The sequence below is a fragment of the Streptomyces sp. TBY4 genome, from assembly GCF_024213195.1.
GTDB lineage: Bacteria > Actinomycetota > Actinomycetes > Streptomycetales > Streptomycetaceae > Streptomyces.
In genome coordinates this window covers 57,672-171,163 of record NZ_JANAVF010000013.1, presented here as the reverse complement: position 1 = coordinate 171,163, position 113,492 = coordinate 57,672, and the positions used below count along the sequence as shown (strand labels likewise).

Annotated in this window: 105 protein-coding genes, 6 tRNA genes, 1 pseudogene and 1 riboswitch (2 of these 113 cut by a window edge); of the genes and pseudogenes, 35 read left to right on the top strand and 77 right to left on the bottom strand. The window is 71.4% G+C overall.

Annotation, left to right across the window (positions count from 1 at the left end; all coding sequences use genetic code 11):
- The 3 genes from NLX94_RS27690 to NLX94_RS27680 all read right to left on the bottom strand — a co-directional run.
- On the bottom strand, positions 1–340 hold the 5' portion of the coding sequence (locus NLX94_RS27690) for an ABC transporter ATP-binding protein (RefSeq protein ID WP_254385806.1). 812 nt of this gene lie to the left of the window's left edge; the window shows 340 of its 1,152 coding nt (coding positions 1–340); its start codon is at positions 338–340; the stop codon falls past the left edge of the window.
- 83 nt (positions 341–423) lie between these two features.
- Complete coding sequence (locus tag NLX94_RS27685; protein ID WP_254385805.1) at positions 424–1,674, bottom strand: spermidine/putrescine ABC transporter substrate-binding protein; 1,251 nt, start codon at positions 1,672–1,674, stop codon at positions 424–426.
- A 51-nt stretch (positions 1,675–1,725) separates the two neighbouring features.
- Positions 1,726–3,252 (bottom strand): gamma-aminobutyraldehyde dehydrogenase, encoded by a 1,527-nt coding sequence (locus NLX94_RS27680; protein ID WP_254385864.1) that lies wholly within the window; start codon positions 3,250–3,252, stop codon positions 1,726–1,728.
- 194 nt (positions 3,253–3,446) lie between these two features.
- Between NLX94_RS27680 and NLX94_RS27675 the strand changes: the two genes are divergently transcribed.
- The 3 genes from NLX94_RS27675 to NLX94_RS27665 all read left to right on the top strand — a co-directional run bounded on the left by NLX94_RS27675 (position 3,447) and on the right by NLX94_RS27665 (position 6,065).
- A complete protein-coding gene (locus tag NLX94_RS27675; protein WP_254385804.1) occupies positions 3,447–3,998 on the top strand; it encodes an NADAR family protein in 552 nt (183 codons plus the stop codon).
- A gap of 45 nt (positions 3,999–4,043) precedes the next feature.
- A tRNA-Asn gene (locus NLX94_RS27670) sits at positions 4,044–4,108 on the top strand.
- 346 nt (positions 4,109–4,454) lie between these two features.
- On the top strand, positions 4,455–6,065 hold the full coding sequence (locus NLX94_RS27665) for a TROVE domain-containing protein (RefSeq protein WP_254385803.1): 1,611 nt from the start codon (positions 4,455–4,457) through the stop codon (positions 6,063–6,065).
- 90 nt (positions 6,066–6,155) lie between these two features.
- Here NLX94_RS27665 and NLX94_RS27660 read toward each other — a convergent pair whose 3' ends face one another.
- On the bottom strand, positions 6,156–6,881 hold the full coding sequence (locus tag NLX94_RS27660; RefSeq protein WP_254385802.1) for a DUF4190 domain-containing protein: 726 nt from the start codon (positions 6,879–6,881) through the stop codon (positions 6,156–6,158).
- Positions 6,882–7,002: 121 nt separating this feature from the next.
- On the opposite strand from NLX94_RS27660, the gene NLX94_RS27655 reads away from it, so the two are divergent.
- From NLX94_RS27655 to NLX94_RS27635, 5 genes are all read left to right on the top strand, one after another.
- Entirely contained in the window at positions 7,003–8,028 is a 1,026-nt protein-coding gene (locus NLX94_RS27655) for an adenosine deaminase (protein WP_254385801.1), read from the top strand.
- A 20-nt stretch (positions 8,029–8,048) separates the two neighbouring features.
- Complete coding sequence (locus tag NLX94_RS27650; RefSeq protein WP_254385800.1) at positions 8,049–8,738, top strand: glycerophosphodiester phosphodiesterase; 690 nt, start codon at positions 8,049–8,051, stop codon at positions 8,736–8,738.
- Positions 8,739–8,752: 14 nt separating this feature from the next.
- On the top strand, positions 8,753–10,000 hold the full coding sequence (locus NLX94_RS27645; RefSeq protein ID WP_374684034.1) for a sensor histidine kinase: 1,248 nt from the start codon (positions 8,753–8,755) through the stop codon (positions 9,998–10,000).
- Entirely contained in the window at positions 9,997–10,686 is a 690-nt protein-coding gene (locus NLX94_RS27640) for a response regulator transcription factor (protein ID WP_254385799.1), read from the top strand. The genes NLX94_RS27645 and NLX94_RS27640 overlap by 4 nt, the downstream gene beginning before the upstream one ends.
- A gap of 147 nt (positions 10,687–10,833) precedes the next feature.
- Positions 10,834–12,054, top strand: coding sequence for a serine hydrolase (locus NLX94_RS27635; RefSeq protein ID WP_254385798.1), 1,221 nt, complete (start codon positions 10,834–10,836; stop codon positions 12,052–12,054).
- Positions 12,055–12,061: 7 nt separating this feature from the next.
- Here the strand turns inward: NLX94_RS27635 and NLX94_RS27630 are convergent, their stop codons facing one another.
- The 3 genes from NLX94_RS27630 to NLX94_RS27620 form a co-directional block, all read right to left on the bottom strand.
- Entirely contained in the window at positions 12,062–12,565 is a 504-nt protein-coding gene (locus NLX94_RS27630; RefSeq protein WP_254385797.1) for a hypothetical protein, read from the bottom strand.
- A 95-nt stretch (positions 12,566–12,660) separates the two neighbouring features.
- Complete coding sequence (locus tag NLX94_RS27625; protein WP_254385796.1) at positions 12,661–13,839, bottom strand: PotD/PotF family extracellular solute-binding protein; 1,179 nt, start codon at positions 13,837–13,839, stop codon at positions 12,661–12,663.
- Positions 13,840–13,937: 98 nt separating this feature from the next.
- Positions 13,938–15,377, bottom strand: a complete 1,440-nt coding sequence (locus NLX94_RS27620) for a gamma-aminobutyraldehyde dehydrogenase (RefSeq protein WP_254385795.1) — start codon at positions 15,375–15,377, stop codon at positions 13,938–13,940.
- A 171-nt stretch (positions 15,378–15,548) separates the two neighbouring features.
- Between NLX94_RS27620 and NLX94_RS27615 the strand changes: the two genes are divergently transcribed.
- The 6 genes from NLX94_RS27615 (at position 15,549) to NLX94_RS27590 (ending at position 21,580) form a co-directional block, all read left to right on the top strand.
- Positions 15,549–16,052: an Lrp/AsnC family transcriptional regulator gene (locus tag NLX94_RS27615; protein ID WP_254385794.1), complete on the top strand. Its 504-nt coding sequence runs from the start codon at positions 15,549–15,551 to the stop codon at positions 16,050–16,052.
- A 3-nt stretch (positions 16,053–16,055) separates the two neighbouring features.
- Positions 16,056–17,417, top strand: a complete 1,362-nt coding sequence (locus NLX94_RS27610; protein ID WP_254385793.1) for an aspartate aminotransferase family protein — start codon at positions 16,056–16,058, stop codon at positions 17,415–17,417.
- A gap of 193 nt (positions 17,418–17,610) precedes the next feature.
- A complete protein-coding gene (locus NLX94_RS27605) occupies positions 17,611–18,396 on the top strand; it encodes an ABC transporter ATP-binding protein (RefSeq protein WP_254385792.1) in 786 nt (261 codons plus the stop codon).
- Entirely contained in the window at positions 18,378–19,451 is a 1,074-nt protein-coding gene (locus NLX94_RS27600) for a hypothetical protein (RefSeq protein WP_254385791.1), read from the top strand. The genes NLX94_RS27605 and NLX94_RS27600 overlap by 19 nt, the downstream gene beginning before the upstream one ends.
- 26 nt (positions 19,452–19,477) lie before the next feature.
- Complete coding sequence (locus NLX94_RS27595) at positions 19,478–20,590, top strand: LOG family protein (RefSeq protein WP_254385790.1); 1,113 nt, start codon at positions 19,478–19,480, stop codon at positions 20,588–20,590.
- A gap of 87 nt (positions 20,591–20,677) precedes the next feature.
- Positions 20,678–21,580 carry a hypothetical protein gene (locus tag NLX94_RS27590; RefSeq protein ID WP_254385789.1) on the top strand — a complete coding sequence of 301 codons (903 nt, stop codon included), beginning with the start codon at positions 20,678–20,680 and terminating at the stop codon, positions 21,578–21,580.
- Between the two features lie 87 nt (positions 21,581–21,667).
- Here NLX94_RS27590 and NLX94_RS27585 read toward each other — a convergent pair whose 3' ends face one another.
- The 9 genes from NLX94_RS27585 to rpsB all read right to left on the bottom strand — a co-directional run bounded on the left by NLX94_RS27585 (position 21,668) and on the right by rpsB (position 31,441).
- On the bottom strand, positions 21,668–22,690 hold the full coding sequence (locus NLX94_RS27585) for an ABC transporter ATP-binding protein (RefSeq protein WP_254385788.1): 1,023 nt from the start codon (positions 22,688–22,690) through the stop codon (positions 21,668–21,670).
- Positions 22,690–24,306, bottom strand: a complete 1,617-nt coding sequence (locus NLX94_RS27580) for an iron ABC transporter permease (protein WP_254385862.1) — start codon at positions 24,304–24,306, stop codon at positions 22,690–22,692. Before NLX94_RS27580 ends, NLX94_RS27585 begins: the two co-directional genes overlap by 1 nt.
- A gap of 59 nt (positions 24,307–24,365) precedes the next feature.
- Positions 24,366–25,463: a thiamine ABC transporter substrate-binding protein gene (locus tag NLX94_RS27575; RefSeq protein ID WP_254385787.1), complete on the bottom strand. Its 1,098-nt coding sequence runs from the start codon at positions 25,461–25,463 to the stop codon at positions 24,366–24,368.
- Positions 25,464–25,547: 84 nt separating this feature from the next.
- Positions 25,548–25,656: riboswitch (TPP riboswitch) on the bottom strand.
- Between the two features lie 68 nt (positions 25,657–25,724).
- The gene (gene rlmN, locus NLX94_RS27570) at positions 25,725–26,837 is read right to left on the bottom strand and encodes a 23S rRNA (adenine(2503)-C(2))-methyltransferase RlmN (RefSeq protein ID WP_254385786.1); all 1,113 of its coding nucleotides are present in this window, start codon (positions 26,835–26,837) and stop codon (positions 25,725–25,727) included.
- Positions 26,838–26,930: 93 nt separating this feature from the next.
- Entirely contained in the window at positions 26,931–28,010 is a 1,080-nt protein-coding gene (locus NLX94_RS27565; protein WP_254385785.1) for a phosphatidate cytidylyltransferase, read from the bottom strand.
- Positions 28,010–28,567 carry a ribosome recycling factor gene (gene frr / locus NLX94_RS27560; RefSeq protein WP_254385784.1) on the bottom strand — a complete coding sequence of 186 codons (558 nt, stop codon included), beginning with the start codon at positions 28,565–28,567 and terminating at the stop codon, positions 28,010–28,012. The genes NLX94_RS27565 and frr overlap by 1 nt, the downstream gene beginning before the upstream one ends.
- Positions 28,568–28,619: 52 nt before the next feature.
- Positions 28,620–29,399 carry a UMP kinase gene (gene pyrH / locus NLX94_RS27555; protein WP_250743872.1) on the bottom strand — a complete coding sequence of 260 codons (780 nt, stop codon included), beginning with the start codon at positions 29,397–29,399 and terminating at the stop codon, positions 28,620–28,622.
- Between the two features lie 162 nt (positions 29,400–29,561).
- Positions 29,562–30,398, bottom strand: coding sequence for a translation elongation factor Ts (tsf, locus tag NLX94_RS27550; RefSeq protein WP_254385783.1), 837 nt, complete (start codon positions 30,396–30,398; stop codon positions 29,562–29,564).
- 137 nt (positions 30,399–30,535) lie between these two features.
- Positions 30,536–31,441 (bottom strand): 30S ribosomal protein S2, encoded by a 906-nt coding sequence (gene rpsB / locus NLX94_RS27545; RefSeq protein ID WP_254385782.1) that lies wholly within the window; start codon positions 31,439–31,441, stop codon positions 30,536–30,538.
- Positions 31,442–31,693: 252 nt separating this feature from the next.
- Between rpsB and NLX94_RS27540 the strand changes: the two genes are divergently transcribed.
- Positions 31,694–32,350: a M23 family metallopeptidase gene (locus NLX94_RS27540; protein WP_254385781.1), complete on the top strand. Its 657-nt coding sequence runs from the start codon at positions 31,694–31,696 to the stop codon at positions 32,348–32,350.
- Here NLX94_RS27540 and NLX94_RS27535 read toward each other — a convergent pair.
- From NLX94_RS27535 to proS, 18 genes are all read right to left on the bottom strand, one after another.
- The gene (locus NLX94_RS27535; protein ID WP_254385861.1) at positions 32,304–32,861 is read right to left on the bottom strand and encodes a TetR/AcrR family transcriptional regulator; all 558 of its coding nucleotides are present in this window, start codon (positions 32,859–32,861) and stop codon (positions 32,304–32,306) included. The two genes, NLX94_RS27540 and NLX94_RS27535, sit on opposite strands and share 47 nt — an antisense overlap.
- A 95-nt stretch (positions 32,862–32,956) precedes the next feature.
- Positions 32,957–33,790: an RNA polymerase sigma factor WhiG gene (gene whiG, locus NLX94_RS27530; RefSeq protein ID WP_250743879.1), complete on the bottom strand. Its 834-nt coding sequence runs from the start codon at positions 33,788–33,790 to the stop codon at positions 32,957–32,959.
- 239 nt (positions 33,791–34,029) lie between these two features.
- Complete coding sequence (dprA, locus tag NLX94_RS27525) at positions 34,030–35,214, bottom strand: DNA-processing protein DprA (protein ID WP_254385780.1); 1,185 nt, start codon at positions 35,212–35,214, stop codon at positions 34,030–34,032.
- Positions 35,211–36,833 carry a YifB family Mg chelatase-like AAA ATPase gene (locus NLX94_RS27520; RefSeq protein ID WP_254385779.1) on the bottom strand — a complete coding sequence of 541 codons (1,623 nt, stop codon included), beginning with the start codon at positions 36,831–36,833 and terminating at the stop codon, positions 35,211–35,213. Before NLX94_RS27520 ends, dprA begins: the two co-directional genes overlap by 4 nt.
- Positions 36,833–37,204: a YraN family protein gene (locus NLX94_RS27515; RefSeq protein WP_254385778.1), complete on the bottom strand. Its 372-nt coding sequence runs from the start codon at positions 37,202–37,204 to the stop codon at positions 36,833–36,835. The genes NLX94_RS27520 and NLX94_RS27515 overlap by 1 nt, the downstream gene beginning before the upstream one ends.
- 130 nt (positions 37,205–37,334) lie before the next feature.
- Entirely contained in the window at positions 37,335–37,643 is a 309-nt protein-coding gene (locus NLX94_RS27510; RefSeq protein ID WP_005311352.1) for a DUF2469 domain-containing protein, read from the bottom strand.
- A 55-nt stretch (positions 37,644–37,698) separates the two neighbouring features.
- Positions 37,699–38,199: an NUDIX hydrolase gene (locus NLX94_RS27505; RefSeq protein ID WP_254385777.1), complete on the bottom strand. Its 501-nt coding sequence runs from the start codon at positions 38,197–38,199 to the stop codon at positions 37,699–37,701.
- Positions 38,189–38,905: a signal peptidase I gene (lepB, locus tag NLX94_RS27500; protein ID WP_254385776.1), complete on the bottom strand. Its 717-nt coding sequence runs from the start codon at positions 38,903–38,905 to the stop codon at positions 38,189–38,191. Before lepB (NLX94_RS27500) ends, NLX94_RS27505 begins: the two co-directional genes overlap by 11 nt.
- Positions 38,906–39,009: 104 nt before the next feature.
- Entirely contained in the window at positions 39,010–39,933 is a 924-nt protein-coding gene (gene lepB, locus NLX94_RS27495) for a signal peptidase I (RefSeq protein ID WP_374684033.1), read from the bottom strand.
- 104 nt (positions 39,934–40,037) lie between these two features.
- Entirely contained in the window at positions 40,038–40,946 is a 909-nt protein-coding gene (gene lepB / locus NLX94_RS27490) for a signal peptidase I (protein WP_308402550.1), read from the bottom strand.
- Positions 40,939–41,793 carry a signal peptidase I gene (lepB, locus tag NLX94_RS27485; protein ID WP_374684032.1) on the bottom strand — a complete coding sequence of 285 codons (855 nt, stop codon included), beginning with the start codon at positions 41,791–41,793 and terminating at the stop codon, positions 40,939–40,941. The genes lepB (NLX94_RS27490) and lepB (NLX94_RS27485) overlap by 8 nt, the downstream gene beginning before the upstream one ends.
- Positions 41,794–41,837: 44 nt before the next feature.
- Entirely contained in the window at positions 41,838–42,188 is a 351-nt protein-coding gene (rplS, locus tag NLX94_RS27480) for a 50S ribosomal protein L19 (RefSeq protein WP_254385774.1), read from the bottom strand.
- Positions 42,189–42,322: 134 nt separating this feature from the next.
- Complete coding sequence (gene trmD / locus NLX94_RS27475; protein WP_254385773.1) at positions 42,323–43,144, bottom strand: tRNA (guanosine(37)-N1)-methyltransferase TrmD; 822 nt, start codon at positions 43,142–43,144, stop codon at positions 42,323–42,325.
- Positions 43,144–43,767 (bottom strand): ribosome maturation factor RimM, encoded by a 624-nt coding sequence (rimM, locus tag NLX94_RS27470; protein WP_254385772.1) that lies wholly within the window; start codon positions 43,765–43,767, stop codon positions 43,144–43,146. The genes trmD and rimM overlap by 1 nt, the downstream gene beginning before the upstream one ends.
- Before the next feature lie 80 nt (positions 43,768–43,847).
- The gene (locus NLX94_RS27465; RefSeq protein WP_030011889.1) at positions 43,848–44,087 is read right to left on the bottom strand and encodes an RNA-binding protein; all 240 of its coding nucleotides are present in this window, start codon (positions 44,085–44,087) and stop codon (positions 43,848–43,850) included.
- Between the two features lie 2 nt (positions 44,088–44,089).
- Positions 44,090–44,533 (bottom strand): 30S ribosomal protein S16, encoded by a 444-nt coding sequence (gene rpsP, locus NLX94_RS27460; protein WP_243337676.1) that lies wholly within the window; start codon positions 44,531–44,533, stop codon positions 44,090–44,092.
- A gap of 191 nt (positions 44,534–44,724) precedes the next feature.
- Positions 44,725–45,321 carry a hypothetical protein gene (locus tag NLX94_RS27455; protein ID WP_254385771.1) on the bottom strand — a complete coding sequence of 199 codons (597 nt, stop codon included), beginning with the start codon at positions 45,319–45,321 and terminating at the stop codon, positions 44,725–44,727.
- A 233-nt stretch (positions 45,322–45,554) separates the two neighbouring features.
- Positions 45,555–46,967, bottom strand: coding sequence for a proline--tRNA ligase (gene proS, locus NLX94_RS27450; RefSeq protein WP_254385770.1), 1,413 nt, complete (start codon positions 46,965–46,967; stop codon positions 45,555–45,557).
- Positions 46,968–47,109: 142 nt separating this feature from the next.
- On the opposite strand from proS, the gene NLX94_RS27445 reads away from it, so the two are divergent.
- Positions 47,110–47,784, top strand: a complete 675-nt coding sequence (locus NLX94_RS27445) for a methyltransferase type 11 (RefSeq protein ID WP_254385769.1) — start codon at positions 47,110–47,112, stop codon at positions 47,782–47,784.
- Positions 47,785–47,842: 58 nt separating this feature from the next.
- Here the strand turns inward: NLX94_RS27445 and ftsH are convergent, their stop codons facing one another.
- The 6 genes from ftsH to NLX94_RS27415 form a co-directional block, all read right to left on the bottom strand.
- Positions 47,843–49,687 (bottom strand): ATP-dependent zinc metalloprotease FtsH, encoded by a 1,845-nt coding sequence (gene ftsH, locus NLX94_RS27440; RefSeq protein ID WP_254385859.1) that lies wholly within the window; start codon positions 49,685–49,687, stop codon positions 47,843–47,845.
- Between the two features lie 235 nt (positions 49,688–49,922).
- The gene (gene ffh / locus NLX94_RS27435; protein ID WP_254385768.1) at positions 49,923–51,497 is read right to left on the bottom strand and encodes a signal recognition particle protein; all 1,575 of its coding nucleotides are present in this window, start codon (positions 51,495–51,497) and stop codon (positions 49,923–49,925) included.
- A 278-nt stretch (positions 51,498–51,775) separates the two neighbouring features.
- Positions 51,776–54,202: a [protein-PII] uridylyltransferase gene (locus NLX94_RS27430; RefSeq protein WP_254385767.1), complete on the bottom strand. Its 2,427-nt coding sequence runs from the start codon at positions 54,200–54,202 to the stop codon at positions 51,776–51,778.
- A gap of 17 nt (positions 54,203–54,219) precedes the next feature.
- On the bottom strand, positions 54,220–54,558 hold the full coding sequence (locus NLX94_RS27425) for a P-II family nitrogen regulator (protein WP_112451060.1): 339 nt from the start codon (positions 54,556–54,558) through the stop codon (positions 54,220–54,222).
- Positions 54,555–55,901: an ammonium transporter gene (locus NLX94_RS27420; RefSeq protein ID WP_254385766.1), complete on the bottom strand. Its 1,347-nt coding sequence runs from the start codon at positions 55,899–55,901 to the stop codon at positions 54,555–54,557. Before NLX94_RS27420 ends, NLX94_RS27425 begins: the two co-directional genes overlap by 4 nt.
- Before the next feature lie 337 nt (positions 55,902–56,238).
- Positions 56,239–57,711 carry a hypothetical protein gene (locus tag NLX94_RS27415; RefSeq protein ID WP_254385858.1) on the bottom strand — a complete coding sequence of 491 codons (1,473 nt, stop codon included), beginning with the start codon at positions 57,709–57,711 and terminating at the stop codon, positions 56,239–56,241.
- 480 nt (positions 57,712–58,191) lie between these two features.
- On the opposite strand from NLX94_RS27415, the gene NLX94_RS27410 reads away from it, so the two are divergent.
- Entirely contained in the window at positions 58,192–58,863 is a 672-nt protein-coding gene (locus NLX94_RS27410; RefSeq protein ID WP_254385765.1) for a bifunctional DNA primase/polymerase, read from the top strand.
- Positions 58,864–58,940: 77 nt separating this feature from the next.
- Here the strand turns inward: NLX94_RS27410 and ftsY are convergent, their stop codons facing one another.
- Entirely contained in the window at positions 58,941–60,161 is a 1,221-nt protein-coding gene (gene ftsY, locus NLX94_RS27405; protein WP_254385764.1) for a signal recognition particle-docking protein FtsY, read from the bottom strand.
- Positions 60,162–60,307: 146 nt separating this feature from the next.
- Here ftsY and NLX94_RS27400 point away from each other — a divergent pair, with 146 nt between their 5' ends.
- Both NLX94_RS27400 and NLX94_RS27395 read left to right on the top strand, forming a co-directional pair.
- Positions 60,308–61,753 (top strand): cytosine permease, encoded by a 1,446-nt coding sequence (locus tag NLX94_RS27400; RefSeq protein ID WP_254385763.1) that lies wholly within the window; start codon positions 60,308–60,310, stop codon positions 61,751–61,753.
- A 64-nt stretch (positions 61,754–61,817) separates the two neighbouring features.
- Complete coding sequence (locus NLX94_RS27395) at positions 61,818–62,804, top strand: LLM class flavin-dependent oxidoreductase (protein WP_254385762.1); 987 nt, start codon at positions 61,818–61,820, stop codon at positions 62,802–62,804.
- A 14-nt stretch (positions 62,805–62,818) separates the two neighbouring features.
- Here NLX94_RS27395 and NLX94_RS27390 read toward each other — a convergent pair whose 3' ends face one another.
- From NLX94_RS27390 to NLX94_RS27375, 4 genes are all read right to left on the bottom strand, one after another.
- Positions 62,819–64,252, bottom strand: coding sequence for a sugar porter family MFS transporter (locus NLX94_RS27390; RefSeq protein WP_254385761.1), 1,434 nt, complete (start codon positions 64,250–64,252; stop codon positions 62,819–62,821).
- A gap of 133 nt (positions 64,253–64,385) precedes the next feature.
- Positions 64,386–68,129 (bottom strand): chromosome segregation SMC family protein, encoded by a 3,744-nt coding sequence (locus NLX94_RS27385; RefSeq protein ID WP_254385760.1) that lies wholly within the window; start codon positions 68,127–68,129, stop codon positions 64,386–64,388.
- A gap of 185 nt (positions 68,130–68,314) precedes the next feature.
- Positions 68,315–68,530 (bottom strand): hypothetical protein, encoded by a 216-nt coding sequence (locus tag NLX94_RS27380; protein WP_030227372.1) that lies wholly within the window; start codon positions 68,528–68,530, stop codon positions 68,315–68,317.
- A 366-nt stretch (positions 68,531–68,896) separates the two neighbouring features.
- On the bottom strand, positions 68,897–69,178 hold the full coding sequence (locus tag NLX94_RS27375; protein ID WP_254385759.1) for an acylphosphatase: 282 nt from the start codon (positions 69,176–69,178) through the stop codon (positions 68,897–68,899).
- A gap of 147 nt (positions 69,179–69,325) precedes the next feature.
- Here NLX94_RS27375 and NLX94_RS27370 point away from each other — a divergent pair, with 147 nt between their 5' ends.
- On the top strand, positions 69,326–70,186 hold the full coding sequence (locus NLX94_RS27370) for a CAP domain-containing protein (RefSeq protein ID WP_254385758.1): 861 nt from the start codon (positions 69,326–69,328) through the stop codon (positions 70,184–70,186).
- Positions 70,187–70,338: 152 nt separating this feature from the next.
- A complete protein-coding gene (locus tag NLX94_RS27365) occupies positions 70,339–70,761 on the top strand; it encodes a helix-turn-helix domain-containing protein (RefSeq protein WP_254385757.1) in 423 nt (140 codons plus the stop codon).
- Here the strand turns inward: NLX94_RS27365 and mutM are convergent.
- The 9 genes from mutM to NLX94_RS27320 all read right to left on the bottom strand — a co-directional run bounded on the left by mutM (position 70,734) and on the right by NLX94_RS27320 (position 79,781).
- A complete protein-coding gene (gene mutM, locus NLX94_RS27360) occupies positions 70,734–71,603 on the bottom strand; it encodes a bifunctional DNA-formamidopyrimidine glycosylase/DNA-(apurinic or apyrimidinic site) lyase (protein ID WP_254385756.1) in 870 nt (289 codons plus the stop codon). The genes NLX94_RS27365 and mutM overlap by 28 nt on opposite strands.
- 151 nt (positions 71,604–71,754) lie before the next feature.
- A complete protein-coding gene (rnc, locus tag NLX94_RS27355; protein WP_254385755.1) occupies positions 71,755–72,576 on the bottom strand; it encodes a ribonuclease III in 822 nt (273 codons plus the stop codon).
- 19 nt (positions 72,577–72,595) lie between these two features.
- A complete protein-coding gene (gene rpmF / locus NLX94_RS27350; protein WP_003965982.1) occupies positions 72,596–72,769 on the bottom strand; it encodes a 50S ribosomal protein L32 in 174 nt (57 codons plus the stop codon).
- A gap of 2 nt (positions 72,770–72,771) precedes the next feature.
- A complete protein-coding gene (locus NLX94_RS27345) occupies positions 72,772–73,437 on the bottom strand; it encodes a DUF177 domain-containing protein (RefSeq protein WP_374684031.1) in 666 nt (221 codons plus the stop codon).
- 133 nt (positions 73,438–73,570) lie between these two features.
- Positions 73,571–74,599, bottom strand: a complete 1,029-nt coding sequence (locus NLX94_RS27340) for a cell division initiation protein (RefSeq protein ID WP_254385754.1) — start codon at positions 74,597–74,599, stop codon at positions 73,571–73,573.
- A 118-nt stretch (positions 74,600–74,717) separates the two neighbouring features.
- Positions 74,718–75,197 (bottom strand): pantetheine-phosphate adenylyltransferase, encoded by a 480-nt coding sequence (gene coaD, locus NLX94_RS27335; protein ID WP_243337845.1) that lies wholly within the window; start codon positions 75,195–75,197, stop codon positions 74,718–74,720.
- 29 nt (positions 75,198–75,226) lie between these two features.
- A complete protein-coding gene (gene rsmD, locus NLX94_RS27330; RefSeq protein WP_254385753.1) occupies positions 75,227–75,805 on the bottom strand; it encodes a 16S rRNA (guanine(966)-N(2))-methyltransferase RsmD in 579 nt (192 codons plus the stop codon).
- Between the two features lie 62 nt (positions 75,806–75,867).
- Positions 75,868–78,084: an ATP-dependent DNA helicase RecG gene (gene recG / locus NLX94_RS27325; RefSeq protein ID WP_254385752.1), complete on the bottom strand. Its 2,217-nt coding sequence runs from the start codon at positions 78,082–78,084 to the stop codon at positions 75,868–75,870.
- A 26-nt stretch (positions 78,085–78,110) separates the two neighbouring features.
- The gene (locus NLX94_RS27320; protein ID WP_254385751.1) at positions 78,111–79,781 is read right to left on the bottom strand and encodes a DAK2 domain-containing protein; all 1,671 of its coding nucleotides are present in this window, start codon (positions 79,779–79,781) and stop codon (positions 78,111–78,113) included.
- A 243-nt stretch (positions 79,782–80,024) separates the two neighbouring features.
- Here NLX94_RS27320 and rpmB point away from each other — a divergent pair, with 243 nt between their 5' ends.
- Positions 80,025–80,210, top strand: a complete 186-nt coding sequence (rpmB, locus tag NLX94_RS27315; RefSeq protein ID WP_073911113.1) for a 50S ribosomal protein L28 — start codon at positions 80,025–80,027, stop codon at positions 80,208–80,210.
- Positions 80,211–80,354: 144 nt separating this feature from the next.
- On the opposite strand, the gene thiD is transcribed toward rpmB, so the two are convergent.
- Both thiD and NLX94_RS27305 read right to left on the bottom strand, forming a co-directional pair.
- A complete protein-coding gene (thiD, locus tag NLX94_RS27310; RefSeq protein ID WP_254385750.1) occupies positions 80,355–81,173 on the bottom strand; it encodes a bifunctional hydroxymethylpyrimidine kinase/phosphomethylpyrimidine kinase in 819 nt (272 codons plus the stop codon).
- Positions 81,170–82,153, bottom strand: coding sequence for a thiamine-phosphate kinase (locus NLX94_RS27305; protein ID WP_254385749.1), 984 nt, complete (start codon positions 82,151–82,153; stop codon positions 81,170–81,172). The genes thiD and NLX94_RS27305 overlap by 4 nt, the downstream gene beginning before the upstream one ends.
- A gap of 245 nt (positions 82,154–82,398) precedes the next feature.
- Here NLX94_RS27305 and NLX94_RS27300 point away from each other — a divergent pair, with 245 nt between their 5' ends.
- Positions 82,399–82,632: an Lrp/AsnC ligand binding domain-containing protein gene (locus NLX94_RS27300; RefSeq protein WP_214947835.1), complete on the top strand. Its 234-nt coding sequence runs from the start codon at positions 82,399–82,401 to the stop codon at positions 82,630–82,632.
- Positions 82,633–82,655: 23 nt separating this feature from the next.
- Complete coding sequence (locus tag NLX94_RS27295; protein ID WP_254385856.1) at positions 82,656–83,150, top strand: DUF3515 domain-containing protein; 495 nt, start codon at positions 82,656–82,658, stop codon at positions 83,148–83,150.
- Positions 83,151–83,246: 96 nt separating this feature from the next.
- On the opposite strand, the gene NLX94_RS27290 is transcribed toward NLX94_RS27295, so the two are convergent.
- Genes NLX94_RS27290 through NLX94_RS27280 form a run of 3 tightly spaced genes read right to left on the bottom strand, consistent with a single transcriptional unit; the run spans position 83,247 to position 86,203 of the window.
- The gene (locus tag NLX94_RS27290; protein WP_254385748.1) at positions 83,247–84,404 is read right to left on the bottom strand and encodes a D-alanine--D-alanine ligase family protein; all 1,158 of its coding nucleotides are present in this window, start codon (positions 84,402–84,404) and stop codon (positions 83,247–83,249) included.
- Between the two features lie 39 nt (positions 84,405–84,443).
- Positions 84,444–85,454 carry an NAD(P)H-dependent glycerol-3-phosphate dehydrogenase gene (locus NLX94_RS27285; RefSeq protein ID WP_254385747.1) on the bottom strand — a complete coding sequence of 337 codons (1,011 nt, stop codon included), beginning with the start codon at positions 85,452–85,454 and terminating at the stop codon, positions 84,444–84,446.
- Entirely contained in the window at positions 85,451–86,203 is a 753-nt protein-coding gene (locus NLX94_RS27280) for a lysophospholipid acyltransferase family protein (RefSeq protein ID WP_254385746.1), read from the bottom strand. The genes NLX94_RS27285 and NLX94_RS27280 overlap by 4 nt, the downstream gene beginning before the upstream one ends.
- A 239-nt stretch (positions 86,204–86,442) precedes the next feature.
- Here NLX94_RS27280 and cofC point away from each other — a divergent pair.
- Positions 86,443–87,048, top strand: a pseudogene (cofC, locus tag NLX94_RS27275) (2-phospho-L-lactate guanylyltransferase); the annotation flags it as partial.
- 330 nt (positions 87,049–87,378) lie between these two features.
- On the opposite strand, the gene NLX94_RS27270 reads toward cofC, so the two are convergent.
- The 4 genes from NLX94_RS27270 to leuC all read right to left on the bottom strand — a co-directional run bounded on the left by NLX94_RS27270 (position 87,379) and on the right by leuC (position 90,593).
- Positions 87,379–88,059 carry an HU family DNA-binding protein gene (locus NLX94_RS27270; protein WP_254385744.1) on the bottom strand — a complete coding sequence of 227 codons (681 nt, stop codon included), beginning with the start codon at positions 88,057–88,059 and terminating at the stop codon, positions 87,379–87,381.
- Positions 88,060–88,186: 127 nt separating this feature from the next.
- A complete protein-coding gene (locus NLX94_RS27265; RefSeq protein WP_254385743.1) occupies positions 88,187–88,432 on the bottom strand; it encodes a hypothetical protein in 246 nt (81 codons plus the stop codon).
- A gap of 137 nt (positions 88,433–88,569) precedes the next feature.
- The gene (gene leuD, locus NLX94_RS27260; protein WP_254385742.1) at positions 88,570–89,163 is read right to left on the bottom strand and encodes a 3-isopropylmalate dehydratase small subunit; all 594 of its coding nucleotides are present in this window, start codon (positions 89,161–89,163) and stop codon (positions 88,570–88,572) included.
- 5 nt (positions 89,164–89,168) lie between these two features.
- Positions 89,169–90,593: a 3-isopropylmalate dehydratase large subunit gene (gene leuC, locus NLX94_RS27255; protein WP_254385741.1), complete on the bottom strand. Its 1,425-nt coding sequence runs from the start codon at positions 90,591–90,593 to the stop codon at positions 89,169–89,171.
- Positions 90,594–90,777: 184 nt separating this feature from the next.
- Between leuC and ndgR the strand changes: the two genes are divergently transcribed.
- Positions 90,778–91,494: an IclR family transcriptional regulator NdgR gene (ndgR, locus tag NLX94_RS27250; RefSeq protein WP_112450208.1), complete on the top strand. Its 717-nt coding sequence runs from the start codon at positions 90,778–90,780 to the stop codon at positions 91,492–91,494.
- A gap of 173 nt (positions 91,495–91,667) precedes the next feature.
- Here ndgR and NLX94_RS27245 read toward each other — a convergent pair.
- From NLX94_RS27245 to NLX94_RS27205, 9 genes are all read right to left on the bottom strand, one after another.
- Positions 91,668–91,740 (bottom strand) — tRNA-Glu (locus NLX94_RS27245).
- 22 nt (positions 91,741–91,762) lie between these two features.
- A tRNA-Gln gene (locus tag NLX94_RS27240) sits at positions 91,763–91,834 on the bottom strand.
- Positions 91,835–91,858: 24 nt separating this feature from the next.
- Positions 91,859–91,931: transfer RNA gene (locus NLX94_RS27235), tRNA-Glu, on the bottom strand.
- 61 nt (positions 91,932–91,992) lie between these two features.
- Positions 91,993–92,065, bottom strand: a tRNA-Glu gene (locus tag NLX94_RS27230).
- 26 nt (positions 92,066–92,091) lie between these two features.
- Positions 92,092–92,163: transfer RNA gene (locus NLX94_RS27225), tRNA-Gln, on the bottom strand.
- A gap of 86 nt (positions 92,164–92,249) precedes the next feature.
- Complete coding sequence (locus NLX94_RS27220; protein ID WP_254385740.1) at positions 92,250–92,978, bottom strand: HAD family hydrolase; 729 nt, start codon at positions 92,976–92,978, stop codon at positions 92,250–92,252.
- Positions 92,979–93,085: 107 nt separating this feature from the next.
- Positions 93,086–94,564 (bottom strand): glutamate--tRNA ligase, encoded by a 1,479-nt coding sequence (gene gltX, locus NLX94_RS27215; RefSeq protein WP_254385739.1) that lies wholly within the window; start codon positions 94,562–94,564, stop codon positions 93,086–93,088.
- A complete protein-coding gene (locus NLX94_RS27210) occupies positions 94,557–95,345 on the bottom strand; it encodes a fumarylacetoacetate hydrolase family protein (protein ID WP_254385738.1) in 789 nt (262 codons plus the stop codon). Before NLX94_RS27210 ends, gltX begins: the two co-directional genes overlap by 8 nt.
- Positions 95,346–95,449: 104 nt before the next feature.
- Positions 95,450–95,632 (bottom strand): hypothetical protein, encoded by a 183-nt coding sequence (locus NLX94_RS27205; protein WP_254385737.1) that lies wholly within the window; start codon positions 95,630–95,632, stop codon positions 95,450–95,452.
- A 602-nt stretch (positions 95,633–96,234) separates the two neighbouring features.
- On the opposite strand from NLX94_RS27205, the gene NLX94_RS27200 reads away from it, so the two are divergent.
- From NLX94_RS27200 to NLX94_RS27165, 8 genes are all read left to right on the top strand, one after another.
- On the top strand, positions 96,235–100,032 hold the full coding sequence (locus NLX94_RS27200) for a nitrate- and nitrite sensing domain-containing protein (RefSeq protein WP_254385736.1): 3,798 nt from the start codon (positions 96,235–96,237) through the stop codon (positions 100,030–100,032).
- A 9-nt stretch (positions 100,033–100,041) separates the two neighbouring features.
- Positions 100,042–100,455: a roadblock/LC7 domain-containing protein gene (locus NLX94_RS27195; RefSeq protein WP_008739864.1), complete on the top strand. Its 414-nt coding sequence runs from the start codon at positions 100,042–100,044 to the stop codon at positions 100,453–100,455.
- Between the two features lie 151 nt (positions 100,456–100,606).
- Entirely contained in the window at positions 100,607–100,999 is a 393-nt protein-coding gene (locus tag NLX94_RS27190; RefSeq protein ID WP_243337752.1) for a DUF742 domain-containing protein, read from the top strand.
- A complete protein-coding gene (locus NLX94_RS27185) occupies positions 100,980–101,567 on the top strand; it encodes an ATP/GTP-binding protein (RefSeq protein WP_254385735.1) in 588 nt (195 codons plus the stop codon). Before NLX94_RS27190 ends, NLX94_RS27185 begins: the two co-directional genes overlap by 20 nt.
- A gap of 306 nt (positions 101,568–101,873) precedes the next feature.
- Complete coding sequence (locus tag NLX94_RS27180; protein WP_254385734.1) at positions 101,874–105,098, top strand: nitrate- and nitrite sensing domain-containing protein; 3,225 nt, start codon at positions 101,874–101,876, stop codon at positions 105,096–105,098.
- 10 nt (positions 105,099–105,108) lie between these two features.
- Positions 105,109–105,522, top strand: a complete 414-nt coding sequence (locus NLX94_RS27175) for a roadblock/LC7 domain-containing protein (protein WP_030037347.1) — start codon at positions 105,109–105,111, stop codon at positions 105,520–105,522.
- Between the two features lie 93 nt (positions 105,523–105,615).
- Positions 105,616–106,206 carry a DUF742 domain-containing protein gene (locus NLX94_RS27170; protein ID WP_254385733.1) on the top strand — a complete coding sequence of 197 codons (591 nt, stop codon included), beginning with the start codon at positions 105,616–105,618 and terminating at the stop codon, positions 106,204–106,206.
- The gene (locus tag NLX94_RS27165) at positions 106,187–106,774 is read left to right on the top strand and encodes an ATP/GTP-binding protein (protein WP_073911148.1); all 588 of its coding nucleotides are present in this window, start codon (positions 106,187–106,189) and stop codon (positions 106,772–106,774) included. The genes NLX94_RS27170 and NLX94_RS27165 overlap by 20 nt, the downstream gene beginning before the upstream one ends.
- 82 nt (positions 106,775–106,856) lie before the next feature.
- Here NLX94_RS27165 and NLX94_RS27160 read toward each other — a convergent pair whose 3' ends face one another.
- Both NLX94_RS27160 and NLX94_RS27155 read right to left on the bottom strand, forming a co-directional pair.
- A complete protein-coding gene (locus tag NLX94_RS27160) occupies positions 106,857–107,060 on the bottom strand; it encodes an acyl-CoA carboxylase subunit epsilon (protein ID WP_254385732.1) in 204 nt (67 codons plus the stop codon).
- 23 nt (positions 107,061–107,083) lie between these two features.
- Positions 107,084–108,667: an acyl-CoA carboxylase subunit beta gene (locus NLX94_RS27155; RefSeq protein WP_254385731.1), complete on the bottom strand. Its 1,584-nt coding sequence runs from the start codon at positions 108,665–108,667 to the stop codon at positions 107,084–107,086.
- 318 nt (positions 108,668–108,985) lie between these two features.
- On the opposite strand from NLX94_RS27155, the gene NLX94_RS27150 reads away from it, so the two are divergent.
- Positions 108,986–109,597: a YceI family protein gene (locus NLX94_RS27150; protein ID WP_254385730.1), complete on the top strand. Its 612-nt coding sequence runs from the start codon at positions 108,986–108,988 to the stop codon at positions 109,595–109,597.
- A 35-nt stretch (positions 109,598–109,632) separates the two neighbouring features.
- Here the strand turns inward: NLX94_RS27150 and NLX94_RS27145 are convergent, their stop codons facing one another.
- The 3 genes from NLX94_RS27145 to NLX94_RS27135 form a co-directional block, all read right to left on the bottom strand.
- Entirely contained in the window at positions 109,633–111,003 is a 1,371-nt protein-coding gene (locus NLX94_RS27145; protein WP_254385729.1) for a hypothetical protein, read from the bottom strand.
- A 98-nt stretch (positions 111,004–111,101) separates the two neighbouring features.
- A complete protein-coding gene (gene cimA, locus NLX94_RS27140) occupies positions 111,102–112,739 on the bottom strand; it encodes a citramalate synthase (RefSeq protein WP_254385728.1) in 1,638 nt (545 codons plus the stop codon).
- 366 nt (positions 112,740–113,105) lie between these two features.
- On the bottom strand, positions 113,106–113,492 hold the 3' portion of the coding sequence (locus NLX94_RS27135) for a TetR/AcrR family transcriptional regulator (RefSeq protein WP_254385727.1). It continues 249 nt past the right edge of the window; only the last 387 of its 636 coding nucleotides appear in the window; its start codon lies beyond the right edge, outside the window; the stop codon is at positions 113,106–113,108.

Here is a 113,492-nt window from a genome sequence, read left to right as displayed (position 1 = left end):
CCGACTTGATGCCGCGGCGGCGCAGGCCGAAGGCGATGTTCTCGGTGATGTCGAGGTGCGGGAAGAGCGCGTAGCTCTGGAAGACCGTGTTGACCGGGCGCTTGTAGGGCGGCAGGTGCGTGACCTCGCGGTCGCCGAGGCTGACGGTGCCGGTGGAGGGCTCCTCCAGGCCGGCGATCATGCGCAGGGTGGTGGTCTTCCCGCAGCCCGAGGCGCCGAGCAGGGCGAAGAAGGAGCCCTGGGGGATGGTGAGGTCCAGCGGGTGCACGGCGGTGAAGGAGCCGTAGTGCTTGCTGATCCCGGCGAGGCGGACGTCGCCGCCTTCGGTCTTGTCAGTCATGGGCCTGGGCCTTCGGTGGTGTGTCGTGGAAGGGGCAGGTGCCGGTACGGGTGTCCGTGCCGCGGGGACTGCGGCGGGACCCGTCAGGCTCCGATGAGCTTGGCGAACTTCTCCTCGTACGCCGTCTCTTCCTCGCTGCTGAGGGAGCGGAAGGCGTGCGCCTTGGCGGCCATCGCCTTGTCGGGGACGATCAGGACGTTGTCCGCGAGCGCCGGGTCGATCTTGGCCAGCTCGTCCTTGACGCCCTCGACGGGGCAGACGTAGCTGATGTAGGCGGCCAGCTGGGCGGCTACCGGGGGCTCGTAGTAGTAGTCGATGAGCCGCTCCGCGTTGGCCTTGTGCCGGGCCTTCACGGGGACCAGCAGGTTGTCGCTGGAGGTGATGTAGCCGGGCGCCGGAATCGCGTACTGGATGTCCGGGTTGCCGGCCTGGAGCTGGATGACGTCGCCCGCCCAGGCCAGGCAGGCCGCGAGGTCGCCCTTGTCGAGGTCCGCCGTGTAGTCGTTGCCGGTGAAGCGGCGGATCTGCTTCTTGTCCACGCCCTTCTGGAGCCGGCCGATCGCCTCGTCGAAGTCGGCGTCGGTGAAGTTCGCCGGGTCCTTGCCCTGGTCGAGCAGGGTCATGCCGACGCTGTCGCGCATCTCGGTGAGGAAGCCGACGCGGCCCTTGAGGGAGGGGTCGTCGAGCATCTGGGTGACGGAGTCGACCTTCTTTCCGCCGGTCGCCTTGGTGTTGTAGGCGATGACGGTGTCGATGCCGGTCCAGGGGTAGCTGTACGAGCGGCCCGGGTCCCAGTCGGGGCTGCGGAACTGCGGGATCAGGTTGGCGTACGCGTGCGGCAGGTGGGCGGGGTCCAGCTTCTGGGCCCAGCCGAGGCGGATGATGCGCGACGCGAGCCAGTCGGTGACCACGATCAGGTCGCGTCCGGTGTCCTGGCCGGCCGCGAGCTGGGGCTTGATCTTGCCGAAGAACTCGACGTTGTCGTTGATGTCCTCGGTGTACTTGACCTTGATGCCGGTCCGCTTGGTGAACTCCTCCAGCGTGGGACGGGACTTCTCGTCCTCGCTGGTGTCCATGTATTCGGTCCAGTTGGAGAAGTTGATCTCCTTCTCCTGCTCCGAGTGGTCGTCGGAGGCCTGGGCGGGGCCCTCCGCGCGTTTGGCCGGCGGGATGCCGCAGCCGGCGAGCGCGGAGAGTCCGCCGAGGGTGAGCGCTCCGACTCCGGAGGCGCGCAGCACGGAGCGGCGGGTGAGGGCGCCGCGTCCGGTGGTGAGGCTGCGCCGCATGGCGGCGAGTTGCGCCGCCGAGAGGCGGTCGGGCTCGAACTGCTCCATGGGAGGTGCCCTTTCGGGATGGGTGCGGGCCGCTGGTCGGGCGGCTACTGGTTATCTGTCCCCGAAGATCGTGCGGTGCCAGTCCTTCGCCGCCACCGCGGTGTTGTCGAACATCACGTGCTTGACCTGCGTGTACTCCTCGAAGGAGTAGCTGCTCATGTCCTTTCCGAAGCCACTGGCCTTGTAGCCCCCGTGCGGCATCTCGCTGATGATCGGGATGTGGTCGTTGACCCAGACGCAGCCCGCCTGGATCTCCCGGGTGGCGCGGTTCGCCCGGTACACGTCACGGCTCCAGGCGGAGGCCGCGAGACCGTACGGGGTGTCGTTGGCCAGCGCGATGCCCTCGTCGTCGGTGTCGAAGGGAAGGACCACGAGGACCGGCCCGAAGATCTCCGACTGGACCACCTCGCTGTCCTGGGCGGCGCCGGAGATGAGGGTGGGCCGGTAGTACGCGCCCTCCGCCAGCTCCCCTCCGGGGATCTCGCCGCCGGTGACGACGGTGGCGTACGCGCGGGCCCGCTCGACGAACCCGGCGACCCGGTCGCGCTGGGCGTGCGAGACCAGCGGGCCGAGGTCGGTGGCCGGGTCGAAGGGGTCCCCGACGCGGACGGTCTCCATCAGCTCGGCGACCCGGGCGACGAAGGCGTCGTGGAGGGGGCGCTGGACGTAGGCACGGGTGGCGGCCGTGCAGTCCTGGCCGGTGTTGATCAGGGAGGCGGCGACGGCCCCGTTGGCGGCGGCCTCCAGGTCGGCGTCGTCGAAGACGAGGAAGGGGGCCTTGCCGCCGAGCTCCAGGTGGAGCCGCTTGACGGTGGCGGTGGCGATCTCGGCGACCCGCTTGCCGATCGCGGTGGACCCGGTGAAGGAGGTCATCACCACGTCCGGGTGGCCCACCAGGTGCTCGCCCGCGTCCCGGCCGGCGCCGGTGACGATGTTGACCACGCCGTCGGGCAGGCCCGCCTCCTTGGCCGCCTGGGCGAACATCAGGGAGGTCAGCGGGGTGAGCTCGGCCGGCTTGAGGACGATGGTGTTGCCCGCGGCGATCGCCGGGAGGATCTTCCAGGCGGCCATCTGCAGCGGGTAGTTCCACGGCGCGATGGAGCCCACGACCCCGATCGCCTCGCGGCGCACGTACGAGGTGTGGTCCCCGGAGTACTCGCCGGCGGCCTGCCCCTGGAGGTGGCGCGCGGCGCCCGCGAAGAAGGCGGTGTTGTCGATGGTCCCGGGGACGTCGAACTCCGTCGACAGCTTGACCGGCTTGCCGCACTGGAGGGACTCGGCCTGGGCGAACTCCTCGGCCCGCTCGGCCAGTACGCCGGCCAGCCGGTGCAGCGCGTCCGAGCGCTCACCGGGGGTGGCACCCGACCAGCCGGGGAAGGCCCGCTTGGCGGCGGCGACGGCCGCGTCCACGTCGTCGGTGGAGGCCAGCTCGTAGGTGAGCACCTCCTCGCCGGTGGCGGGGTCGACCACGGTGTGTGACCGGCCCGAGGTGCCGGGCCGCAGCTGCCCGTCGATGTACTGCGCGCCTGCGGCGAATCGGTCCTTGACCTGGACCTTGACCTGGAAGCGGTTGCCCATCACGCTCTCACGCTCTCCGTAGCTACAGTTCGAGCTACAGCTCGAATTGAGTGCCGATCCTGGCAGAGGTACACCCCTCGGCCAAGTGATTCCGTTGTTGCCTTTTGATTACGCGACGGAATCGGTCGACCATGTGTCAAGGCGCGCCCGAAATCCCGTACGAAGTGTCCGGTGCTCCTGCGAGACTCGCGTGCATGGAGAAGATCGAGGAACTGATCGGGCAGGTCAGCCGGGGTGAGCGAATGAAGTTCCTGCCGTTCTGGGGACACCGTCCCCGGCCCGACGGAACGCTCGGACCGAGCTGCCTCAGCCAGTGGTGGCCGTCCGAGTTCACCGTGGGTGACGTGCGGTACGCCACCGCCGAGCACTGGATGATGGCCGGAAAGGCACGCCTGTTCGGGGACGCCGAAGCGGAGCGGGCGGCCCTGGAGGCGAAGAGCCCGGCGCAGGCGAAGAAGGCCGGGCGGCTGGTGCGCGGCTTCACCGACACGGTGTGGGAGCGGGAGCGGTTCGCGCTGGTGGTGGAGGGCAGCGTGCACAAGTTCGGCTCCGATCCGGCGCTGACCTCGTACCTGCTCTCGACCGGGGAGCGGGTCCTGGTAGAGGCCAGCCCGATGGACCGGATCTGGGGCATCGGCCTGGCCGCCGACGACGAGCGCGCCCTGGACCCGGCGCGCTGGCGCGGCCTGAACCTGCTGGGCTTCGCGCTCATGGAGGCGCGCGAGCGGCTGCGGGCGGAGCTTTAATCGCTCGCGGCGGCCGGGGGTGCGCGTCTAGCGTGATCCTTGTCCAGGTGCGCAGGTGAGACCTACTTCCACTGTTAATGGGGCGGCCGCGGGTTCGAGTCCCGTCATCGGCTTCGGGCCGGTGTAGCTCAGTCGGTAGAGCACCACGTGGTTTCACCGAGCTCGATCTCTGGACACCTTTCACGCACCTCCCGGTGCGCGGGCAGCGGCTCCTTCTTTTGCAAAGAACCCAAGGCCGCCGCCACCTTGATCTCGGGAGGCACACGTACGGGAAGCCCGGTGCGCAGGCAACGGTTACTTCTCCGGATCAGCGGGTCGCGGGTTCGAGTCCCGCCCGGCTCCGGCCGGTAGCTCAGATGGTTGGAGCAGCTGACACAAGTCCGTCGCCGACTTCCGATCTCGGGCCTCCCGTACGTCACGCCTCCCCCTGCTTTCGCCGAATTCGGGGGGATTCACATGGCACGCTTCAACCTGCTCCGCTCCAAGGCGGCGCCCGCCGCACCCACCTCACCGGTCCGCTCGACCGGCCGCCGCGCCGCCAACGCGCACGGCAGCCCCGGTTTCGTCCGCGATCCGCGCTCCGAGCTGTTCCTGCTCGCCGTCGCCAACTTCGTGACGCAGCGGACCGCTTACGAGTCCGGCGAGGCCCGCGACGACCGCTTCGGCGCGCTCGTGCGCACCCTCGCCGTGGAGGATCCCGAGTGGACGGCCGGGCTGCTCGGCTGGCTGCGCCGCGACGGCAGCATGCGGACGGCCTCGCTCGTCGGAGCGGCCGAGTACGTCAAGGCGCGGCTCGACGCCGGAGCCACCGGGGGGCCCTCCAACCGGCAGGTCGTGGACTCCGTACTGCTGCGCGCGGACGAGCCCGGCGAGCTGCTCGCGTACTGGACGGCCACGTACGGGCGGAGCGTGCCCAAGCCCGTCAAGCGCGGGATCGCCGACGCCGTGCGCCGCCTCTACTCCGGCACCTCGCTGCTGAAGTACGACACCGCCTCCCGGGGGTACCGCTTCGGCGACGTCCTCAACCTCGTGCACCCCTCCCCCGACCCGGCCAAGCCCTGGCAGGGCGAGCTGTTCCGGTACGCCCTCGACCGCCGGCACAACCCCGAGACCGCCGAGGTCCCCGCGGGCAACCGCACCCTGCTCGCGCACCGGGCCCTGATGGAGCTTCCCGTCGAGGAGCGCCGGGCCGTGGTCACCGCGGCGGACGGCGCCGAGCGGCTCGCCGCGGCGGGCATGACCTGGGAGGCGCTGGCGGGCTGGCTCCAGGGACCGATGGACGCGGCCGCCTGGGAGGCGGTCATCCCGTCCATGGGCGCGATGGCGCTGCTGCGCAACCTGCGCAACTTCGACGAGGCCGGGGTCTCGGACGAGGTCGCCGAGCGGGTGGCGGCGAAGATCTCCGACCCGGAGACCGTCGCCCGGGCCCGGCAGTTCCCCTTCCGCTACCTGGCCGCCCACCAGCACGCCCCCTCGCTGCGCTGGGCGTACCCGCTGGAGCGGGCACTGGGCCACTCCCTGGCCCACGTACCGGCCCTGCCCGGGCGGACGCTGGTCCTGGTGGACCGGTCGGGGTCGATGTGGTCCCCGCTGTCGGACCGCTCGCGGCTGGGCCGCGCGGACGCGGCGGCCGTGTTCGGGACGGCGCTGGCACTGCGCGCCGAGGACGCGGACCTGGTGCAGTTCGGCTCCACCAGCAAGGCGGTGGACTTCGGGCGCGGCGAGTCGGTGCTGAAGGTGCTGGAGCGGTTCGAGGACCTCGGCGGCACCCTCACGGCGGAGGCGGTGCGCGCGCACTACGCGGGGCACGACCGGGTCCTGATCGTCACCGACGAGCAGGCCACGTACGCCTACGGCGGCGATCCGACGGCCCTGGTGCCGGACACGGTCCCGGTCTACACCTGGAACCTCGCCGGACACCGGGTCGGCCACGCGCCCTCCGGGGCCGCGAACCGGCACACCTTCGGCGGGCTCACCGACGCGGCCTTCCGCATGGTGTCCCTGATCGAGGACGGCCGGGACGCCAGATGGCCGTGGGAGACGGGCCGGGCCGACACGGCCGGCTGACGGAACGGCCGGCTGACGGAACGGCGGAAGGGCCGGGCAGGGAGCGTACGCGCCCCCGCCCGGCCCTTCCGCCGCTCCCGACCGTGCGGCTCAATTCCTGTGGAGGACCTGCGTGTTCTCCACCTGAGTCGAGTAGTCCGAGTCCCAGTCGGAGCCCGAGCCGGAGTCCCCGAGCATGAATCCGAAGATCATGAGGGCGATGAACACGCAGCTGATCAGGATGCCGACCGCGCCGGTGATGATGCCGGCCAGCGCCATGCCCTCGTTGTCCGCCTCGCCGCGCTTGGCCTTTCCGCGGCCCAGGACACCGAAGATGACGGCCGGGATGCCGAACAGCAGGCCCAGGTAGCAGGTGACCACGGCGAGGATCCCGAGCACGAGCGCGGTGATGCCGAAGCCGTTGCTCTTGGGCGGGTACGGCGCGTATCCGGGGTACCCCTGGTATCCCGGATGCGCCGGGTATCCGGGCTGGACCGGCTGGGCGCCGTACGCGGACTGCTGCCCGGGGTAACCGCCGTACGGGTCCTGCGGCGCGCCCGGCTGGGACGGGTAGCCGTACCCGGCCGGATCCGGCTGCGCCGGGTAGCCGTAGGCGGGCGTGCCCCCGGGCGCCTGCCCGGGCTGGGGTGCGGGCGCGGGTGCCGGCGCGGCCTGGGGTATGCCCCCGCCGGCGCCCGGCATCCCGGTGACGGTCTGCTGGTCGTGCACGCCCGGCGTCCCGGGTGTCCCGGCCCCGCCCTGCTGCTTGCCCAGTTCGACCGCGGGCTGCTCCGGCGGCGCCCAGGGGTCTCGCGACTCGGGGCTCTGATCGGTCATACGGCGCCCCCCTCTCGTACGGCCATGCTAAGCGCTCCCTCCGACAAGCCCCTTCGGCGGTGCTGGTCCTGCCTACGATGAAGCCCGTTCCATCCGCACCGCGTCCTTCGGAGGCACCTTCATGTCCGACCTGCACCCCTTCATCGCGGGGCTGCCCAAGGCCGAACTGCACGTCCACCACGTCGGCTCGGCCTCCCCCCGCATCGTGGCCGAACTCGCCTCCCGGCACCCCGACTCCAAGGTCCCCACGGACCCCGAGGCCATCGCCGACTACTTCACCTTCACCGACTTCGCGCACTTCATCGAGGTCTACCTCTCCGTCGTCGACCTGGTCCGCACCCCCGACGACGTGCGCCACCTCACCTTCGAGGTGGCCCGCGACATGGCCCGGCAGAACATCCGGTACGCCGAGCTCACCATCACCCCGTACTCCTCCACCCGCCGCGGGATCGACGAGAAGGCCTTCATGGAGGCCATCGAGGACGCCCGCAAGGCCGCCGAGACCGAGCTCGGCGTGATCCTGCGCTGGTGCTTCGACATCCCGGGCGAGGCCGGCCTCGAAGCCGCCGCCGAGACCGCCCGCCTCGCCGTCGAACTGCGCCCCGAGGGCCTGGTCTCCTTCGGCCTGGGCGGCCCGGAGGTCGGGGTGCCGCGCCCGCAGTTCAAGCCGTACTTCGACGCCGCCCGCGCCGCCGGCCTGCACAGCGTGCCGCACGCCGGTGAGACCACGGGCCCCGAGACCGTCTGGGACGCGATCCGCGAGCTGGGCGCCGAGCGCATCGGCCACGGCACCAGCTCCACCCGGGACCCGGAGCTGCTCGCGTACCTCGCCGAGCACCGCATCGCGCTGGAGGTCTGCCCCACCTCGAACATCGCCACCCGCGCCGTCGCCACCCTGGACGAGCACCCGGTCAAGGAGATGGTGGCGGCCGGCGTGCTCGTCACGATCAACAGCGACGACCCGCCGATGTTCGGCTCCGACCTCAACAACGAGTACGCGGTGGCGGCCCGTCTGCTGGACCTCGACGAGCGCGGCCTCGCCCAGCTCGCGAAGAACGCCGTCGAGGCCTCCTTCCTCGACCCGGCCGGCAAGGCGAAGCTCACCGCCGAGATCGACACGTACACCTCCGCCTGGCTGGCTTCCTGACGCCCCAGCAGAATGGGTGCATGCGCACCCTGACTGCCGTAGGACACCGCGGGGATCCCTACCGCGTCCGCGAGAACACCCTGCCCTCGATCCGGTCCGCCTTCGAGCGGGGGGCGGACGCGGTGGAGATCGACGTACGGATGACCCGCGACGGGGTCCCCGTACTGCTCCACGACGAGGACCTCCAGCGGCTGTGGGGCCATGACGTGCGCCTGGAGGACGTCACGGCCCCGCAGTTGCGGGAGCTGACGGACGGCGGGGTCCCGACGCTGCGCGAGGCCCTGGCGGCCGCCGGTGCGGGCCGGGTCATGGTCGATCTGCCGGGTGCGACGGCCGACACCGTACGGACCGTCGTCGGCCAGGTCCGCGAGTGCGGAGCCCGTGACCGTACGTACTACTGCGCGGGTGCCGGCACCATGCTGGCGGTGCGCGCCGCCGATCCGGGCGCCGAGATCGCGCTGACCTGGACCACCCTGTCTCCCCCGCGCCGGGTGCTGATCGAGGCGGTGGCCCCGAGCTGGCTCAACTACCGGTTCGGGCTGGTCAGCCCGGAGCTGGTGGAGGCCCTGCACCGGGACGGCCTGCTGGTGTCGGCCTGGACCCCGGACACCAAGCGCTCGATGCGCGCACTGGTCAGGGCCGGGGTGGACTCCATCACGACGAACCGGGTGGACGTGCTGGGAGCCGTACGGGCCGAGCTCGGCCGGTGACAGGGGCTCGGGGGGTGACAGGGGCCCGGTGGACGGCCGGGGCCCAGCGGGTCGCAGGGGTCTGGGGCGGGCTCGGCGCGCGGATCCGGCGGGCCGGTCCGCGCAGGCAGGACCTGGGGCTGGCGCTGCTGGTGCAACTGGCCGTCACGATGCCGTTCGTGGTGCCCCGGTCGGCCGAACTGCCGCCCGCGGACTGGGCCTCGTACGGGATGACCACGCTCGGCGTGCTGCCGCTGATCTGGCGGCGGCGGGCCCCGATCGTGGTGCTGATCGCGATCCTGGCGGCCGGCGGCGCCTACAACCTGGCGGGCGACGGCCCGGGGCAGCCGCTGCCCTACGCGGGGCTGCTCGCCTTCTACACGGTCGCCCTGCAGTGCACGTCCCGGGTGCGGCTGACGGTGGGCGGGCTCACGGTCCTCACGGTCGCCCTGTCGGTGTACTGGAACACCGGGACCGCCCGCGAGCTGCTCTTCACGCTCTTCGTCTCCGGCGCCGCCTACGCGCTGGGGCGGCTGCAGCACACCCGGCAGGCGTACACGGCGGCCCTCCTGGACCGGGCGGCCCAGCTGGAGCGGGCCAACCGGATCGAGGCGGAGCAGGCGGCCGCCCGCGAACGGGCCCGGATCGCACGGGAGATGCACGACGTCCTCTCGCACGCGGTCAGCATCATGATCGTGCAGGCGGAGGCCGGTCCGGTGGCCGTACGCAGGGCCCCCGAGCGGGCCGAGGCGGCGTTCGAGGCCATCGCGGAGACGGGCCGGGACGCGATGGCCCAGCTGCGCACGATGCTGGGGGTGCTGCGCACGGACGAGGCCGCACCGCGCTCCCCGCAGCCCGGCATCGGGGAACTGGCGGGGCTGCTGGAACGGGTTCGGGCCGGCGGACCGCAGGTGTCCTACGAGCGCACCGGCTCGGTGCGCCCCCTGCCGGGGGCTCTGGAGGCGACCGTGCACCGGGTGGTGCAGGAGGCGCTGACCAATGTGCTGAAGCACTCCGGGGCTTCGGAGGTGGCCGTGCGCCTGGAGTACGGGGAGCGGGAGCTCACGGTGACGGTCACGGACGACGGGCGGGGGCCGGGCACGGCCGCGGTCCCGCGGGCGCGGGACGGAGGGCACGGCGGGCACGGCGGGCACGGCCTGATCGGGATCCGCGAGCGGGCGGCCGCCCACGGAGGGACCGCGCGGTCGGGTCCGGGACCGGACGGCACCGGCTTCGAGGTGCGGGTGGTGCTTGTAACGTCGGGCGCGGAGGTGGGGAAGTGACGATCCGTGTGGTGGTGGCCGACGACCAGGAGCTGGTGCGCAGCGGCTTCGCGATGATCCTGGACGCCCAGGAGGACATCGAGGTGGTGGCGGAGGCCGGCGACGGGGCGGCGGCGGTCGCGGCGGTACGGTCCCTCGCGCCCGACGTGGCGCTGCTGGACGTCCGGATGCCGGTGCTGGACGGGATCGGGGCGTGCCGGGAGATCTCGGCGGCGGGTTCCTGCCGGACGGTGATGCTGACGACCTTCGACTCGGACGAGTACGTCTACGAGGCCCTGCACGCGGGGGCCGCCGGGTTCCTGCTCAAGGACGTGCGGCGGGACGATCTGGTGCACGCCGTACGGGTGGTGGCGGCGGGCGAATCCCTGCTGGCCCCTTCGGTGGCGCGGAGGCTGATCGCGGAGTACACGGCGGCGACGGCCCGGCCGGCGGCCGCGGTGGCGTTGTCCGCGCAGCGGCTGGAGGTGCTGACGGCCCGGGAGCGGGAGACCCTGCTGCACCTGGGGCGGGGCCTGTCGAACGCGGAGCTCGCGGCGGAGCTGACGGTGAGCGAGCACACGGTCAAATCGCATGTGGGCAACGTGCTGTCGAAGCTGGGGCTGCGGGACCGGATCCAGGCGGTGATCTGCGCGTACGAGACGGGTCTGATCGCGGCCGGCTCTCAGGTATCTCCCTCTGGGGAGTGAGACGGCAGGGAGCTCCTGGCTCTCGGGAGCGAGTTGTCGTACCGGCAAAGACCCCTCTTGATGGTGATCCGCAACTACCCCTGTGACCAGCAGCATTGAGGTCATCGGGGCGGAAGTCGCCCGGAGAGCCGACAGGGGGATCCCACCATGAACCGAGCCACTCGCACACTGATCGCCACCGCCCTGCTCCTGGGCATCACGGCCGGTCCGGCCGCCGCGCAGGCCGCCGGGACCGGCCCGGCGGGAGTCGCGGCAGCGTCGGCTGCGGCCGCCGGGCAGCGGCCGGCGCCGCTGGTCCCGACCCCGCCGAACGCCGCGGCGCTGGAGAAGTCGATCGCGGGGCTCGGCGCGGCGCACGGGGACGCGAATGCCGCTTTGGTTCGACTCGGCGGCGCGAGCGGGAGCTGGCGGGGCGCCTCCGGGGTCTCGGACATCCGCACCGGACGCGGGCCGATCGAGGAGGGGCGCTTCCGGGCCGGTTCGGTGACCAAGGTCTTCACTGCGGCGGTGGTGCTCCAGCTCGCCGCCGAGGGCGCGCTGGACCTCGACCGCCCGGTCCGCCAGTACCTGCCCCGGAGCATCCCCGAGGCGTACCGCACGGTCACCGTCCGGCAGTTGCTCAACCACACCAGCGGGATTCCCGGGGCCGACGGTCCGGGCAACGCCTTCGAGGCACAGTGGGAGCACCGCTTCGACGTGATCGACCCGCACGACCAGATCGCCAACGCGACGGGCAAGGAGCGCGAGTTCGTCCCGGGCACGGCCCAGCACTACCTGAACATCAACTACACGGTGCTGGGCGTCCTGATCGAGAAGGTCACGGGCACGACGTACGAGAAGGCGGTCGAGGCGCGGGTACTGAAGCCGCTGGCACTGCGGGGCACCTCTTTCCCGGGTCGTTTCCAGACCCGCATACCGGGTCCGCACCACCACGGGTACCAGGCGGTGGCCCGGGAGGACGGGTCGACCGAACTGCGGGACGTGACCGAGTGGAACTCCTCGGACCGGTGGGCGGCGGGCGACATCATCTCCACCACGGCCGATCTCGAACGGTTCACCGTGGCCCTGTTCAGCGGCCGAGTCGTGCCACGGGCGCAGCTGAAGGAGATGTTCACGGTTCCGGAGGCTACGAAGGACTTCGTCTCGGGCGCCGACGCGACCCTGACGGCCGGGATGCAGCGGATCGACCTTCCCGGTGGCATCGTCGCCTGGGGCAAGACGGGCGGCCGGTACGGCTACACCACGGGGATGGGCGCAACCCGCGACCTGTCCCGCACCCTGGTGTACTCCGTCAACTCGACCGACGCCAAGGCCCAGGGGATGAACCCGGTGGCCCTCGGCATCGTGATGGCGGCCTTCGCGAAGTAGCGCGTCCTCACACGGGGACCGCGGCCGGGGCCGGGGCCCGGACGGTGTCCGCCGGCATGGCCTCCAGCCGCTTGATCATGCGCCGCAGGATCAGCAGCGGGACCACTCCGAAGACGCCGAACGACATGTCGATCACCGACCACCAGACCGGGATGCCCCGGATGGGCCCGCAGATCAGGGCCAGCGGAATGATGCCGGCGCAGGCGATCATGCCGGCCTCGACGATCCAGATGTTGCGGACCGGGTCGCGGTGGACCCCATAGAAGAACACCGCGATCACCAGGTGGGCGAAGGCCAGCCAGTCCGTTCCGTAGAGGAGGAAGGGGTATTCGGAGTCCGCCCGGTCCAAGCCGTCGCCGACCCGGCGGAGCCACTCGTTGTCCACCAGGGCGTTGGCCCAGCGGAGTTCGCTCACCAGGGGGAAGGCGGTGAGTCCGCTCAGCACGAGGCAGACGAGGAACAGGGCAAGCCAGGCACGGATCCGCCGCTGAAGGGCGCTTCTCTCGCTCATGGAAGGAAGCCTACCCATGTTTCTGAACATGTTCAGCAAAATTCCTGAACATGTTCAGTTCCGTCATCGCCAGGGCGGGACCGGGGACCCGGCCCTCAGAGGCCGACGATGCCGTTCCAGCGCTTGGCGAAGGACGAGCGCTCCGCCGAGGAGATGTCGCGGGCGACCACGAGCCGCTTGCGCATGTCCTCGTCGGGGAAGATCAGCGGGTTCTCGGCGAGTTCGGCGGTCTCCTGGTCCTCGGAGGCGGCCAGCACCTCGCGGGCGGCCGGGACCGGGCAGACGTAGTTGACGGAGGCGGCGAGCAGCGCGGCCACCTCCGGGTCGTAGTAGAAGTCGATCAGGGCTTCCGCATTGGCCTTGTGCCGGGCGAGGTTGGGGACGAGCAGGCTCTCCGCCCAGAGCTCGGCGCCCTCCTCGGGAACCACGAACTCGATGTCGGGGTTGTCGGCCTGCAGCTGGATGACGTCTCCGGAGTAGGCCTGGCAGGCCAGCACATCGCCCTTGCCGAGGTCGGAGGTGTAGTCGTTGCCGGTGAAGCGGCGGATGTGCTTCTTCTTCACCAGGCTCTCGACGTGGTCGCACATCCGGTGGAAGTCGGACTCGGTCCACCGGGTGACATCGACGCCGTTGCCCTGCATCAGCAGGGAGAAGGACTCGTCGAGGCCGGAGAAGAGGGTGACCTTGCCCGCCAGGTCCGGGTGCCACAGGTCCTTGACCGACTTGATCTCCCGGCCGAGCGCCTTGCGGTTGTAGGCGATGCCGGTGATCCCCGACTGCCAGGGGACGGTGTGCAGCCGGCCCTCGTCGAAGGCCGGGGTGCGCAGCTGCGGGTCCAGGTGCCTGGCCACGTTCGCCTGCGCCGAGCGGTCCATCTTCTGGGCCCAGCCCAGGCGGACGAAGCGGGCGGCCATCCAGTCGCTGACCACGACCAGGTCGTGCCCGGTCTGCTGGCGGTTCATCAGCGACGGGCTGATCTTGCCGAAGAACTCGTCGTTGTCGTTGATCTCCTCGGTGTACCGGACCTCGATGCCGGTCTTCTCCGTGAAGGCGTCCAGCGTCGGACGGCTGCTCTCGTCCTCTTCGTCGGTGTCGATGTAGAGGGGCCAGTTGGAGAAGGAGACGCTCCGGTCGCTCCCGGAGAGGTCCTGGCCCTCCCGCCGGCTCTCGGGGACGTAAGCGGCGGGGACACCGCAGCCGGAAAGGGCGGCCAGCACCCCCGCGGCACCGAAGCCGCGCAGCGCCGCGCGACGGGAAAAGGCGAGTTCAGGCATGGGAAGAGCCTGGTGGAACGCCGGAGGGCGGGCAATAGACATGTTGTCTACTGCCCGCCCTCTCAAAGCTGTGACCTGATCGCTGTCCCGGCCCTCGGTCAGCCGTCGAGCGAGGTCATGACGTGCTTGATGCGCGTGTAGTCCTCGAAGCCGTAGGCGGAGAGGTCCTTGCCGTAGCCGGACTTCTTGTACCCGCCGTGGGGCATCTCGGCGACGAGCGGGATGTGGGTGTTGATCCACACGCAGCCGAAGTCGAGGTTCTTGGACATCCGCATCGCGCGGCCGTGGTCCTTGGTCCACACGGAGGAGGCGAGGGCGAACTCGACGTCGTTCGCGTACGCCAGGGCCTGGTCCTCGTCCGAGAAGGACTGGACCGTGATGACGGGACCGAAGACCTCGTTCTGGATGATCTCGTCGTCCTGCTTGAGGCCGGAGACCACGGTCGGGGCGTAGAAGTAGCCCTTCTCGCCGACCTGGTGGCCGCCCGCCTCGACCTTGGCGTGGGCGGGGAGGCGCTCGATGAAGCCCGCGACCTGCTTCAGCTGGTTCGGGTTGTTCAGCGGGCCGTAGAGCACGTCCTCGTCGTCCGGCTGCCCGGTCTTGGTGTCGGCCGCGTTCTTGGCCAGCGCCGCGACGAACTCGTCGTGGATCGACTCGTGGACCAGTACGCGACAGGCCGCGGTGCAGTCCTGACCGGCGTTGAAGAAGCCCGCGACCGCGATGTCCTCGGCGGCCTTCGCGATGTCGGCGTCCTCGAAGACCACGACCGGGGCCTTGCCGCCGAGCTCCAGGTGGACGCGCTTGACGTCCTTGGAGGCGCTCTCGGCGACCTGCATGCCCGCGCGCACCGAGCCGGTGATGGAGGCCATCGCCGGGGTGGAGTGCTCGACCATGGCGCGGCCGGTGTCGCGGTCGCCGCAGACGACGTTGAAGACGCCCTTGGGCAGGATCTCGCCGATGATCTCCGCCATCAGGATGGTGGAGGCCGGGGTGGTGTCCGAGGGCTTGAGGACCACGGTGTTGCCCGCGGCCAGGGCCGGGGCGAACTTCCAGACGGCCATCATCATCGGGTAGTTCCACGGCGCGACCTGGGCGCAGACACCGACCGGCTCACGGCGGACGATCGAGGTCATGCCCTCCATGTACTCGCCGGCCGAACGGCCCTCGAGCAGGCGCGCGGCGCCCGCGAAGAAGCGGATCTGGTCCACCATCGGCGGCAGCTCCTCGCTGGCCGTGAGGCCGAGCGGCTTGCCGGTGTTCTCCGACTCGGTGGCGACCAGCTCCTCCGCGCGGGCCTCGAAGGCGTCCGCGATCTTCAGCAGCGCCTTCTGGCGCTCGGAGGGGGTCGCGTCGCGCCACGCCGGGAAGGCGGCCGCGGCGGCGGCCATGGCCTCGTCGACATCGGCCTGGCCGGAGAGGGGAGCGGTCGCGTACGCCTCGCCCGTGGCGGGGTTGACCACCTCGGTGGTCCGCCCGTCGGCGGCGTCCTTGAACTCCCCGCCGATGTAGTTGCGCAGACGACGCAGTTCGGTGGTCACTACAGCCACACTCCTGTGATCACATGTCCAGTGGTTGAGACAGCTCCCCAGCCTAGCCCCTCAGGCACCGTTTTCGACAGGCCCACACACGACGAACTACGGAATCGGTGAGATCCGACCACCGAAACAACGAATTACATCGTTCTCGCCTTGCGGAACAGACGACTCCTCGTGCACAGTGAGGTCGTGGTCAGTCGAAGCGCAGATTCCAGGAACAGACAACCGTCCCCTTCGGTCGATGCTGTGTCCCTGGCGATCATCGAGCAACTGCAGGAGGACGGCCGGCGTCCCTACGCGACGATCGGCAAGGCCGTGGGCCTGTCCGAAGCCGCGGTGCGCCAGCGGGTCCAGAAGCTGCTCGACCAGGGCGTCATGCAGATCGTCGCCGTCACCGACCCGCTCACCGTGGGGCTCCGGCGCCAGGCGATGGTCGGGATCAACGTCGAGGGAGACCTCGACCCCGTGGCCGACGCACTGACCGCCATGGCCGAGTGCGAGTACGTGGTGATGACCGCGGGCTCGTTCGACCTGATGGTGGAGATCGTCTGCGAGGACGACGACCACCTGCTCGACACGATCAACAAGAAGATCCGCACGCTCCCCGGCGTGCGATCAACCGAAAGCTTCGTTTACCTGAAGCTGAAGAAGCAGACCTACATGTGGGGAACGAGATAGCCCGTGAGCCAGGACCTCTCCAAGACCGCGTACGACCACCTGTGGATGCACTTCACCCGCATGTCGTCCTACGAGAACTCGCCCGTCCCCACCATCGTGCGGGGTGAGGGCACCTACATCTTCGACGACAAGGGCAAGCGCTACCTGGACGGTCTCGCCGGACTGTTCGTGGTCAACGCCGGTCACGGCCGCAAGGAACTGGCCGAGGTCGCCTACAAGCAGGCCCAGGAACTCGCGTTCTTCCCCATCTGGTCGTACGCGCACCCCAAGGCCGTCGAGCTCGCCGAGCGCCTCGCGCACTACGCCCCGGGCGACCTGAACAAGGTCTTCTTCACCACCGGTGGCGGCGAGGCCGTCGAGACCGCCTGGAAGCTCGCCAAGCAGTACTTCAAGCTCCAGGGCAAGCACACCAAGTACAAGGTCATCTCCCGCGCGGTCGCCTATCACGGCACCCCGCAGGGCGCCCTGTCCATCACCGGTCTGCCGGCCCTCAAGGCCCCCTTCGAGCCGCTGGTTCCCGGCGCGCACAAGGTGCCGAACACCAACATCTACCGCGCCCCGATCTACGGCGACGACCCCGAGGCCTTCGGCCGCTGGTGCGCCGACCAGATCGAGCAGGAGATCCTGTTCGAGGGCGCCGACACCGTCGCCGCCGTCTTCCTGGAGCCGGTGCAGAACGCCGGTGGCTGCTTCCCGCCGCCGCCCGGGTACTTCCAGCGGGTCCGCGAGATCTGCGACGAGTACGACGTGCTGCTCGTCTCCGACGAGACGATCTGCGCCTTCGGCCGTCTGGGCACGATGTTCGCCTGTGACAAGTTCGGCTACGTGCCGGACATGATCACCTGCGCCAAGGGCATGACCTCGGGCTACTCCCCGATCGGTGCCTGCATCATCTCGGACAAGCTCGCCGAGCCGTTCTACAAGGGTGACAACACCTTCCTGCACGGCTACACCTTCGGCGGACACCCGGTGTCCTCCGCGGTGGCGCTCGCCAACCTCGACATCTTCGACAAGGAAGGCCTCAACCAGCACGTGCTGGACAACGAGGACGCCTTCCGCTCGACGCTGGAGAAGCTGCACGACCTGCCGATCGTCGGCGACGTCCGCGGCAACGGCTACTTCTACGGCATCGAGCTCGTCAAGGACAAGGTCACCAAGGAGTCCTTCACGGACGAGGAGACCGAGCGCGTGCTCTACGGCTTCCTCTCCAAGGCGCTCTTCGAGAACGGCCTGTACTGCCGCGCCGACGACCGTGGCGACCCGGTCATCCAGCTGGCCCCGCCGCTGACCGCCGACCAGGGCACCTTCGACGAGATCGAGGGCATCCTGCGCCGCGTGCTCACCGAGGCCTGGACCAAGCTCTAACCCAGCCGGTCCTCCCACCGTCCCGCAGGCGGCAAACTGCCGGACCACACGGCCCGGATCCCCCGTTCGAGTGAGAACGCGGGGGTCCGGGCCGTGTGCTGTCACCATTCAAGACGTTCATCTCTTTACATCTCATTGCGGTGCCAGTGACCAAGCGGGCTCCGCTTCGTTCCCCCGGACGGAGGTGTACGCCATGGTGGCTCCACGGGACAACGCTCCGCCGGACAGTGCCCTGCCGCAGGACGATCTGCTCTGGGCACGGTCCCTTCACTACTCCCACAGCGGCTCACCCGGGCTCATCGGAGTCTCGGTCGGCGTCCGCGCGGGAGAGGTCCTCGCCGTGACCGGGCCCCGGGGCAGCGGCAAGACCACGCTGCTGCGCTGCCTGTCCGGACAGCTGCGGCCCGAGCAGGGCGAGGTCTGGTTCAACAGCGTCCCCGTGCACACCATGGGAGCCCTGGCCCGCGAGCGGCTGCGCCGCGACCGCTTCGGCTGGATCGGCCCCGAGCCGGGGCTGCTGCCCGAGCTCCGGGTCTGGGAGAACGCCGCCCTGCCGCTGCTGATCTCGGGGGCGAGCCACCGCACCGCCAAACGGGCTGCCTGCGAATGGCTGGACCGCCTCGACATCGGCGCCTTCGCCCGCAAGCACCCCGGCGCCCTCAACCGGGCCGAGTCCCAGCGCGTCGCCCTCGCCCGCGCCCTCGCCCACCTGCCCGCCGTGGTCTTCGCCGACGAGCCCACGGCCCCGCTGCACCGCGCCGAGCGCGCCCTGCTCCTGCGCACCCTCACCACGGCCGCCCGCTCCCACGGCATCACCGTGCTGCTGGCCACCCACGAGGAGGAGACGGCGGCCGTCGCCGACCGGCGGTTCGCCCTGCTCGACGGACGCCCCGCCGCCGCGGCCGCCTCTGCCGGGCTCTCTCCCGCCTCCTTCCCCCAGCCCCCGGAGGACCAGGCCGCGTGCTCGCTCTCCGCCTAGCCCGCGGCTCCCGGCCGCTGGTCCAGCTGCGCCGGCTGCTCGTCGCCGCCGCCTCCGCCGGCAGCGGCTTCCTGTTGCTGTACGTGCTCGCGCAGGCCACGGCCAAGCCCGCCGGATCGTTCCCTCAGCTGCTGTGGGCCCTGGTCCCCCTCGCCGTCACCGTCCAGTTCGCCGTCGCCGTGGCCCGTACCGACCCCGCGGCCCGGCCCCTGGAGGGGATGGACGCCGCCGGGCTGGGACCCGTACGGCTCACCCTGGTCGCGACGATCTCCACCGCCGTGGCCTGCGCCCTCGGCAGCGCCGTGGCCCTGGCCGTCTTCCTCCACCTGCGCGGGGACGTGACCGGCCTGCCCTTCGACGGAGCCGGGGCCGGGCTGCTCCACGCCGAACAGCCCCTGCCCGTGGCGGCCGCCCTCACCCTGCTGGCCCTGCTCCCGCTGGCCGCCTCGCTCGCCACCGCGCTCGCCCTGCGCCCGCACACCCGGCCCGCGCCGCAGACCGCGCTGCCCTGGGGCATCGCCCTCACCGCCTGCGGACTCGCCGCGCTGGCCTACTCCCGCCCCGGCGGGATCGGCATGCCGACGGGCTGGGCGCTGACCGCCCTCGGACTCGCCCTCGCCGGCCCGGGCCTGGCCTACGCCTGCGGGGCGCTGGTCCAGGCCGTCCGCCCGGGCGCGCTCCGGCTGCTGGCCGGACGGGCCCTCCAGGAGGAGGCCCCCCGCCTGGGCGCACCCCTCGGGGTCCTGTGCGCCGTCGGGGCGGGCGCCCTCAGCGCCGTGGCCCTGCGCGACCACGGCGGGCTCCAGGTCCCGCTCGGCCCGCTGACCACGCCCGCCGCCGCCCTGGTGGCGCTGTGCGCGGCTGCGACCCTGCTCACCTCCGCGGTCGAGGTCCACCAGGCCCGGACCGCCGCCCGCGAGACCCTGACCGGCCTGGGGGCCCCGGGCAGGGTCCTCCGTACGGCCGCGACCGTACGGGCCACCGCGCTGGTGGCGGTGTGCCTGCCGCTCAGCTGGGGTGTGTCACAGCTGACGTCACTGGCATTGACCCGCTGAGGCGGGCAGCCCTTAGGGTGGGCCGGATGGTCAACCGATACCCCGACTCCAACGACATCGAGATCGAGACCCTCGCCGAATTCGACCGGGTCGTGGCACGCGGCTCGCTCAGCGGCTACCGGATCCAGTCGGTCAACCTGCTGGAGCGGACCTTCGCCCTGCTGTCCGCCGACACCTCGGCCGCCGTGTTCCTGGGCTGCGCGATGGAACCGGACGCCTCGGTCAAGGTGCGCGCGGACGGCGCCCTGGTCTTCCCGCCCGTGCCCGACCTGCCGTTCAACCCCTACCGCGGCCTGCTCTACACCGCCGAGGAGCTCTTCACCGGGCTGTCCGCCGGCTACGAGGCCACCCCTGACGCCGAGGCGTACGCCTGGTTCCAGGAGACCAAGGCCGACGGCGACATCTACTCCTCGATGCTGCGGTCCATCCACGACGACGCCATCTCCGACGCCCTCGACGAACACCTCGCCGGCGCCCGCGTCGTCGGGGTCATGGGCGGCCACGCGATGGCCCGCGGCGGGGACGCCTACCGGGGCGCCGCCGAGCTCGGCCGGACGCTGACCCGCTCCGGGCTGACCGTGGCCACCGGCGGCGGCCCGGGCGCGATGGAGGCGGCCAACCTCGGCGCGTACCTCGCCCCGGCCCCCGACGAGGCCCTGCCCGAAGCCCTGCGGATGCTGGCCAAGGCCCCCTCCTTCACCCCCTCCGTCTCCGACTGGGCGCTCGCGGCCTTCGCCGTACGGGAACGCTGGCCGGCGGTCACCGGCGGCGACTCGGTGGGCATCCCGACCTGGTTCTACGGACACGAGCCGCCGAACCCCTTCGCCGGGCACATCGCCAAGTACTTCGCGAACGCCACCCGCGAGGACGGACTGCTCGCCCGGTCCAACGCGGGCGTGGTCTTCCTGCCCGGCGCGGCGGGCACGGTCCAGGAGATATTCGACAACGCGACGCCCAACCACTACGAGTCCCGGGGCGAGCCGACCCCGATGGTCCTGGTCGACCGCGCCCACTGGACCGAACGGCTGCCCGCCTGGCCGCTGCTCCAGGCCCTGGCGCGGGGCCGGGCGATGGAGTCCCGGATCGCCCTGGTCGACTCGGTGACCGAGGTCCCGGCGGCCCTCGCCGCAATGAGCTGACCCGGCCAGGCAACTTCAGACCCGTTTCACACGTCTGGAAGAGGTACGCACTACGTAAAACCTGCCAGACGTGAACGGAGCCCTCGGGTGCTCATAGGCCTGCTGACCGCTATCGCGGCGTCCATCTGCTACGGCACGGGATCCGTCCTCCAAGCCGTGGGCTCCCGGCGGGCGGCCCGGATGTCGCCCGCCGCCGCCGGGGTCACCCAGCACGGCGGCCCGAACCTCACCTCCACGGCGAAGGCCGCGATGACCTGGGAGTTCATCGTCGGCACGATCCTGGACTTCGTGGGCTTCGGCCTGGGCGCCCTGGCCGCGCGGCTCCTGCCGCTGTTCCTCTCTCAAACCGTCATCAGCGCCAACCTGGTGATCACCGCCGTGCTCAGCGTGAAGATGCTCGGCATCCGGCTGACCCGCAAGGAATGGACCTCCATCGGGGTCGTCTGCGCGGCCCTGGTCCTGCTGGCGACGGCGGCGGGCCACGAAGGCGGCCACTACGCGCCGGCGGCCACGCACTGGTGGCTGCTGGGGGTGACCGCGCTGATCATCGTGGGCGGCACGGTGGCCGTACGGTTCCTCGGCGCGCGGGCCGCGATCCTGGCGGGCCTGCTGTCGGGTCTGGCGTTCGGCGCGCTGGGCGTCGGGGTCCGCATCCTGAACGGCGTCGAGCCGTTCTCGTTCACCGCCCTCCTCTCCGACCCGGCCCTCTACGCCATCGTCCTGGCGGGGGTCGGCGGCATGTACCTCCACACGGTGGCACTCCAGATCGGCTCGGTGAACGGCGCCACCGCGGCCCTGGTGGTCGGCGAAACCGTACTCCCGGGCGCCATCGGCGTCCTCTGGCTCGGCGACGCCTCCCGCCCCGGCCTGGCCTGGCTGGCGGTCCTGGGCTTCGTCCTGGCGGTAACGGGCGCCGTCGCAGTCGCCTGGTACGGCAACCACGAGGGCGCAGAAGCGGACACCCCCGCCGAACCGGTCCCGGTCGCCTAACCCTGCGGGGCTGTCCCCTACCCGCCCCGCGCGCAGCCCGGGGAACGGGCGAAGGGCGGGTAGGGGACTCCGCCCCAGGCAGCGGCCCTACTCCCCCGGCAGCACGACCACCTCGCCCGGGGCGAAGGCCACCGAGACCCGGTCCCCGACCGCCGGCGCCCCCTCCAACCCGCACTCCGCCTCCAGCACGGGCCCGACCCCCGGCCGCAACGACAGCGCGACATGCGTCCCCCGGAAGGTCCGCGACACCACCTCGCACCCCAGCCCCTCGGGCACCAGCACAACCCCGGCCGGCCGGATCAGCACCCGCCGCTCCCCCTCCGCCGCCCCGGCCGGAACCGGGACCTCCCCCCACGGAGTCACCGCCACCCCACCCGAAAGCACCGCCGGCACCACGTTCTCGAAGCCCAGGAACCGCGCCACGAACTCCGACGCCGGCCGCTGCCATACCTCCAGCGGAGTCCCCGCCTGCGCGATCCGCCCGTCCCGCATCACCACGACCCGGTCGGCCAGCGCGAACGCCTCGCCCTGGTCGTGCGTGACGGCCAGCACGGTCGTGCCCAGCCGCGAGAACAGCCCCCGCAGCTCCACCACCAGCCGCTCCCGCAGCCCGCGGTCGAGCTGCCCGAGCGGCTCGTCCAGCATCAGCAGCCGCGGCGACGGCGCCAGCGCCCGCGCCAGCGCGACCCGCTGCTGCTCGCCGCCGGACAGCGAGGCCACCGCCCGGCCCTCCGCCCCGGGGAGCCCGACCAGCTCCAGGAGCTCGGTGATCCGGGCCTCGGAGGACTGCTTCGGCGCCCCCCGCATCCGCAGGCCGAAGGCGACGTTCCCGCCCACGTCCCGGTGCGGGAACAGCTGGTGGTCCTGGAACATCAGGCCCACCCCCCGCCGGTGCACGGGCACCGCCGCCTGGTCCGCGCCGCCCAGCAGCACCCGCCCGCCGGCGACGGGCTGGAGCCCGGCCACCACCCGGAGCAGAGTGGACTTGCCGCTCCCGCTCGGCCCCAGCACGCACACGGTCTCGTGCTCGGCGACCGCCAGGTCCACGGCGTCCACGACCGCGCGCTCACCGAAGCGGACCGACACCCCTTCCAGCTGAAGCAGGGTCATCAGAACTCTCCGGAGGTCTTGTCGGGTCGCAGCCGCTCCAGCAGGAGCAGGGACACCGCGCACGTCAGCATCAGGATCGTGCTCAGGGCCATCGCCTGGCCGTAGTTCATCTCCCCGGCCCGCCCCAGCAGCCGCGCCACGGCGACCGGCAGCGTCGGATGGTCGGGCCGCGCGATGAACACGGTCGCCCCGAACTCCCCGAGGGACACGGCGAAGGCGAAGCCCGCCGCGATCAGCAGGGCCCGCCGCACCATCGGCAGGTCCACCTCCCGCCAGGCCCGCAGCGGTGAGGCGCCGAGCACGGCGGCGGCCTCCCGGAGCCGTCCGTCGACCGCGCGGAGCACCGGCAGCATGGTCCGTACGACGAAGGGAACGCCCACCAGCGCCTGGGCCAGCGGCACCAGGATCCACGAGGTCCGCAGGTCCAGCGGCGGCTCGTCGAGGGTGATGAGGAAGCCGAAGCCGACGGTCACCGCCGACACCCCCAGCGGGAGCATCAGCAGCGCGTCGAAGCCCCGTACGAAACGGCCCGCGCGGCGGGTCAGCGCCGCGGCCGCGAGCCCGCCGACGACCAGCGCGATGGCGGTGGCGGCGAGCGCGTACTGCAGGGAGTTCCAGATCGCCTCCAGCGGCGGCACCAGGAACGTTCCGCCGCCGGCGCCCACCTCCTGGAGCGCCCGGTAGAAGCCGAACCCGTAGCCGCCCGGGGCGTCGAGGGAGCGTTCCACGAGCACCCCGAGCGGGAGGACGATCAGCAGCGCCACCGTCAGCAGCACCCCGCCGAGCAGGGTGCGCTGGGCCCAGCCCCGCGGCCGGTGCGTGGTCCTGCCCGGGTCGACGAGCCGCAGCGCGGTCTCCCGCTTGCGCACGGTCCAGGCGTGCACGCCGAGGATCCCGCCGATGGCGGCGAACTGCACCATCGTCAGCACGGCGGCCGTCGGCAGGTCCAGGAGCTGCGCGGTCTGCCGGTAGACCTCCACCTCCAGGGTGGAGTACGCGGGCCCGCCCAGGATCTGCACGACGCCGAAGGAGGAGAAGGTGAAGAGGAACACCATCAGCGAGGCGGCGGCCACCGCCGGGACCAGCGCGGGCAGCGTCACCCGCCGCCAGGCGGCGAACCGCCCGGCGCCCAGCACCCGGGCGGCCTCCTCCTGGCGCGGATCGAGCTGCGCCCACAGGCCGCCGACCGTGCGGATGACCACGGCGTAGTTGAAGAAGACGTGCGCGAGGAGGATCGCCCAGACGGTCGTGTCGAGGCGGATCCCCCACACCTCGTCCAGCAGACCGTTCCGCCCTACGAGCGCCAGGAACGCGGTGCCGACCACGACGGTCGGCAGCACGAACGGCACCGTGACGAGCGCCCGGAGCAGCTGCTTGCCGGGGAACTCGAAGCGCGCGAAGACGTACGCGCCGGGGAGTGCGATCAGGAGCGTGAGCGCCGTGGACGCGAGCGCCTGCCAGGTGGTGAACCAGAGCACGTCGCCGATGTCGGGCCGGGCCAGCACCTCGCCGATCCGGCCGAACTGCCAGCCGGCGTCGGTCTTGAGCCCGCGCCCGACGATCGCGGCGACGGGGTACGCGAAGAACAGCCCGAAGAAGACGAGCGGCACGGCCATCAGACCGAGCCTGACGGCCGTGGCCCGCCCGCTCTCCTTCGCAGCCTTGCTCACCCGTCCTACTTCACGACGAGGGTGGACCAGGTCTTGACCCACTGGTCGCGGTTCTTGGCGATGGCCTCCGGGGCGACCGTCTCGGGCTTCTCGATGACCACGCCGTGCTTGGTGAACAGCTCGGGCAGCACCGCGTCCTTGGTCACCGGGTTCACGAACATCTGGAGCGGCATGTCCTCCTGGAACTTCTTGGAGATCAGGAAGTCCAGGAGCGCCTTGCCGCCCTCCTCGTTCTTCGCGCCCTTGAGCAGGCCCGCGAACTCGGTCTGCCGGAAGCACGTGCCCGTCGCGACGCCCGTCGGGGCCTCGGCCGGCTGCGGGTCGGCGTAGAGGACCTCGACCGGCGGGCTGGAGGCGTAGGAGACGACCAGCGGGCGGTCGCCCTTGGCCTTCTTGCCGCCCGCCGAGCCGGAGAAGCGCTCGTTGTAGGCCTGCTCCCAGCCGTCGACGACCTCGACGCCGTTGGCCTTCAGCTTGGTCCAGTAGTCCTTCCAGCCCTCGTCGCCGTACTTGCCGACGGTGGCGAGGAGGAAGCCGAGACCGGGCGAGGAGGTCGAAGCGTTCTCGGCGACGAGGAGGTTCTTGTACTCCGGCTTGATCAGGTCGTCCAGCGTCTGCGGCGGGGCGATCTTCTTGTCGGCGAAGTAGGCCTTGTCGTAGTTCACGCAGATGTCGCCGGAGTCCACGGGGGTGACCCGGTGCTCCTTGTCGAGCACGAACTCGGGCTTCACCCCGGCCAGCCCCTTGGCCTCGTACGGCGTGAAGATGCCGTTCTCCAGGGCCCGGGAGAGGAGCGTGTTGTCCACGCCGAAGAAGACGTCGCCGCGCGGGGAGCCCTTGGTGAGGATCTCCTGGTTCAGCGCCGCGCCCGCGTCGCCGGACTTCAGGACCTTGACGGTGTAGCCGCTCTGCTGCTCGAACTCCTTGAGGACCGTGTCGGTCACGTTGAAGGAGTCGTGCGAGACGAGGGTGATCGTCTTGCTCTTGGGGGCGTCGGTCGCCCCGGCGGACTTGTCCTTGGCTTCGCCGCCGCAGGCGCTGAGCGTGGTGACGCCGAGCGCGGCCGCGAGCGCGACGCCCGCCATCTTCTTGGTGGTGCTCACTGGTGAATTCCTCCTGGGATGTCCAGGAGAAGACGCGGCCCCGCCCGGCGCTCTGTGGAGCGGACGCCGGGCAGGGCGCAACAGCTTGAGTGATGACCGAACTTCCTACCCCGAATGACCGGGGCGAGGTTCAGAGGGTCTGCGGTGACGGTTACCGCACTCTCAGCGCTGTGGCGCTCCCCTGTCGGAATATGAAATTTGGTTCGGCCACAGGGTACCCCGTGGCCGAAAGCAAACCTTAACTGGCGGAAATCGCGAGGATCAGCGCTCCGAGGCGGCGAGCTGGCCGCACGCGCCGTCGATCTCCTGGCCACGGGTGTCGCGCACGGTCACCGGGACCCCGTGGCGGGCGATGGCCTCGACGAAGGCCTTCTCGTCCTCGGGCCGCGAGGCGGTCCACTTCGAGCCCGGCGTCGGGTTCAGCGGGATCAGGTTGACGTGCACGCGCTTGCCCTTGAGCAGCCTGCCGAGCAGGTCTCCGCGCCAGGCCTGGTCGTTGATGTCGCGGATCAGGGCGTACTCGATGGAGATCCGGCGGCCGGACTTCTCCGCGTACTCCCAGGCCGCGCCGAGCACCTCGCGGACGTTCCAGCGGGTGTTCACGGGGACCAGGGTGTCGCGCAGCTCGTCGTCCGGGGCGTGCAGGGAGACGGCGAGGCGGCACTTGAAGCCCTCGTCGGCGAAGCGGAGCATCGCCGGGACCAGGCCCACGGTGGAGACGGTGATCCCGCGCTGGGACAGGCCCAGGCCGTCGGGCTCCGGGTCGGTGAGGCGGCGGATGGCGCCGACCACGCGGTTGTAGTTGGCGAGCGGCTCGCCCATGCCCATGAAGACGATGTTCGACAGCCGGGCCGGCCCGCCGGGGACCTCGCCGTCGCGCAGGGCGCGCATGCCGTCGACGATCTGGTGGACGATCTCCGCCGTCGACAGGTTGCGGTCGAGACCGGCCTGGCCGGTGGCGCAGAACGGGCAGTTCATGCCGCAGCCGGCCTGCGAGGAGATGCACATGGTGACCCGGTCCGGGTAGCGCATCAGTACGGACTCGACGAGCGTGCCGTCGTGCAGCTTCCACAGGGTCTTGCGGGTGGTGTCGTCATCGCAGGAGATGTGGCGGATGACGTTCATCAGGTCCGGCAGCAGCTCCTGCTGGAGCTTCTCGCGGGAGGCGGCCGGGATGTCGGTCCACTCGGCCGGGTCGTGCGCGTACCGGGCGAAGTAGTGCTGGGAGAGCTGCTTGGCCCGGAAGGGCTTCTCACCGATCGCGGCGACCGCCTCCCGGCGCTCCTCGGGGGTGAGGTCGGCGAGGTGCCGGGGCGGCTTCTTCGCTCCCTTGGGGGCGACGAAAGTGAGCTCTCCCGGAACAGGGCGGGCCATGGCAGGTACTCCTTGTAAGACGAAAGGCGCGCCGCAGAAGCAGCGCGCCTTCCAAGAGTAACCGCCCCGCCTGTACGGGCGTCTTTTCGCAGGTCAGCCGGTACCGACGAACAGGGCGAGCAGCAGCCACACCACCGGGGCCGTCGGCAGCAGCGAGTCCAGCCGGTCCATGATGCCGCCGTGGCCCGGCAGCAGGGTGCCCATGTCCTTGATCCCGAGATCCCGCTTGATCATGGATTCCCCGAGGTCACCGAGGGTGGCGCTGACGGCGACGGCGAAGCCGAGCACCAGGCCCTGCCACCAGACGCCCCCGTCGATCAGGAACTCCATGCACAGCGCGCCGACCCCCATCGCGAAGGCCACCGCTCCGAAGAGCCCCTCGCGGGTCTTTCCGGGGCTGATGCGCGGGGCGAGCTTGGTCTTGCCGAAGCGCCAGCCGACCGCGTAGGCCCCGGTGTCGCTGACCACCGTCAGGAGCAGGAAGGTGATCACCCGCTGCGGCCCGTCGTCGGCGGTGAGCAGCATCGCGACGAACGTGGCCAGGAAGGGCACGTAGAACGCCGCGAAGGCACCCGCCGTGACGTCCTTGAGGTAGTCCTCGGGCGGCTCGGTCATCCGCCAGACGAGGACCGCCAGGACCGTCAGCGCCATGGCCACCCAGGCGCCCTCGGCCCCGCGGACGTATCCGGCGATGACCATGGCCGCGCCGCCGATGGCGAGCGGGACCAGCGGGGCCTTGATGCCCTTCTTCTCCTGGAGCCGGGAGGTGAGCTCCCACAGGCCGACGACGACCGCCACGACGACGACGCCGACGAAGACGGCCTTGACGATCAGCAGCGAGGCGAAGATCACCGCGCCGAGGCCCACTCCGACCCCTATGGCGGCACGCAGGTCCCGCCCGGCACGCTTCTTCTGAGGCGGTGGCGAGGCGTCCTGCGGTGCCGGCGAAGGCGGCGTCGGCGGGGGGCTGGGCATGGGCTCCTGCGGCGGCGTATCGGCGCGGAAGAGGGAGCCGCCGTCAGCGGCGGCCCCCCGATCGCGTGCTTCCCGGTCGTCGAAGTCACGGCCGGCGGCATCGGGCACGATGGGCATGGGCCGAGTGTGCGGGCCCACCAGCGCATCGTAGGCGGGACCCGCCGGAACCGGCTCCGGCTGCCAGGAAGTGTCGTTCATCAGACTTCGAGGAGCTCGGCTTCCTTGTGCTTCAGGAGCTCGTCCACCTGCGCGACGTACTTCGCGGTGGTGTCGTCGAGCTCCTTCTCGGCGCGGCGCACCTCGTCCTCGCCGGCTTCCTTGTCCTTGACGAGCTTGTCGAGGGCGTCCTTCGCCTTGCGGCGGACGGCGCGGATCGAGACCTTGGAGTCCTCGGCCTTGGTGCGCGCGACCTTGATGTACTCCTTGCGGCGGTCCTGCGTCAGCTCGGGGAAGGTCACCCGGATGATGCTGCCGTCGTTGCTGGGGTTGACGCCCAGGTCGGAGTCGCGGATGGCCGTCTCGATGTTGCGCAGGGCGCTCTTGTCGAACGGGGTCACGATCGCCATGCGCGGCTCGGGGACCGAGAAGGAGGCGAGCTGGTTGATGGGCGTGATGGCGCCGTAGTACTCCGCCACGATCTTGTTGAACATCGCCGGGTGCGCACGACCGGTGCGAATCGCGGCGAAGTCTTCCTTGGCGACGACGACGGCCTTTTCCATCTTCTCCTCGGCCTCGAGGAGGATCTCTTCGGTCACCACGTGCTCCTGCATGTCAGAAAATGGATGGTTCAGGCGGACGGGGGCCTGCTCAGGCCCGGGTGCCCTGGTCGCTCACGAGCGTGCCGATCTTCTCACCCTTGACGGCGCGCGCGATATTGCCCTCGGCCAGCAGCTCGAAGACCAGGATCGGCAGCTTGTTGTCGCGGCACAGCGTGATGGCGGTGGCATCGGCGACCTTGAGGTCGCGCGACAGCACCTCGCTGTACTCCAGCGCGTCGAACTTCACCGCGTCCGGGTTCTTCTTCGGGTCGGAGTCGTAGACCCCGTCGACGCCGTTCTTGCCCATGAGCAGGGCTTCCGCGTCGATTTCCAGGGCGCGCTGGGCGGCCGTGGTGTCGGTGGAGAAGTAGGGCATGCCCATGCCGGCGCCGAAGATGACGACGCGGCCCTTCTCCAGGTGGCGCACGGCGCGCAGCGGGATGTACGGCTCGGCGACCTGGCCCATGGTGATGGCCGTCTGGACGCGGGAGTCGATGCCTTCCTTCTCCAGGAAGTCCTGGAGGGCGAGGCAGTTCATGACCGTGCCGAGCATGCCCATGTAGTCGGACCGGGCCCGGTCCATGCCGCGCTGCTGGAGTTCGGCGCCGCGGAAGAAGTTTCCGCCGCCGATCACCACGGCGATCTCCGCGCCGTCGCGGACCACCGCGGCGATCTCGCGGGCGATGGCGTGGACTACGTCGGGGTCGACGCCCAGTCCTCCGCCACCGGAGAAGGCCTCGCCCGACAGCTTCAGCATGAAGCGGCGGCCCTTCTTGTCCTGGTCGCTCTTGTCGTCGGAAGCGGTGTGGGTGTCCACGCCCTGATTCATGGAGATCTCCTCGTGCACATACGAAGAAGGCCATTGCCGGTGGGTCCTCGCGGTTCCCTCTACGGCAATGGCCTCCTCGTCAGATCTGCGGTCGCCCTGCGCGAACGCGGGCGACTGCTTCAGACCCTACCGGGGTCCGGTGTCCGTCGCGTACGGACGGACTCAGATGCCGACCTTGATGCGCGAGAAGCGCACCAGGGTGACACCGGCCTCGTCCAGAACCTTCTGGACGGACTTCTTGGCGTCCAGGGCGTACGCCTGGCCGAGCAGCGTGTTGTCGCGGAAGAAGCCGTTGACACGACCCTCGACGATCTTCGGCAGCGCGGCTTCCGGCTTGCCCTCGGCGCGGGTGACCTCTTCGGCCACGCGACGCTCGGACTCGACGACCTCGGCCGGAACGTCCTCGGCGGACAGCCACTTCGGCGCGAACGCGGCGATGTGCTGCGCGACGCCGCGGGCGACCTCGGCGTTCTCCTTGTCGAGCTCGACCAGGACGCCGATCTGGAACGGCAGGTCGGGCATCGTGCGGTGCATGTACGCCGAGACGTAGCCGCCGGTGAACTGCGCGAAGCGGTCCAGGACGATCTTCTCGCCGAGGTTGGCGTTGGCCTCGTCGACGAACGCCTGCACGGTCTTGCCGGGGGCGATCTCGGACGCGAGCAGCGCCTCGATGTCGGCCGGGGAGGTCGCTGCGACGTGCGCGGCGAGCTCCTCGGTGACGGCCAGGAACTTGTCGCCCTTGGCGACGAAGTCCGTCTCGCACTTCAGCTCGACGAGGACACCGGAGGTGTTGTCGTCGGAGATGAGGGAGACGACGGCACCGTTCTCGGCAGAGCGGCCCTCGCGCTTGGCGACGCCCTTCTGGCCCTTGATACGGAGCGCCTCGACGGCCTTGTCGACGTCGCCGTCGGCCTCGACCAGAGCGTTCTTGCAGTCAAGCATGCCGACGCCGGTGAGCTCGCGGAGCTTCTTGACGTCAGCGGCGGTGTAGTTCGCCATGAGTCTGTGATTCTCTCTCGAAGTCGTAGATCTACGGGTGAACGGCGGAGGAGGCACGCTTGTGGCGTGCGGCTCCCCCGCCGTCATCGTCCGTGCTGCGAGTGCCCGGCGCGTGAACGCCGGGCGCTCTCAGTGGGTCAGGCCTGCTCGGCGTCGGCGGCCGGAGCCTCGGCGACAACCTCGGCGGCCGGAGCGGCCTCGGCCTCGACGGCCGGGGTCTCGACAGCGGCCTCGGCCGGAGCGGCCTCGGCGTCGTCGGCCTTCTTCTCGCCCTCGAGGAGGTCGCGCTCCCACTCGGCGAGCGGCTCGGCGGCGGCCTTCTCGCCCGGCTTCGAGTCACCGGTCGCGGCACCGGAACGGGCGATGAGGCCCTCGGCGACGGCGTCGGCGATCACGCGGGTGAGCAGGGTGACGGAGCGGATCGCGTCGTCGTTGCCCGGGATCTTGTAGTCGACCTCGTCGGGGTCGCAGTTGGTGTCGAGGATCGCGACGACCGGGATGTGGAGCTTGCGCGCCTCACCGACGGCGATGTGCTCCTTCTTGGTGTCGACGATCCAGACGGCGCTGGGGACCTTCGACATCTCGCGGATACCACCGAGGGTCTTCTCCAGCTTGATCTTCTCGCGGGAGAGGACCAGGAGCTCCTTCTTGGTGAGACCCGAGGCGGCGACGTCCTCGAAGTCGATCGCCTCAAGCTCCTTCAGACGCTGAAGGCGCTTGTAGACGGTGGAGAAGTTGGTGAGCATGCCACCCAGCCACCGCTGGTTGACGTAGGGCATACCAACGCGCGTCGCCTGCTCGGCGATGGCCTCCTGGGCCTGCTTCTTGGTACCGACGAACATGATGGAACCGCCGTGGGCGACGGTCTCCTTCACGAACTCGTAGGCGCGGTCGATGTACGACAGCGACTGCAGCAGGTCGATGATGTAGATGCCGTTGCGCTCCGTGAAGATGAAGCGCTTCATCTTCGGGTTCCAGCGGCGGGTCTGGTGACCGAAGTGGACGCCGCTTTCCAGCAGCTCCCGCATCGTTACGACGGCCATGGCCATCTCCTTGTTTTCTCGGTTTGGTTCCTGACGCCCCTGTCGCGCCCTGCCCCCGAAGAGGGGACCGAGAGACGCTGTCACCTGGCCTGAGAGACCGGTGCTGGGGCGTGCGAAGTCGACCCGGTGACCCGGATCGCCACAAGAAGTGTACGGGACCCGGTGGTATGCCGGATGACGCGGTTGTCCACAGCGCCCCGCCCGTCCACAGGCCCGGGCGGGACCGGCCCCGCGGGCGGAATCCTGAGGCCCATGACAAAGCTGCTGCTCACCCTGGCCCTGACACTGACCCTGGCTCTTCCCGCGGGCCCCGCACCGGGGCCGTCTCCGGCCGCCCCCGGCCCGCCCCCGTCTCCGGCCGCCCCGGCGCCGCCGCGGCCGCCGGGCACCGCGGGGGACGCAGGCGGGCGCCCGCTCCCCGCCCCGCTCACGGTGGTCCGCTGGTGGGATCCGCCCCCGACCCCGTACGCGGCGGGACACCGCGGGGTGGACCTGGCGGCCCCGGTGGGCACGGAGGTACGCGCGGTGGGCCCGGGCCGGGTCCACTACGCCGGCCAGGTGGCGGGCCGCGGAGTCCTCTCCCTGACCCTCCCGAACGGCCTGCGCACGACCTACGAGCCGGTCCGCCCCCTGGTGGCGGAGGGCGCCGAGGTCACGACGGGACAGGTGGTGGCCCTCCTCACGGAAGGCCGGCACTGCCCCCGCTCCTGCCTCCACTGGGGGCTCCTCCGCGCGGAGGCCTACCTCAACCCCCTGGCGCTCCTCCCCCGCCCGGCCCCCCGCCTGCTCCCTCTGGCGGGGATCCGCGGCCCGGGTCCCGAGCGGGACCCGGATCCCGGGGCGGAGCCCGAGCCGGGGCGGATCAGCCCAGGACGCCCCGCAGGGCCATCGCCACCGCCGCGTCCGTGACCACGACGGGCTCCTCCCCCGCGCCCGCCTCGATCCGCCGGACGGCGGCGTCCACCACGCCCTGGAGCAGCATCGCGGCCAGCCTCGGCTCCGCCTGCCCGAGCGCGGCCAGCGCCTCCACGATCATCGCGATCAGGCTGCCGTGCGCCGCGCGGATCTTCTCCCGCGCCCCGGCGTCCAGCTCGCTCGCCGAGATCGCCACCACCGCCCGGTGCCTCTTGTCCCCCACCAGCCCCAGTTGGCTGCGCACATACGCCTCGATCTTGGCCTCCGGCGTCTCCGCCTCGGACATCGCCGCCTCGATCTCGGCCGCCCACACGGGGAAGTCCACCGCGCACAGCTCTTCGACGACGGCCGCGCGGGACCGGAAGTACTCGTACACGGAGGACCGGGCGAGGCCGGTCCGCTCGGCGAGGGCGGGGAAGGTCAGCGCTTCCGTCCCGCCTTCGGACAGCAGGGAACGCGCGGCGTCCAACAGGGCGCCGCGCTGCATCGACCGGTGCTCGGCCACGGAGGCCGCTCGAATCCTGGGCACGCGTCCACTCTACGGATGTACCGCAAGGCCGTCGCACGGTCTCGGCCCCGCCCCCGACCCGGTGTCCGGGTTCAGCGCCCGACGTCCGCCAGCTTCGCCCGCAGCTGCAGGACCGACTTGGTGTGGATCTGGCTGACGCGGCTCTCGGTGACCCCGAGGACGTTGCCGATCTCGGCGAGCGTGAGGCCCTCGTAGTAGTAGAGGGTCACCACCGTCTTCTCCCGCTCGGGCAGCGTGTTGATGGCCCGTGCCAGCAGCCGGCGCAGCTCCCGGTCCTCCGCGACCTCCACCGGGTTGTCCGCGGCGGTGTCCTCCAGGGTGTCCATCAGGGAGAGGCGGTCGCCCTCGCCGCCCACGTGCAGCAGCTCTTCCAGGGCGACCACGTTGGCCAGCGACAACTGGCTGAAAACGGCGTGGAGATCCTCCACCCCGATGCCCATCTCCCCGGCGACCTCGTGCTCGGTCGGGGTGCGCCGCAGCTGGGCCTCCAGCGTGGCGTAGGCCCGTTCCACCGCGCGCGCCTTCTGCCGCACCGAGCGGGGGATCCAGTCCAGCGCCCGCAGCTCGTCGATCATCGCGCCGCGGATGCGGGTGATCGCGTACGTCTCGAACTTGATGGACCGTTCGATGTCGAACTTCTCGATGGCGTCGATCAGTCCGAAGACTCCGGAGGAGACGAAGTCCGCCTGTTCCACATTGGGCGGCAGGCCGACGCTGACCCGGCCCGCCACGTACTTCACGAGGGGCGAGTAGTGCAGGATCAGCTGCTCCCGCAGCCGCTCGTCACCCGAGTCCTTGTACGAGCGCCACAGCACCTCCAGGGACGAGGGCGCGGTGGACCGCTCGCTGCCGCGCGCAGCGGGGGGCACCGCAGCGCGGTCGGACCCTGAGGTGTGCTGGGGCATGCTTCGCCTTTGCCGGAGCCGGATTCCTTGGGAGCGTAGCGTGACGGAAGTGTCGCGGTGCGCGAAGAGTACGGGATCGCGCGGGCCCGCAAGGGCGCCCCGACTCGCGCGGGCGACCCGGGACCGGCGCCTGGCGCACGGTCCCGGCGGGTGCCACCGGGAAGACCGCGTCTCTCATCGGCTTCACTCTTTCACCGGAACGCCCCAGGTCAACGACCGCCTCGCCGGGTGGCTCCGCTTTATGCGCCTCCTCCCGGCCGCTTCGGGGTCAACTGCCAGCCGTCGCCCTGCCGTTCGACGAACCCCAGAGAGTGAAGTTCGTACAGTCTGCCGATGACTTCATCGGTGCCGGTGCCCGCCGCGAGGGCCACCTCCTCCGGATCGGCGCGGCGCCCCGCCGGAAGGGCGTCGAGCACCCGGACCACCTCGGGACCCAGCAGGTCCCGGGCGACCACCGGGCCCCGCCGCTCGGGGGCCAGCTCCCCCATCCCTCCGACCAGCTCGATGACCTCCGCCGCGTCCGTGACCAGCGAGGCCTCCCCGCGCAGCAGTTCGTGCACCCCGGCCGACAGTCCGCTGGTGGCCGGACCGGGGATGCCCATGGTGATCCTCCCCAGCGCCTGGGCCCGCCGGGCGGTGACCAGGGACCCGCTGCGGTGGGCCGCCTCCACGACGACCGTGCCCCGGGTCAGGGCCGCGATGACGCGGTTGCGCAGGACGAAACGGCTCGGCGTGGGATGGCTGCCCGGCGGCAGCTCTCCGAGCAGCAGTCCCTGGGCGGCGATCCGGCCGAGCAGTCCGGCGTGCCCGCGCGGGTAGGGCACGTCCACCCCGCAGGCCAGCACCCCTGCCGTGGCCCCGCCGGCGGCGAGGGCGCCGCGGTGGGCGGCGCCGTCGATCCCGTAGGCGGCGCCCGAGACGACCACCCAGCCGCGCTCGGCGAGTTCACCGGCGAGGGTCTGGGCCATGTGTGCCCCGTACGGGGTGCACGCGCGGGCTCCCACGACCGCCACGGAGCGCAGGGCCCAGGCCCGCAGGCCCGGCCTGCCCCGCACCCACAGCCCGACGGGCCGGGCGTCGCCGAGGTCGTCCAGCTGACTCGGCCACTCCGCCGACCCGGGGCAGAGGAACCGTCCCCCGGCCCCGGCGGCGACCGCCAGGTCCCGCCGGGGATCGGCGGCGGCGGCCCGGCGGCGGTATCCGGCGAGCCGCTCGGCGCCGACCCCGGTCAGCACCCCGGGCTCCGGTACGGGCCCGGTCAGCAGCCGTATCAGCCCGACGGCCCCGTACGTCCGCAGCCAGCGCCCGCCGTGCTCCTCGCCGGGTTCCAGGACCCGGGTCAGCGCGGCCCGCGCGAGCAGTTCGTCCGCGGGCTCCGCCTCCGGCACCGGGCCGGTTCCCGGGGCCGGCGTCGCGGCGGTCATGAGGCGGCGTCCAGGTGCGCGGCGGCTCCGCGGGCGATCCCGGTGCGCAGTTCGAGGGCGACCGCCACGTCCAGGGCGTCGGGGCGGTCCCGGCTCCTCAGGTCGGCCACCGTCCAGGCGACCCGGAGCACCCGGTCGAGCCCCCGTGCGGTCAGCAGGCCCCGCTCCAGGTCCCGCTCGGCCTGGGCCAGTGCTCCCGGCTCGGCGGGCCAGCGGGTCCGCAGTTCGTGGCCCGGGACCTCCGCGTTGAGCCGCCAGGGGGTGCCGTCGAGCCGGACGGCCGCCCGGTCGCGGGCCTCCCGGACCCGGGCCGCGACCAGCGCCGTGGCTTCGCCGCGGCCGCCGCGCCCCAGCAGATCGGAGCGGGTGACCGGCTCGACCTCCACCCGCAGGTCCACCCGGTCCAGCAGCGGCCCCGACAGCCGGGCCTGGTAGCGGCGGACCACCGAGGCCGGGCAGTCGCATCCGGTCCCGTGCAGGGTGTGCCGCCCGCAGGGACAGGGGTTGGCGGCCAGCACCATCAGGAACCGGGCCGGCAGGCGCACCACCCCGGCCGCCCGGGCGATGACCACGTGTCCCGCTTCGAGGGGCTGCCTCAGGGCGTCCAGGGCCTTGCTGCTGAACTCGGCGGCCTCGTCGAGGAACAGCACCCCCCGGTGTGCCAGTGACACCGCCCCGGGCCTGGCCACCCCGGCCCCGCCCCCGACGAGGGACTGCATGGTCGCCGAGTGGTGCGGGGCGCAGTACGGGGGCCGGGCGACGAGCGGTTCGCCCGGGGGGAGGATTCCCGCGACCGAGTGGACGGCCGTGACCTCCAGGGAGTCCTGCCGGGTGAGCGGGGGCAGGATCCAGGGGATCCGCTCGGCCAGCATCGTCTTGCCCGCGCCCGGCGGTCCGCTCAGGAAGAGGTGGTGCCCCCCGGCGGCCGCCACTTCCAGGGCCCGGCGCGCCGCGTGCTGTCCGGCGACGTCGGCGAGATCCGGGACGTCCCGCCCGTCGCCGTCGCGGGCCACCCCGGTGCCGAGTCCGGCGCCCAGGACGACCAGCCCGGCGAGCATCGGGTCCGGCCGCCCGGGCGGATCCGGCGGATCCTCCTCGGGGACCTCCCCTTCGGTGAGCACCGCGATCAGCTGCCGCAGGCTGCGCACCCCGAGCACCGAGACGTCCGGGACGAGCATGGCCTCGGCCGCGCACTGCTGCGGGACCACGACCTGCCGGTATCCGGCCTCGGCGGCGGCGAGGACCGCCGGCAGGATCCCGCGGACGGGACGCACGCGACCGTCCAGCCCCAGCTCCCCGATGAGGACGAGGTCGGCGATCGTCTTCGGGTCGACCACTTCGGCGGCGCCCAGCACGGCTGCCGCCACGGCCAGATCGAAGCCCGCGCCGCTCTTCGGGACCGACGCCGGGCTGAGGCCGACGGTGAGCTTCTTCTGCGGCCAGGCGGCGCCCGAGTTGACCACGGCCGCCCTGACCCGGTCCCGGCTCTCGACCAGGGTCTTGTCGGGCAGTCCCACCAGGGCGAAGGTGGCGACCCCGGGCTCCAGGTCGGCCTGCACCTCCACCACCACGCCGTCGACGCCCACGAGGGCCACCGAGCAGGCCCGTGCGAACCCCATCAGGCCGCCCCCCTGACGTGCTCCACCACGGGCGCGCCGCGCCGCGGCAGGAGGACCCCGACGAGGTCGATGCGCACCCCGCCCGGGGGCGGTCCCCCGTGGTCGGCCAGCCAGCGGCCGGCGAGCCTGCGCAAGCGCTCGGCCTTGGCGGGCCGCAGCGCGGCCATGGGATGCTCGAACTCCCCCGCCCGCCGGGTCTTGACCTCGCAGACGACGAGGGCGTCCCCGTCCCGGGCCACGATGTCGATCTCCCCGCCGCGGCACCGCCAGTTCCGCGCGATCACGGTCATGCCGGCCTCGGCCAGCCTCCGCGTCGCGAGGTCCTCGCCGTACCGCCCCAATGCCTGCTGTGCCACGCCCTTCGCGTTCATCCGGCACCACCTCCGGCACCGACGATCCCGCGTCCCCGCCCACCCAGTGGATCTTGGTGGACGGCCGGGGCGATGTGGACAACCGCATCACCCCGGCGAGGGAATCAGGCGGTGGAACCAGGCGAGGGACTCAGCTGCCCGGAAGTTCGAGATCGCTCTTGTTGAGCTCCTCGATGTTCACGTCCTTGAAGGTCAGCACCCGCACCTGCTTGACGAACCGGGCCGGTCTGTACATGTCCCAGACCCACGCGTCGGCCATCGAGACCTCGAAAAAGACCTCCCCCTGAACCGAGTGCACCTGCATCTCGTAATCGTTGGTGAGGTAGAAACGGCGTTCGGTCTCGATCACATACTTGAACAGCCCGACGACGTCGCGGTACTCGCGATAGAGCTTCAGCTCCATCTCGGTCTCGTACTTCTCGAGGTCCTCGGCACTCATGGCATGTTCCCCTTCAGCCGTGCGTCCCCCTATTGTGCGCCAGGCCCGTGCGCCCCTAAACGATTTCCGGGGCCAGGTTCACGGGCGCACCCGGGGGACCGTCGTCGAGCAGCGTGCGGAGCAGCTCTGCGAGTCTGGTCGGGTACACCGTCTCATGGGCCGACAGAAGTTCCTCGGAGGTCCACCACCTGGTCCCCGAGACGCTTCGGCGCTCCAGTTCGGTGAGGCCGCCCAGCACCGTCGCCGTCTGGCTGGTCCGGGCCAGGAAGTACCACTCGTCCTGCTCCCAGCGGCGCCCGTCGAAGGGGAACGAGCAGTAGCGGTGCCACAGCACCGGCCCCAGCTCCACGTCGGTGATCCCGGTCTCCTCCGCCAGCTCGCGCAGCGCGGCCTGTTCCCGGGTCTCGGCCCCCTCCAGCCCCCCTCCGGGGGTGAACCACCAGTCGTCCGCCGGGTTCCCCGGCTCGAAGCCGTGCAGCAGCAGGATCCGGTCCTCGGGGTCCAGCAGGACCACCCGGGCCACCTTCCGCGGCCCTGCCTTCGCCTCAGCCGACATCGGCCCGCTCCCGCCTCCGCCCGCGCCCGAGAACCCGTACGACCGGCCCGTACGCGGCTCCGAGCACCACCAGGGCGGCTCCCACCACCACCGCGGCCACCTGGAGCGGCAGCGGCCCCGCCGCAGAGATCCCGCCGGGCAGGGCGGCGTAGGCCTTGGGCCGTTCCACCATCGACATGGAGGGCCACGCGAGGGCATCGACGCGTCCCGTCACCGCCGAGCGGGCCACCGTCCCCTGTCCGGCCTCCGTCAGGTGGGCCCGGGAGTCCAGCGAGGCTCCGCGCCGGTCGCCGAGCAGGAAGAGGTTGCCCTCCGGCACCGTCACCTCGAACGACGTCCCGGAGGCGGGGACCTCCGGAGCACCCTCCAAGTCGAGCTTCGCCACCTCGATGTACGGCTCGTCCAGTTCCTTGCCGTTCAGGACGAGCCGGCCACCCGCACCGCAGCACTTGACCGTGTCCCCGCCGATGCCGACGACCCGCTTGACCATCGGCGAATCGCTCCACTGCTCGTCCTTGAAGATCACCACGTCCCCGCGGCGGACCTCGCCCCCGTCGATGCGCTGCGCCAGCACCCGGTCCCCGGGCTGCACCGTCGGCACCATCGAGTCGGTCGGCACCGTGTACGGCTGGTACACGACGGCCCCCCACACGAACCCGCCGAGGAAGAGCACAAAGCCGATGGCCACGGCGATTCCCGACAGCATGCTGCCGAGAGCACCGCGGCCATCGCCGTCACCTGCTCGTATTGCTTGTGCTTCGCCCATTTCAAGCGCCCCCACACTCGGAGATCGTCGACCTGGGCGGCACCCTACCTGCCGGTACGCCCCGCGGTCAGCCTCCGCCTGCGCCAGAGCACGACCGGCACCGCGCCGGCGAACCCGAGCGCTACCGGGCCGAGCCCGACCGGCGCCAGTCCGGCGGCGCCCAGGCCGAGGGCGGTGGCCTTGGTCTGCGTACCGATGCCCGGCTGGTCGTAGGTGTCCGGGATCGGCAGGGTGGACCAGCGGGTGACCGGCCACGCGACCACGACGGCCCGTCCGACGACATCGCTGACGGGTACGAAGCCCTGGGTGGCGTCCTGCTGGTGGTAGCGGGAGTCCTGCGAGTTCTGCCGGTGGTCGCCCATCACCCAGATCTTGCCCTTGGGCACGGTGAGCGGACCGAAGGGGAAGTCGTCGCACGGGGTGTTGCCCGGGAAGATGTACGGCTCGTCGAGCTCCTTGCCGTTGACGACGACCGGTCCCCCCTTCTTGCACTCGACCGTGTCACCGCCGATGGCGATCGTCCGCTTGATCAGGTCCTTCTCCTCGGCGGACGGCATGAGGCCGATCCAGCTGAGGGCCTTCTGGGCGATGTTGGGGTCCGGGGTGGGCTCCCCGCTCAGCCAGTTCGCCGGGTCGTGGAAGACCACGACCTCGCCGCGCTCGGGCTCCGATCCGAACCACGGCGTCAGCTTGTCCACGAGCACCCGGTCGCCGCGCTGCAGGGTGTTCTGCATCGAGTCGGAGGGGATGGAGAACGCCTGCACCAGGAAGGTCTTGATCAGCAGAGCGAGCAGCAGGGCGATGCCGATCAGGAGCGGCAGCTCCTTCCAGAACGAACGGTGCGGGCGTGCCGCGGCGCCGTCCTGCGCGTCGCCGTCGTTCTCGACGGCATCGGATCCGGAGGAGCTGTTCGGCTCCTCGCCGCCCTCGTCGCGTCCGGACCGTGCACCAACCGCCACGTCCCCCACATCCACTCCTCGTTCGGAAATCCACGCCCGGACCTGATGAGGCACGGGCCCTCCCCTCCCCTAACGAGCGGGAGTTCCCTAAGGCGCGGGAGACCAAGGACACACTATGCGAACGAGGAGCTGCCCCGGCGCCTACGGGGCGCGCGGCGACCGCCGCGCGCCTGGTCCGGAACCATGCGGAAGGTGGCGGGCTGTTCCAGCCGCTGCCAGTGCCCGAAGGGCCAGGCGATCACCACGGCCTGGCCGACCACGTCCTTCACGTCGATCGTGCCGTGGAGGGCCTCGTCGAGGTGGTAGCGGGAGTCGGCGGAATTCGCCCGGTGGTCACCCATGACGAAGATCCGCCCGGCGGGCACCTGCACCTCGAAGCGGATCTCCGAGGGAGCGTTGCCCGGGTTCACGTAGGGCTCGTCGAGGGGCGAACCGTTGACGCTGACCCGGCCCCGGGAGTCGCAGCACTTCACGCTGTCCCCGCCGACGCCGATGACCCGCTTGATCAGGTCCTGTTCGTTCGCCGAGGGCAGCAGGCCGATGAAGGTGAGGGCCTGCTTGATCTGCTTGACGCCCACCGGGTCCTCGGCGGGCGGGAGGCTGTCGGCACCCAGCCAGCCCCCCGGGTCCTTGAACACGACCACGTCCCCGCGCTCGACCTCGGAGCCGAACCACGGGGTGAGCTTGTCCACCAGGACCCGGTCGCCGATCCGGATCGTCTGCTCCATGGAGCCCGACGGGATGAAGAAGGCCTGGACGAGGAAGGTCTTGAGGATCAGGGCGATGCAGAGCGCGACCACCACCAGCAGGGGCAGCTCCCCCGCCCGGCGGGTACGCCGTCTGCGCCGGACCCGGCGGGCGAGACGGCGCCGTTCGGCCCGGCCGCCGGGCTCCGCGGGCGCGGCGGCCCCGTCGGGCTCGGGCTCGGGCTCCGGGGCCAGGTAGGGGTCCGCGCCAAAGTCCGCGTCCGCGTGCTCGTCCTCGTACCGGTCGCCGCCCCTCGGCCGCCCGCGGCTACCCATGGCCGCCGCCCGTGGAGCCCGCGCCACCCCAGCGGGACACCGGCCAGCCGATCCAGTCGGCCCGCCCGATCACCTTCTCCACCGGCACCATCCCCCCGCCCGGCTCACCGAGGTGGTCCCGGGAGTCCCGGGACTGGGAACGATGATCACCCATGACCCACAGGTGCCCAAGGGGCACGACGACGCGGAACGGCACTTTCGATCCCGAGTCACCGGGGAAGAGGTACGGCTCGTCCAGCGGCACCCCGTTGACCTTGATCCGGCCCTTCCCGTCGCACACCACGTCGTCGCCGCCGACGCCCACGACCCGCTTCACGAAATCGGTGTCGGCGGGCTCGGCGAGTCCGAGCGCCGAGGCCGCCCCGTGCAGGGCGTCGGCGAGGGGACTCCCGTCCGGGTCCTCCCGTACGAAGGAGCCGGTGCCGTCGAAGACCACGACGTCCCCGCGCTGCGGCAGGCCGCCGAAACGGTACGCCAGCTTGTTGACCAGCACCCGGTCCCCGACGGCGAGCGTGGGCTCCATCGAGCGGCTCGGGATCAGGAAGGGCTGGACCACGAAATTGCTGAACAGCAGCAGGAAGACGGTGCAGGCCGCGCCGATCAGCCCGGCGCGCCGCCAGGTCAGCCAGCCGGCCTTGCCGGGGTCCGCCTCCGCGGCCGGGTCCGTCTCGACGCCCGGGTCCGTCCCGACACCCGGGTCCGTCCCGACGTCCGGGACCGTCCCGGCGACCGGATCAGGGCCGGCATCAGGTGCGGGACCGGCTCCGGAAAGCACGAAACGCGACCGCCCCTCCCCCTCGCCGGGGGAAGAGTGGCCGCGCTGCGTGTGAGGTGCTTCGGTGTCCATCGGGGGCGAGCCTATCCGGCCTTCCCCTGAACTCCGGGAGCAGATCAGCGGTCGCGCTTCTCCTTGATCTTCGCGGCCTTGCCGCGGAGCTCACGGAGGAAGTACAGCTTGGCGCGACGCACGTCACCGCGGGTGACGAGCTCGATCTTCTCGAAGATCGGGGAGTGGACCGGGAAGGTACGCTCCACGCCGACGCTGAAGGAGACCTTGCGGACCGTGAAGGTCTCGGAGACGCCCGAGCCCTGGCGGCGGATGACGACACCCTTGAACTGCTGGATACGGGAGCGGCTGCCCTCGATCACGCGGACGTGCACGTTGACGGTGTCACCCGGGCGGAAGGCCGGGAGGTCCGAACGCAGGGTGGCGGCGTTGACGCCATCGAGCAGGTGAGACATGTGATTCGTCTGCTTTCTTCGCATGACGCCACAGGTCGCCGATGCGGGGTTTCCGGAGAGAATTCGGTTGCCGCGGGACTCGGCGTACGACGGTCCCCCTGTGGCAGGGGCGTACGCGAGCACACAGCAGCCGCCTATTCTTCCACGGTCTGCGGCCTGCGCCAAAATCGTCCGTCGGGGGACGGCTTCCAGCCGAGGATGCTCAGCAGCTCGCGGTCCTTCTTGTCGAAGGCGGAGGCCTCGCAGCGCTCGATCAGATCCGGGCGGTTGGCGGCCGTGCGGCGGAAGGCCTCGTCGCGGCGCCACCGGGCGATCTTGCCGTGGTGGCCGCTGACCAGCACGTCCGGGATCCCGTGGCCGCGCCACTCCGGGGGCTTGGTGTAGACGGGCCCCTCCAGCAGGTTGGCCATGTCCCCCGGCGCGAAGGAGTCGTCGCGGTGCGATTCGGCGTTGCCGAGCACCCCCGGCAGCAGCCGGGCCACGGCCTCGGTGACGACCAGGACGGCCGCCTCGCCGCCGGCCAGGACGTAGTCGCCGATGGACACCTCGTAGACCGGCAGGCGCGTGGCGTACTCGTCCATGACCCGGCGGTCGATGCCCTCGTACCGGGCCGGGGTGAAGATCAGCCAGGGGCGTTCGGAGAGCTCGACGGCCAGTTCCTGGGTGAACGGCCGGCCGCTGGGGGTGGGGACGACGATGACGGGCCCGTGCGCGCCCGCCTCGTAGCCGTCGGCCAGCGCCGCGTCCAGGGCCTCGCCCCACGGCTCGGTCTTCATGACCATGCCGGGGCCGCCGCCGTACGGGGTGTCGTCCACCGTGTTGTGCCGGTCGTACGTCCAGTCCCGCAGGTCGTGGACGTGTACGTCGAGCTGGCCGCGCGAGCGCGCCTTGCCGACCAGGGAGACGTTGAGCGGTTCGAGGTACTCGGGGAAGATCGTGACGACGTCGAGACGCATCAGGCTTCGTCCCCGGAGTCCTTGGCGGCCTCGGTGTTCGCGGAGTTCTCGGCGTCCGCAGAGTCCTTGGCGTCCTCGCCCTCCTCGTCGCGGGTCGAGGCGACGACCGCGTCGCGCTCGTCGAGCAGGCCGGGGGGCGGGGTGATGACGCAGCGCTGCTCGTCCAGGTCGATCTCGGCGACGATCTCCTCGACGAAGGGGACCATCACCTCGGTGCCGTCCGGCCGCTCGACGATGAAGAGGTCCTGCGAGGGCAGGTGGGAGATCTCGGTGATCCGGCCGATCACGGTGCCGTCCTCCAGCACCACGTCCAGGTCCATCAGCTGGTGGTCGTAGTACTCGTCCTCCTCCTCCGGGAGCTCGGACGGGTCGACTTCCGCGATCAGCAGGGTGTTGCGCAGCGCCTCGGCCGCGGTGCGGTCGCCGACGCCCGCGAAGCGGAGCAGGAGGCGGCCGCTGTGCACCCGGCCGGCCTCGATGGTCAGCGGACCCGTCGATGCCGGTTCGGTGCGGAGCACGGCGCCGGGCGAGAGCCGGAGCTCCGGCTCGTCGGTCCGCACCTCGACGGTGACCTCACCCTTGATCCCGTGGGCGCGGCCGATCCGCGCGACTACCAGCTCCACTGTCTCTTCTCCTGTTCAGACGACGACGGGCCGGGGCGGGCGCAATCGCCCTCCCCGGCCCGTGCCGGTGATTCAACTCTTCAGCGGACCTGGTCCACGTCGACGAGGTCGACGCGGATCCCCCGGCCGCCGATGGCGCCCACGACGGTACGCAGGGCACGTGCGGTGCGGCCGTTGCGGCCGATCACCTTGCCGAGGTCGTCGGGGTGGACCCGGACCTCCAGCACCTGCCCGCGGCGCAGGTTGCGCGAGGCGACCTGCACTTCGTCGGGGTTGTCCACGATGCCCTTCACGAGGTGCTCAAGAGCCTCCTCGAGCATGCTCAGGCCTCGGTCGACTCGGCGGTCTCGGCCTCAGCCTCGTCCGCCTTCTTGTCGGCCTTCTTCGCCTTCTGGGTAATGGCTTCGCCCTTGCCCTCGCCGATGCCCTCGAGGGCCTTGGCGAACTCGTCGAAGGAGCGACGCTTGTTCTCCTTCGTCGCCGGCTGCAGCAGCGGCGCGGGGGCCGGGAGGCCCTTGTGCGCCTGCCAGTCACCGGTGAGCTTCAGGATGGCGAGCACAGCCTCGGTGGGCTGGGCGCCGACCGACAGCCAGTACTGCGCACGCTCGGCGTTGACCTCGATGCGCGACGGGTTGTACGTCGGGTGGTAGATACCGATCTCTTCGATCGCGCGACCGTCCCGACGGGTACGGGCGTCCGCGACGACGATGCGGTAGTGCGGCTGGCGAATCTTGCCGAGGCGCTTGAGCTTGATCTTGACTGCCACTGGAGTGGTGTCTCCTGAACTTGACGTGGTTGGGCACATGAGATGCCACGTGGGGTTGCGGTACTCGGGTGCCCGATGGACGCGTCAGCCGGAGGAGAGAGGGGTCCTATGCGACTGTCGAGTACAGCTGTCCATTGTGCCACACGCCCGCGGCGCGCTCGGCCGGGAGGTCGCGGAGCGCGCCCGCCGGGTCAGGAGGCCACCGCGATGGCCACGTCCGGGATGCGGAAGGGCTTCATGCAGCCTCCGCACACGATCGGGGCCTGGGCCAGCACGGAGGGGACCACGCGCACGTTGCGCCCGCAGTCGCAGACCGCCTTCACGCGGACTCCGCCGCCCGATGACCCGTGCCGGGCGGCCGGACCGCGGAAGCTCCGCTTGGTGTCGGCGGCCGTGGCGGCCGTGTGGGCCTTCAGCGCGCGCTGGAGGCGCTCCATGGTGGGGCGGTAGCGCTTCTTCGCCTCGGGATTGAGCGTGACCAGGGAGAAGCCGCTGCTCGCGTGCGGCTCGTCGGTGTGGTCCAGCCCCATCTCCTCGGCGATCGCGAGGAACCTGCGGTTGTGGTAGCGGCCGGCCCGCGAAGTGTCACGCACTCCGCGGGCTGCGGCGATGCCGTGGACTGCCTCGTGCAGCAGTCGCTCGAAGGAGAGCTCGGCGCCGCAGGCGGACGAGGACTCTCCGATCAGGGACTCGGGCGCGGCAAGGTCAGGCAGCTCGGGGTGGTACCGCTGAATATCGGCCCACGCCTGCGCCAGCTCTGCGGCGAGAACAGGTGGTGTCGTGCTCACGTCGTGACAACGAGCCGGGGTGCCCCGGTGTTCCGATTCCGGGCCATTCCAAATTTTTTGCACGTACCAGTCAGTTCAGTCTCATGCGTCCCGACGAGGACGGGTGCGCATATCTCCGGAGGAGTCGGTACGTAACGCGGCCCACCGACCGGGGACCGCCCCACCGACGGGGCACCGCCCCGGCGCGCGGCGAGTGCCGCGCGCCGGGGCGTGGGAGCCGTCAGGAGGGTCGGCTAGTACGAGCGCGCGACGATCGCGAGGTTGCCGGGGGCGTCGTCCGCCTGCGGCACCGACCCGTCCTCGGCGATCAGGCAGCGTACGGAGACGGCCTGCTCGGCGAGCTTCGCCTCGCCCTCGGGGCCGAGGTCGGCCCACGGGATCCGCGCCCAGCCGCCGGCGATGGCGGCCTCGGCGGCCTCCTCGATGGTCGAGACGTCGGACGTACGGGAGATGCGGCGCTCGCGGGACTCGCGCAGCAGCTGCTCCTGGTCCTCCTCCAGGACCTTGGGCAGCAGGGCGGCGAGGTCGGCGATCTGCACGGCCTCCTTGCCGCCCGGGATGCGGCGGGCCAGCATCGCGGTGCCGGCCTCCAGGTCGCGGGGGCCGATCTCGACGCGGACCGGTACGCCCTTGAGCTCCCAGTCCACGGCGCGGCGGCCGAAGGGGGTGTCGACGCGGTCGTCGACGAACACCCGCAGGCCCGCGGCCTTGAGCTGGGCGCCCAGCTCGCGGACCTTCGCCACGGCCTCGTCGCCCTTGATCGCCATGACGACGACCTGGACGTGCGCGAGGCGCGGCGGGACCCGCAGGCCGTTGTCGTCGCCGTGCGACATGATCAGGCCGCCGACCATGCGGGTGGAGACTCCCCACGAGGTCTGCCAGACGAGCTCCTGCTTGCCTTCCTTCGACAGGTACTGCGTGTTGAAGGCCTTGGCGAAGTTGGTGCCGAGCTCGTGGCTGGTGCCGAGCTGCAGGGCCTTGCCGTCGCCCATCATGCCCTCGAGGGTGAGGGTGTTGATGGCGCCGGCGAAGCGCTCCTTGGCGGTCTTGCGGCCGAGGACGACGTCGATGCCGAGCACGTTGGTCATGAAGTCGCCGTAGACGTCCGTGTGGATGCGCGAGGCGTAGTCGCGGGCGTCCTCGTAGGAGACGTGGGCCGTGTGGCCCTCCTGCCAGAGGAACTCGCTCGTACGGAGGAACACGCGCGGGCGCATCTCCCAGCGGACCACGTTCGCCCACTGGTTGATCAGCAGGGGCAGGTCGCGGTAGCTCTGGACCCACTTGGAGAAGTAGTCGTTGATGATCGTCTCGGAGGTGGGCCGGACGACGACCGGCTCCTCGAGCTCCTTGCCGCCGCCGTGCGTGACGACCGCGAGCTCGGGGGCGAAGCCCTCGACGTGCTCCGCTTCCTTCGTCAGGTACGACTGCGGGATGAACAGCGGGAAGTACGCGTTCTGGGCGCCCGCGTCCTTGATGCGCGCGTCCATCTCCTGCTGCATCCGCTCCCACAGCCCGTAGCCGTACGGTCGGATGACCATGGTGCCGCGTACCGGACCGTTGTCGGCCAGCTCGGCCTTGTTGATCAGATCCTGGTACCAGCGGGGGAAATCCTCCGCTTGGGGGGTGAGAACGGGTGCCTTTGCCATGGCGCGAATGGTACGGCGCCCGGAGGGCCGAACGTGAATCGGGTGCGAATCGGGTGGCGCGCTCCTCTGGACGCGGGGGCGAATCGGGAGTTCTCTGGCAACGGGGGCAAGGGGGCGACACGGAATCAGGAGCGCTCTTTCGATGACACCGACGCCGACGGCGACGCTTGTCGCCCGGGACTGGGCGGAAATCCAGGAACGGATGCTGGTACCGCTGTACGAGGCGGTCTACGACCGGCTGGAGGTCGGGCCGGGCGACCGGCTGCTGGGCCTCGACTGCGGGGCCGGACTGGCCCTGCTGCTGGCCTCGGGCCGGGGAGCCCTGGCCACGGGTGTGGAGACGGATCCGGCACGCCGGACGCTGGCCAGGGAACGCCTCCTGGAGGTCTTGGCGGCCCCGCCCGCGCCCGCGGTTCCCTACGACGTGCTGCTGGCCTTCTCGCCCGCCCCGGGCGCCCTGGCCGCGGCCCTGCCGGCGCTGCGGCCCGGCGGCGCGGTGGTGCTGGCGGACTGGGGTCCGGCGGAGCGGTGCACGGTGCCCTCCGTCCTGGGCGGCGGGCCGGCGGCGCGGGACCTGGACGCGATGGCGGCGGCGGCCGGGCTGGCGCCGGACGGATCGGGGCGGGTGTTCTGCCCCTTCGGGTACGCCGACGTGGACAGCGCGGTGCGCGGGCTGCTGTCGACCGGGCTGTACGAGTGCTCGGACCCGGTGCAGGTGGAGAAGGAGCTGGCGGAGGCGCTTCACCCGTACGAGCGGGCCGACGGGGCCGTCTGGCTGCCGAACATCTTCCGGTACGTCATCGCCCGGACGGCCTAACAGGCGCGCCCGGCACGACCGCCGCCGTGCGGGGCCGCGGACCGGCCCCGCACGGCGGTCACCCGTGCGGCGCTCCCTTGTGGAGGCGGGGGATGCCCGCGGCGGCGTACGCGGCCGCTTCGTCCAGAGTTTCGCTCGCCATCAGGGCGTCCGCGAGGGCGTCCAGCTTGTCGCGGTTCTCGCGCAGCAGGCGGCAGGCCGCCTCGTAGCACTCGTCGACGATGCGGCGCATCTCATGGTCCACCGCGTCGAGGGTGGCGGGGGCCGCGGAGAGCCCGTAGGGGCTCTGTCCGTCCGAGGGGATGGCGGTGAGGCGGCCGATGCGCTCGCTCATGCCCCAGCGGCCGACCATGCCGCGGGCGATGTTGGTGACCTGTTCGAGGTCGTTCTCCGCGCCGGTGGTGATGACCTCGTAGACCACCTGCTCGGCGGCCATGCCGCCGAGCGCCCCGATGATGCGGCCGCGCAGGTACTCCTCGGTGTAGGCGTACCGGTCCGCCTCCGGGGTGGAGAGGGTGACGCCGAGCGCCCGCCCGCGCGGGACGATGGTGATCTTGCGGACCGGGTCGGCGCCGGGCTGGAGCATGCCCAGCAGGGCGTGTCCGCTCTCGTGGTACGCGGTGCGGCGGCGCTCCTCGTCCGGCATGACCAGCGGCCGTTCCGCGCCGAGCTGGACCTTCTCCAGCGCGTCGGAGAGGTCCGACTGGGTGACCTCCTTCTGCTGGCGCTTCACGGCCAGCAGGGCGGCCTCGTTGGCGAGGTTGGCCAGTTCGGCTCCCGTCATGCCCGGGGTCGTACGGGCCATCTGCGCGAGGTCGACCCCGGCGGCCAGCGGGATGTCCCGGGTGTGGATGCGCAGGATGGCTTCCCGGCCGGCCCGGTCGGGCGGGGAGACCATGACGGTGCGGTCGAAGCGGCCCGGCCGGGTCAGCGCCGGGTCCAGGACGTCGGCCCGGTTGGTCGCGGCGAGGACGACCACGCCCTCGGAGCCGGAGAAGCCGTCCATCTCGGTGAGGATCTGGTTCAGGGTCTGCTCGCGCTCGTCGTGTCCGCCCATGGCCGCGCCGCCGCCGCGGGCCCGCCCGATGGTGTCGATCTCGTCGATGAAGATGATGGCGGGGGCCACCTTGCGGGCCTCGGAGAAGAGCTCGCGCACCCGGGAGGCGCCGACACCGACGATCATCTCGATGAACTCGGAGGCGGAGGCGGAGAAGAAGGGCACCCCGGCCTCGCCGGCCACCGCGCGGGCCAGCAGGGTCTTTCCGGTGCCGGGCGGGCCCGCGAGGAGCACGCCGCCGGGCATCCGGGCGCCCATCTTCCGGTACTCGTCCGGGTTCTTGAGGAAGTCCACGACGTCGTTGAGCTCGCCCTCGACCTCGTCGATGCCGGCCACGTCCTCGAAGGTCGTGCGCTTGGCGCCCTCCAGCTCGACCGGCTTGGGCGGCGTCTTGCGCCCGAGTCCGCCCATGCCCCCGCCCATCGCCGATCCCATCCGGCGGGCGATGACCACCCACAGGAGGACCAGCAGCAGCATCGGGGCCAGGGAGATCAGCAGATTGGCCAGGAAGCTGCGCTGTACGACGACCGGGGAGGCGGTGACGACGACGTTCTGCTTGGTGAGGTCGGCCCACAGGTCGTCGTCGGCGAAGGCGGGCCGCTGGGAGACGAACTTGGTGTAGTCGCCCTTGCCCCCGTCCGGCATGGGCTGCTTGGCCTTCAGCTGGCCCTGGATGGCGTCGCCCTTGGAGTAGATCTTCGAGACGTTGCCGTTCGCGACCTGCTTGCTGAACTCGGTGTACGAGATGGTCGGCTCTTCGCCCTCGTTGAAGAAGGAGAGCACCAGGTTGGTGATCAGGTAGACGATCAGGGCGGTGAGGATCAGGCCGCGCCAGCCGCCCGGCATCCGCTTCTTCGGCGGCGGGGCGGGGGGTGCGCCTTCGGAGCGCCAGGGCGTATCGGCCCGGTCGCGGGGCGGTACGGGGGTGGGGCTGGGCACGTGGCCTCCTTCTGCCGTCCTCCCGGCCGACCATAAGCGACAAACCAGACCATCGCCCCTGGCGGCGGGCCACACGGCGAAGCCCCGGCCGGAGTGGTCCGGTCGGGGCTCGCGTGGCTCCGTACTGCTACTTCACGAACTTCTACTTCATGAACTTCTTGAACTCGTCCGGCAGGTCGAAGTCCTGACCCGGCTGGGCACCCCCGGCCGGAAGGCCGAACGGGTTGCCCCCGGCGGCGGGCTCGATCGCCTGCGGGCCGGCCTCGCGGCGCGCGGCGGCCGCGGCCTCTTCTTCCTTGCGCTTCATCGGGTTGCCGCTCTTGCGCTTGCCCTTGGCCTGCTTGACCTGCTTCTTCTGCCGGCCGGGGCCGCCGCCCATCCCGGGGATGCCGGGCATGCCCGGCATGCCGCCGCCCTGGGCCATGCGGGACATCATCTTGCGGGCCTCGAAGAACCGCTCGACCAGCGACTTGACGGCGCTGACCTCGGTGCCGGAGCCCTTGGCGATGCGGGCGCGGCGCGAGCCGTTGATGAGGTGCGGGTCCTGGCGCTCGGCCGGGGTCATCGACTTGATGATCGCGGCGGTGCGGTCCACGTCGCGCTCGTCGATGTTGTTGATCTGGTCCTTGATCTGCCCCATGCCCGGGAGCATGCCGAGCAGCTTGGAGATGGAGCCCATCTTGCGGACCTGCTCCATCTGGGCCAGGAAGTCGTCGAGCGTGAACTCCTTGGGCCCCTTCTGCAGCTTGGCCGCCATCTTCTCGGCCTCGGCCTGCGAGAAGGTCTTCTCGGCCTGCTCGATCAGGGTGAGCATGTCACCCATGTCGAGGATCCGGCCCGCCATGCGGTCCGGGTGGAACGCGTCGAACTCGTCGAGCTTCTCGCCGTTCGAGGCGAACATGATCTGCTTGCCGGTGACGTGCGCGATGGACAGCGCGGCACCACCGCGGGCGTCGCCGTCGAGCTTGGAGAGCACGACGCCGTCGAAGCCGACGCCGTCGCGGAAGGCCTCGGCGGTGTTGACCGCGTCCTGGCCGATCATGGCGTCGACGACGAAGAGGATCTCGTCCGGGCTGACGGCGTCGCGGATGTCCGCGGCCTGCTGCATCAGCTCCTGGTCGATGCCGAGGCGGCCGGCGGTGTCGACGATCACGATGTCGTACTGCTTGGTCCGCGCGTACTCGATGGAGTCCTTGGCGACCTGGACCGGGTCACCGACGCCGTTGCCCGGAGCGGGGGCATAGACGGCCACGCCCGCGCGCTCGGCCACGACCGAGAGCTGGTTGACGGCGTTGGGGCGCTGGAGGTCGCAGGCGACGAGGAGCGGGGCGTGGCCCTGCCCCTTCAGCCACAGGCCGAGCTTTCCGGCGAGGGTGGTCTTACCGGCACCCTGGAGGCCGGCGAGCATGATCACCGTGGGCGCGGTCTTGGCGAAGCGCAGCCGCCGGGTCTCGCCGCCGAGGATGGAGACCAGCTCGTCGTTGACGATCTTGAGGACCTGCTGGCCCGGGTTCAGGGCCTTGGAGACCTCTTCGCCGCGGGCGCGCTCCTTGACGTTCGCGATGAAGGAGCGGACGACGGGAAGTGCGACGTCGGCCTCGAGGAGGGCGATACGGATTTCCCGCGCCGCAGCATCGATGTCCTGCTCGGAGAGGCGGCCTTTGCCCCGGAGGGACTTGAAGGTCGCGCTGAGGCGGTCGGAAAGCGTATCGAACACGGTGGTCGCGATTCCTCGGGTCGGGGGCGTGTGGTCGTCCCCCAGGGTATCGGGCCGCGCCACCCCTCCGGCCCTGCGGGCGGCTTTCCCCCTCCGGGAGCCCGGCCGGAGCGGGAGCCGCTGCGCGGGGCGGAGTCCCCTACCCGCCCTTCCACCGTTCCCCGGGGCTCCGCCCCGGACCCCGCGCCTCACGGGCGCGGAGCGCACGTACGGGTCCGGGCAGCGCCCGGGGAACGGGCGAAGGGCGGGTAGGGGACAGCCCCGCAGGGCCGCCCCCGCTACGCCAGGGCCGTCTGGACCGAGCCCGCCAGGGCGACCGCGTCCGCCGGGTCCAGCGGCTTGCCGTCCGCCGTGGTCACGTACAAGGTGTCCACCGCATTGGCGCCGAGCGTCGAGACGTGCGCGCTGCGGACCCGCACCCCGGAGGACTCCAGCGCGCGTCCGATCCGGTGCAGCAGCCCGACCGCGTCGGGCGCCCGCACCTCCAGGACCGTGGCCAGGGAGGAGACCTCGGGGACCACCGTGACCCGGGGCGGCGGAGGGACCACCCCGCGCCGCCGCGGGTACGCCGCCTCGCGGTCCGCCAGCTTCGCCGGGACGTCCAGCGAGCCGTCCAGGGCCCGCACCAGATCGGTGCGCAGCCGCGCGGCCTCCGGCAGGGAGCCGTACTCCGCGGCCACCCGCCAGCGCAGGACCAGTACCTCGCCCAGCTGATCCGGGAGCTCCATCGAGCGCAGGTCGGCCGCCCGTACGGTGAGCCGGTGCAGGGCCAGTACGCCGGCCACCGCGGGCAGCACCCCCGGCTGGTCGGGGACGGCCACGACCAGTTCCACCCCGACCGCGTCCTCCTCCTGGCGGGCGTGCAGGGCCAGTACGGGTTCCCCGGTGCGCAGCGCCTCCACCGCCAGGCGCTCCTGCTCCGTGGTCGGGATCTCCAGCTCCGTCACCGCCGGGGGCGCCCCGCGCAGCACGGCGGCGACCCGTGCGACCAGGTCGGCCACGAGCGAGCCGCGCCACGCGCTCCACGCCGCCGGGCCGGTGGCCAGCGCGTCGGCCTCCGTCAGGGCGTGCAGGATCTCCAGCCTGCCGGGCGAGCCGACCGCCTCCGCGACGGCCCTGACCGTCGCCGGGTCGTCCAGGTCCCGCCGCGTGGCGGTGTCGATCAGGAGCAGGTGGTGGCGTACGAGCACGCCCAGTACGGCGACGTCCTCCGTATCGAACCCCACCCGCAGCGCCATGTCGCGGGCGATCGTCTCGCCGGCCACCGAGTGGTCTCCGGGCCAGCCCTTGCCGATGTCGTGCAGCAGCGCGGCCATCAGGAGGAGGTCGGGGCGGCCCACCCGGCGGGTCAGCTCGGAGGCCCGTACGGCCGTCTCGACGAGGTGGCGGTCCACGGTCCAGGTGTGCACGGGGTTGCGCTGCGGCCGGCAGCGCACCCGCTCCCAGTCGGGCAGCAGCTTCGTGATGATCCCCTCGGCCTCCAGGGCCTCCCACACGGCCACCGTCGGCTCCCCCGCGCCCAGCAGGGTCAGCAGCTGCTCCCGGGCCTCGGCCGGCCAGGGCACCGGCAGCGGCTTCGCCTGCGCCGCGAGCCTGCGTACGGCGTGCAGCGAGACGGGCAGTCCCGCCTGGGCGGCGGCAGCGCCGAAGCGCAGGGGCAGCACCGGGTCCCGGTCGGGCCGCGCGGCCAGGGCCAGTACGGCCTCGCCGTCGGACTCGACGACGCCTTCGGCGAGCGGCGCCCGCTCCGGTACGGAGCTGCGGGTGCCGAGCAGCCCGCGGAGCCGGGGGCGGGCGGACCGGGCCCGGAGCACGCGCCCGACCTCGCGCCAGGTCACGTCACCGGCGTACGAGACCACCCGCGCGGCCTCGTACACCTCCCGGAGCAGGGCGTCGGCGTCGAGCAGACCGAGCTGCGCCGCGACCGGGCCCTGTTCCTGGAGGGAGAGCCGTTCGGTGGCGCGGCCGGTCACCAGGTGCAGCGCGTCCCGGGCGTCGAGCAGCCGGCGCCGGGCTTCGGCGAGGCCCTCGCGGGGGGCGTCGGCCAGCCAGGACGCGGCGACGGCCCGCAGCGCGGTGACGTCGCGCAGCCCTCCGCGGGCCTCCTTGAGGTCGGGTTCCAGCAGGAAGCGGAGCTCCCCCGCACGCTCGGCCCGCTCGCGGCACAGGGAGTGCAGCTGGGGCAGCCGTTTGGCGGCGTGGTTGCGCCAGTCCGCCAGGACGGAGGTGCGCAGTCCCGCGAGGAGCCCGGCGTCGCCCGCGACGGGCCGGGCGTCGAGCAGTCCGAGGTGCACCTTGAGGTCTTCGGCGGCGGCCTTGCGGGCTTCGCCGGGGGTGCGCACCGAGTGGTCGAGGGCGAGGCCGAGGTCCCAGACGGGGTACCAGAGCCGGTCGGCCAGGGCGGCCAGGGCGCGGGCTTCGGCCTTGCCGTCGTGGAGCAGGACCAGGTCGAGGTCGCTGCGGGGGGAGAGTTCGGCGCGGCCGTAGCCGCCGACGGCGACGAGCGCGGCGCCCCGCACGCCCGTCTCCCGTACGGCGCCGGCGAACAGCGCCTTCAGCCAGTCGTCGGTCAGGGAGGCCAGGGCGGAACGCCGGGAAGGCCCGGTCCGCGACTCCTCCTGGAGGAGTCGCAGCCGGGCCGCGGCGTACCCGCTGGGCCCCTGGTCGGCGGTGTTGCCGTCCGTGGTCTCTTCGACACTGGTCACCCAGGGATTCCCATCGCCTAAAGCGCGTCAGCGCCGCGTTCGCCGGTGCGGACCCGGATGACCGAGTCCACGGGGATGCTCCACACCTTGCCGTCGCCGATCTTGCCGGTCTGGGCTGCGTCGACGACGATCCGCATCACGTCCTCCGCGTCGCCGTCCTCGACGAGTACCTCTATGCGGATCTTCGGGACGAGGTCCACGGTGTACTCGGCGCCCCGGTAGACCTCGGTGTGGCCGCGCTGGCGGCCGTAGCCGCTGGCTTCGGAGACGGTGAGTCCCTGGACTCCGAAGCGGTGCAGGGCTTCCTTGATCTCGTCCAGCCGGTGCGGCTTCACGATCGCGGTGATGAGCTTCATGCGTCAACCTTCTTGCTCGCGGCGGCAACGGGGGCGGGGACGGCGGTGCTCCGGGAGGAGGAGCCGCCGCCGGCTCCGCTGAAGTCGTAGGCGGTCTCGGCGTGTTCGACCTGGTCGATGCCGGAGACCTCGTCGTCCTCGGTGACCCGCATCCCCATCGTCCTGTCGAGGAGGAAGGCGAGCACCGCGGATGCCACGAGAGAGTAGGCCAGGACGGAGAAGACTCCGACCGCCTGCTTGCCGAGCTGCCCCAGACCGCCGCCGTAGAAGAGGCCGGCCACGTCGGACTGGACCCCGCCGGTGGCGAAGAGGCCGACGAGGAGGGAGCCGAGGACACCGCCGACGAGGTGGACTCCGATGACGTCGAGGGAGTCGTCGTAGCCGAACTTGTACTTCAGGCCGACGGCCATGGCACACACGACACCGGCGATGACGCCGATGGCGATCGCGCCGAGCGGGGAGACGGCGCCGCCGGAGGGGGTGATGGCGACGAGGCCCGCGACCGCGCCGGAGGCGGCGCCGAGGGTGGTGAAGGAGCCGTGGCGCAGCTTCTCGTAGCCGAGCCAGGCGAGCATGGCGGCGGCGGTGGCGACCTGGGTGTTGACGAACATGACCGCGCCGACGCCGTCGTCGTTGCCGAGCCAGGAGCCCGCGTTGAAGCCGAACCAGCCGAACCACAGCAGGCCGGCGCCCAGCATCACGAGGGGGAGGCTGTGCGGGCGCATCGGGTCCTTCTTGAAGCCCACGCGCTTGCCGATGACCAGGATCACGCCGAGGGCCGCGGCGCCCGCGTTGATGTGGACGGCGGTGCCGCCGGCGAAGTCGATGACCCCGAGCTCGAAGAGCCAGCCGCCGGCGCCCCACACCCAGTGGGCGACGGGGAAGTAGACGATCGTGACCCAGAGGGTGATGAAGAGCGCCCACGCGCTGAACTTGACGCGGTCGGCGAGCGCACCGCTTATCAGCGCCGGGGTGATGATCGCGAACATCAGCTGGAAGACGGCGAAGACGTAGACGGGGATGGTGTAGCCGTCCCACAGCTCGGTGATGCCGATGCCGCTGAGGCCCACGTAGTCGGAGGACCAGCCGATGAGCGAGCCGGAGTCGGTGCCGAAGGCGAGGCTGAATCCGTAGAGGACCCAGAGGATCGTGACGATCCCGAGGCTGATGAAGCTCATCATCAGCATGTTGAGGCTGCTCTTGACGCGGACCATGCCTCCGTAGAAGAAGGCGAGTCCCGGGGTCATCAGCATGACCAGGGCGGAGCAGATGAGCATGAACCCGGTGTTCGCGGAAGACAGCGTGGGGGCGTCTGCCGCGAGGGTCGTGATGGCTGATGCCATCGGCGTCTCCTCGTCGTCGGTACGTTCGCGTGCGGGCGATCGTGAAAACCTGAGCGGCGCTGGTTCGTGAATCAGGCCTGAGGGGGTGCCGGCCGGGGGGCTGGCCGGTTATTGGCCCTGAGATTCGCGCAGGCCGGTTTCCGGCGGCGCCGCTGGGTGTTTCGCGTCGATGACGAAGAGCTCCGGCGTGTTACGCCTCCATGAACGAGTGGTTCATGCGGGTGCCGGGGGAAAGCCCGGCCGCGGCGATGACCCGGGGAACCTGGCTGGGGGAGCCTGATCGGGCTTCACGGGGTGACTGCCGCGGCCGGGGGCCTGGGGGACGGCCGGGTGGCCGTCAGACGGCCTCCGCCGCTTCGGGGAGGCGGGAGGCGAGCTGATCGGTGAGCCGCACGACGTCGGCGACGTCGCCGTACTCACGCGCGGCGGTGTCGACGGTCTTGCGCAGCCGGGTGTTGACCCGTTCGGACCGCACCTTTCCCGCCACGTCGAGGGCGCGGCCGACGAGGACGGTGGCCTGCTCGGGCTCGCGCTGGAGCAGGTGGACGGTGGCCATGCCGATGAGGTTGAGGGCGTAGGAGCGCTGGTGCTCGTCGTCCTTCTCGAAGAGGGAGACGGCGCGCTGCATGACCGGTTCGGCGAGGGAGGCGTACATGGGGCTGCGGCCCGCCACGTAGGCCAGGTCCCGGTAGGAGTGGGAGTTCTCGCCGTTGAGTTCGGCCTCGGAGAAGAAGCGGATCCAGTCGGGCTCGGGCTCGGAGTCGAAGCCGACGTCGGAGAAGGTGTCCTCGGCCATCCGCACGGCCCGCTTGCAGCGGCTGGGCTGGCCCATGTTGGCGTAGGCGCGGGCCTCCATCGCATACAGCATGGCCTGGGTGCGGGGTCCCGCGCAGTCGCGGCTGCCGTACTGGGCCAGGTGGATGAGCTCCAGGGCGTCCTCGGGGCGGCCCAGGTGGATCATCTGGCGGCTCATGCTGGAGAGGATGTACGAGCCGAGCGGCTTGTCGCCGCCCTCCTTGGCGGCGTGCAGCGCGAGGACGAAGTACTTCTGCGCGGTGGGGTGCAGGCCGATGTCGTAGCTCATCCAGCCGGCGAGTTCGGCGAGTTCGGCGGCGACCTTGAAGAGCCGCTTCATGACCGGGGCCGGGTGGTTCTCCTGGAGCAGGTCGGTGACCTCGTGGAGCTGGCCCACGACGGCCTTGCGGCGCAGTCCGCCGCCGCACTGGGCGTCCCACTGGCGGAACATCACGGTGGTGGCTTCGAGGAGGTCCACCTCGGGTTCGGAGAGCCGGGGCGGCCGGTGACCGCTGAGGGCGCCCGCCGGCCCCGCCTCCCGGGGTCCCGGGTCGGCGGCCGGAACCGGTACGAGCCAGCGCTGCATGGGCTCGATGAGGGCGGGGCCGGCGGACAGGGCGAGCGAGGTCCCGAGGAAGCCGCGGCGGGCCAGCATCAGGTCGCTGCGGGAGAACTCGCCGAGCAGCTCGATGGTCTGCGGGCCGGCCCAGGGCAGGTCGACGCCGGAGACGGAGGGGGTCTGGTGGGCGGTGCGCAGGCCGAGGTGCTCGATGGCGACGACGGAGCCGAAGCGTTCGGAGAAGAGCTCGGAAAGGATCCGCGGGACGGGTTCGCGGGGCTGTTCGCCGTCGAGCCAGCGGCGGACCCGCGAGGTGTCGGTGCTGATGTGGTGGGCGCCCATCTGGCGGGCGCGCCGGTTGACCTGGCGGGCGAGCTCCCCCTTGGACCAGCCGCTGCGGACGAACCACGACGTCAGCTGCTCGTTGCGGACGGTGGCGCCCTGGGAGGAATCCACGGAGGCGTCCGCGAGGGCCTGTCCGGAACCCCGCGCGGAGTCCCCGTCCGGCACGGCGGCGTACGACACGTCGGACTCCGCACTCGTTCCGCTTGCGCCGTTGCCGCTCACTGGAACGCCCCCATCCGTCAGCTTCTTCTGCACGAAACCCTGCCGGGAAACGGTCTTCACAGGTCCTTCACGCCATGCCTCCGGCATACCCGCGAGCCCGCCGCCTCTTCGCGTCTCGTGCACCGAAAGTAATCCTACGATCACCCCTTCGGCGAGGTCGATCCCGGAAACGCCACCATTCGCCACCCCTTCGAATGAACTCGCCACCCGCCAGGCGCGATTCACTTGACACGTAGGCGGAACCGATCGGTTGGACAGGAGTGCGCCGGGGCGCGCGCGGCGAGGAGTGCGCCGGGCGTCCGGGCCTCCAACGCAACCGGCCGAGGTCGTAACCACCGGCACGTCCGACCCGTTGGAGGGGGCATGGGCATGGGCTTCACGATCGGCGGCAGCCGCGGCACCAAGGAGTTCCGTTCCGGCGCTCGGCGCCGCGGCCGGATGTCGGAGTGCACGGCGGTGGCGGAGTACACCGGACTGTGGGGCTGGGACGTGGTCCCCGGCGCCCGGGCCGCGGGACCCGCCCGCGACTGTTCCTGCGGTCATACGAGTTGTGGTGCGCCGGGGGCGCATCCGCTGGCCCTCGCTCCGACCGTCCCGGCCGGCGCCACCCTCGACGAGGTCACCGAGACCTGGACCGGGTACCCGGGGGCCGCGGTGCTGCTCCCCGCCGGCCGCTCCTTCGACATCATCGAGGTCTCCGAGGAGGCCGGGCGGCGGGCGCTGGTCCGGCTGGAGCGGATGGGGCTGCCGCTCGGCCCGGTGACCGCGACCCCGGACGGCCGGGCCCAGTTCTTCGTCGCCCCGGGGGCGGCGGCCGGACTGCCGCAGCTGCTGTACCGGATGGGCTGGGACGACGCCGGTCTCGACCTGCGCGCGCTGGGCCAGGGCTCCTACGTCACCGCCCCGCCCTCGGACTTCGCGGGCCTCGGCCCGGTGAGCTGGCTGCGCCCGCCGGCCCTGGACTCGGCCGGGGACCCCCCGCAGGCCCGCCTCCTGCTGGGCACCCTCGCCTACCTGTGCCACCGGCTGCGGCGGTCCTAGGGCGTCCGGACACGGCAGTGCCCCCGGGTCCTGGGGACCTCGGGGGCACTTGGCCGGCGTAGGAGCGTCGGGAGCGTTCAGTCGCCGATCAGGGCGTCGACGAAGGCCTCCGGCTCGAAGGGCGCCAGGTCGTCCGCGCCCTCACCGAGACCGATGAGCTTGACCGGGACGCCGAGCTCGCGCTGGACGGCGATGACGATGCCGCCCTTGGCGGTGCCGTCGAGCTTGGTGAGCACGATGCCGGTGATGTCCACGACCTCGGCGAAGACGCGGGCCTGGGTCAGGCCGTTCTGGCCGGTGGTGGCGTCCAGGACCAGCAGGATCTCGTCGAGCGGGCCGTGCTTCTCCACGACGCGCTTGACCTTGCCGAGCTCGTCCATCAGGCCGGTCTTGGTGTGCAGCCGGCCCGCCGTATCGATGAGGACCACGTCGGCGCCCTCGGCGATGCCCTCCTTGACCGCGTCGTAGGCGATCGAGGCCGGGTCCCCGCCCTCGGGTCCGCGCACGGTGCGCGCCCCGACCCGGTCGCCCCAGGTCTGGAGCTGGTCGGCGGCGGCGGCGCGGAAGGTGTCCGCCGCACCGAGCACGACGCTGCGGCCGTCGGCGACGAGCACGCGGGCGAGCTTGCCGGTGGTGGTGGTCTTACCGGTGCCGTTCACGCCGACGACCATGATCACGGCGGGGGTGTCCTCGCCGCTCTCGGTGTTCACCGCGCGGTCGAAGTCGGTGCCGAGGAGCGTGACCAGCTCCTCCTTCAGCAGCGCGCGCAGATCGGCGGGGGTGCGGGTGCCGAGCACCTTGACCCGCTCGCGGAGCCGGTCCACCAGCTCCTGGGTCGGCGCGACACCGACGTCGGCGATGAGGAGGGTCTCCTCGATCTCCTCCCAGGTGTCCTCGTCGAGGTGCTCGCGGGAGAGCAGCGTGAGCAGCCCCTTGCCGAGCGTGTTCTGGGACCGGGCGAGGCGGGCGCGCAGCCGGACCAGGCGGCCGGCGGTGGGCTCGGGCACCTCGATCGCGGGCGCGGCCGGCGCCTCGGCGACGGGGGCTTCGGGCTCCGCGACCGGGGCCGGGGCCTCGGCCTCGGGCAGCACGACCTCTTCGATCGTGCGGCGCGGCTCTTCCGCCGTCGGTGCGGCGTCCTCCCCCACCTGCGGTTCGGCGGGCGGGGCAGTGATGGTCGGCGTGCTGGGCGGGGCCGTGGGGGGCAGCTGCTTCTTCTTGCGGCTGCTGACCACGAGCCCGCTGATCGCACCGACCGCGACCAGGGCGATGACTACGGCAAGGATCAGGATTTCCATAACGCTCCCCAGTATCGGCCACGCGCACCCCGAGCCGGGGAACCTGGAGGTTCATACCAGGACGTAAGCCTCTGTTTGTACTTTTTGCGGCAAATCTACGATGATGAGCAACCTCCCACGCCCCGCCTCCCCCACGGAGTACACCTATGTCTGCCGAGACCGCCGTAGAGTCGCGCGGCCTGGAGCCCGTCCCGGACTCCGAGCGCCGCGGCCGGGTCCGCGAGCTCGTCCCGACCTGGGTCGCCGCCAACATCAGCGTGCTGCTGCTGACCATGGGTGCCGGTCTCGTCATCTTCAACAAGCTGAACATCTGGCAGGTGCTCGTCGTCGCGATCGCCGCCCCCGTGGTCTCCTACGGCATCGTCGGACTCATATCCATCGCGGGCAAGCGCGGCGGCGCCCCCGGCATGGCGCTCTCCCGGGCCGTCTTCGGCCAGCGCGGCAACCTCTTCCCCGGCGCCCTGATCTGGGTCGCCCGCTGGGGCTGGGAGACCATCAACGCGGTCAGCGGCGCCTACGCCGTCCTGACCGTCCTCGACCTGGTCTTCGGCGTGAAGAAGAACACCGCGCTGATCATCGTCACCCTGCTGTTCTTCGTCGGGTGCACCTTCCTCGTCTCCGGTCTCGGCATCAACGCACTGCGGGTCTGCTCCAAGTGGTCCACGTACCTCTTCGGCGCCTTCAGCGTGCTCGTGCTGGGCTACCTGATCGCCGAGACCGACTGGTCCGCCGTCTTCGACAAGCCCGCCGGGTCCACCGCGATGATGATCGCGGGCATCGGCACCATCGCGGCCGGCGGCATCAGCTGGGTCCCGTCCGGCCCGGACTTCACCCGCTACCTGCCCCGTACCGCCTCCGCCAAGGGCATGGTCGGCGCGACCATCGGCGGCGCGGCCGTCGTCGTGATCCCGATGGTGCTGATGGGCGCGGTGATGGCGGTCGCCACCCCCGACCTCGCCACCGCGCAGGACCCGGTCTCCTTCATCGGCGAGCTGCTGCCGATGTGGATCTCGGTCCCGTACCTGCTGATCGCGCTCGTCGGCATGCTGCTCATCAACTCGATGTCCATGTACTCGGCCGGCTTCACCGCCCAGACCCTCGGCATCAAGGTCCCGCGCGCGGCGGCGGTCAGCGTCAACGCCGTCATCAGCCTGGTCTTCGGCTTCCTGCTGATGGTGGTCGCGACCAGCTTCTTCGGTTCGTTCATCTCCTTCCTGACCCTGCTGGCCGTGGCCTTCTCCGCGTGGATCGGCGTCTTCGGCGTGGACATGCTGCGCCGCACCTCCTACGACGGCGACGCGCTGCTGGACACCACGCGGACCAGCGCCTACTGGTACCGGGGCGGATTCGCCTGGCAGGCCATGACCGCCTGGGGCCTGGCCCTGGTGGTGGGCCTGCTGTTCACGAAGGTCGACTGGTTCAGCGGCCCGCTGGCCACCACCTGGATCGGGCAGAACGGCCTGGGCTGGGCGGCGGGCATCGTCATCTCGGCCGTCCTGTACGCGGTCCTGCCGCGCACGCCGGCGGCCGCTCCGGTGGGCCCGCAGGCCCCGGCCGACGAGCGGGTCCCCGCAGGATCCCTGTCCAACTGACGCCACGTCAGCTAACGTCCCCCTTCGCCCGCCCACCCACCCTCCGGCGAAGGGGGACTTCTCCATGCCCATCACCGTGGCCCGGTTCAACCTCATCGACCCGCACGGCACCCCGGAAACCCTCTCCGCCCGCTACAAGGCCGCGCTGGAGATGGCGAAGTACGCGGACGACCGCGGGATCGACACCATCCAGACCGAGGAGCACCACGGCACCGAGAACAACTGGCTGCCCTCCCCCTTCGCCTTCGCGGGCGCGGTCTTCGGCGCCACCCGCCGGATCGCCGTCACCGTCTCGGCGATCATCGGCCCGCTGTACGACCCGCTGAAGGTGGCCGAGGACATCGCCGTACTGGACCTGCTCAGCGGCGGCCGGCTCGTCACGGTGGCGGGCATCGGCTACCGGCCCGAGGAGTACGAGCAGCACGGCGTGGAGTGGGGCCGGCGCGGCAAGCTCCAGGACGAGCTGCTGGAGACCCTGCTGAAGGCCTGGACCGGCGAGCCGTTCGAGTTCCGCGGCCGTACCGTACGGGTCACCCCGCGGCCGTTCACCCAGCCGCACCCGCTGCTCCTGGTCGGCGGCAGTTCCGAGGCGGCGGCCCGCCGGGCGGCCCGCCTGGGGCTGCCCTTCTTCCCGAGCGCGCATCTGCCCGAGCTGGAGGCGTACTACAACGCGAAGCTCGCGGAGTACGGCACGGAGGGCTTCTGCATGATGCCGGCGGCCGAGACCCCGCTGCTGCACATCGCCGAGGACCCGGACCGGGCCTGGGACCAGTACGGCGAGCGGTTCCTCCACGAGGCCGGGATGTACGCCTCCTGGCAGTCCAAGGACATCCGCAGCGCCGTCCGGTCGGGCGCGCACACCGTGGCGGAGCTGCGCGCCGAGGGCGTGTACCGCATCCTCACCCCGGACGAGGCGGTCGCGTACGCCCGCGGCGCCGGCGAGGCGGGGAACCTGGTGCTGCACCCGCTGTGCGGCGGGATGCCCGTGGACGAGGGGTGGCGGAGCCTGCAGCTGCTGTGCGAACAGGTGCTGCCCCGGCTCAAGGACTGAGCCGGGGCGACCGGTCAGCCCATCTCCTCCAGCGCCTTGCCCTTGGTCTCCGGCACCCACTTGAGGATGAAGGGGATCGAGAGCACGGCGAAGACCGTGTAGATGACGTAGGCGCCGGACAGGTTCCAGTCCGACAGGGTCGGGAACGACACCGTGATGACCCAGTTGGCGATCCACTGGGCGGCCGCGGCCACGCCGAGCGCGGCGGCCCGGATCCGGCCGGGGAACATCTCCCCGAGCAGCACCCAGACGACCACGCCCCAGGAGAGCGCGAAGAAGAGGACGAAGAAGTTCGCCGCGACCAGGGCCACGATGCCCTGGGCGTGCGGCAGCGCGATGTCGTCCCCCGCACCGGACTTGTACGAGAAGGCCCAGGCGGCCAGGCCCAGCGAGATCGCCATGCCGACGGAGCCGATGAGGGCGAGCGGCTTGCGGCCGATCCGGTCCACGAAGATCATCGCGATCACCGTGCCGACGATGTTCACGACCGAGGTCTCGAAGGAGTACAGGAACGAGGCGCTCGGGTCGATGCCGACCGACTGCCACAGCGAGGAGCTGTAGTAGAAGATCACGTTGATGCCGACGAGCTGCTGGAAGACCGACAGGCCGATGCCGATCCAGACGATGGGCAGGAAGCCGGCCCGCCCGCCCAGCAGGTCCTTGAAGGTGGACTTGTGCTCGGAGCGCATGGCGTGCTCGATGTCCGCGACCCGCCCGTCGAGGTCGACTCCCGACCCCTCGACCTCGGCGAGCACCTTCCGGGCCTCGGCGTTGCGGCCCACCGAGATCAGGAAGCGCGGGGATTCCGGGATCACGAAGGACATCAGCCCGTAGAGCACGGCCGGGACCACCATGACGCCGAGCATCCACTGCCAGGCCTCCAGGCCGCCGATCCTGCCGCGCTGGTCGCCGCCCGCGAGGTTGAGGATCCCCCAGTTGACGAGCTGGGAGACGGCGATGCCGATGACGATCGCGGCCTGCTGGAAGGAGGCGAGCCGGCCGCGGTAGGCGGGCGGGGAGACCTCGGCGATGTAGGCCGGGCCGATGACCGAGGCCATGCCGATGCCGAAGCCGCCGATGACCCGCCACACCGCCAGGTCCCAGAGCGCGAAGGGCAGGGCCGAGCCGATGGCGCTGGCCGTGAAGAGGACGGCGGCGATCTGCATGCAGCGGATGCGGCCGATCCGGTCGGCGATCCGGCCGGCCGTGGCGGCACCGAAGGCGCAGCCGATCAGCGCGGCGGCGATCACCTGGGCGAGGGTGGCGGGCCCGACGTCGAAGCGGTCCCGGATCGCGACGACGGCCCCGTTGATGACCGAGCTGTCGTAGCCGAAGAGGAATCCGCCCATGGCGGCGGCCGCGGTGATGAAGATGACGTGCCCGAGGTGGTCGGGCTGCGATGCCGGGCCGGCGCCCGGGGCGGGGGGCCGCGTCGTGCTGCTGCTCAAGGTGCGCTCCTGCGTGCCGGCTGCGGTGACGGGCTGTGGGTGTGGTCCCTCCCAGTGGCCCACGGAGCGGCCCCGGTCACCACCCGGATGGGCCGATCGGGGGACGCCGGTCCCTGCACCGCGTCCGGCGCGGTCAGCGCAGCCGCTGGCTGATCACCTTCGACACGCCGTCGCCCTGCATCGAGACGCCGTAGAGCGCGTCGGCGACCTCCATGGTCCGCTTCTGGTGCGTGATCACGATCAGCTGCGAGCTCTCCTGCAGCTCCTCCATGATCCGGATCAGCCGCTGCAGGTTGGTGTCGTCGAGCGCGGCCTCGACCTCGTCCATCACGTAGAACGGGCTGGGCCGCGCCTTGAAGATGGAGACCAGCAGCGCCACGGCCGTCAGCGAGCGCTCGCCGCCCGAGAGCAGCGACAGCCGCTTGACCTTCTTGCCCGGCGGCCGGGCCTCGACGTCGATGCCCGTGGTGAGCATGTTGTCCGGATCGGTCAGGATCAGCCGGCCCTCGCCGCCGGGGAACAGCCGCGAGAACACCCCCTCGAACTGGCGGGCCGTGTCCCGGTAGGCCTCCGTGAAGACCTGCTCGACCCGCTCGTCGACCTCCTTCACCACCTGGAGCAGGTCGGCCCTGGTCTTCCGCAGGTCCTCCAGCTGCTCGCTGAGGAACTTGTGCCGCTCCTCCAGCGCCGCGAACTCCTCCAGCGCCAGCGGATTGATCTTGCCGAGCTGCTGGTAGGCCCGCTCGGCCGCCTTCAGCCGCTTCTCCTGCCGGGCCCGTACGAAGGGCTCCGGCCCGGCGTCCGGACCGGGGACCTCCCCGTCCGCGGACGGGCTCGGCGGCACCGGCTGGTCGGGCCCGTACTCGGCGACGAGGCCCTCGGCCGCCATCCCGAACTCCTCCAGCGCGCGGCTCTCCACCTGCTCGATCCGCAGCCGCTTCTCGGCGCCGAGCACCTCTCCGCGGTGCACCGAGTCCGTGAGCTTGTCGAGCTCGCCCTTCAGGCCGCGGCCCAGACCCCGGGCCTCGTCGAGCTCGCGCTCCCGCACTCCCTTCGCGTACTCGGCGGACGTCCGCTCCCCCACCGCGCGGGTCAGCGACACCTCGATGTGCGCCAGCAGCTGGCGGGCTCCGCCGGCCACGGCCGCGGCCACCCCGGCCTCGTGGCGCAGCCGTTCCCGACGGCGCTCGGCCCGGGCGCGGGCCTCCCGCTCGGCCCTGGCCCCGCGGTCGAGGGAATCGGCCCGGCCGGCGAGCCCCTTCACCCGCTCCTCGTGGGTCCGCAGCTGGAGCCGGGCCTCCATCTCGGTCTGCCGCGCGTTCGCCCCGTCGGCCGCGAGCCGGTCCCGCCGCGAGGTGTCCGGCTCCTCCTCCGCAGGCATCTCCTCGGCGACGGCGAGCCGTTCCGCACACTCCTCTACGTCGGCCAGCGCCTGCTCCAGCGCATCCCGCGCCGTGGCTGCGGCCGCGGCGGCCCGCTCGGCTTCGCCCAGCGCCCCCTTCGCCTGCCCGGCGAGCCGCCCGAGCTGCTGCGCGGCCCCGGCCCGGGCCCGCTCGGCGGCCCGCCGGAGCTCCGCGAGCTCCTCGACCCGGGCCCCGGCCGCCACCCGGCGCGCCTGCGCGGCCTCCTTCTCCCCCGCCAGCACCCCGCACCGGTCGTCGAGCCGGGCCAGCTCCGCCCCGGCCTCGTCCACGGCCGCCCGCACCTCGATCAGACTCGGCACCCCGGCCGACCCGCCGTGCGCAAGGTGCGCCCCGAGCACATCGCCCTCGACGGTCACGGCCACCAGCTCGGGCCGCGCCGCAACCACCACCTCGGCCTCATCAAGCCCGGGAACCACCACGAAGTCCCGCAACACCCACGCCACGGCCCGCACGACCTCGGCATCCCCCGCCACCACCGAGGCAGCGGCCACCACACCCCCGGCACCTTCCACGGCCACCGCCGAGGTCACCTCCACCCCCACCGGCGTCCGGGACATATCCAGCCCCGCCGGCGTTTGAGGCGCGGGGTCCGGGGCGGAGCCCCGGTTTCGGGAAGGGGCGGGGTGGGGCAGAACTGCTCCCGCCCCGGCCCCGCCGACCGAACCGGCCCCGGAAACCGGGTCCCGATCCTGGGCCTGGGCCTGGCCCGGCACCCCGGACACCCCCGGAGCGATCAGGAACGTGGCCCTCCCCGCATCCCCCTCCCGCAGATACCGGATCGCCCCGGCGGCCGCAGCCGCCGAAGTGACGGCCACCGCGTCCGCCACCGCACCCAGCGCCGCCGCCACCGCGACCTCGCACCCCGGGGTCACGGACAGCCGCTGCGCCGCCGGCCCCAGCAGCCCTTCCAGCCGCGCAGCGAGCAGTTCCGCCGTACCGTCCTTGCGGCGCAGCCCCATCGCCAGGGCGTCCCGGCGCGCCGACACCGCCGCCCGCGACCGCTCGACCGCAGCCAACGCCTCCCGGGTCTCCCCGAGTCCGGCCTCCGCCGCCGCCAGCTCGGCCCGAGCCTCCTCGTACTCCCCCGCCCCGGACTCGGAGTCGGACTCGGCGCCCGGGGCCGGGGACTCCTCCCCGACCTCCTCCGCCAGCGCCTCGTACTCCTCGCGCGCCGCCTCCGCCCGCGCCCGCGCCCCGTCGCTCGCCAGCACCAGCCGGTCGATCTCCGCCTGGGCGGCGCCCGCCCGGGAGCGGGCCGCGCCGAGCCGGCCGGTCAGCCGCGCCAGCGCCTCGCGCCGGTCGGCGATGGCCCGCGCCACGTCCCGTAGCCGCCGTTCCTCGTCGGCGAGCGCGCGCTCCAGCTCGGCCCGGTGGGCGACGGTGTCCTCCAGCGCCCGCGCGGCCGCCTCCAGCGCGGCCGTCAGCTCCGCCTCCTGCTCGCGGATCCGCGCGGCCTCCTTCTCCATCTCCTCCGGATCCCGGCCCCGCCGCTCGTCCTCGGCCGGCGCCGAGGCCGAGGTGACCCGGGCGTCCGCCAGCGACACGGTCCCGCGCACCCGCTCGGCGAGCTGCGACAGCTCGTACCAGGTCTGCTGGGCCCGCTGGAGCCGCGGCGCGAGTTCCCGTACGGCCTCCTCCAGCTCGGATTCCCGCCGCACGGCCGCCGCGAGCTGCGCCTCGGCCGCCTCCTTGCGCTCCTTCAGCGCCGCCTCGTCCGCGAGCTCCGCGTCGAGCGCGCCCTTGAGCGTGACGAGGTCGTCGGCGAGCAGCCGCAGCCGGGCGTCCCGCAGGTCGGCCTGGATCACGGCCGCCCGCCGGGCCACCGCCGCCTGCCGCCCCAGGGGCTTCAGCTGCCGCTGCAGCTCGTTGCCCAGGTCCTGCACGCGCGCGAGATTGGCCTGCATCGCGTCCAGCTTCCGCAGCGCCTTCTCCTTGCGCTTGCGGTGCTTGAGCACCCCGGCCGCCTCCTCGATGAAGGCGCGGCGGCCCATCGGGTCGGCGTGCAGTACGGAGTCCAGCTGGCCCTGACCGACGATGACGTGCATCTCGCGGCCGATGCCGGAGTCGGAGAGCAGTTCCTGGATGTCGAGGAGGCGGCAGGTGTCGCCGTTGATCTGGTACTCGCTGCTGCCGCCGCGGAACATGATCCGCGTGATGGTGACCTCGGCGTACTCGATGGGCAGCGCGCCGTCGGAGTTGTCGATGGTGAGCGAGACCTCGGCGCGGCCGAGGGGCGGACGGCCGGTCGTGCCGGCGAAGATGACGTCCTCCATCTTCCCGCCGCGCAGGGACTTGGCCCCTTGTTCGCCCATGACCCAGGAGAGCGCGTCCACCACATTGGACTTGCCGGAACCGTTGGGGCCCACGACACAGGTGATGCCCGGCTCGAAGCGCAGGGTGGTTGCGGAGGCGAAGGATTTGAAGCCACGCAGGGTCAGGGACTTGAGGTGCACGCCGCCGGACTCTACCTTTCACGTTCGGTTTCGCCCATGAAGGTGCAGGGCACATCAGACGTTAAAGGAATGGCCCCCCACCTGGCGCAACGCCGCCCGGAGGAAAGAAAGAAGGGACGCCGAAGCGTCCCTTGCAGATCATGCGGTTCTGTTGATCTATTGATCGAGCGACGAGGGAGCGCGGATCAGGTGAGCGCAGGCTCCGCCTGGGGTACGTCGAGGTCGATGCTGTCAAGCAGCGAGTCTCCGTGCTGTGCGGCGGCCGCGTTCAGAGCGTCGTTCTCGGACTGGATTCGTCCGAGCTCGGACTCGAGGTCCTGGACGCGCTGCTGAAGCCGTCGCATCTCGGCGAGGAGTCGCGGGTCGGAACCGCCGACGTAACCGAGAAGCGCCTTTGCCATGATGGATGGTCCTCCACACTGAGTGACCGACCGAAGCGGTGTGGGTCGTGAGGGAATCGCACCCGCGGATGTCCGGCAGCGACTGTCAGTCACTGCATCGATCTTTGGCTGACACTGTGTACTGCCAGCACTGCCAAACAGCTCAGGTGCGCGGGGCTTCCAGCGTCTCACCAAAAAGTTTGACGGTCAACACGATCACGCCCCGTATCGGCGGGCATCCCGGCCCCCGCAAGGGGAGTGGAGATCATCCTCGTCTCCGAGCCTTCCACGAATCCGCCGCGTCGGCAACGCGTCGGCGGTGAATGCGCAGTTCCGACCGTATGCGGACCATCCAGCGATGTGTTCAGTACATGATCAGTCGATCACTCACCGGATCGCGAACCCGTCGTAGCCGCCGCGCGGTGTGCCCCAGATCTCCGTCACCCCGTCCACGTTCCCGGGCGTGTCGGCGCCGTGCAGCCACGCGAGGAGCCGGTGGCAATTCTCACGTTGACCTTCGGCCACCACCTGTACTCGCCCGTCGTCCAGGTTGAGCGCAAAGCCGGTCAGTCCGCCGATCTCCATGGCGTTGGCCCTGGTGAACCAGCGGAAGCCCACTCCCTGTACACGGCCGCGCACCCAGGCGGTCATCCGCACATCTTCGTTCATGCCTGAACGCTAACCGGGCAAACAAATCCGGGTCACCTCACCCCCTCCCGCCATGGCGTACAGTCGCGCAGCAATGAGCTCACCCATTTGGGTGAGTAAAGGTTGATCTTGAACCGCTGATCCCGAACCCCAGGAAGGTGAGCCGCGATGGGACGCCACCGACTCCAAGCCGCGCCGCGCCCCGGCGGCAGGCGCCGCGCCGCCCTTCGGGGCAGTCTGCTGGGCGCGTCCGTGGCCGTGGTCCTCGGCACGGCGGCCGTCACCACGGGCTTCGTCCCGATCGGCGCCTCCTTCCCCTACGTGGGGGTCAAGACCGCGGGCTCCGACGCGAAGACCGCCGACGCCAAGGCCCAGGCCTCGCCGAGCCCCGGGGGCTCGCTGCAGCAGCAGGGCGGACTCGCCAACCTCTCCGGCCGGGCCCCTTCGGGAGCGGGCACCCCTTCCACCTCGCCCACCCCCTCCCCCTCGCCGACCCCGTCGGCCACCCCTTCGCCTTCCGCTTCCCCGTCCCCCTCCACCTCCGCGGAGCCTGCGAAGACCCCGAAGGCGAGCCCCACCCCGGTCCCGGTGAAGCCGAAGCCTTCCACGGCGAAGCCCTCCGCGCCCGCGGCGGCGGCCGCCTCGGCCGGCCACTCCGCGGAGGAGGCCGCCGTACTCACCCTGGTGAACCAGGAGCGCGCACAGGCCGGCTGCGTTCCGGTCCGGGCGAACCCGCCCCTGGCGGCGCTGGCCGGGGCCTTCAGCAAGGACATGGCCGTCCGGGGCTTCTTCGACCACACGGACCCCGACGGCAACACCCCGTGGGACCGCGCCACCAAGGCCGGCATATCGGGGATGGGCGGCGAGAACATCGCCCGCGGCCAGGGGGACGCGGCGGCCGTGATGAAGGCCTGGATGAACAGCCCGGGCCACAAGGCCAACATCCTCAACTGCGAGTTCCGCACCCTGGGCGTCGGCATGTACAACGCCGCCGGCGGCCCCTGGTGGACCCAGGACTTCGGGTACTAACAACGGCAAACGGGCGCCTGTAGGTCGGAGCGCCGAAGGCGATCGCGTCGGACGCGGTCGGGAGCTCCCACTGCGTGTCGCCTTCGAGGTGACCGCTAACTTTTCAAAAGCGCAATCTGATGGCTGGCGCAGCGCAGTAGTAGGCTCAAACCATGCAGACTCCAGGGTGTGGCGAGGCCGGGGACGAGGGCGCGCCCGCACAGGCCTCCGACGGATTCGACGTGTTCGCTCGCGCGTGCCCGTCCCGCGAAACGCTCGAGAACGTCACGGGGCGCTGGGGCAGCCTGACGGTCGGTGCCCTGTCCACGGGGCCGTGCCGGTTCAACGAGCTGCGCCGCCGCGTGGACGGCATCAGCGAGAAGATGCTCTCCCAGACCCTGCACGCGCTGGAGCGCGACGGCATCGTCAACCGGGAGGCGCAGCCGACCAACCCGCCCCGGGTCGACTACGAACTGACCGCGTTCGGGGTGGCGGTCGCGGAGCGCGTGGACGCGCTCATCGGGCTGCTGGAGGGCAGCATGCCCGCGGTGCTCTCTTCCAGGTCCGCCTACGACGCCGCGCGCGAGGGCCGCTGACAGCGCGGGCAGAAGTAGCTCGACCTGTTCATCCAGGGCCGGCGCCGCATCGGCGTACCGCAGCGGCGGCAGGGCTCGTCCTCCCGCCCGTAGGCGTCGAGGGAGCGGTCGAAGTAGCCGGACTCGCCGTTGACGTTGACGTAGAGGCTGTCGAAGCTGGTGCCGCCGACGGCGAGGGCCTCGTTCATGACGTCCCGGACGTGGCCGAGGAGCTCCGCGCTGCGGGGGCGCGTGAGCGTGGCCGTGGGGCGCTCGTAGTGCAGCTTGGCGCGCCAGAGCGATTCGTCGGCGTAGATGTTGCCGACCCCGCTGATCAGCGACTGGTCGAGCAGGGCCCGCTTCACCGTGGTGCGCTTGGCGCGCAGTGCCAGGTGGTAGGCCGTCTCGTCGAAGAGCGGGTCCAGGGGGTCCCGCGCGATGTGCGCGATGACGTCGGGCAGCCCGTCGGCGCTGCCGGGGACGCAGGAGTGCAGCGACAGCCCGCCGAAGGTCCGCTGGTCGACGAAGCGCAGCTCCGTCCCGGCGCCGTCCCCGAAGCGCACCCGGATGCGCAGGTGCTTCTCGTCGGGCGCCCCCTCGGGCTGCACGAGGAGCTGCCCGCTCATGCCGAGGTGCCCGAGGACGGAGTGCTCCCGCTCCTCCAGCGGCAGCCACAGGTACTTGCCGCGCCGCTGCGGAACCCCGAAGGTCTCCCCCGTGAGCCGCGCCGCGAAATCGGCGCCGCCGCCCTCGTGCCGGCGTACGGCGCGCGGGTGCAGGACCTCGACGGCCGTGACGGTCCGCCCGGCCACCCAGCGTTCCAGCCCGCGCCGCACCACTTCGACTTCGGGCAGCTCGGGCACGGGGTCCTCCGGAGGGAGTGCGGATCGGGGCGCTGCCGCCGAGCCTACCGGGCCTTCCCGGCCCGCTCCGAGGGGGCCCGTACCCGGAAACGGGTCCGCCCCGCCACCCGCTGGAGCGGGGGACGGGGCGGGGAGTTCCCGGAAGAACGGGTCAGGCGTCCGGCGCCGGGTCGGCGGGAGTCGGCGTCCCGTCGGCCTTGGCCGGGGCGGCCGCGCCCCCGGCTGCTGCCGCGATGCGCTCGTCCGCCGCGGTACGAATACCGCGCCAGGCGGACTCGGCCGCCTGCTGTTCCGCTTCCTTCTTGCTGCGCCCGACACCGGTGCCGTAGGAGACACCACCGACGCGCGCGGCGGCGGTGAAGGTCTTCTCGTGGTCCGGGCCGGTCTCGGTGACCAGGTATTCCGGCACGCCAAGACCTTCGGCCGCCGTGAGCTCCTGGAGGCTGGTCTTCCAGTCCAGGCCGGCGCCGAGGTTCGAGGACTTCTCGATGAGCGGGTCGAAGAGCCGGTGAACCAGCTCCGAGGCCGCTTCGAGGCCCTGATCGAGGTAGACCGCGCCGATCACCGCTTCAAGGGTGTCGGCGAGGATGGAGGCCTTGTCCCGGCCACCCGTGCCCTCTTCGCCCCGGCCGAGCCGGATGAAGAGGCCGAGTTCGAGCCCGCGGCTGACTTCGGCAAGTGCACGCGAGTTGACTACCGCGGCCCGCAGTTTGGCCAGTTGGCCTTCCGGCAGATCGGGGTGGGTCGTGTACAGCGTGTCCGTGACCACCAGGCCCAGCACGGAGTCCCCGAGGAACTCCAGGCGTTCGTTGGTGGGCAGACCGCCGTTCTCGTACGCGTACGAGCGGTGGGTCAGCGCACGCACCAGAAGGGCGGACTCGAGTCGATACCCGAGCCGCCCTTCCAGAAGCACGTGGGACGAGGCCGCGTTCTTACTGTCTGCCTGCTTCTCAGCGTTGGACAGCTCAGACATTGCGCCTCTCACCAGCCGCTCAGACCTCGAGGACCTGGCGCTTGTTGTAGGTGCCGCAGCTCGGGCACGCAATGTGCTGGAGCTTCGGCTCCTGGCAACGCTCACACGAAACCAGGGTGGGGACCGCAGCCTTCCACTGCGACCGGCGGTGGCGCGTGTTGCTGCGCGACATCTTCCGCTTCGGAACAGCCACGGCTACTTCTCCTGCTTCTCGGCGGCGCCCTGAACTCCGTCGGAGGCAGTGCCGCTCATATTGTCCTTCTCGACGCCCTGATCGGTGACGAGTCCTTGCAATGCCGCCCAACGGATGTCGACGGCGTCATGGTGGTGGTCCGGGTCCTCGTTCAGGCTGAGCCCGCAATCGGGGCACAGTCCGAGACAGTCCTCCCGGCACACCGGCTGCAGCGGCAGTGCGAGCACCACCACATCACGCAGCACGGGTTCGAGGTCGAACAAGCCGTCCTCGATAAAGAGCGTGTCCTCGTCGTCCTCGGCGTCGTCGGCCGGCTCCGCCTTCGAGCGGTTCCGGTCGTCGGCGTCAGGGTACGAGAACATCTCCTGGAAGTCCGCCTTGAGCTCACGCTCGACGGCCTCCAGACACCTTACGCATTCTCCCACGGCCGAGCCACGGGCGGTGCCTGTGACAAGCACCCCTTCCATGACCGACTCCAGGCGGAGCTTGAGGTTCAGCCGACTGCCTTCCGGCACAGCGATGACACCGGCGAGACCGAGGTCCGCCGGCGCCGTGATCTCACGGGACAGCCGCAGCATGGCACCAGGACGCCGACCCAGCTCGTGCGTGTCGAACACGAGAGGGTTGCGGTGGTCGAGGTGGGTGTTCAGGGCTGTTCCCGCTTTCACAAAATCACTGGAGACTGCTGAAGATCAAGATTTCCGCCACTCGGGGGCAGCATGGATCGCGGTGCATACGCGCGACCGAAGAGCCAGGATACCCGCCGCTTCGCTCTGAGCCCAATCCGAGTCCCGGGCGGGCTCAGCGGCCCTGCTCGTACTGGCGCAGCTGGTCCAGATTGATCATGCTCGTGTCGAAGAAGCTGGTCTCGTCGAGCGCCGCCTGCTGGTCCTGCACGGGCTGCTGCTGGTAGCCGCCGTAGGGGTCGGGCTGCTGCTCGTAGGAGACCGCGTACGGGTCGGGCTGCTGCTGGACCTGCTGGTAGCCGGAGTACGGGTCCTGGTACGCGTAGGCGTCCTGCTGGACGGGCTGCTGGTAGGCGTAGGCGTCGTACGCCGGCTCCGGCTGCGCCTGTGCCTGCGCGGGGATCAGCGGGGCCTGCGGCTCGGCCAGGCCCGCCAGGAAGTCCGCATCGCTGGCGGAGCGCGACTGCGGGAGGCCCGCCGCGTCCTGGGCGGCCATGTGCGCGCCGAGTTCGTCGGTGGCCACGCGGCCGAGGAGCTTCTGGCGGCCCCGGCCGACGGCCTCCAGGGTCTTGGAGAGCACCGCCTCGAAGGTCGCCAGCTTGGTGTCCACGTAGTCGTCCGCCTGCCGGCGCTGCGTCTCCGGGTCGTGGCTGCGCTCGGGCGCCTCGGCGTCCGGGTAGCCCTGGTCGTCCAGGCCGGGACCGCGGCCGAGCAGCTTCTCGCGGCCCCGGTCCACGGAGCCGATGGTCTTGGTGAGCACGACCTCGAAGTTGGCGAGCTTGCTGTCGACGTAGTCGTCGGCCTCGGCCTTGACCTCGTCCGCCTCCCGGCGGGCCTCCGCCAGGATCCGGTCCGCCTCGTCCTGGGAGCGCCGCGCGACCTCGGTGTCGGAGATCAGCGAACCGCGCTGCGCGTGCGCCGACTCGATGATCCGGTCGGCCTCGCGGCGGGCCTCCTCGACCATCTGCTCCCGGCCGCCGATGAGCTCCTGGGCCTGCGCGAGGGAGCCCGGCAGAGCCTGGCGTACCTCTTCCAGCTGTGCGAGCAGCTCGGCGCGGTTGATCACGCAGGAGGCCGACATGGGCATGGACCGGGCGCTGCCGACGGCCGCGACGATCTCGTCGAGCTTCTTCTGCACGTCCATGGGTGCTCGCACTCTCTCGGCCCCGGGCGGTTCCCGGAACGGACGGGACGACTGTAAGGCCACCGGCCCGGGGGCCGACACCGACTGACGCCCGGTCAGGAGGTGCCGGCGGCCGGGGTCAGCGCCGGGGCAGCCGCTCCAGCAGCGCGGCGTGCACGTGTGCGGGCAGCAGGTGGGCGACGTCGCCGCCCCAGGCCGCCACTTCCTTGACCAGGGAGGAGGACAGGAAGCTGTAGGTGGGGTTGGTCGGGACGAAGAGCGTCTCGACGCCCGACAGCCCCATGTTCATCTGGGCCATCTGGAGCTCGTAGTCGAAGTCGCTGACGGCGCGCAGGCCCTTGACGATGGCCGGGATCTCCCGCTGCTTGCAGAAGTCGACGAGGAGCCCGTGGAAGGACTCGACCACGATGTTCCCGTAGCCGGCGGTCGCCTCGCGGATCAGCTCGATCCGCTCCTCGACGGTGAAGAGCCCCTGCTTGGACTGGTTGATCATCACGGCGACGTGGACCACGTCGTAGAGCCGGGAGGCCCTGCCGATGATGTCGAGGTGTCCGTTGGTGATGGGGTCGAACGACCCCGGACAGACGGCGCGGCGCAACTGCATTCCCTCGTTCCCGGGTGCGGGCTTCATGACTCTTCGCTGACGGAGGCGGCGCGGCCGTACCAGAGGGTGCCCTCGCCGTACTTCCTGGAGCGCAGCGGCTCGAAGCCGTCCGGCCACGGGAAGGCCCCGCTGCGGGTCCTGCGCTCCACGGTGACGAGCGCGTCCTCGGTGAGCCAGCCATTGGAGCGGAGTGTGAGGAGGATCTCGCACAGTTCCGCGTGCTCCACCTCGTACGGCGGGTCCAGGAAGACCACGTCGTACGGGTTCCCGTGCGCGGCGCCGGCGGCGATCTGCTCGGCCTTGCCGGACCGGAATTCGGCGCCGGGCAGGCCGACCGACTTGATGTTGTCCTTGATCGCCTTGGCGGCCTTGGCGTCGGGCTCGACGAGCAGCGCGTGGTCCGCGCCGCGGGAGAGCGCCTCCAGGCCGACGGCGCCGGAACCGGCGTACAGGTCGAGGACGCGGGCCCCCTCGACTCCGTGCAGCGACTCCCAGGTGGAGAAGAGGCCTTCGCGCATCCGGTCCGAGGTCGGGCGGGTGCCGGTGCCGGGCGGTACGACGAGGCGTCGCCCGCCGGCGCTTCCGGCGATCACGCGGGTCATCTGGGGTCCTTCGGTGAGCGGGGCGGGTGGTGGTGCAGGCCTTCAACGATAGGTCGTGCCCGTCACCCCTTCTCCAGGTACTGCTCCCGCTCGGTGTCCAGCAGGGCGTCCAGGGCGGTCCGCAGGCCCGGCAGCCCGGCGAGTTCGGGGTCGGCGGCGACCACGCGGGTGGCCTCCTCCCGGGCCTGGGTGATGACCTCCTCGTCCTCGATGACGGCCAGCATCCGCAGGCTGGAGCGGACGCCGGACTGGGCCTGGCCGAGCACGTCGCCCTCGCGGCGCTGCTCCAGGTCGATGCGGGAGAGCTCGAAGCCGTCCAGGGTGGCGGCGACGGCCGCGAGCCGGGCGCGGGCCGGGCTGGCCTCGTGCATCTCGCTGACCAGCAGGCACAGCCCGGGGGCGGAGCCGCGGCCGACGCGGCCGCGGAGCTGGTGGAGCTGGGAGACGCCGAAGCGGTCCGCGTCCATGATGACCATGACGGTGGAGTTCGGGACGTTCACGCCGACTTCGATCACGGTGGTGGCGACCAGCACCTTGACCTCGCCCGCGGTGAAGCGGCGCATGACGTCGTCCTTGTCGGCGGGGTCCATCCGCCCGTGCAGCACCTCGACGGACAGGCCCGCGAGCGGGCCCCGGGTGAGCTGCTCTGCGATCTCCAGCACAGCGAGCGGGGGCCGCCGGTCGCCGTCCTCCTCGGCCGCCTTCTTCTTGGCGGCCTTGCCGTTCTTCGGGTCGTCCTCCCCGTCGCCGATGCGCGGGCAGACCACGTACGCCTGGTGGCCGTTCTCCACTTCCTCGCGGACCCGCTCCCAGGCCCGGGCCAGGAAGTGCGGCTTGTCCTTGGCGGGCACCACGTGGGTGGCGATCGGGGAGCGGCCGGCGGGGAGCTGGTCCAGTACGGAGGTCTCCAGATCGCCGAAGACGGTCATGGCGACCGTGCGCGGGATCGGGGTGGCGGTCATGACGAGCAGGTGCGGAGGCTGCTTGCCCTTGGAGCGCAGGGCGTCGCGCTGTTCCACGCCGAAGCGGTGCTGCTCGTCGACGACGACCAGGCCGAGGTCGTGGAACTGCACCTTGTCCTCGATCAGGGCGTGCGTGCCGATCACGAGGCCGGCCTCGCCGGTGATCAGGTCGAGCAGCGCCTGACGCCGGGCGGGCACCCCCATCGAGCCGGTGAGCAGGACCACTTTGGTCCCCCGGTCGGAGCCGCCGAGCATGCCTCCCTCGGCGAGCTCGCCCATCATCTCGGTGATGGACCGGTGGTGCTGCTGGGCGAGCACCTCGGTGGGGGCGAGCATGGCGGCCTGCCCGCCGGAGTCGACGACGGCGAGCATGGCCCGCAGGGCGACCATGGTCTTTCCGCTGCCGACCTCGCCCTGGAGGAGGCGGTGCATGGGGTGGTCGGTGGCCAGGTCGTCGAAGATCTCCTTGGAGACGCCTCGCTGGCCTTCGGTGAGGGTGAAGGGGAGCTTGGCGTCGAAGGATTCGAGGAGGCCGCCGGCGGTGGGGCGGCGGGGTACGGCCGGGAGCTGGGAGTCGGCGTGCCGGCGGCGGGCCAGGGCGACCTGGAGGACGAAGGCCTCGTCCCATTTGAGGCGGCCGCGAGCGTCCTCGATGTCGGCCTTGGTGACCGGGCGGTGGATCTTCAGCAGGGCCTCGGTGAGCGGCACCAGTCCGCGGTCCCCGCGCAGGGCGGGCGGCAGCGGGTCGACGACCTCCTGGGCCCTGGGGAGCACCGCGTCCACGCATTTGGCGATCTTCCAGGACTCCAGCTTGGCGCAGGCCGGATAGATCGGGATGAGCTGGCTCGCGAAGGCGGCGGCCGCGTCCCGGTCGGAGGCGTCCGCGCCGAGGGGCTCGTAGGCGGGGTGGGCGAGCTGGAGCTTGTGGTTGAACATGCCGACCTTGCCCGCGAACATCGCGCGGCTGCCGGGCAGCAGTTCCTTGTGCGGCTTGTGGACGCCGGACCCGAAGAAGACGAGCTGGAGCCGTCCGCTGCCGTCGGTGATGGTGACTTCGAGGCGCTTTCCGCCGCCCCGGCTGCCCTGGTACGTCAGCAGGCGCGCATCGGCGACCTGTGCGACCACCGTGACGTGTTCGTCGATCTGGTCGGCGAGTTCGGCCAGCGAGGTCAGCTCCCCGCGCTCCGCGTACCGCCGGGGGTAGTGGTGGAGCAGGTCCAGGGCCGTGTGCAGGCCGAGCTGCTCGGCCAGCACCTTCGCGGTGGCGGGGCCGAGGGTCTTCTTGAGGTCTTCGTCGAGCGCGGGCACGTGTTCCATTGCACACCATCGCGCCGACAACCCGGCTATTCCACCCCGATGAGCAGCGGCGCGGACCAGCGGCCGCCCTGGTAGGTGACGGTGTCCACGGCGAGGTGGCCGTGCTGGACGTACGCCTCCAGCCGGCCGGACAGTTCCTCCGGCACGTCGGGTCCCAGGACCAGGGTGACCAGTTCGCCGCCGGATCCGAGCATGCGGGCGAGGACGGCCTCGGCGGTCTCGGCCAGGCCCGTGCCGATGACGGCCACGTCCCCGTCGATGAGCCCGAGCACGTCGCCGGCCTGGCAGATGCCGGCCGAGGTGAAGGACTGCCGTTCGGCGACGGCGAGTTCGCCGTAGCGGGTGGCTCCGGCGGCCGCGGTCATGGCGACCACGTCCTCGTCGAAGCTGCCGTCCGGGTCGTGCACGGCGAGCGCGGCCAGGCCCTGCACCTCGGAGCGGGTGGGGATCACCGCGACCCGTACGCCTTCGGCGCGCGCCTGCTGGGCGGCGGCCGCGGCGACGGCGCGCAGTTCGGCGCCGTTCGGGAGCAGGACGACCTCGCGGGCGTGCGCCTCGCGGATGGCGTCGGCCAGTTCGGCCACGGCCGGCGGTTCCCCGGGCCGGGCCAGCAGGGTGGTGGCGCCCGCCTCTCCGCACAGTCCGGCCAGCCCCTCGCCCTGGACCACGGCGACGACCGCGCGCTGGGAGCGCTCGCCGCGGGCCCGGCGGCGTTCGTCGCCGAAGTGCGTGATGCGGATCCGGTACGGCCGCCCGGCGACCACCGCGGCCTCCACGGCGGCGCCGGGGTCGTCGACGTGGACGTGGACGTTCCACAGGCCGTCGCCGCCGACCACCACGAGGGAGTCCCCCAGGGCGTCGAGCCGGGTGCGCAGCCGGTCGACCTCGGTCTCGGCGGCCTCCAGCAGGTAGATCACCTCGTAGGCGGGGCCGCCGTGCTCCTCGGCGCAGGGCTCCTGCGGCCGCGGTACGGGCACGGCCCGGCCGCGTACCGGCTCGGGGGCCGGCTCCCGCCCGGACAGCGCCTGCCACAGGGCCCCGAGTACGGCGACCAGCCCGCAGCCCCCGGCGTCGACCACCCCGGCCCGCCCCAGCGCGGCCAGCTGCCCCGGGGTTTCGGCGAGGGCCGCGCGGGCTCCGTCGTAGGCGGCTCCGGCCACGTCGGCGGCGGTCCCGGCTGCGGCGGCGACGGCCTCGGCGGCCCGGGCGGCGGCGGTGGCGACGGTGAGCATGGTGCCCTCCACCGGGTGCGCCACAGCCCGGTACGCCTCCTCGGCGGCCCGGGTCAGGGCCTGCGCGAGGAGCCGCGCGGGGTCGCGCACCTCGGACCCGGCGGGCCCGCCGGGTCCGTCGGGCTCCTCCCCGAGTACGTCGGCCACTCCGCGCAGCAGCTGCGCGAGGATCGTCCCGGAGTTGCCCCGGGCGCCTATCAGGGCGCCGTGCGCGAAGGCCCGTACGGCCTCGGGGAGGGAGGCTCCGGCTGTGCCGTCCGTCACTCCGGCGAGGAGGTCCCCGAGCTCGCGGTCGGCGGATTCGGCGGTGAGGTAGAGGTTGGTGCCGGTGTCCGCGTCGGCGACGGGATAGACGTTGATCGCGTCGATGTCCTCGCGGGCCCGGCCCAGCGCTGCCAGGGACAGCGAGCTCCAGGTGCGTACCGCTTCGGCGTTCAGGGGGTACGGCTGAGGCTGGTGCGCCACCGGGCGTTCCTCCTTGTGCGGGCCAGGGTTCACCGCAGGGTAACGAAGGACTGCCGGGCCGGCTGGACCCCGGGGCGGGGGCGGCCGGGGACATGGTAGTTTTCTTGGACCGAGGCAGTCGTTGTATGCTGCTCCGGTTGCCCGATGAGAGTCGGGCCATTCCCCCCGGCAAACCACTTCAGATCCCTGATACCGGTGCGCCGGGATTCACTGTAAGTGCATCTGAAGTCTTTGGAGTGACCTGTGGCTGCCAACTGCGACGTTTGCGCCAAGGGGCCGAGCTTCGGCAACAGCATTTCCCACTCGCACCGCCGCACCTCGCGTCGCTGGAACCCGAACATCCAGCGTGTCCGTGCCGTGGTCAATGGGACGCCGAAGCGCCTCAACGCCTGCACCTCGTGCATCAAGGCCGGCAAGGTCTCGCGCTGACGCCTTCCGTCGTAGCGCAGCCCTTTCTGGTTGCCAAAGAGGCCGGTCCACCTGTGGACCGGCCTCTTGCATTCTGCATCCTGTAAGCGACAGAGCCCCCGGGAATCCGTTCCCGGGGGCTCTGTCGTGTGTCGGCGCCGTGTCTCAGCGCCACCGCCAGGCGTGGTCCACCGGTCCGATGCCCCCGCCCAGGGCGAATCCGGCGGCGATGGCGCCGGTGACGTACTCCTTGGCCTCGGTGACGGCCTCCGGGACGGTCCGGCCCTTGGCCAGGCCCGCCGCGATCGCGCTGGCGAGCGTGCAGCCGGTGCCGTGCGTGTGCCGGTTGCCGTGGCGCGGGGCCCGCAGCCAGCGCTCCTCGGCGCCGTCCGTCAGGAAGTCCACGGCCTCGTTCCCGTGGGCGGCGAGGTGGCCGCCCTTGATCAGCGCCCAGGCGGGCCCGTACGCGAGGACCGCGTCGGCGGCCCGGCGCATGTCGTCCTCGGTCTCCACGACGACCCCGGTGAGCTGGGTCACTTCGTCCAGGTTCGGCGTGGCGACGGTGGCCCGGGGCAGGAGCTGCGTCCGTACGGCGTCCAGCGCACTGGCGGCGAGGAGCGCGTCCCCGTGCTTCGAGACGCCGACCGGGTCCACGACGGCGGGGGCGGCGGTCGCGGCGAGCAGCTCGGCCACGGTCTCCACGAGGGCGGCGGAGGACAGCATTCCCGTCTTCACGGCCTGCACGCCGATATCGTCCGCCACGGCCCTGTACTGGCCCTTCACGGCCTCCGCGGGCAGTTCCCAGACCCCTTTGACGCCCAGCGAGTTCTGCGCGGTCACAGCGGTCACCACGCTCATCCCGTGGACCCCGAGCGCCAGCATGGCCTTGAGGTCGGCCTGGATGCCCGCGCCGCCGCCGGAGTCGGATCCGGCGACGGTCAGGCACAGCGGCGGGTGGGGGCGGGCTATGAGGGGACCGCTCATCGCGGGGTGTCCTCCGCGGCCGTGTCGCCGCCGAAGTGGTCCCAGCCGCCGGTGGAGGCCCAGGGGGCTCCGTCCACGGTCACCTGGGGCAGCGCGGAGCGGTTCTGGACCTCGCCGATGACCTTCCAGCGGGCCGGGAGCTTCACGTCCGGCGGGAAGGTGGCGACGATCGCGTGGTCCTCTCCCCCGGTGAGCACCCACTGGAGCGGGTCCACGCCGACGGCCTGCCCGATGTCGTGCATCTGCGTCGGGATGTCGACGGCCGCCGAGCGCAGGTCGATCCGTACCTTGCTGGCCTCGGCGATGTGCCCGAGGTCGGCGATCAGGCCGTCGCTGACGTCGGTCATGGCGGTGGCGCCGAGTCCGGCGGCCGCGGGCCCCGCGTGGTACGGCGGCTCGGGGCGCCGGTGGGCCTCGACGAAGGCCCGCGGCGAGCGGAAGCCCCGCGAGAGCACGGCGAAACCGGCCGCGGACCAGCCGAGCCAGCCGGTCACGGCCACCACGTCGCCGGGCTGGGCGCCGGAGCGCAGGACGGGCTCGTGGTTGCGCAGGTCCCCCAGCGCGGTGATGGCCACGGTGATGAGGTCGCCGCGCACGACGTCGCCGCCGACCACGGCCGCACCGGCGACCTGGCATTCGTCGCGGATGCCGTCCATCAGCTCGGTGGGCCAGGTGGCCGGCAGCTCGGCCGGGACCACGAGGCCGAGCAGCAGCGCGGTCGGCACCGCGCCCATGGCGGCGATGTCGGCGAGGTTCTGCGCAGCGGCCTTGCGGCCGACGTCGTAGGCCGTGGACCAGTCGCGCCGGAAGTGCCTGCCCTCCAGCAGGATGTCCGTGCTCGCCACGACCCGCCGGTCGGGGGCCGACACCACCGCGGCGTCGTCGCCCGGGCCGACCCGGACCGCCGGGGTGGTGGTGAGCCGTGAGGTGAGCTCCCGAATGAGCCCGAACTCCCCCAGCTCGCCCACAGTGCCCTTCATCGCTGTGCCCCTTCTTGCCCAGTCCGCTTGCGGTCGCGAGCCGTCACAGCTCTGGGTACCGTCAACAGATACGTCAACTTCTGCTCTCCGTACGCCCCGCTCTGTGCGCCTCCGGACCCGCGGGTCTCCCCGCGGCGCTCGGCGACGCGGTACCGTGGCGTCCCTTCTTCCCCGGGCCCACCCGTGATCCCCGGGCCCACCCGAAGGGTAGGGGAAATGATCCTCGTGGCCGCCCTGGAGGTTCCGTGGTACAGGCGTACATCCTCATCCAGACCGAGGTGGGCAAGGCGTCGTTCGTCGCCGAGTCCATCGCCCAGATCGCGGGGGTGATCCAGGCGGAGGACGTGACCGGCCCGTACGACGTGATCGTGCGCGCCCAGGCCGACACCGTGGACGAGCTCGGCCGCATGGTCGTGGCCAAGGTCCAGCAGGTGGAGGGGATCACCCGCACCTTGACCTGCCCGGTCGTCCATCTGTAGCCCCCGTCTACTCTTGGCCGGTGATGTCCCGACACCGCCGGCCCTTCTCTCTGCTCGCCGCACTGACCGCGCTGGCCGCTCCGGCGGCCCTCGCGGGCTGTTCCCCGGGTGGTTCCGAGGCCCAAGTGGAGCCGCCGTCCGCTCCGCCCGCCGATGTGGCGGTCCTCTGTGCGGCGCTGCACAAAGAGCTCCCCGGGACGGTGGCCGAGCTGGACCGGTCCCGGACCGTGCCGGAGTCCGACCTGACCGCCGCGTGGGGCGGCTCGGCGATCGTACTGCGGTGCGGTGTCGGCAAGCCCGTGAAGATGCTGGATCCGAAGCAGGACGGCATCGAGGTGAACGGTGTCGGCTGGCTCGTGGAGCGGCTTGACGACGGCGGGGTCCGCTTCACCACCGGGCTGCGGCTGGCGTACACGGAGGTCACGGTCGACAAGGAGCATGCCACGGATGCGGGGATGCTGGTGGGCCTGTCCGCCGCCGTGGCCAAGACCGTTCCGGTGGGCATCTCCAATTCCTGACCCGCCGGCCCCGCGGACAGAGGACCGCCCGCCGCCCTCCTCGTGCGAGGGGCGGCGGGCGGTCCTCGTCCGCGTACGGGGCTTCGCGCCCGGCGGCTAGCGCAGTCCGGTGGAGCGGCGCAGGGCGGCCTGGATCAGGCGGTCCACCAGCTCCGGGTACTCGATGCCCGACTCCTGCCACATGCGCGGGTACATGGAGATCGGGGTGAAGCCCGGCATCGTGTTGATCTCGTTGATGACGAACTCGCCGTCCTCGGTGAGGAAGAAGTCGGCGCGCACCAGGCCCTCGCAGGACGCGGCGTCGAAGGCCTCGATCGCGAGCTTCTGGACCTCGGCGGTCTGCTCCGGGGTGAGCGGGGCGGGCACGAGTCCGGAGGCGGAGTCGATGTACTTGGCCTCGAAGTCGTAGAACTCGTGGCTGGAGACCGGCGGGATCTCGGCGGGCACGCTCGCGCGCGGACCGTCCTCGAACTCCAGGACCCCGACCTCGATCTCGCGGCCGCGCAGCAGCGCCTCCACGATGATCTTCGGGTCGTGGCGGCGGGCCTCGCGGATCGCGGCGTCCAGTCCGGCGGGCTCGTCGACCTTGGTGATGCCGATCGAGGATCCGGCGCGGGCGGGCTTGATGAACAGCGGCCAGCCGTGCTCGCCGGCGAAGTCGGCGATCCGCGCGAGGGCGCCCTCGCGGTCGTTCTCCCACTCGCGGGGGCGGATGGTCACGTACGGGCCGACGCGCAGCCCGAAGGACGTGAAGACCCGCTTCATGTAGTCCTTGTCCTGGCCGACGGCCGAGGCGAGGACGCCCGAGCCGACGTACGGGATCCCGGAGAGCTCCAGGAGGCCCTGGAGGGTGCCGTCCTCGCCGTACGGGCCGTGCAGGACGGGGAAGACCACGTCGACCTCGCCCAGCGCCTTGGGCACGGCGCCCGGCTCGGTGTAGACGACCTCGCGGCTGGCCGGGTCGACGGAGAGCACGACGGCGCCGTCCTCGGATTCGGCGAGCTGGCCCACGTTGGGGAGCTCGCCGCCGGCGATGGCCATCCGGGCGGGCTCGTCGGCGGTCAGCGCCCACCGGCCGTCCGTGGTGATGCCGATGGGCAGCACCTCGTACTTGGAGCGGTCGATGGAGCGCAGGACGGCGCCCGCGGTGACGACCGAGATGGCGTGTTCCGAGCTGCGGCCGCCGAACACGACGGCCACACGGGGCTTGCGGCCCTGCTGCTCAGGGGTCTGGGGGAGGTTCTCGCTGCTCATATCGCCACGAGGGTACCCGCTCAAGCGTCCGGAAAGCAGTCAGCGCCGTTCCGGTTTGGCGCTGCGCCCCATGAGTTCCTTGAGCGCGACCAGGGTGGGCTTGCCGTGGTGGACGATGTCGACGACGGTGTCGGTGATCGGCATGTCCACCCCGTGGCGGCGGGCCAGATCGGCCACGGACTGGCAGGACTTGACGCCCTCGGCGGTCTGCTTGGTGACCGCGATGGTCTCCTCCAGGGTCATCCCGCGGCCGAGGTTGGTGCCGAAGGTGTGGTTCCGGGAGAGCGGCGAGGAGCAGGTGGCGACGAGGTCGCCGAGGCCCGCGAGGCCGGAGAAGGTGAGCGGATCGGCGCCCATCGCCAGGCCCAGGCGGGTGGCTTCGGCGAGGCCGCGGGTGATCAGCGAGCCCTTGGTGTTGTCGCCGAGGCCCATGCCGTCGGCGATGCCGACGGCGAGGCCGATGACGTTCTTGACGGCGCCGCCGAGCTCGCAGCCGATCACGTCGGTGCTCGTGTACGGGCGGAAGTACGGGGTGTGGCAGGCGGCCTGGAGGCGCTGCGCGACGGCTTCGTCCACGCAGGCGACCACGGAGGCGGCGGGCTGCCGGGCGGCGATCTCGGGGGCCAGGTTGGGGCCGGTGACGACCGCGATGCGCTCGGCCGGGACCTTGGCCACTTCCTCGATGACCTCGCTCATCCGCTTGGCGGTGCCGAGTTCCACGCCCTTCATCAGGGAGACGAGCACGGCCTCGGGGGCCAGCAGCGGCACCCAGGCGGCGAGGTTGCCGCGCAGGGTCTGCGAGGGGACGGCGAGGACCGTGAAGTCGGCGCCGGCCGCGGCCTCGGCCGGGTCGGTGGTGGCGCGGATGTTCGCGGGGAGTTCGATGTCGGGGAAGTAGTCCGGGTTGGTCCGGCCGCCGTTGATGGCGTCGACGAGCTCCTGGCGGCGGCCCCACAGGACCACCTCGCAGCCGGCGTCGGCGAGGACCATGGCGAAGGCCGTGCCCCAGGAGCCGGTTCCGAATACGGCTGCCTTCACGGGACGTGTCACTTGTTGCCCTCCCCTGCGGCCTTGCGCCGCTGCTGCGCCCTGGCATTGCGATGGTCGTACGGCTGCGGGGGCGCACTCTCGCCCCGCAGTTCCTCCAGCAGCCCGGTGATGGCCGCCATGATGACTTCGGTGGCCTCCCTGAGCACGTCCGGGGTGGGTTCCCGGTCGTAGTACGCGGAGAGGTCCACGGGCGGCCCGGCGAGGACCTGGAGGGTCTTGCGCGGGAACAGGCGGACCTTGTTCTCCTTGGCGTAGGGCGGCATCGCGAGATTCGCGCCCCACTGGGCCACCGGAATGACGGGGGCCCTGGTCATCAGCGCCACGCGCGCCGCGCCGGTCTTGCCGGCCATCGGCCACATGTCGGGGTCCCGGGTGAGGGTGCCTTCCGGGTAAAAGGCCACGCATTCGCCGTGCTCGATCGCCTCCACGGCGGCCCGGAATGCGTCCAGGGCGTTGGTGGACTCCCGGTAGACCGGGATCTGACCGGAGCCGCGCAGGATCGCTCCGACAATGGGGACGTCGAAGAGGGCCGCCTTGCCGAGCAATCGGGGCACCCGGCCGGTGTTGTACTGGAAGTGCGCGTAGGACAGCGGGTCCAGATACGAGTTGTGATTGACGGCGGTGATAAATCCGCCCTCGGCCGGAATGTGTTCCATTCCCCGCCAGTCCCGCTTGAAGAGCACTGTCAGCGGCGGTTTCGCGATGGCCGCCGCAAGGCGGTACCAGAAGCCGATTCTGCGGCGGGACACTCGGACACCTTCCTCTAGGACCGGTGCGCGGCTGGGGCACCTCGGGGCCGGACAAGTGTGGCCCCGGGTCCGGTCTCTGTCGAGAACACCGTACGCCCCGGACACCCGCACGAGGCCCCGGGTCGCCCGGCATGAGGTGACAATGGGGCTCCGCATGACCTGGTCATGACCTGTACATGGTCTGAGCGGCGCGCGAGCGTGCCGGAGGGAAGGGGTCCGTCACGAACGCCGTCTGGAGTCTGGTGGTCCCGCTGAAGCCGCTCGCGGTGGCCAAGAGCCGCCTCGCGGCGGCCGTCGGGGCGTCCCGGCCGGGGCTCGCCCTGGCGTTCGCGCTGGACACCGTCGCGGGGGCGCTGGCCTGCGCGGCCGTCGCGGATGTGGTGGTCGTCACGGACGACCGGGCGGCCGGTGCGGAACTGGCGCGGCTGGGGGCCCGGATCCTGCCGGACTCCCCCGCGGCCGGGCTCAACGCGGCGCTGGCCCACGGGGCGCGGGAGATACGGGCGGGCCGGCCGGGGGCCCCGTTGGCCGCGATGAACGCGGATCTGCCGGCGCTGCGGCCGCCCGAATTGCTACGCGTGCTCGAAACGGCCTCGGCATTTCCCCGGGCATTTCTGGCGGATGCGGCGGGAATCGGGACGACCTTGCTTTCCGCTGCTCCGGACGTGGAATTGGCGCCCTCGTTCGGCGGCCCCTCGCGGGCCCGGCATTCGGCCTCGGGCGCGGTGGAAATGGCCCTCGCCGGCGTCGAGAGCATCCGCCGGGACGTGGACACGGGGGCCGATCTGCGGACGGCCCTGGCCCTCGGCGTGGGGCGCCATACGGCCCGATACAGTGCCCGTATGCAGGCGACCGCGTACACGTACGACTCCCAGACCCGCAGCGGCAGTGTGCTGCTGGACGACGGCACCCCGGTGCCCTTCGAGGCCCCGGCCTTCGACGCGGGCGGCCTGCGGCTGCTTCGTCCCGGGCAGCGGGTGCGGATCGAGACGGACGGCGAGGGCGCGGGCCTGCGGATCACCCTGGTCACGCTGCAGACCTTCTGACCGCGGACCTTCTGACCGCAGACTTTCCGGCGGCCGGCCGCCCTGCGGCGTTCCGACCGGCGTTCCGACGCACCGCGGGCCGGTTTCCCCACTGCGGGGAAACCGGCCCGGCGCGTGTGACTCGTTGCCCTACTTGGTCTTGCGGGCGGTGGTCTTCTTCGCGGTGGCCTTGCGCGTCGCCGTCTTCTTGGCGGGCGCCTTCGTCGCCGCGGTGGCCTTCTTGGCCGCCGGGGCGGTCTTCTTCGCGGTGGCGGTGGTCTTCTTCGCCGCCGCAGCGGTCTTCTTGACCGTCGCCTTCTTGGCCGCGGGGGCGGCCTTCTTCGCCACGGCGGTCTTGGCGACCGTCTTCTTGGCGGTGGCGGTCACCTTCTTGGCCGTGGTCTTCTTCGCGACCGTGGTCTTGGCCGCTGCAGCCGCCTTCTTGGCGGGTGCGGCCTTCTTCGCGGCGGCCTTCTTGACCGTCGCCGAAGCGCCACCGGTGAGGCTGCCCTTGGGCGCCTTCTTCACCGACACCTCGCCGCCCTTGGGCAGCTTCTTGGTGCCGCTGACCAGGTCCTTGAAGCCCTGGCCCGCGCGGAAGCGGGGAACCGAGGTCTTCTTGACCCGGACGCGCTCACCCGTCTGGGGGTTGCGGGCGTAGCGGGCCGGGCGGTCGACCTTCTCGAACGAGCCGAAGCCCGTGACCGAGACCCGGTCGCCCGCGACGGTCGCACGGACGATGGCGTCCAGGACCGCGTCGACGGCGTCCGCGGCCTGCTGACGGCCGCCCAGCTTGTCGGCAATCGCTTCTACGAGCTGCGCCTTGTTCAACGTCTTCCCCTTCGGAGACTTCGCCAGAACGAATGTGTTCAAGCTTATTTCGCACGTTAGGCGGATATATACCGCAAATCAAACACGAAACGGGCTTATCACCCTAGTGCCGCAACGTTGTAGGCCGTTACGGAGTTCCTTCGCATCCGTCGCCTTCAGGGAATCGACCCTCGTCGAGGTCCTTCATCAACCTGTCCAGGCGCACTGCCGCATCGGCGAGATCATGCTTCGCCGCGGCCGTGACGACCAACAGCTTCCGGGTCAGCGCCATCCTTACGCCCTCCGGGACTTGCAGTGTGCGCACCCTTGTGTGTGCTTCTTTCAATCGGTCGGCGACAAGTCCGTAGAGCTCAAGTTGACTGTCGCGTTCCATGCACAGATTGTGCCATCTGGGGCGAGTTGTCGCCTCACGGGGCCTCAACACACGACTGTGCCCCCTGCCGGACGGCAGGGGGCACAGTGTTGCCTATGTGATCACCCTAAGGCGAATAAGCGCTGATCAGGCTGGAATCACGCCTGAATCGTGCGCGGCTTGAAGGCCGGCCGGACGCTTTCGTAGGTGGCGATGTCCGCTTCGTTCTGAAGGGTGAGCGAGATGTCGTCCAGCCCCTCCAGCAGCCGCCAGCGGGCGTTGTCGTCGAGCTCGAACTCCGCTACGACGCCTTCGGCTCGGACCTGGCGGTCGACCAGGTCGACCGTGATCTCGGCGGTGGGGTCGGCCTCGGTCAGCTTCCACAGCTGCTCGACGGTCTCCTGCGGCAGGACCACGGTCAGCAGACCGTTCTTCAGCGAGTTGCCGCGGAAGATGTCGGCGAACCGGGAGGAGATGACCGTCTTGAAGCCGAAGTTCTGCAGGGCCCAGACGGCGTGCTCGCGCGAGGAACCGGTGCCGAAGTCGGGACCGGCGACCAGGACGGTCGCGCCCGCGCGCTCGGGGCGGTTGGTGACGAACTCCGGGTCCTTGCGCCAGGCCTCGAAGAGCCCGTCCTCGAACCCGTCGCGGGTGATCTTCTTCAGCCAGTGGGCCGGGATGATCTGGTCGGTGTCGACGTTGCTGCGGCGCAGCGGGACGGCCCGGCCGGTGTGGGTGGTGAAGGCTTCCATCGTTCTCAGACTCCGGCGGTCGCGGGGGCGTCGGACAGGTCGGCGGGCGAGGCCAGGTGGCCCAGCACCGCGGTGGCGGCGGCCACCTGCGGGGACACCAGGTGGGTGCGCCCGCCCTTGCCCTGCCGGCCCTCGAAGTTGCGGTTGGAGGTGGACGCGGAGCGCTCACCGGGGGCCAGTTGGTCGGGGTTCATGCCCAGACACATCGAGCAGCCCGCGTGCCGCCATTCGGCGCCGGCCTCCTTGAAGACCTTGTCCAGGCCCTCCTCCACGGCCTGGAGCGCGACGCGCACCGAGCCCGGGACGACCAGCATCCGTACGCCGTCGGCGACTTTGCGGCCCCCGATGATCCCGGCCACGGCACGCAGGTCCTCGATGCGGCCGTTGGTGCAGGAACCTACGAAGACGGTGTCGACCTTGATGTCCCGCAGCGGCTGGCCGGCGGTCAACCCCATGTACTCCAGGGCCTTTTCGGCGGCGTTGCGCTCCGAAGCGTCCTCGTACGAAGCCGGGTCGGGGACGTTGGCCGACAGGGGCGCGCCCTGGCCGGGGTTGGTGCCCCAGGTGACGAACGGCGACAGCGTGGTGCCGTCGATGACCACCTCGGCGTCGAAGACGGCGTCGTCGTCGGTGCGCAGGGTCTTCCAGTACGCGACCGCCGCGTCCCAGTCCTCGCCCGCGGGGGCGTGGTCGCGGCCCTCGAGGTAGTCGAAGGTGGTCTGGTCGGGGGCGATCATGCCCGCGCGGGCGCCGGCCTCGATCGACATGTTGCAGATGGTCATGCGGGCTTCCATCGAGAGCTGCTCGACGGCCTCGCCGCGGTACTCCAGGATGTAGCCCTGGCCGCCGCCGGTGCCGATCTTGGCGATGATCGCCAGGATCAGGTCCTTGGCGGTGACGCCCTCGGCCAGCGCGCCGGTGACGGTGATCGCCATCGTCTTGGGGCGGGCCAGCGGCAGCGTCTGGGTCGCCAGCACGTGCTCGACCTGGCTGGTGCCGATGCCGAACGCCAGCGCGCCGAAGGCGCCGTGCGTGGAGGTGTGCGAGTCACCGCAGACCACCGTGGTGCCCGGCTGGGTCAGGCCCAGCTGCGGTCCCACGACATGGACGACACCCTGCTCGACGTCGCCCAGCGAGTGCAGGCGCACACCGAACTCGGCGCAGTTCGCCCGCAGCGTCTCCAGCTGGGCCCGGGAGACCGGGTCCGCGATCGGCTTGTCGATGTCGATGGTGGGGGTGTTGTGGTCCTCGGTCGCGATGGTGAGGTCGAGGCGCCGGACCTTGCGGCCGGCCTGGCGCAGCCCCTCGAAGGCCTGCGGGCTGGTCACCTCGTGCAGCAGGTGCAGATCGATGAAGAGGAGATCGGGCTCGCCTTCGGCGCGCCGGACGACATGGTCGTCCCAGACCTTCTCCGCGAGTGTCCTACCCATCGCTTTCCCTCCGGCCGGCCGGTTGTGCCGGCGCTTGATAGAGATCTCGTGCGCCTGATCGCCCGTACCCCACGTCCCGGACGACGGCTCGGACCCAGTGGTTCGTGGACCCGCACATACAGACTCGCTGGTTCTTGGAAAAATTGAACTTGCGTTTCACAGTGTGAGACGCGAATATCGTTTCATGGACAACTCTAGCGGCGTCGGCGTTCTCGACAAGGCAGCTCTGGTACTGAGCGCACTGGAGTCCGGTCCGGCCACCCTCGCCGGGCTGGTCGCGGCGACAGGGCTCGCACGACCCACGGCACATCGCCTTGCCGTGGCACTGGAACACCACCGGATGGTGGCGAGGGACATGCAGGGCCGGTTCATCCTCGGACCGCGGCTGGCGGAGCTCGCCGCCGCGGCCGGCGAGGACCGCCTGCTGGCCACGGCCGGACCGGTGCTCACCCACCTCCGGGACGTGACGGGAGAGAGCGCGCAGCTCTACCGGCGTCAGGGCGACATGCGCATCTGCGTGGCGGCCGCCGAGCGGCTGTCGGGCCTGCGGGACACCGTCCCGGTGGGCTCCACGCTCCCGATGAAGGCTGGCTCGGCCGCGCAGATCCTGATGGCCTGGGAGGAGCCCGAGCGGCTCCACCGCGGCCTGCAGGGCGCGCGTTTCACGGCGACGGCGCTCTCGGGCGTACGGCGTCGCGGCTGGGCACAGTCGATCGGCGAGCGGGAGCCCGGCGTGGCATCGGTCTCGGCGCCCGTACGCGGGCCGTCGAACCGCGTGGTGGCCTCCGTATCGGTCTCCGGGCCGATCGAGCGCCTGACCCGCCACCCGGGGCGCATGCACGCCCAGGCCGTCATCGACGCGGCCGCCCGGCTGACCGAGGCCCTGCGCCGCTCCAGCTGAGCACCTCCCGGTCGCAGACCTTCCCACCCTTCCCCCCGGGCCCGGGGGCGCGTGAGACGCCGCACACGTCCGCACACGCGCCGCCGGGCCCGTACTTCTTGCCCCGGCGTCCGCCCTGTCCGGAAACAGCGAAGAGGCCCTCCGCGATGAACGCGGAGGGCCTCTTCTGTGCGTACCCCCGACCGGATTCGAACCGGCGCTACCGCCTTGAGAGGGCGGCGTGCTAGGCCGCTACACAACGGGGGCTAGCTGTTACTGCGGTACTGCGCTGGGCTACCAGGACTCGAACCTAGAATAAGAGAACCAGAAACTCTCGTGTTGCCAATTACACTATAGCCCAAAGGTCTAGACCAGCTAGACACCGTACCCCCGACCGGATTCGAACCGGCGCTACCGCCTTGAGAGGGCGGCGTGCTAGGCCGCTACACAACGGGGGCCCTAGCGATCCTGCATCAAAACATCCGGGTGCGACCCTGAACATCTCACGGGAAGGATCTGTACCCCCGACCGGATTCGAACCGGCGCTACCGCCTTGAGAGGGCGGCGTGCTAGGCCGCTACACAACGGGGGCAAGCACTGCGTTACTACGGAACTGCGCTGGGCTACCAGGACTCGAACCTAGAATAAGGGAACCAGAAACCCTCGTGTTGCCAATTACACTATAGCCCACCAAAACTCAAGACCCTGAGGGACTTTCGTTCGGTTAGCGCCTCCGGCCCGGCCTTTCGGCCCGCTCGGGCGGCGCAGAAAGAACATTACCGGATGCCTGACCGTGCTCCAAAACGGGTATCCCCGGCCAGCACCTGCGGGAGCCGGTCGAGTCCGGCGATCCGGTGCACGCCCTCGGGTCCCGGCCCGCGGCCGCCGTCCCGGTCCAGCCACACGGCCGTCAGGCCGGCGTCACGGGCGCCGCGCGCGTCGATCTCCGGCTGGTCCCCCACGTAGACCACTTCCCCCGGCTCCAGCCCCATCTCGGCGCACGCGGCGAGGAAGGCCCCGGCCTCCGGTTTGCTGACGCCCAGCTCGACGGCGCACACGAGGACCTCGAAGCGGTCGCGCAGGCCGAGCCGGCGCAGCTTGGGGTCCTGGTTGGCGAGGGAGGAGTTGGTGAGGACCCCGTGCCGGTAGCCGCCCGCGAGGGCGTCCAGTACGGGCACCACGTCCGGGAACAGCTCCCAGGCGGCCGTGTAGTGCTCCACGTACCGCCCGAACCAGTCGTCGGCCTGCGCGTCCGTCAGGGCGGGCTCCCCGAGGAACTCCCGCACCCGGTCCCTGCGCTGCCCCTGGAAGGTGCCCTCACCGCCCGCGTAGCGCTCCCAGTGCCGGTCGGTGATCCGCCGCCACAGGGCGAGCGCCTCGGCCGGAGCCCCGTACCGCTCCGCGAGCCCCTCGGCGGCCAGGTGCGCGGCCAGCCCGGCCCGGTCGGCCCGGGTGTAGTCGAACAGGGTGTCGTCGATGTCCCAGAGCACCGCACGGATCGCCATGTGGCCGACCCTACGCGGAACGCCTCAGGGGCGGCGGCCGATCGCTGAAGTAGCGATCGGCCGCCGCCCCTGAGGGACGTACGGGGTACTGCTGACGCGGTGGCGCGCTACGCGGCGGTGAGCTTGGCCAGGGTGGCGTCGATGCGGGACAGGGAGCGGTCCTTGCCCAGGATTTCGAGGGACTCGAAGAGGGGGAGGCCGACCGTGCGGCCGGTGACGGCCACGCGGACCGGGGCCTGGGCCTTGCCGAGCTTGAGGCCGTGGGTCTCGCCGGCGGTGAGGACCGCCTGCTTGAGGGACTCCGGGTCCGACCAGTCGGCCGCGGCCAGGTTCTCGCGGGCCGTGGTGAGGAGGGCCGCCGGGTCGCCCTTCATCGCCTTGTCCCACGACGCCTGGTCCTCCACCGGCTCCTTCAGGAAGAGGAAGTCGACGTTGGCCGTGATGTCCGAGAGGACCGTGACGCGGGTCTGGGCGTACGGCGCGATGCGCTCCCAGGCGGCGGTGTCGAAGTCCTCGGGTGCCCAGTTGGCGTGCGGGGCCTGCAGCCACGGGGCGCAGCGGTCCGCGAAGACCTTCGGGTCCAGGAGGCGGATGTGGTCGGCGTTGATCGACTCGGCCTTCTTGAGGTCGAAGCGCGCCGGGTTGGCGTTGACGTCCGGGATGTCGAACTTCGCCACCATCTCCTCGATCGAGAAGATGTCCTGGTCCTTGGAGAAGGACCAGCCCAGGAGGGACAGGTAGTTCAGCAGGCCCTCGGGGAGGAAGCCACGCTCGCGGTAGAGGTTGAGCGAGGCCTCGGGGTCGCGCTTGGAGAGCTTCTTGTTGCCCTCGCCCATCACGTACGGCAGGTGGCCGAAGGCGGGCACCGCCTTGGCGACGCCGAGCTCGATCAGGGCCCCGTAGAGCGCGATCTGGCGCGGGGTGGAGGACAGCAGGTCCTCGCCGCGCAGGACGTGGGTGATCTCCATCAGCGCGTCGTCGACCGGGTTGACGAGCGTGTAGAGCGGGGCGCCGTTGGCCCGGACGATGCCGAAGTCCGGCACGTTGTCGGGGGTGAAGGTCAGCTCGCCGCGGACCAGGTCCGTGAAGGTGATGGGCTCGTCGGGCATCCGGAAGCGGACGATCGAGGAGCGGCCCTCGGCCTCGTACGCGGCCTTCTGCTCCGCGGAGAGCTCGCGGCAGGTGCCGTCGTAGCCGGAGGGCTTGCCGGCGGCGCGGGCCGCGTCGCGGCGGGCGTCCAGCTCCTCGGTGGTGCAGTAGCAGGAGTAGGCGTAGCCGCCGTCCTGGAGCTTCTGCGCGACGTCCTTGTAGATGTCCATGCGCTCGGACTGGCGGTACGGGGCGTGCGGGCCGCCGACCTCGGGGCCCTCGTCCCAGGTGAAGCCGAGCCAGCGCAGCGAGTCGAGCAGCTGGACGTACGACTCCTCGGAGTCGCGCGCCGCGTCGGTGTCCTCGATGCGGAAGACGAACGTACCGCCGTGGTGGCGGGCGAACGCCCAGTTGAAGAGGGCCGTGCGGACCAGACCCACGTGGGGGTTGCCGGTCGGGGACGGACAGAAACGTACGCGGGGGGTCGCGTTAGCCACGCTTGATCACCTTGTTGGTGAGAGTGCCGATGCCTTCGATGGTGACGGCGACCTCGTCGCCGACGTTCAGGGGGCCGACTCCGGCCGGGGTCCCCGTGAGGATGACGTCGCCCGGGAGCAGCGTCATGGCCTCGGTGATGTGCACGATCAGGTCCTCGATGGAGCGGACCATGTCGCTGGTGCGGCCGAGCTGGCGCTGTTCGCCGTTGACGGTGCACTGGATGGTCAGGTCGCTCGGGTCGAGGTCGGTCTCGATCCACGGGCCGAGGGGGCAGGAGCTGTCGAAGCCCTTGGCGCGGGCCCACTGCTTCTCGCGCTGCTGGACGTCGCGCGCGGTGACGTCGTTGGCGCAGGTGTAGCCGAGGATGACGTCCTTGACGCGCTCGCGCGGGACCTCGCGGCACATGCGGCCGATGACCACGGCGAGCTCCGCCTCGTGGTGGAGGTCCTGGGAGAAGGAGGGGTAGGCGATCGGGTCGCCGGGGCCGACCACCGAGGTGGAGGGCTTGAAGAAGGTGATCGGGACGTCCGGGACCTCGTTGCCCAGCTCCGCCGCGTGCTCCCGGTAGTTGCGGCCGATGGCCACGACCTTGTTCGGGAGCACGGGCGGCAGCAGCCGGACCTTGCTCAGCGGGACCTTCGTGCCGGAGAGCTCGAAGTCCGCGAACGGGATGCCCTTGATGATGTCGAGGACGAGCTCACCTTCGGCGCCGAGGGCAGTGCTGCCCTCGACCGCGCCGAACGCGACATTGCCGTCGATCGAGAACCTGGCGATGCGCACGTGTTGCGTCTGCCCCTCTGTATTTCCGCTGGCTGGAGTCTGCGGACTCCAGGCTAACGCGGTGGGGGCCGACGCTTCGCGCGGCTTTCGCCGGACACCCTTCTTTACTGCGCGGCGGCGACCGGCGCGTTCATGAGGGTGGTGCGGCGCGGGTTCGCGGTCTGGGCCGGCAGCTCGACGGTGTGCTCCGGGACCGGCACGGCCTGCAGCTCCTCGGCGTCCTTGAGGTGCGCGAGGGTGGTGCGGCGCGGGTTGGCTATGTTGCGGAACATCATCGTCGTCTTCATCGGAGTGCGAAGCCCTCGGCTCACTAGGTCGGATGGTGGCGGCGGGCGCCGCCGGATTGCCTTCGGAGTGCCGCTTGTCGCTCGCGGCAAGCCTGTAAAGCTCAAGGCTAAACATCTGAATCCCCCGCCGAACCGGGAAGTAATGGCCACGGCTATGTGAGTTTGCTCACCAGCGACCAGGCATTACGGACATAAGGGTCAGTCAATTCCACCCCATAAAGCGGACATTGCGCCACTGAATGCGCCATTCCGCTCCCGATCATCGCGACTGGGACAGCTTGCCAGAGGCGAGGTTTGGGCGGCGTAAGTCCGATTCCGTATGAATTGGCACGCACGTCGGGTAGCACATGCGTCACCCGACGTGACCGACTCCCCGGCCCAGGACTCGCACCTTGTTGGAGATCCGCCTCTGTGCTGGAATTCGCGGGACCGCCGCGGGAATCAGCCGGCGCGCAGGTGGCGCGAGACAGCGCCGAGCGCGGCGGCAACGGAGAGGGAGACGCGCCGGTCACCGACGACCACCATGGGGCGCATTGCCCCACGACTCGACACCGTCCCACCGGTCGCCCGGCGGGACGCCTGGTCCAGAGGTTGCGACGCTAGTGCAGGGACGATTCAAGAGGGATGACAAGGGGTCTCCCCAGGCCCGTCAGGGCCGTGGGGACGCCGCGCCGGAGCAGGACCCGCGCGGCGGGACCGACCGTGGCTCCTCGCCCCAGCACGCCCAGAACCGCGGGCCGGCTGTCGAGAGCGGGAGCCCCGCGGGCCCTGTCGGCTCCGCCGCGGTCAAGGCCAAGGGGCGCGCCAAGCCCAAGGGCGGCTCGAAGGCCGACGACGAGTCGGGCGGCCGCGACGTCGCGATACCCCAGGCCCCCCGTGGCACCGGTTCCCGTCTGGCCATGCAGAACTGGCGCATCAGCACGCGACTGGTGTCGCTGCTGACCCTGCCGGTCGTCGCCGCCACCACCCTCGGTGGCCTCCGCATCAACGACTCGCTCAACGACATCGCGCAGCTGGAGCACATGCAGCTGCTGACGACGATGACGCGTCAGGCCACCAACCTGGCCGCCATGCTCCAGGCCGAGCGCGACAACTCCGCCGGTCCGCTGTCCGTGGACAAGTCGGGCAAGCCCAGCACCCTGGTCCAGGGCGTCCGCGACTCGACCGACTCCGCCGTCCGGGCCTTCGCCGCCGCGACCGACAAGGTCGACGTCGCCGAGGGCAACGACGAGACGCTCCGGTCGATCCGCAACAACATCCTGCAGATCGCGCACGGGCTCAACAACCTCGAAGAGATCCGCAAGTACGCGTACCAGAACGGCGCCCAGCAGACCGTCACCGAGTACAACGCGCTGGTCGTCTCGCTGCTCTCGCTCTCGCAGGACATGGCCCAGGCCACCTCGAACCCCGAGATGATCAAGCGCACCCGCGCGCTGGCCGCGTTCTCCTCCGCCAAGGAGTACGCCTCGATCCAGCGCGCGATCATCGCGGCCGCGCTCCCCGCGGACCCCTCGCTGCCGGGCAACCTCACCGAGAACGACCGCCTGTACGCCCGCTCCGCCCAGAACAGCGAGGAGCAGGCGCGCAAGACCTTCGAGCTCGTCTACCAGGGCAAGCCCGAGGAGCTCCTCGCGGCGCTCGGCGACGGCAACCAGGAAATCGCCACCGCGGACCACTACGCCCGCCGCGTCCTGGGCAACAAGGACCAGTTCGCCAAGGAGAAGAACCGGTCCTGGATGGACTGGTACGACGCGGACGACACCAAGCTGCAGGCCATGAAGGTCATCGAGCTCACCCTGCTCGAGGACATGGAGCAGAAGGCCCGCGAGCTCAAGAACGAGTCGCAGCGCGACGCCCTCATCAACGGTGCGCTGATCCTCATCGTCCTCGGTGTCTCCCTCGTCGGCGCCTTCGTCATGGCCCGCTCGATGATCCGCTCCCTGCGCCGCCTGCAGGACACCGCGACCCGCGTCGCCCAGGACCGGCTGCCCGAGCTCGTCAAGCAGCTGTCCGAGTCCGACCCGCAGGACGTGGACACGACGGTGGAGTCCGTCGGCCTGCACACCCGCGACGAGATCGGCCAGGTGGCCGCGGCCTTCGACGACGTGCACCGCGAGGCCGTCCGCCTCGCCGCCGAGCAGGCCCTCCTGCGAGGCAACGTCAACGCGATGTTCACCAACCTCTCGCGCCGTTCGCAGGGCCTCATCCAGCGCCAGCTCTCGCTCATCTCCGAGCTGGAGTCGCGCGAGGCCGACCCGGACCAGCTGTCCTCGCTCTTCAAGCTCGACCACCTCGCGACCCGCATGCGCCGTAACGGCGAAAACCTCCTCGTCCTCGCGGGCGAGGAGCCGGGCCGCCGGTGGACCCGCCCCGTCCCGCTCGTCGACGTGCTCCGCGCCGCCGCGTCCGAGGTGGAGCAGTACGAGCGCATCGAACTCTCCTCGGTGCCCGGCACCGACGTCGCCGGCCGCGTGGTCAACGACCTCGTGCACCTGCTCGCCGAGCTGCTGGAGAACGCCACCTCGTTCTCCTCCCCGCAGACCAAGGTCAAGGTCACCGGTCACGCGCTGCCCGACGGCCGCGTGCTCGTCGAGATCCACGACACCGGCATCGGCCTCTCCCCCGAGGACCTCGCCGCGATCAACGAGCGGCTCGCCTCGCCGCCCACCGTGGACGTCTCCGTCTCCCGCCGCATGGGTCTGTTCGTGGTCGGCCGCCTGTCCCTGCGACACGGCATCCGCATCCAGCTGCGCCCCTCCGACTCGGGCGGTACGACGGCCCTCGTCATGCTCCCGGTGGACGTCGCCCAGGGCGGCAAGAAGCCGGCCCCGATGCCCGGTCAGGGCGGTCAGGGTGCGCCCGGCGCCCCGGGCCAGGGTGGTCCCGGCGCCCAGGCGCAGGGCTCGATCCCCGCTCCCGGCGGACGTCCCCCCGTGGGCGCGGCCCCGCAGCGCGGCCAGGTTTCCGCCGCCGGCCAGCGCGCGGCCCTGCCGGGCCGCGACGGCGGCCCCGGCGGTCAGCCCCAGGGCCCCGGCCCGCAGGGCGGACGGCCCCCGCAGCAGCAGGGCCCCGGCGGCCAGACCCAGAGCGCCTTCGGTTCGGGTGCTCCGCTCCCGGGCCGCGGTCCGGTCCCGTCTCCCGGCGGCCCGGGCGGCTTCGGCGGTCCGCAGGCCCGTCCGGTCGGCGCCCCCACGGCGTCCGGTCCCGGCGGGTTCCCGCAGGGCAACGGCTTCGAGCGCCCGCAGCCTCCGCAGCAGCAGGGCCAGCAGCCCCCGCAGCCTCACCAGTCCCAGCCCCAGCAGCAGGCCCCGCAGCAGCAGGGTCAGCAGCAGGCCGGCGGCCCCGGTGCGCGCGGTCCCCGGCCGCAGCTGCCGCCGCGCGGTGGCGCGCCCCGCCCGGAGCTCCCGGGCGCCGGCGGCGGACCTGCCGCGATGCCCCAGACCACCACGTGGGGCGCGGCCCAGGGCGGTCACGACGTACCGCGCGGCCACGACGAGCTGTCGGGCCCCGGTTCCACCTCCGAGTTCCCCCGGCCCGACTTCAACGCCCCGGCCCCGCAGGCCGGCGGCACGGGCGGCTACGACAACGGCACCACGGGCCAGTTCGCCCGCCCCGAGTTCGGCGACCCGGCCTCCACCGGCCAGTTCGCCCGCCAGGACTTCGGCGACCCGGCCGCCACGGGGCAGTTCGCCCGCCAGGACTTCCAGGCCCAGCGGCCCGGCGGCCCCGGCGTCGGCGGCTACGCCCAGCCCGGCCAGGCCCCGCAGCCCCAGGGCGACTACGCCCCCGTACCGCCGCCGCGCGCCGAGGCTCCGCGGCTGCCGCAGGCGCCCCGTCCGGAGGCGCTGCCCCCGGCCGGTTCGGGTTCCGGCGAGGGTCGCAGCCCGATCTTCGACACGCTGGAGTCGAACTGGTTCCGCCAGGAGGCGGGCCAGGCCCCGGCCCAGGTGCCGGCGGTGCCGCAGCAGGCTCAGCAGCCCGCCCCGGCGGCTCCGGCCGCCCCGCAGCGCCCGCAGCAGCACCAGCTGCCGCAGCGCGGCCAGGAGCAGGCTCCGGCCGAGTCCGCGCAGACGGCCACGGGCGCGGTGCCGACCGTGAGCTGGCGCTCCTCGCCGAACGACGAGCTGATGCGGCAGGCCGAGCGCGTGCGCCAGCCCGCCGCCGGCGGCATCACGACGTCGGGGCTGCCCCGCCGGGTCCCGCGGGCGAACCTCGTGGCCGGCACCGCGCAGCAGCAGGCCGAAGCACAGGCCGGCCCCCAGGTTTCGCGGTCCCCGGACGATGTCCGTGGCCGTCTCACCAACCTCCGACGCGGTATCCAGCAGGGACGGCAGGCCGGCACCACCGGCCCGGCCACCGGCAGTTACCACATCGACCCCACTTACCAGCAGGAGCGATAGTTGAGTTCGATGAGCCAGGCGGCACAGAACCTGAACTGGTTGATCACCAACTTCGTGGACAACACCCCCGGGGTGTCCCACACCGTGGTGGTCTCCGCCGACGGCCTCCTTCTGGCCATGTCCGAAGGATTCCCCCGCGACCGGGCCGACCAGCTCGCCGCGGTGGCCTCCGGGCTGACCTCCCTCACCGCGGGCGCGTCCCGCATCTTCGAGGGCGGCGCCGTCAACCAGACGGTGGTGGAGATGGACCGCGGGTTCCTCTTCCTGATGTCCGTGTCCGACGGATCCTCGCTGGCCGTACTGGCGCACCCCGAGTGCGACATCGGCCTCGTGGGTTACGAGATGGCCCTCCTCGTGGACCGCGCCGGCAGTGTCCTCACCCCGGACCTGCGCGCGGAGCTGCAGGGAAGCCTGCTCATCTGACTGCCGCTCTCCCGGCCGGACGGTACTGCCGGCCGGGGGACCGGGGCCGCGGCCCCGGAACCCAGTACCACCGCCAGGCCGTCATACCGTCCCCCCACCGGCCGCCCCGTCAGACGGCACGCTGACCATTGCTGTCCAGCCCGGAGGATCAATGACCCCGCCCCCCGCCTATTCCGATCAGTACGGAGACTCGTACTCGGAAGGCGACCAGCCGCTGGTTCGTCCGTACGCGATGACCGGTGGCCGGACCCGACCGCGCTACCAGCTCGCCATCGAGGCCCTGGTCAGCACCACGGCCGATCCGATGCACCTGTCCGGGCTGCTCCCGGAACACCAGCGCATCTGCACCCTCTGCCGTGAGGTCAAGTCGGTCGCGGAGGTCTCCGCGCTGCTGAACATGCCGCTCGGTGTCGCACGCATCCTCGTCGCCGACCTGGCGGAGGCCGGCATGGTGGCCATCCACCAGCCGGGCAATGGAGAGGCCGGCGGAACGCCGGATGTAACGCTGCTCGAGAGGGTTCTCAGTGGACTTCGCAAGCTCTAACGGTGGGGCGGCTCCCGCTCGCTCCACCACCTCCGCGAAGATCGTGGTGGCGGGTGGCTTCGGCGTGGGCAAGACCACGTTCGTCGGCGCCGTCTCCGAGATCAACCCGCTGCGCACCGAGGCCGTGATGACGTCCGCGAGCGCGGGCATCGACGACCTGACCCACACCGGGGACAAGACGACCACCACGGTCGCCATGGACTTCGGCCGCATCACCCTGGACCAGGACCTGATCCTGTACCTCTTCGGTACCCCCGGACAGGACCGCTTCTGGTTCATGTGGGACGACCTCGTGCGCGGCGCGATCGGTGCGATCGTCCTGGTCGACACGCGGCGCCTGGCGGACTGCTTCCCGGCCGTGGACTACTTCGAGAACAGCGGGCTGCCGTTCGTCGTGGCGCTCAACGGCTTCGAGGGACACCAGCCCTACACGCCGGAGGAAGTCCGCGAGGCCCTGCAGATCGGCCCGGACGCCCCCATCATCACCACCGACGCCCGCCACCGCGCGGACGCCAAGAGCGCGCTCATCACGCTCGTCGAGCACGCCCTGATGGCGCGGCTCAAGTAGAAGCACGCGCAACGATGGCCTCATCGGCCGGTTTTGGGGGGCGGGCTGTGTCATGCGACACGGCCCGCCCCCTTCGTTCATAACGTTTCGACAGAGAATTGCCGGTAGTTGGCCACAGGGTGCGTTCGCCCGGTGTCACTGCGCTCACAACTGGCCCCATTTTTGCCGCAGGACGCTCTTTATGTCCGGTTTATGTGGGGCATAAGGCTCTAGGAATGGCCGATTTCAACTGTTTGGAACACGGCCGTTAACCGTGCTGGAATTCAACGAACTAGCTAGTAGCACCGCCGAGAGGTTGTTGGTCGAGTGAGGCGAAGCAACTCGAGCCCCGCGGATGAACCCGCGCGCGGCAACTTCACCCCGCCGCCGCGCGCGGCCGCGTCTCCCCTTGACGTACCCGTGGAACCATCCGTGAGCGGCGGAAGCACCAGCAGGTTCTCGCCCCGCAACTGGCGCGTGCCGACCCGTCTGAACGCCATCCTGCTCGTCCCGGTCCTCGTCGGACTGGTCATGGGCGGCTTCCAGGTGAAGGGCTCGATCGACACCTGGGACGAGGCCAAGGACGCGGAGAAGACCGCCGCCATCGTCCAGGCCGCCGCCGAGTACGGCCAGGCGCTGCTGAACGAGCGCGACCTGACGGCCGATCCCCTGCTCAAGGGCCAGCGCGAGTCCGAGGCCGTCCTGAAGGCGTACTCCGCCACCGACGCGGCCAAGGCGAAGTTCGCCGAGTCCGTGAAGGACCTGCCCGAGGGCCAGGGCCTGGAACGCCGCCTGGAGCTCTTCCGCCAGGAGGAGCCGAAGCTGGAGCAGGTCCGCAAGACGGCCTACCAGGCGGCGCTCGAGACGCCGAAGAAGGCCCTCCCCAAGGCCATGGGACCGATCCCGACCGAAGAGGGGTACGTGCTGGTCCAGCACTACCTCATGCAGTTCTCCAACGAGCTCGGTCTCGGCACCGGCAACGTGACCTCGTACGGCCGCATGGTCTACGCCCTCGAACTCTCCAAGGCCGCGAACTCGCTGCAGCGCTCCGTGGGCACGCACCTGCTGGTGCGCCCGAGCGCGAACGAGGAGATCCGCAAGGCCCAGCTCGTCGCCTTCTCCTCGTACGCGTACCTCGAGGAGATCGCCATCGGCGAGTACGTCGCCGCCGGCACCGACGAGGACGTCGCACGCCTGCGCGAGATCATGGGCAAGAAGTCCGAGGAGGGCGCCGCCCGGCTCGCCGCCGCCAAGCAGGCGGCCGAGCAGGCCGGCACCCCCTTCCACGCCCCGCCCGTGGTCAACGACTCCGCGCTCACCGGTATGACCGAGGCGATAGCCAGCGGCGAGAAGCCCGCCAAGCTCGCGCTGGACGGCACCACCCCGCAGGCGTGGCAGGCCGCCGCCACCGCCAAGTTCGACGGTTACGCCGAGCTGGAGAAGGAACTCCTCGCCAAGGCCCTCAAGGACTCGGGCGCCGTCTCCGACGAGGCCCGCAGCGACGCCATCCTGACCGGCGCCATCGTGGTCGTGGCCCTGCTCGCCGCCTTCATCCTGGCCGGCATGATGGCCCGCCAGATGGGCAAGGCCATGCGCCGTCTGCGCGGCGCCGCCTTCGACATCGCCGAGCAGCGCCTGCCGATGCTCGTCGACCAGCTCTCGCGCACCGACCCGGGCAAGGTCGACACCCGGGTGCTGCCGATCCCGATCGACTCCCAGGACGAGATCGGCGAGGTCGCCCGCGCCTTCGACCAGGTCCACCGGGAGGCCGTCCGGCTCGCCGCCGAGCAGGCCCTCCTCCGGGGCAACGTCAACGCGATCTTCACGAACCTCTCCATGCGCAACCAGTCGCTGATCGAGGGCCAGCTGAGCCTGATCACCGAGCTGGAGAACAACGAGGCCGACCCGGACCAGCTGGAGAACCTCTTCCGCCTGGACCACCTGGCCACCCGCATGCGCCGCAACGGCGAGAACCTCCTCATCCTCGCGGGCGAGGAGCCGGGCCGCCGCTGGGACCAGCCGGTCCCCCTCGTCGACGTCCTGCGCGCCGCCTCCTCCGAGGTGGAGCAGTACGAGCGCGTGGAGCTGTCGGGCGTCTCCGAGGCCGAGATCCACGGCCAGGCCGTGACCGACCTCGTGCACCTGCTCGCCGAGCTGCTGGAGAACGCCACCACCTTCTCCTCCCCGCAGACCAAGGTCCGCGTCAACGCGACCCGTCTGCCCGACGGCCGCGTGATGGTCGAGATCCACGACAAGGGAATCGGCCTCACCGCCGAGGACTTCGCGGACATCAACCACAAGCTGGCCAACCCGCCGACCGTGGACGCCGCGATCTCGCAGCGCATGGGTCTGTTCGTGGTCGGCCGGCTGGCCGACCGGCACGGCATCCGCGTCCAGCTGCGCCCCTCGGGCGAGGCGGCCGGCACCACCTCGCTGGTCATGCTCCCCGACGCCATCACCCACGGTGGCGGTGGCGAGGAGATCCCGGCGGACGACTTCACGGTCTCCCAGATGATCCCGCGCCAGCAGGCCCAGCAGCCGGCCGCGCTGCGCACGGCCGCCGAGCTCGGCTTCGACGACTCCCGCTACGAGGTCCACCGGGCCGACCAGCCCCAGCCGGGCTACGACGAGCCCGTCGCCGACCCGGTCGGCCGGTCCCTGGGCCGCGAGGAGCGCCGGGCGGCGCTGGAGGCGCAGGTCGGCTACCCGCAGGCGCAGGCCCCGTACGGCGAGGCCCCGTACGAGGAGCCGGCGGCCGACTATCCGGAACCCCAGCCGGAGCACGCGTACCAGCCGTACCAGGGCTACGAGCAGCAGCCCGCGCAGGGCTACGACCTCGGTTACGAATCCGCTCAGGCCGGGCAGGGATACGACGCGTACACCCAGCAGGAGTACGGCTATCCGGAACCCGGGTACACGGATCAGCGACAGGAGATCCCGGCCTACGACGGCGGGTACGACTCCAGCTCCACGGCGGCGGAGTGGCCCCAGCAGAACACCTACTCGGGCTCCTACCAGCAGGATTACGGGACCGAATCGGAATCACCGGCCGCTCCCGAACCGGCCCCGGAACGCGTAGGCTTCGACCGTCCGGGCGCCACCGCCGACGCCGGCCACCAGGTGACCGGGGCGGGCCTGCCGCGACGCGGCAGCCAGCCGCAGCAGCGGCCGGGACAGCAGGAAACGGAGTCCTCCGGTTACCTCTTCGAGCAGCGGCCGCAGCGTCAGCAGCAGCCCGCGGCTCCGGAGAAGGCCACCGAGGGAACGGACGGAACCGCCGACTGGCGCTCGAACAACGACGAGCGCTGGCAGCAGGCCGCCAAGCTCCGCGAGCCGAAGGCCGGCGGGGTCACCCCCTCCGGTCTCCCCCGGCGGGTGCCCAAGGCCAACCTGGTCGAGGGCGCTGCGGAGACGACGCCGCAGGGAGGCCCCGAGGTCTCCCGTGCCCCGGAGGACATCCGTGGCAGGTTGAGCAACCTGCGACGCGGCGTCCAGCAGGGCCGCAATGCGGGATCCGAGCAGTCAAGTAACAGCTATGACCAGGAGCGTTAGTGTGAGCGCGATGAGCCAGGCGGCGCAGAACCTGAACTGGTTGATCACCAACTTCGTGGACAACACCCCCGGGGTGTCCCACACGGTGGTGGTCTCCGCCGACGGCCTCCTTCTGGCCATGTCGGACGGATTCCCGCGGGACCGCGCCGACCAGCTGGCGGCCGTGGCCTCCGGGCTGACGTCGCTGACCGCCGGTGCCTCCCGCATCTTCGAGGGCGGCGCCGTCAACCAGACCGTGGTGGAGATGGACCGCGGGTTCCTCTTCCTCATGTCCGTCTCCGACGGATCCTCGCTCGCGGTGCTCGCGCACCCCGAGTGCGACATCGGCCTCGTGGGCTACGAGATGGCCCTTCTGGTGGACCGCGCCGGCAGTGTCCTCACTCCGGATCTGCGCGCCGAACTGCAGGGCAGCCTTCTCAACTAGCAGACAGGCAGTGCGTTTCGCGTCACTGCACCATAGGGTGCGGTGGCGCGGTTCCACAGGGAGTACTGCGTACTTGGAGTCGGAGGAGGAAACGTGACAACACCCGGAGGACATCCCTATGGCGGCGCGCAGCAGCCGCAGGGTGGGCACGACCAGAACCGCTTCAACTTCCCTTCCGCTCCCAGCAACCGGCCCGCGCCGGAGCACGACCCCGCCGCGGGGCAGCCGTACCAGCGGCAGCCCTACCAGCAGCAGCCGTACGGCCGGCCGCAGCAGCCCGGGCAGTCCTACCGGCCCCCGCAGCAGCCTCCGCGCGGCGGGCGCCCGCAGGCTCCGCAGGCGCACAACCCGCTGGTGCGCCCGTACGCGATGACCGGTGGCCGGACCCGTCCGCGCTACCAGCTCGCCATCGAGGCACTGGTCAGCACCACGGCCGATCCCGCGCGCCTGCAAGGGCAGCTGCCCGAGCACCAGCGCATCTGCCTCCTGTGCCAGGAGATCAAATCCGTCGCGGAGATCTCGGCACTCCTCTCCATTCCTCTTGGCGTGGCCCGGATCCTCGTCGCCGACCTGGCCGAGGCCGGCCTCGTGGCCATCCACCAGCCCGGCGGCGACGAGTCCGCCGGCGGCCAGCCAGACGTGACACTGCTCGAAAGGGTGCTCAGTGGACTTCGCAAGCTCTAACGGCGGAGCGGCTCCTGCTCGCTCCACCACCTCCGCGAAGATCGTGGTGGCGGGTGGCTTCGGCGTGGGCAAGACCACGTTCGTCGGCGCCGTCTCCGAGATCAACCCCCTGCGCACCGAGGCCGTCATGACGAGCGCCTCCGCCGGCATCGACGACCTCACGCACACCGGGGACAAGACGACCACCACGGTCGCCATGGACTTCGGCCGCATCACCCTGGACCAGGACCTGATCCTGTACCTCTTCGGTACCCCCGGACAGGACCGCTTCTGGTTCATGTGGGACGACCTCGTGCGCGGCGCCATCGGCGCCGTCGTCCTCGTCGACACCCGCCGTCTCGCCGACTGCTTCCCGGCCGTCGACTACTTCGAGAACAGCGGCCTGCCCTTCGTCATCGCCCTTAACGGCTTCGACGGGCACCAGCCGTACACCCCGGAGGAAGTCCGCGAGGCCCTGCAGATCGGCCCGGACGCCCCCATCATCACCACCGACGCCCGCCACCGCGCGGACGCCAAGAGCGCACTCATCACCCTGGTCGAGCACGCCCTCATGGCCCGCCTGCGGTAGCCGTCCCGGTCGTACGCGAAAGCCCCCCGCACTCGAAGGAGTGCGGGGGGCTTTTCACGTGGTGCCTGCGGGGCTTCGCGTACTAGCCCTGCCAGCTGCGCGGGCCGCGGAAGCCGGGGGTGCGCTCCAGGCGGCGCCAGCCGGCCTGGGAGGGGACGGCGGAACCGGAGGCGTCCTCGGGGGTGGCCGCGGCGCGGGCGAGCAGGATCGCGGTGATCGCGGCCAGCTCCTCGGGCTCGGCGTGGCCCTTCTCGACCTTCAGCAGGGTGCCGGTGGCGTTGCTCATCGGTGGCAGTTCTCCTTCGACGTCTACTGCGGCGGGTTGCCGTGCTTGCGCGACGGCAGATCGGCGTGCTTGTTGCGGAGCATGGCGAGGGCGGCGACGAGGACCTCGCGGGTTTCCGCGGGGTCGATCACGTCGTCGACGAGGCCTCGCTCGGCGGCGTAGTAAGGGTGCATCAGCTCCGCCTTGTACTCCTTGACCATGCGCGCACGCATTGCCTCGGGGTCTTCGGCGTCCGCGATCTGCTTGCGGAAGATGACGTTGGCGGCGCCCTCGGCGCCCATCACGGCGATCTCGTTGGTCGGCCAGGCGTAGGTGAGGTCGGCGCCGATGGACTGGGAGTCCATGACGATGTAGGCGCCGCCGTAGGCCTTGCGCAGGATCAGCGAGATCCGCGGCACGGTCGCGTTGCAGTACGCGTACAGCAGCTTCGCGCCGTGGCGGATGATGCCGCCGTGCTCTTGGTCGACGCCCGGCAGGAAGCCGGGGACGTCCAGGAGGGTGATGATCGGGATGTTGAAGGCGTCGCAGAGCTGGACGAAGCGCGCCGCCTTCTCGGAGGCGTGGATGTCCAGGACGCCGGCGAGGTGGCCGGGCTGGTTGGCGACGATGCCGACGACCTGGCCGTCCATCCGCGCCAGGGCGCAGATGATGTTGCGGGCCCAGCGCTCGTGGATCTCCAGGACGTCGCCCTCGTCGACGAGCTCCTCGATGACCTTGAGCATGTCGTACGGGCGGTTGCCGTCGGCCGGTACGAGGTCCAGCAGGACGTCGGAGCGGCGGTCGGCCGGGTCGGTGGTCTCGTGGACCGGGGGGTTCTCGCGGTTGTTGGAGGGCAGCATCGTGATGAGGTAGCGGACCTCGGAGATGCAGGTCTCCTCGTCGTCGTACGCGAAGTGCGCCACGCCCGAGGTCTCGGCGTGCACGTCCGCGCCGCCGAGGCCGTTCTGGGTGATCTCCTCGCCGGTCACCGCGCGGACCACGTCCGGGCCGGTGATGAACATCTGCGAGGTGTCCCGGACCATGAACACGAAGTCCGTCAGCGCCGGGGAGTAGGCCGCGCCGCCGGCGCAGGGGCCCAGCATCACCGAGATCTGCGGGATGACGCCCGAGGCCTTGGTGTTGCGCTGGAAGATGCCGCCGTACCCGGCGAGCGCGGAGACGCCCTCCTGGATTCGGGCGCCGGCGCCGTCGTTGAGGGAGACCAGCGGGGCACCGGCCGCGATGGCCATGTCCATGATCTTGTGGATCTTCGTGGCGTGGGCCTCGCCCAGGGCGCCGCCGAAGATGCGGAAGTCGTGTGCGTAGACGAAGACCGTGCGGCCCTCGACCGTGCCCCAGCCGGTGATGACACCGTCGGTGTAGGGCTTCTTGGCTTCCAGGCCGAAGCCCGTCGCGCGGTGGCGGCGGAGCTGCTCGACCTCCTTGAAGGAACCTTCGTCGAGCAGCAGAGCGATGCGCTCGCGGGCGGTGAGCTTGCCCTTGGCGTGCTGCGCTTCGGTCGCCCGGTCGCTCGGTCCGCGCCGCGCCTGCTCGCGCAGGTCGTGCAGTTCGGCCACGCGGCCGCGGGCGTCCGTCGGCTCGCTCGGAATCTGGTCCACAACGGTCATGTAATGACCTTACGAAGCCGGACCGGAAAAACCCTCCGTCGAGTCCGCACAGTGTCAGGTGTCTTCCGCTGTCCGGGCCGGACAGAACCGGTGGGGGCACCGCGGGGCCCACCAGGCAGGACGTTGGTCCTTTGTGGGTTCCCCACAAAGGACCGGCCTCGATGACGCCAAGCCGCCCCCAAGGTGTCATCAGGACACCCAAGCCCCCTACAAGAACTTCAGAGGTTGAAATTTGAACGGAATGGGTCTAGCGTCCTTCTTGTTGAAAGTTCAACGAGTGCCGGACACATCGAGCGGCACCCCTACCAAGGAGAAGCAATGGGTCTCTTCACCCGCCGCGCCCAGGACACCGCCACCACCGCCGTCGCCACCCTCGACGTGGACCCGGCCCTCGCCGCGCTCACCGGTGACTACGTCATCGACGCCGCGCACAGCAGCATCGGGTTCACCGTCCGCCACGCGATGGTCACCAACGTCCGCGGCACCTTCGCCGACCACGAGGGCACCCTGCACCTGGACGGCTCCGACCCGTCCCGCTCCACCGCCTCCATCGACGTGAAGATCGCCTCCATCGACACGGGCATCGGCGACCGCGACGGCCACCTGCGTTCCGGCGACTTCTTCGACGCCGAGACCTTCCCGCTGATGACCTTCCGCTCCACGCAGGCGCATCAGCTCGGCGGCGACGCCTACCGCATCACCGGCGAGCTGACCATCAAGGACGTCACCCGCCCGCTCTCCATCGACCTGGAGTTCGGCGGCTCGGCCACCGACGTCTACGGCAACGAGCGCGTCGGGTTCGAGGGCTCGGCCGAGATCCTGCGCTCCGACTGGGGTCTGACCTGGAACGCGGCCCTGGAGACCGGCGGCGTGATGGTCAGCGACAAGGTGAAGCTGACCTTCGACATCTCGGCGATCAAGCAGGCCTGAGCGAGCCCCGTTCCACACCGCGGGTCCGGGGGCGGCTAGAAGTCGCCCCCGCCGAACCCGCCGCCGTCGAAGCCGCCTCCGCCGCCGAAGTCCCCGCCTCCGAAGTCGGACGGGTTGAAGTCGGCTCCGGAGACGTCGCCGCCGTCGAAACCGCCGCCTCCTCCGTCGAAGCCGTTGCCGCCGCCGAAGTCCGAGGCGTAGGCCGGGCTCGACATCATCGAGCCGAGCATCGTGCCCATGAGCAGGCCGGGCAGGATGCCGCCGCCGAAGTAACCGCCCGCCCAGGGGCCGTACGCCGGGCCCGCGTCGTAGTAGGGGCGCGGACCGTGCTCGGTGGCCACGGTGCGGACCGCCGGGTCCTGGCCGTCGCGCAGCCGGACCGCGTCCGCCGTGCAGACCGGGACCGTACGGGCGGCCCCGCCCGCCGGGGCCCAGGCGGCGTCCTCGGTGCTCGGGCCGTGGCGCGGGTCGAAGAAGCAGGGGGCGCGGCGCTCGGGCAGCGGCCTGCCCTGCCGGCGGGAGTCGAGGCAGGCCAGGGCGTACCGGCCGTCCTCCAGCGCCTGGGTGACCCCCTTGACCTCCTCCGGGTGCTGCACGGAGGCCATGATCTGCTTGGCCTTCTCGTACGAGTCGAGGCCCTGCTCGTAGTCCGCGCGCATCGCATCGTCGGCGCCGGGCTCACCGGGGTGGAAGTCGAGTCGCTCCAGCTCCTCGCCGAAGGCCGTGATGTCCTCGTCGACGACCACGCCCAGCCGGGCGATGGACTCGCGCCGGAGCTCTTCCTTCTTCTTGCGGTTGCGCTTGACCAGCGCGTACGCCCCGCCGCCGCCGACGGCGGCCACCACGCCGAGTCCGATCAGCGCGCCCACCGGGGCCCCGCCGTCCGTGCTCGCGGTGCCCCAGGAGGCCGGCGCGCTGCCCTTGGCCTGGGCCAGGGCCTGGTCCACGAAGTTGTTGAGCTCGGTGTTCGCGTCGACGGCTCCCCCGGCCTTGACGGCGTCGACCAGGTTGCGGACCGCGTTGTTCGGCATGACGGCCCGGTCGGCTCCGGCGTTGAAGCCGTCCCCGAGCCGGATCGCGTAGAGGCCGGTGATGCCGGTCTCGGTGCGGACCGTCTTGAGCACGCTGTCGGCGGGGAACTCGGCGGTGGCCGGCAGCACGGCGACGAACACCGGCTTCCCGGCGTCCTTGATCTTCTTCGCGAGCGCCTCGGCCTGCGCGGGGGGCAGCTGCGCCTCGGCACGGGGGTCCACGTAGACCGGGCCCTTCTTGAGGGCCTCCGCCACGGTGGTGGTCCCGTCGGCGGCCGAGGCCGACGGGGCGACCAGCAGGGCGGTCGCGGACAGCGCCAGCAGCAGAGCGGCCAGCAGCGATCCAAATCGTACGGATATAAGCCTGGTCCTCATATCCACGACGCTACCCGAACGGGTGCAATCCTGTGTGAGCAGGACATAAGGACCATCGGCCCGGCCCTCATGTCCCGCCCTGCTGGACTGCTGCTCCGCTACTCCGCCGGCTCGACGCCCGCGTGCAGGAGGCCGTAGGTGAAGGCGTCCTCCAGGGCCTGCCAGGAGGCCGCGATGACGTTCGGGGCGACGCCGACCGTGTTCCATTCGCGGGCGCCGTCGGTCGTGGTGACCAGGACCCGGGTGGTGGACGCCGTGCCGTGGGCGCCCTCCAGGATGCGGACCTTGTAGTCGATCAGCTCGAACTTCGCGAGCTGGGGGTAGAAGCGTTCGAGGGCGACGCGCAGCGCGCGGTCCAGTGCGTTGACCGGGCCGTTGCCCTCCGCCGTCGCCACGATCCGCTCGCCCTTGGCCCACAGCTTCACCGTGGCCTCGTTGGCGTGCGTGCCGTCGGGGCGGTCCTCGACGATGGCCCGCCAGGACTCGATGCGGAAGTACTTGCGCGCCCGGCCCTCGGCCTCGGCGCGCAGCAGCAGCTCGAAGGAGGCGTCGGCGGCCTCGTACGTGTAGCCCTGGAGCTCCCGCTCCTTGACCCGCTCCACCACCCGCGAGACCAGCGCGCGGTCCCCGCCGAGGTCGACGCCGAGCTCCTTGCCCTTGAGCTCGATGGAGGCCCGGCCGGCCATGTCGGAGACGAGCATCCGCATGGTGTTGCCGACGCGCGCGGGGTCGATGTGCTGGTACAGGTCCGGGTCGACCTTGATGGCCGAGGCGTGCAGGCCCGCCTTGTGCGCGAAGGCGGAGACGCCGACGTAGGGCTGGTGCGTGGAGGGGGTGAGGTTGACGACCTCGGCGATGGCGTGCGAGATCCGGGTCATCTCGGCCAGGGCGCCCGCCGGGAGCACCCTGCGGCCGTACTTGATCTCCAGCGCGGCGACGACAGGGAAGAGGTTGGCGTTGCCGACCCGCTCGCCGTAGCCGTTCGCGGTGCACTGCACGTGGGTGGCGCCGGCGTCCACGGCGGCCAGCGTGTTGGCGACGGCGCAGCCGGTGTCGTCCTGGGCGTGGATGCCCAGGCGGGCGCCGGTGTCGGCGATCACGGTCGCCACGGTGGCGGCGATCTGCGCGGGCAGCATGCCGCCGTTGGTGTCGCAGAGGACCACGACGTCGGCGCCGGCCTCGTGGGCGGCGCGCACGACGGACTTCGCGTACTCGGGGTTGGCCCGGTAGCCGTCGAAGAAGTGCTCGCAGTCGACGAAGACCCGGCGGCCCTCGGAGACCAGGTGGGCGACGGTGTCGCGGACCATCTCCAGGTTCTCGTCGAGGGTGGTGCGCAGCGCGAGCTCGACGTGCCGGTCGTGGGACTTGGCGACCAGGGTGATCACCGGGGCGCCGGATTCCAGCAGGGCGCGGACCTGCGGGTCGGTGGCGGCCGAGCCGCCCGCCCGGCGGGTCGCGCCGAAGGCGACGAGCTGGGCGTGCTTGAAGTCGATCTCCGCGCGGGCACGCGAGAAGAACTCCGTGTCGCGCGGGTTGGCGCCGGGCCAGCCGCCCTCGATGAAGCCCACCCCGAAGTCGTCCAGGTGCCGGGCGATCGTCAGCTTGTCCGCGACCGTGAGGTTGATGCCCTCACGCTGGGCACCGTCGCGCAGGGTCGTGTCGAAGACGTGGAACCCGTCATCGGTGCCGGGGCCCGAAGCCGGCGCAGTCGGCTCGGTCGCCTCTGTCGTCGTCATGCTGATCTGACTCCTGTCGGATGGGTGGTTCCGGATGCCCGCCCTCGGGCAGGCCGACGCCACTGCCCCCATCATCGCGCGCTGCCCGATTCCGGCGTGTTCGGGCCGGAAAACGAAAAAACCTCTCGCGGGTGCGAGAGGTCTGCGCGCGGGTCTGAGGCACGGTGGCCGCCTCCGCGAAGTTCTTCCGCGGCTCAGCGGCCACTGGGGACCGGCGCGCTGCTGTCCATAATCATGAGCTGAGCAGGCACGTCGGCAGTCTGCCATACCGCATGCCGCGGATGGACGGGGATCTCAGCATGCGGGCACGCCCCCGTCCGGCCTGGTGCGGCTCCGTTGCCGGGGCTCCGCCCCGGACCCCGCGCCTCAAACGCCGGCGGGGCTGGAATCACCCTGCAGGGTCAACGCCTCGGTGAGGAACTCGCTGACGTGGTCGAGGATGTCGCCGCGCCCTATCCCGGGCAGGCCGACGGCGACCTGGATGCTGAACCCGTCGAGCAGGGCCCGCAGCCGGGCCGCGAAGCGGTCCGGGTCGACCCGGCGGAACTCCCCGCGCGAGATGCCCTCGGCGAGCAGGGCCACCAGGTCGCGGTGCCAGGCGCCCTCGATGGCCCCCTGGCGTTCCCGCTCCCCCGGCCCGGCGTTCTGCGAGCGGTTCCAGACCTCCAGCCAGAGCGTCCAGTGCGGATCCCGGGCGCCCTCGGGCACGTACAGGTCCACGTACGCCTGCAGGCGCTCGCGCGCCGGGCCGCG

Coding starts and splice junctions, on each gene's coding strand:
- NLX94_RS27145 (WP_254385729.1), bottom strand. CDS start 111,003: ATGAGGACCAGGCTTATATCCGTACGATTTGGATCGCTGCTGGCCGCT.
- NLX94_RS27515 (WP_254385778.1), bottom strand. CDS start 37,204: ATGAACGCGAAGGGCGTGGCACAGCAGGCATTGGGGCGGTACGGCGAG.
- NLX94_RS27395 (WP_254385762.1), top strand. CDS start 61,818: ATGCCCATCACCGTGGCCCGGTTCAACCTCATCGACCCGCACGGCACC.
- leuC (WP_254385741.1), bottom strand. CDS start 90,593: ATGGGTAGGACACTCGCGGAGAAGGTCTGGGACGACCATGTCGTCCGG.
- NLX94_RS27420 (WP_254385766.1), bottom strand. CDS start 55,901: ATGGCATCAGCCATCACGACCCTCGCGGCAGACGCCCCCACGCTGTCT.
- dprA (WP_254385780.1), bottom strand. CDS start 35,214: ATGACCGCCGCGACGCCGGCCCCGGGAACCGGCCCGGTGCCGGAGGCG.
- leuD (WP_254385742.1), bottom strand. CDS start 89,163: ATGGAAGCCTTCACCACCCACACCGGCCGGGCCGTCCCGCTGCGCCGC.
- NLX94_RS27585 (WP_254385788.1), bottom strand. CDS start 22,690: ATGACCCTGCTTCAGCTGGAAGGGGTGTCGGTCCGCTTCGGTGAGCGC.
- NLX94_RS27655 (WP_254385801.1), top strand. CDS start 7,003: ATGTCCGACCTGCACCCCTTCATCGCGGGGCTGCCCAAGGCCGAACTG.
- NLX94_RS27375 (WP_254385759.1), bottom strand. CDS start 69,178: ATGAACGAAGATGTGCGGATGACCGCCTGGGTGCGCGGCCGTGTACAG.
- NLX94_RS27195 (WP_008739864.1), top strand. CDS start 100,042: ATGAGCCAGGCGGCACAGAACCTGAACTGGTTGATCACCAACTTCGTG.
- NLX94_RS27580 (WP_254385862.1), bottom strand. CDS start 24,306: ATGGCCGTGCCGCTCGTCTTCTTCGGGCTGTTCTTCGCGTACCCCGTC.
- NLX94_RS27630 (WP_254385797.1), bottom strand. CDS start 12,565: ATGAGCGAGAGAAGCGCCCTTCAGCGGCGGATCCGTGCCTGGCTTGCC.
- NLX94_RS27155 (WP_254385731.1), bottom strand. CDS start 108,667: ATGACCGTTGTGGACCAGATTCCGAGCGAGCCGACGGACGCCCGCGGC.
- rplS (WP_254385774.1), bottom strand. CDS start 42,188: ATGTCTCACCTGCTCGATGGCGTCAACGCCGCCACCCTGCGTTCGGAC.
- lepB (WP_308402550.1), bottom strand. CDS start 40,946: ATGGGTAGCCGCGGGCGGCCGAGGGGCGGCGACCGGTACGAGGACGAG.
- NLX94_RS27150 (WP_254385730.1), top strand. CDS start 108,986: ATGGGTCTCTTCACCCGCCGCGCCCAGGACACCGCCACCACCGCCGTC.
- ndgR (WP_112450208.1), top strand. CDS start 90,778: ATGGACAACTCTAGCGGCGTCGGCGTTCTCGACAAGGCAGCTCTGGTA.
- NLX94_RS27540 (WP_254385781.1), top strand. CDS start 31,694: ATGACAAAGCTGCTGCTCACCCTGGCCCTGACACTGACCCTGGCTCTT.
- cimA (WP_254385728.1), bottom strand. CDS start 112,739: ATGACGACGACAGAGGCGACCGAGCCGACTGCGCCGGCTTCGGGCCCC.
- NLX94_RS27565 (WP_254385785.1), bottom strand. CDS start 28,010: ATGAACGACACTTCCTGGCAGCCGGAGCCGGTTCCGGCGGGTCCCGCC.
- NLX94_RS27635 (WP_254385798.1), top strand. CDS start 10,834: ATGAACCGAGCCACTCGCACACTGATCGCCACCGCCCTGCTCCTGGGC.
- tsf (WP_254385783.1), bottom strand. CDS start 30,398: ATGGCGAACTACACCGCCGCTGACGTCAAGAAGCTCCGCGAGCTCACC.
- lepB (WP_254385776.1), bottom strand. CDS start 38,905: ATGCTGTCGGGAATCGCCGTGGCCATCGGCTTTGTGCTCTTCCTCGGC.
- NLX94_RS27680 (WP_254385864.1), bottom strand. CDS start 3,252: ATGGGCAACCGCTTCCAGGTCAAGGTCCAGGTCAAGGACCGATTCGCC.
- NLX94_RS27660 (WP_254385802.1), bottom strand. CDS start 6,881: ATGACCGATCAGAGCCCCGAGTCGCGAGACCCCTGGGCGCCGCCGGAG.
- NLX94_RS27685 (WP_254385805.1), bottom strand. CDS start 1,674: ATGGAGCAGTTCGAGCCCGACCGCCTCTCGGCGGCGCAACTCGCCGCC.
- NLX94_RS27425 (WP_112451060.1), bottom strand. CDS start 54,558: ATGAAGCTCATCACCGCGATCGTGAAGCCGCACCGGCTGGACGAGATC.
- lepB (WP_374684032.1), bottom strand. CDS start 41,793: ATGGACACCGAAGCACCTCACACGCAGCGCGGCCACTCTTCCCCCGGC.
- rnc (WP_254385755.1), bottom strand. CDS start 72,576: ATGTCTGAGCTGTCCAACGCTGAGAAGCAGGCAGACAGTAAGAACGCG.
- NLX94_RS27290 (WP_254385748.1), bottom strand. CDS start 84,404: ATGAGCAGCGAGAACCTCCCCCAGACCCCTGAGCAGCAGGGCCGCAAG.
- NLX94_RS27445 (WP_254385769.1), top strand. CDS start 47,110: ATGACACCGACGCCGACGGCGACGCTTGTCGCCCGGGACTGGGCGGAA.
- NLX94_RS27190 (WP_243337752.1), top strand. CDS start 100,607: ATGACCCCGCCCCCCGCCTATTCCGATCAGTACGGAGACTCGTACTCG.
- proS (WP_254385770.1), bottom strand. CDS start 46,967: ATGGCAAAGGCACCCGTTCTCACCCCCCAAGCGGAGGATTTCCCCCGC.
- NLX94_RS27625 (WP_254385796.1), bottom strand. CDS start 13,839: ATGCCTGAACTCGCCTTTTCCCGTCGCGCGGCGCTGCGCGGCTTCGGT.
- NLX94_RS27265 (WP_254385743.1), bottom strand. CDS start 88,432: ATGGAACGCGACAGTCAACTTGAGCTCTACGGACTTGTCGCCGACCGA.
- rpsB (WP_254385782.1), bottom strand. CDS start 31,441: ATGGCCGTCGTAACGATGCGGGAGCTGCTGGAAAGCGGCGTCCACTTC.
- trmD (WP_254385773.1), bottom strand. CDS start 43,144: ATGCGTCTCGACGTCGTCACGATCTTCCCCGAGTACCTCGAACCGCTC.
- NLX94_RS27605 (WP_254385792.1), top strand. CDS start 17,611: ATGGTGGCTCCACGGGACAACGCTCCGCCGGACAGTGCCCTGCCGCAG.
- NLX94_RS27295 (WP_254385856.1), top strand. CDS start 82,656: ATGTCCCGACACCGCCGGCCCTTCTCTCTGCTCGCCGCACTGACCGCG.
- NLX94_RS27510 (WP_005311352.1), bottom strand. CDS start 37,643: ATGAGTGCCGAGGACCTCGAGAAGTACGAGACCGAGATGGAGCTGAAG.
- recG (WP_254385752.1), bottom strand. CDS start 78,084: ATGGAACACGTGCCCGCGCTCGACGAAGACCTCAAGAAGACCCTCGGC.
- NLX94_RS27595 (WP_254385790.1), top strand. CDS start 19,478: ATGGTCAACCGATACCCCGACTCCAACGACATCGAGATCGAGACCCTC.
- NLX94_RS27205 (WP_254385737.1), bottom strand. CDS start 95,632: ATGAAGACGACGATGATGTTCCGCAACATAGCCAACCCGCGCCGCACC.
- NLX94_RS27305 (WP_254385749.1), bottom strand. CDS start 82,153: ATGAAGGGCACTGTGGGCGAGCTGGGGGAGTTCGGGCTCATTCGGGAG.
- rlmN (WP_254385786.1), bottom strand. CDS start 26,837: ATGGCCCGCCCTGTTCCGGGAGAGCTCACTTTCGTCGCCCCCAAGGGA.
- NLX94_RS27665 (WP_254385803.1), top strand. CDS start 4,455: ATGGCACGCTTCAACCTGCTCCGCTCCAAGGCGGCGCCCGCCGCACCC.
- whiG (WP_250743879.1), bottom strand. CDS start 33,790: ATGCCCCAGCACACCTCAGGGTCCGACCGCGCTGCGGTGCCCCCCGCT.
- NLX94_RS27410 (WP_254385765.1), top strand. CDS start 58,192: ATGGGCTTCACGATCGGCGGCAGCCGCGGCACCAAGGAGTTCCGTTCC.
- NLX94_RS27175 (WP_030037347.1), top strand. CDS start 105,109: ATGAGCCAGGCGGCGCAGAACCTGAACTGGTTGATCACCAACTTCGTG.
- NLX94_RS27160 (WP_254385732.1), bottom strand. CDS start 107,060: ATGAGCAACGCCACCGGCACCCTGCTGAAGGTCGAGAAGGGCCACGCC.
- rsmD (WP_254385753.1), bottom strand. CDS start 75,805: ATGACCCGCGTGATCGCCGGAAGCGCCGGCGGGCGACGCCTCGTCGTA.
- NLX94_RS27370 (WP_254385758.1), top strand. CDS start 69,326: ATGGGACGCCACCGACTCCAAGCCGCGCCGCGCCCCGGCGGCAGGCGC.
- NLX94_RS27380 (WP_030227372.1), bottom strand. CDS start 68,530: ATGGCAAAGGCGCTTCTCGGTTACGTCGGCGGTTCCGACCCGCGACTC.
- thiD (WP_254385750.1), bottom strand. CDS start 81,173: ATGAGCGGTCCCCTCATAGCCCGCCCCCACCCGCCGCTGTGCCTGACC.
- NLX94_RS27520 (WP_254385779.1), bottom strand. CDS start 36,833: ATGGGGTTCGCACGGGCCTGCTCGGTGGCCCTCGTGGGCGTCGACGGC.
- NLX94_RS27365 (WP_254385757.1), top strand. CDS start 70,339: ATGCAGACTCCAGGGTGTGGCGAGGCCGGGGACGAGGGCGCGCCCGCA.
- NLX94_RS27465 (WP_030011889.1), bottom strand. CDS start 44,087: ATGCTCGAGGAGGCTCTTGAGCACCTCGTGAAGGGCATCGTGGACAAC.
- NLX94_RS27505 (WP_254385777.1), bottom strand. CDS start 38,199: ATGTCGGCTGAGGCGAAGGCAGGGCCGCGGAAGGTGGCCCGGGTGGTC.
- pyrH (WP_250743872.1), bottom strand. CDS start 29,399: ATGAATCAGGGCGTGGACACCCACACCGCTTCCGACGACAAGAGCGAC.
- ftsH (WP_254385859.1), bottom strand. CDS start 49,687: ATGCCGGGCGGCTGGCGCGGCCTGATCCTCACCGCCCTGATCGTCTAC.
- ftsY (WP_254385764.1), bottom strand. CDS start 60,161: ATGGAAATCCTGATCCTTGCCGTAGTCATCGCCCTGGTCGCGGTCGGT.
- NLX94_RS27220 (WP_254385740.1), bottom strand. CDS start 92,978: ATGGCGATCCGTGCGGTGCTCTGGGACATCGACGACACCCTGTTCGAC.
- NLX94_RS27650 (WP_254385800.1), top strand. CDS start 8,049: ATGCGCACCCTGACTGCCGTAGGACACCGCGGGGATCCCTACCGCGTC.
- NLX94_RS27400 (WP_254385763.1), top strand. CDS start 60,308: ATGTCTGCCGAGACCGCCGTAGAGTCGCGCGGCCTGGAGCCCGTCCCG.
- NLX94_RS27675 (WP_254385804.1), top strand. CDS start 3,447: ATGGAGAAGATCGAGGAACTGATCGGGCAGGTCAGCCGGGGTGAGCGA.
- NLX94_RS27340 (WP_254385754.1), bottom strand. CDS start 74,599: ATGGACGTGCAGAAGAAGCTCGACGAGATCGTCGCGGCCGTCGGCAGC.